At 64.7% G+C, this 115,343-nt stretch carries 77 protein-coding genes, 4 tRNA genes and 1 riboswitch (1 of these 82 running past the window's edge); of the genes, 45 read left to right on the top strand and 36 right to left on the bottom strand.

Annotated elements, in window-relative coordinates:
- Nucleotides 1-1,547, top strand: the 3' portion of a protein-coding gene (locus SC1_RS00400) for a M1 family metallopeptidase (RefSeq protein WP_062176106.1). Its footprint begins 1,153 nt before the window's first position; the window shows 1,547 of its 2,700 coding nt (coding positions 1,154-2,700); its start codon lies beyond the left edge, outside the window; it ends in the stop codon at nt 1,545-1,547.
- Nucleotides 1,548-1,565: 18 nt separating this feature from the next.
- On the opposite strand, the gene SC1_RS00395 is transcribed toward SC1_RS00400, so the two are convergent.
- The 3 genes from SC1_RS00395 to tadA form a co-directional block, all read right to left on the bottom strand.
- Entirely contained in the window at nt 1,566-2,018 is a 453-nt protein-coding gene (locus tag SC1_RS00395; protein ID WP_062176104.1) for a hypothetical protein, read from the bottom strand.
- On the bottom strand, nt 2,015-3,610 hold the full coding sequence (locus SC1_RS00390; protein WP_193749071.1) for a helicase HerA-like domain-containing protein: 1,596 nt from the start codon (nt 3,608-3,610) through the stop codon (nt 2,015-2,017). The genes SC1_RS00395 and SC1_RS00390 overlap by 4 nt, the downstream gene beginning before the upstream one ends.
- 657 nt (nt 3,611-4,267) lie before the next feature.
- Nucleotides 4,268-4,723 carry a tRNA adenosine(34) deaminase TadA gene (tadA, locus tag SC1_RS00385; RefSeq protein ID WP_062176101.1) on the bottom strand — a complete coding sequence of 152 codons (456 nt, stop codon included), beginning with the start codon at nt 4,721-4,723 and terminating at the stop codon, nt 4,268-4,270.
- Between the two features lie 139 nt (nt 4,724-4,862).
- Here tadA and rpmB point away from each other — a divergent pair, with 139 nt between their 5' ends.
- Nucleotides 4,863-5,156 (top strand): 50S ribosomal protein L28, encoded by a 294-nt coding sequence (gene rpmB, locus SC1_RS00380; RefSeq protein ID WP_062176098.1) that lies wholly within the window; start codon nt 4,863-4,865, stop codon nt 5,154-5,156.
- A gap of 36 nt (nt 5,157-5,192) precedes the next feature.
- On the opposite strand, the gene SC1_RS00375 is transcribed toward rpmB, so the two are convergent.
- Nucleotides 5,193-6,191, bottom strand: a complete 999-nt coding sequence (locus SC1_RS00375; protein ID WP_062176095.1) for an esterase-like activity of phytase family protein — start codon at nt 6,189-6,191, stop codon at nt 5,193-5,195.
- A gap of 162 nt (nt 6,192-6,353) precedes the next feature.
- Here SC1_RS00375 and SC1_RS00370 point away from each other — a divergent pair, with 162 nt between their 5' ends.
- From SC1_RS00370 to SC1_RS00300, 15 genes are all read left to right on the top strand, one after another.
- Nucleotides 6,354-6,755: a glycine zipper 2TM domain-containing protein gene (locus tag SC1_RS00370; protein WP_062176092.1), complete on the top strand. Its 402-nt coding sequence runs from the start codon at nt 6,354-6,356 to the stop codon at nt 6,753-6,755.
- A gap of 191 nt (nt 6,756-6,946) precedes the next feature.
- On the top strand, nt 6,947-8,050 hold the full coding sequence (locus tag SC1_RS00365; RefSeq protein WP_062176089.1) for a Ppx/GppA phosphatase family protein: 1,104 nt from the start codon (nt 6,947-6,949) through the stop codon (nt 8,048-8,050).
- Nucleotides 8,047-8,751: an RlmE family RNA methyltransferase gene (locus tag SC1_RS00360; protein ID WP_062176086.1), complete on the top strand. Its 705-nt coding sequence runs from the start codon at nt 8,047-8,049 to the stop codon at nt 8,749-8,751. The genes SC1_RS00365 and SC1_RS00360 overlap by 4 nt, the downstream gene beginning before the upstream one ends.
- Before the next feature lie 33 nt (nt 8,752-8,784).
- Nucleotides 8,785-10,239: a S41 family peptidase gene (locus tag SC1_RS00355; protein ID WP_062176084.1), complete on the top strand. Its 1,455-nt coding sequence runs from the start codon at nt 8,785-8,787 to the stop codon at nt 10,237-10,239.
- 52 nt (nt 10,240-10,291) lie between these two features.
- Nucleotides 10,292-10,476: riboswitch (cobalamin riboswitch) on the top strand.
- A 141-nt stretch (nt 10,477-10,617) separates the two neighbouring features.
- A complete protein-coding gene (locus SC1_RS00350) occupies nt 10,618-12,576 on the top strand; it encodes a TonB-dependent siderophore receptor (RefSeq protein ID WP_062176081.1) in 1,959 nt (652 codons plus the stop codon).
- Nucleotides 12,576-13,118, top strand: a complete 543-nt coding sequence (locus SC1_RS00345) for a hypothetical protein (RefSeq protein ID WP_062176078.1) — start codon at nt 12,576-12,578, stop codon at nt 13,116-13,118. Before SC1_RS00350 ends, SC1_RS00345 begins: the two co-directional genes overlap by 1 nt.
- A complete protein-coding gene (locus tag SC1_RS00340; RefSeq protein ID WP_062176075.1) occupies nt 13,118-13,525 on the top strand; it encodes a DUF1636 domain-containing protein in 408 nt (135 codons plus the stop codon). The genes SC1_RS00345 and SC1_RS00340 overlap by 1 nt, the downstream gene beginning before the upstream one ends.
- Nucleotides 13,522-14,538, top strand: coding sequence for a nicotinate-nucleotide--dimethylbenzimidazole phosphoribosyltransferase (gene cobT, locus SC1_RS00335; protein WP_062176072.1), 1,017 nt, complete (start codon nt 13,522-13,524; stop codon nt 14,536-14,538). Before SC1_RS00340 ends, cobT begins: the two co-directional genes overlap by 4 nt.
- Nucleotides 14,535-15,104, top strand: a complete 570-nt coding sequence (locus tag SC1_RS00330; RefSeq protein WP_062176069.1) for a histidine phosphatase family protein — start codon at nt 14,535-14,537, stop codon at nt 15,102-15,104. The genes cobT and SC1_RS00330 overlap by 4 nt, the downstream gene beginning before the upstream one ends.
- On the top strand, nt 15,101-15,820 hold the full coding sequence (locus SC1_RS00325) for an adenosylcobinamide-GDP ribazoletransferase (protein ID WP_062176066.1): 720 nt from the start codon (nt 15,101-15,103) through the stop codon (nt 15,818-15,820). The genes SC1_RS00330 and SC1_RS00325 overlap by 4 nt, the downstream gene beginning before the upstream one ends.
- Nucleotides 15,817-16,785 carry a threonine-phosphate decarboxylase gene (locus tag SC1_RS00320; protein ID WP_062176063.1) on the top strand — a complete coding sequence of 323 codons (969 nt, stop codon included), beginning with the start codon at nt 15,817-15,819 and terminating at the stop codon, nt 16,783-16,785. Before SC1_RS00325 ends, SC1_RS00320 begins: the two co-directional genes overlap by 4 nt.
- A complete protein-coding gene (gene cbiB, locus SC1_RS00315) occupies nt 16,778-17,716 on the top strand; it encodes an adenosylcobinamide-phosphate synthase CbiB (protein ID WP_062176060.1) in 939 nt (312 codons plus the stop codon). Before SC1_RS00320 ends, cbiB begins: the two co-directional genes overlap by 8 nt.
- Entirely contained in the window at nt 17,704-19,161 is a 1,458-nt protein-coding gene (locus tag SC1_RS00310; RefSeq protein ID WP_062176057.1) for a cobyric acid synthase, read from the top strand. The genes cbiB and SC1_RS00310 overlap by 13 nt, the downstream gene beginning before the upstream one ends.
- The gene (cobU, locus tag SC1_RS00305; protein WP_062176054.1) at nt 19,158-19,682 is read left to right on the top strand and encodes a bifunctional adenosylcobinamide kinase/adenosylcobinamide-phosphate guanylyltransferase; all 525 of its coding nucleotides are present in this window, start codon (nt 19,158-19,160) and stop codon (nt 19,680-19,682) included. Before SC1_RS00310 ends, cobU begins: the two co-directional genes overlap by 4 nt.
- An 86-nt stretch (nt 19,683-19,768) precedes the next feature.
- The gene (locus tag SC1_RS00300; protein WP_062176051.1) at nt 19,769-20,842 is read left to right on the top strand and encodes a transglutaminase-like cysteine peptidase; all 1,074 of its coding nucleotides are present in this window, start codon (nt 19,769-19,771) and stop codon (nt 20,840-20,842) included.
- On the opposite strand, the gene SC1_RS00295 is transcribed toward SC1_RS00300, so the two are convergent.
- From SC1_RS00295 to SC1_RS00270, 6 genes are all read right to left on the bottom strand, one after another.
- Nucleotides 20,788-22,044, bottom strand: a complete 1,257-nt coding sequence (locus SC1_RS00295; RefSeq protein ID WP_062176048.1) for an HlyD family type I secretion periplasmic adaptor subunit — start codon at nt 22,042-22,044, stop codon at nt 20,788-20,790. The two genes, SC1_RS00300 and SC1_RS00295, sit on opposite strands and share 55 nt — an antisense overlap.
- Nucleotides 22,045-22,047: 3 nt before the next feature.
- Nucleotides 22,048-23,139 carry a cell wall hydrolase gene (locus SC1_RS00290; protein ID WP_062176045.1) on the bottom strand — a complete coding sequence of 364 codons (1,092 nt, stop codon included), beginning with the start codon at nt 23,137-23,139 and terminating at the stop codon, nt 22,048-22,050.
- The gene (locus tag SC1_RS00285; protein ID WP_062176042.1) at nt 23,136-25,283 is read right to left on the bottom strand and encodes a type I secretion system permease/ATPase; all 2,148 of its coding nucleotides are present in this window, start codon (nt 25,281-25,283) and stop codon (nt 23,136-23,138) included. The genes SC1_RS00290 and SC1_RS00285 overlap by 4 nt, the downstream gene beginning before the upstream one ends.
- 37 nt (nt 25,284-25,320) lie before the next feature.
- The gene (locus SC1_RS00280) at nt 25,321-26,715 is read right to left on the bottom strand and encodes a TolC family protein (RefSeq protein ID WP_062176038.1); all 1,395 of its coding nucleotides are present in this window, start codon (nt 26,713-26,715) and stop codon (nt 25,321-25,323) included.
- Nucleotides 26,715-27,410, bottom strand: a complete 696-nt coding sequence (locus tag SC1_RS00275; protein ID WP_062176035.1) for an OmpA family protein — start codon at nt 27,408-27,410, stop codon at nt 26,715-26,717. Before SC1_RS00275 ends, SC1_RS00280 begins: the two co-directional genes overlap by 1 nt.
- A gap of 77 nt (nt 27,411-27,487) precedes the next feature.
- Nucleotides 27,488-40,156, bottom strand: coding sequence for an S-layer family protein (locus tag SC1_RS00270; protein ID WP_062176032.1), 12,669 nt, complete (start codon nt 40,154-40,156; stop codon nt 27,488-27,490).
- Between the two features lie 490 nt (nt 40,157-40,646).
- Between SC1_RS00270 and SC1_RS00265 the strand changes: the two genes are divergently transcribed.
- Nucleotides 40,647-41,141, top strand: a complete 495-nt coding sequence (locus tag SC1_RS00265; RefSeq protein WP_152682252.1) for a PilZ domain-containing protein — start codon at nt 40,647-40,649, stop codon at nt 41,139-41,141.
- A 37-nt stretch (nt 41,142-41,178) separates the two neighbouring features.
- On the opposite strand, the gene SC1_RS21710 is transcribed toward SC1_RS00265, so the two are convergent.
- Nucleotides 41,179-55,146: an autotransporter-associated beta strand repeat-containing protein gene (locus SC1_RS21710; RefSeq protein ID WP_062176026.1), complete on the bottom strand. Its 13,968-nt coding sequence runs from the start codon at nt 55,144-55,146 to the stop codon at nt 41,179-41,181.
- Nucleotides 55,147-55,694: 548 nt separating this feature from the next.
- Between SC1_RS21710 and SC1_RS00255 the strand changes: the two genes are divergently transcribed.
- Nucleotides 55,695-56,936 carry a serine hydrolase gene (locus tag SC1_RS00255; RefSeq protein ID WP_202966770.1) on the top strand — a complete coding sequence of 414 codons (1,242 nt, stop codon included), beginning with the start codon at nt 55,695-55,697 and terminating at the stop codon, nt 56,934-56,936.
- A 92-nt stretch (nt 56,937-57,028) separates the two neighbouring features.
- On the opposite strand, the gene SC1_RS00250 is transcribed toward SC1_RS00255, so the two are convergent.
- Nucleotides 57,029-57,103 (bottom strand) — tRNA-Gly (locus SC1_RS00250).
- A 169-nt stretch (nt 57,104-57,272) separates the two neighbouring features.
- Here SC1_RS00250 and SC1_RS00245 point away from each other — a divergent pair.
- Together SC1_RS00245 and SC1_RS00240 are read left to right on the top strand one after the other, a co-directional pair.
- Nucleotides 57,273-58,184, top strand: a complete 912-nt coding sequence (locus tag SC1_RS00245) for a tetratricopeptide repeat protein (protein ID WP_062176023.1) — start codon at nt 57,273-57,275, stop codon at nt 58,182-58,184.
- A gap of 7 nt (nt 58,185-58,191) precedes the next feature.
- A complete protein-coding gene (locus SC1_RS00240; RefSeq protein WP_062176019.1) occupies nt 58,192-58,842 on the top strand; it encodes an LON peptidase substrate-binding domain-containing protein in 651 nt (216 codons plus the stop codon).
- Between the two features lie 155 nt (nt 58,843-58,997).
- Here the strand turns inward: SC1_RS00240 and SC1_RS00235 are convergent, their stop codons facing one another.
- On the bottom strand, nt 58,998-60,239 hold the full coding sequence (locus tag SC1_RS00235) for an FAD-dependent monooxygenase (protein ID WP_062176016.1): 1,242 nt from the start codon (nt 60,237-60,239) through the stop codon (nt 58,998-59,000).
- 124 nt (nt 60,240-60,363) lie between these two features.
- Here SC1_RS00235 and SC1_RS00230 point away from each other — a divergent pair, with 124 nt between their 5' ends.
- From SC1_RS00230 to ribA, 4 genes are all read left to right on the top strand, one after another.
- Nucleotides 60,364-62,676, top strand: coding sequence for a DNA translocase FtsK (locus SC1_RS00230; RefSeq protein ID WP_062176013.1), 2,313 nt, complete (start codon nt 60,364-60,366; stop codon nt 62,674-62,676).
- Between the two features lie 107 nt (nt 62,677-62,783).
- Complete coding sequence (locus SC1_RS00225) at nt 62,784-63,434, top strand: outer membrane lipoprotein carrier protein LolA (RefSeq protein WP_370568682.1); 651 nt, start codon at nt 62,784-62,786, stop codon at nt 63,432-63,434.
- A gap of 462 nt (nt 63,435-63,896) precedes the next feature.
- On the top strand, nt 63,897-64,691 hold the full coding sequence (locus SC1_RS00220; RefSeq protein WP_062176011.1) for an exodeoxyribonuclease III: 795 nt from the start codon (nt 63,897-63,899) through the stop codon (nt 64,689-64,691).
- A 17-nt stretch (nt 64,692-64,708) separates the two neighbouring features.
- The gene (ribA, locus tag SC1_RS00215) at nt 64,709-65,755 is read left to right on the top strand and encodes a GTP cyclohydrolase II (RefSeq protein ID WP_062176007.1); all 1,047 of its coding nucleotides are present in this window, start codon (nt 64,709-64,711) and stop codon (nt 65,753-65,755) included.
- Between the two features lie 39 nt (nt 65,756-65,794).
- Here the strand turns inward: ribA and SC1_RS00210 are convergent, their stop codons facing one another.
- From SC1_RS00210 to SC1_RS00200, 3 genes are all read right to left on the bottom strand, one after another.
- Nucleotides 65,795-66,601: a LytTR family DNA-binding domain-containing protein gene (locus tag SC1_RS00210; RefSeq protein ID WP_062176005.1), complete on the bottom strand. Its 807-nt coding sequence runs from the start codon at nt 66,599-66,601 to the stop codon at nt 65,795-65,797.
- Nucleotides 66,598-67,722: a sensor histidine kinase gene (locus tag SC1_RS00205; RefSeq protein ID WP_062183233.1), complete on the bottom strand. Its 1,125-nt coding sequence runs from the start codon at nt 67,720-67,722 to the stop codon at nt 66,598-66,600. Before SC1_RS00205 ends, SC1_RS00210 begins: the two co-directional genes overlap by 4 nt.
- A gap of 64 nt (nt 67,723-67,786) precedes the next feature.
- On the bottom strand, nt 67,787-68,311 hold the full coding sequence (locus tag SC1_RS00200) for a helix-turn-helix domain-containing protein (protein WP_062176002.1): 525 nt from the start codon (nt 68,309-68,311) through the stop codon (nt 67,787-67,789).
- 125 nt (nt 68,312-68,436) lie between these two features.
- On the opposite strand from SC1_RS00200, the gene SC1_RS00195 reads away from it, so the two are divergent.
- Nucleotides 68,437-68,772 (top strand): hypothetical protein, encoded by a 336-nt coding sequence (locus SC1_RS00195; RefSeq protein WP_062175999.1) that lies wholly within the window; start codon nt 68,437-68,439, stop codon nt 68,770-68,772.
- 193 nt (nt 68,773-68,965) lie between these two features.
- Nucleotides 68,966-71,059: a bifunctional (p)ppGpp synthetase/guanosine-3',5'-bis(diphosphate) 3'-pyrophosphohydrolase gene (locus SC1_RS00190; protein WP_062183230.1), complete on the top strand. Its 2,094-nt coding sequence runs from the start codon at nt 68,966-68,968 to the stop codon at nt 71,057-71,059.
- 3 nt (nt 71,060-71,062) lie between these two features.
- Here the strand turns inward: SC1_RS00190 and SC1_RS00185 are convergent, their stop codons facing one another.
- From SC1_RS00185 to gdhA, 5 genes are all read right to left on the bottom strand, one after another.
- Nucleotides 71,063-75,403, bottom strand: coding sequence for a hypothetical protein (locus SC1_RS00185; RefSeq protein WP_238586513.1), 4,341 nt, complete (start codon nt 75,401-75,403; stop codon nt 71,063-71,065).
- A 115-nt stretch (nt 75,404-75,518) separates the two neighbouring features.
- Nucleotides 75,519-77,450 carry a hypothetical protein gene (locus SC1_RS00180; protein ID WP_238586512.1) on the bottom strand — a complete coding sequence of 644 codons (1,932 nt, stop codon included), beginning with the start codon at nt 77,448-77,450 and terminating at the stop codon, nt 75,519-75,521.
- 3 nt (nt 77,451-77,453) lie between these two features.
- Nucleotides 77,454-79,427 carry a heme-binding protein gene (locus SC1_RS00175; protein ID WP_062175996.1) on the bottom strand — a complete coding sequence of 658 codons (1,974 nt, stop codon included), beginning with the start codon at nt 79,425-79,427 and terminating at the stop codon, nt 77,454-77,456.
- A 4-nt stretch (nt 79,428-79,431) separates the two neighbouring features.
- A complete protein-coding gene (locus SC1_RS00170; protein WP_062175993.1) occupies nt 79,432-80,859 on the bottom strand; it encodes a multiheme c-type cytochrome in 1,428 nt (475 codons plus the stop codon).
- Nucleotides 80,860-80,909: 50 nt separating this feature from the next.
- On the bottom strand, nt 80,910-82,265 hold the full coding sequence (gdhA, locus tag SC1_RS00165) for an NADP-specific glutamate dehydrogenase (RefSeq protein ID WP_062175989.1): 1,356 nt from the start codon (nt 82,263-82,265) through the stop codon (nt 80,910-80,912).
- Between the two features lie 158 nt (nt 82,266-82,423).
- On the opposite strand from gdhA, the gene SC1_RS00160 reads away from it, so the two are divergent.
- A complete protein-coding gene (locus SC1_RS00160; protein ID WP_062183221.1) occupies nt 82,424-83,350 on the top strand; it encodes a hypothetical protein in 927 nt (308 codons plus the stop codon).
- 207 nt (nt 83,351-83,557) lie between these two features.
- Here SC1_RS00160 and putA read toward each other — a convergent pair whose 3' ends face one another.
- A complete protein-coding gene (gene putA, locus SC1_RS00155; RefSeq protein WP_152682251.1) occupies nt 83,558-86,653 on the bottom strand; it encodes a bifunctional proline dehydrogenase/L-glutamate gamma-semialdehyde dehydrogenase PutA in 3,096 nt (1,031 codons plus the stop codon).
- Between the two features lie 97 nt (nt 86,654-86,750).
- On the opposite strand from putA, the gene SC1_RS00150 reads away from it, so the two are divergent.
- Together SC1_RS00150 and SC1_RS00145 are read left to right on the top strand one after the other, a co-directional pair.
- On the top strand, nt 86,751-87,221 hold the full coding sequence (locus SC1_RS00150; protein WP_062175982.1) for an Lrp/AsnC family transcriptional regulator: 471 nt from the start codon (nt 86,751-86,753) through the stop codon (nt 87,219-87,221).
- Nucleotides 87,222-87,270: 49 nt separating this feature from the next.
- Nucleotides 87,271-87,344 (top strand) — tRNA-Gly (locus SC1_RS00145).
- 104 nt (nt 87,345-87,448) lie between these two features.
- On the opposite strand, the gene SC1_RS00140 is transcribed toward SC1_RS00145, so the two are convergent.
- On the bottom strand, nt 87,449-88,225 hold the full coding sequence (locus SC1_RS00140) for a transglutaminase family protein (protein ID WP_062175979.1): 777 nt from the start codon (nt 88,223-88,225) through the stop codon (nt 87,449-87,451).
- Nucleotides 88,226-88,285: 60 nt separating this feature from the next.
- On the opposite strand from SC1_RS00140, the gene SC1_RS00135 reads away from it, so the two are divergent.
- Nucleotides 88,286-89,539, top strand: coding sequence for an MFS transporter (locus SC1_RS00135; RefSeq protein WP_152682250.1), 1,254 nt, complete (start codon nt 88,286-88,288; stop codon nt 89,537-89,539).
- On the opposite strand, the gene SC1_RS00130 is transcribed toward SC1_RS00135, so the two are convergent.
- Nucleotides 89,512-90,273, bottom strand: a complete 762-nt coding sequence (locus SC1_RS00130) for a molybdopterin-binding protein (RefSeq protein ID WP_062175976.1) — start codon at nt 90,271-90,273, stop codon at nt 89,512-89,514. The two genes, SC1_RS00135 and SC1_RS00130, sit on opposite strands and share 28 nt — an antisense overlap.
- A 102-nt stretch (nt 90,274-90,375) precedes the next feature.
- Here SC1_RS00130 and SC1_RS00125 point away from each other — a divergent pair, with 102 nt between their 5' ends.
- The gene (locus SC1_RS00125) at nt 90,376-91,014 is read left to right on the top strand and encodes a glutathione S-transferase family protein (protein ID WP_062175975.1); all 639 of its coding nucleotides are present in this window, start codon (nt 90,376-90,378) and stop codon (nt 91,012-91,014) included.
- Between the two features lie 582 nt (nt 91,015-91,596).
- Here the strand turns inward: SC1_RS00125 and SC1_RS22025 are convergent.
- The 3 genes from SC1_RS22025 to SC1_RS00115 all read right to left on the bottom strand — a co-directional run bounded on the left by SC1_RS22025 (nt 91,597) and on the right by SC1_RS00115 (nt 93,229).
- Complete coding sequence (locus SC1_RS22025; protein WP_238586511.1) at nt 91,597-91,917, bottom strand: hypothetical protein; 321 nt, start codon at nt 91,915-91,917, stop codon at nt 91,597-91,599.
- Nucleotides 91,918-92,032: 115 nt separating this feature from the next.
- Complete coding sequence (locus SC1_RS00120) at nt 92,033-92,215, bottom strand: hypothetical protein (protein WP_062175972.1); 183 nt, start codon at nt 92,213-92,215, stop codon at nt 92,033-92,035.
- Between the two features lie 285 nt (nt 92,216-92,500).
- A complete protein-coding gene (locus tag SC1_RS00115) occupies nt 92,501-93,229 on the bottom strand; it encodes a Bax inhibitor-1/YccA family protein (protein WP_062175970.1) in 729 nt (242 codons plus the stop codon).
- 166 nt (nt 93,230-93,395) lie between these two features.
- Here SC1_RS00115 and thpR point away from each other — a divergent pair, with 166 nt between their 5' ends.
- Nucleotides 93,396-94,013 carry an RNA 2',3'-cyclic phosphodiesterase gene (thpR, locus tag SC1_RS21335; protein ID WP_083435871.1) on the top strand — a complete coding sequence of 206 codons (618 nt, stop codon included), beginning with the start codon at nt 93,396-93,398 and terminating at the stop codon, nt 94,011-94,013.
- On the opposite strand, the gene SC1_RS00105 is transcribed toward thpR, so the two are convergent.
- On the bottom strand, nt 93,920-94,411 hold the full coding sequence (locus SC1_RS00105) for a low molecular weight protein-tyrosine-phosphatase (RefSeq protein WP_062175965.1): 492 nt from the start codon (nt 94,409-94,411) through the stop codon (nt 93,920-93,922). The genes thpR and SC1_RS00105 overlap by 94 nt on opposite strands.
- A 107-nt stretch (nt 94,412-94,518) precedes the next feature.
- Here SC1_RS00105 and SC1_RS00100 point away from each other — a divergent pair, with 107 nt between their 5' ends.
- Nucleotides 94,519-96,117, top strand: coding sequence for an MFS transporter (locus SC1_RS00100; protein WP_062175961.1), 1,599 nt, complete (start codon nt 94,519-94,521; stop codon nt 96,115-96,117).
- 90 nt (nt 96,118-96,207) lie between these two features.
- Here SC1_RS00100 and SC1_RS00095 read toward each other — a convergent pair whose 3' ends face one another.
- The 6 genes from SC1_RS00095 to SC1_RS00070 all read right to left on the bottom strand — a co-directional run bounded on the left by SC1_RS00095 (nt 96,208) and on the right by SC1_RS00070 (nt 101,128).
- Nucleotides 96,208-96,750 carry a superoxide dismutase family protein gene (locus tag SC1_RS00095; RefSeq protein ID WP_062183216.1) on the bottom strand — a complete coding sequence of 181 codons (543 nt, stop codon included), beginning with the start codon at nt 96,748-96,750 and terminating at the stop codon, nt 96,208-96,210.
- 156 nt (nt 96,751-96,906) lie between these two features.
- Nucleotides 96,907-97,560 carry a glutathione S-transferase family protein gene (locus tag SC1_RS00090; RefSeq protein ID WP_062175958.1) on the bottom strand — a complete coding sequence of 218 codons (654 nt, stop codon included), beginning with the start codon at nt 97,558-97,560 and terminating at the stop codon, nt 96,907-96,909.
- Between the two features lie 928 nt (nt 97,561-98,488).
- A complete protein-coding gene (locus SC1_RS00085; RefSeq protein WP_062175955.1) occupies nt 98,489-98,914 on the bottom strand; it encodes a biopolymer transporter ExbD in 426 nt (141 codons plus the stop codon).
- A gap of 35 nt (nt 98,915-98,949) precedes the next feature.
- Entirely contained in the window at nt 98,950-99,471 is a 522-nt protein-coding gene (locus SC1_RS00080; protein WP_037517271.1) for a biopolymer transporter ExbD, read from the bottom strand.
- 129 nt (nt 99,472-99,600) lie between these two features.
- Nucleotides 99,601-100,413, bottom strand: coding sequence for a MotA/TolQ/ExbB proton channel family protein (locus tag SC1_RS00075; RefSeq protein WP_193749069.1), 813 nt, complete (start codon nt 100,411-100,413; stop codon nt 99,601-99,603).
- A gap of 58 nt (nt 100,414-100,471) precedes the next feature.
- Nucleotides 100,472-101,128, bottom strand: coding sequence for an energy transducer TonB (locus SC1_RS00070; protein WP_062175952.1), 657 nt, complete (start codon nt 101,126-101,128; stop codon nt 100,472-100,474).
- 340 nt (nt 101,129-101,468) lie between these two features.
- On the opposite strand from SC1_RS00070, the gene SC1_RS00065 reads away from it, so the two are divergent.
- The 3 genes from SC1_RS00065 (at nt 101,469) to SC1_RS00055 (ending at nt 104,596) form a co-directional block, all read left to right on the top strand.
- Nucleotides 101,469-102,278, top strand: a complete 810-nt coding sequence (locus SC1_RS00065; protein WP_238586510.1) for a hypothetical protein — start codon at nt 101,469-101,471, stop codon at nt 102,276-102,278.
- 118 nt (nt 102,279-102,396) lie between these two features.
- Complete coding sequence (locus tag SC1_RS00060; RefSeq protein ID WP_062175949.1) at nt 102,397-103,716, top strand: homoserine dehydrogenase; 1,320 nt, start codon at nt 102,397-102,399, stop codon at nt 103,714-103,716.
- Nucleotides 103,717-103,771: 55 nt separating this feature from the next.
- Nucleotides 103,772-104,596 carry a hypothetical protein gene (locus SC1_RS00055; RefSeq protein WP_062175946.1) on the top strand — a complete coding sequence of 275 codons (825 nt, stop codon included), beginning with the start codon at nt 103,772-103,774 and terminating at the stop codon, nt 104,594-104,596.
- On the opposite strand, the gene SC1_RS00050 is transcribed toward SC1_RS00055, so the two are convergent.
- Entirely contained in the window at nt 104,593-104,994 is a 402-nt protein-coding gene (locus tag SC1_RS00050) for a hypothetical protein (RefSeq protein ID WP_238586509.1), read from the bottom strand. The two genes, SC1_RS00055 and SC1_RS00050, sit on opposite strands and share 4 nt — an antisense overlap.
- A 136-nt stretch (nt 104,995-105,130) precedes the next feature.
- Between SC1_RS00050 and glpX the strand changes: the two genes are divergently transcribed.
- Entirely contained in the window at nt 105,131-106,102 is a 972-nt protein-coding gene (gene glpX, locus SC1_RS00045; protein ID WP_062175939.1) for a class II fructose-bisphosphatase, read from the top strand.
- A 236-nt stretch (nt 106,103-106,338) separates the two neighbouring features.
- Here the strand turns inward: glpX and SC1_RS00040 are convergent, their stop codons facing one another.
- On the bottom strand, nt 106,339-106,824 hold the full coding sequence (locus tag SC1_RS00040) for an NAD(P)H-dependent oxidoreductase (RefSeq protein WP_062183208.1): 486 nt from the start codon (nt 106,822-106,824) through the stop codon (nt 106,339-106,341).
- A gap of 65 nt (nt 106,825-106,889) precedes the next feature.
- Between SC1_RS00040 and SC1_RS00035 the strand changes: the two genes are divergently transcribed.
- From SC1_RS00035 to SC1_RS00005, 7 genes are all read left to right on the top strand, one after another.
- Entirely contained in the window at nt 106,890-108,851 is a 1,962-nt protein-coding gene (locus SC1_RS00035; protein ID WP_062175937.1) for an alkyl/aryl-sulfatase, read from the top strand.
- Nucleotides 108,852-109,053: 202 nt separating this feature from the next.
- Entirely contained in the window at nt 109,054-109,584 is a 531-nt protein-coding gene (locus tag SC1_RS00030; RefSeq protein WP_062183205.1) for a PH domain-containing protein, read from the top strand.
- A complete protein-coding gene (locus SC1_RS00025) occupies nt 109,581-111,098 on the top strand; it encodes a PH domain-containing protein (protein ID WP_062175934.1) in 1,518 nt (505 codons plus the stop codon). Before SC1_RS00030 ends, SC1_RS00025 begins: the two co-directional genes overlap by 4 nt.
- Nucleotides 111,095-112,873, top strand: a complete 1,779-nt coding sequence (gene recJ, locus SC1_RS00020; protein WP_062175932.1) for a single-stranded-DNA-specific exonuclease RecJ — start codon at nt 111,095-111,097, stop codon at nt 112,871-112,873. The genes SC1_RS00025 and recJ overlap by 4 nt, the downstream gene beginning before the upstream one ends.
- Before the next feature lie 114 nt (nt 112,874-112,987).
- Nucleotides 112,988-113,063: transfer RNA gene (locus SC1_RS00015), tRNA-Glu, on the top strand.
- A gap of 51 nt (nt 113,064-113,114) precedes the next feature.
- Nucleotides 113,115-113,189 (top strand) — tRNA-Glu (locus SC1_RS00010).
- Nucleotides 113,190-113,277: 88 nt separating this feature from the next.
- Nucleotides 113,278-115,092 carry a site-specific integrase gene (locus SC1_RS00005; RefSeq protein ID WP_062175929.1) on the top strand — a complete coding sequence of 605 codons (1,815 nt, stop codon included), beginning with the start codon at nt 113,278-113,280 and terminating at the stop codon, nt 115,090-115,092.
- Nucleotides 115,093-115,343 lie beyond the last annotated feature (251 nt).

Here is a 115,343-nt window from a genome sequence, read left to right as displayed (position 1 = left end):
ACCATTTCCACCCCGACTGGCAGCCGCTGCTCGACCGCGTCGGCGGCCGCGAAGGTGCGATGGCGCTCGACGCCTTTGCGACGACCCACCCGATCGTCCAGACGATCCGGACCGTAGAGGATACCAATCAGGCGTTCGACGCGATCACATACCAAAAGGGCGAGGCGGTGATCACGATGCTCGAAGCCTATGCAGGCGAGAATGTGTGGCGCGGTGGGCTGCGGAGCTACATGGCGAAGCATAAATATGCGAACACGCGGACCGACGATCTGTGGAATGCGGTGGAGGCGGCGGGCGCGAAAGGGCTGACCGCGATCGCGCATGATTTCACGAGCCAGGCGGGTATCCCGCTGCTCCGCGTCGGCGGCGTGACCTGCGCCGGTGGCAACACGACCGTCCAACTGACGCAGGGCGAATTCGCGCGCGACCGCAAGGACAGTATCGATGCCCAAGGCCGCCGCTGGCAGGTGCCCGTGCTCGCGCGTTCCGGCAATGGTGCGATCGCGCGGCAGGTGATCGCCGGCGGGATGGGCACGTTGACGCTGCCCGGCTGCGGTCCGGTGCTGATCAACGCGGGTCAGGCCGGCTATTATCGCACCCTCTATTCGCCCGCCGCGCTCCAGGCGCTCCGCGGCGATTTCGCCAAGCTGGCGCCGATCGACCAGCTCGGGCTGCTCGGCGACAATTTCGCGCTCGCCTATGCGGGCTACCAACCGATGGGCGCCGCGCTCGACCTGCTCGCGGCGGCACCCAGCGACGCGAACCCGAAACTGCTCGGCGACGTCGCGGGGCGCTACGCCGCGCTATACGGTTATTTCGACGACCAGCCGGCGGTACGGAAACAGATTGCGGCACGCGGCACCGCAGCCCTCGCCCGGGCGATGCAGCGCCTTGGGTTCGACGCGCGGGCGGGCGAACCCGCACTCGACAGCATCCTTCGTTCCGAACTGCTCGGCGCGCTCGGGACGTTGGGCGATGCAAAAGTGCTGGCGGAAGCACGCCGCCGCTTCGCGCTGCTGGACGGCAATCCCGCGGCGCTCGACGGCCCGCTGAAATCGCGCTGGCTCGACATTGTCGCGGCGAACGCGAGCGACGCCGAATGGACGAAGCTGCGCGCCTTGGCGAAGGGATCGAAATCGGCGGTCGAGCGCAGCGCCTTCTATACCTTCCTCGGCAATGCAAAGGACGCGACGCTGGCGAAGCGCGCGCTCGACCTCGCGCTGACCGACGAGCCCGGCAAGACGGTCAGCGCCTCGATCATCGGTGCCGTCGCCAGAAATCACCCCGAACAGGCGGTCGATTTCGCACAGGCCAACCAGGCCGCCGTCGACCGGCTGATCGACGCTTCGGCACGGGCGCGTTTCCTTGCCGGGCTGGCGGCCTCGTCGAACGATCCGGCGATGATCGCAAAGCTCGAGCGGATCGCGGCCCCGCTGCCCGCCGATGTGCGCAAACCCTATGACAAGACGCTGGCGTCCTTGAAGGAACGCAGCGTCAGCCGTCCGCGCATCAAGGGTGAAATCGCAGGCTGGCTGAAGACGAAATAGCGGAAAGGCCGCGGCCGGTCACCCGGCCGGCTGCGGCGCTCCCGCCGGCATCGCCTGTTCCCATTCGGCGCGCGCCCTGCGGATCATCGCCTTCAGCGCATCGGCATGGCGCTGCCACGCGGCGGCCGTGTCGGCATTCCACGCCGCCCCCGCCGCGGCGCCGAGTTCCTCGACCGTCATATCGATGAAGGCATCATATTCGGCGATCGGCAGCGGTCCATAGGATCGGTGGGTAAAGACGAGCTCGGCGACAAGCGGCCACACCCATCCCTCGCCTTGCGCGAGGCCGAACATCATCTGCAATGTTTCGTCGGTCATCCGCCGCGACGACGCATCGATCGAAATGAAGCTCGCGCGGCGGCCCGGATAGGCGGCGAAGAAACGCTCGAACAGCGCGTGGCGGATATCGATGCCGGCGTCGGCGACGGCCATCAGGCTCGCCTCCATCAGCGCGGCATCGGCATCGCTCATTTGAACAGGCTGCCCAATATGCCGCGCATCAGCTGCCCGCCGAACTTGCCCGCGACCTGCCGGCCGAGATTGGTCGCTGCCGAACGCGCCGCCGACTCGACCATCTTTTCGGCGAAGCTCGGTTTCGCGGCTTCGCGCGCGGCTGCCTTTTCCTGTTGCAGCCGCGCCTTCTCTTCGGCGACCTTGCGCTTCGCCTCTTCCTTCGCGGCGATTGCGGCCTGCTTGTCGGCCGCTTCCTGCGCCTTGGCCTCGACCGCGGCGGCCTGCGCCTGCTCGGCCTTTGCGGCGAGCAGTTCCTCGGCGCTCTCGCGATCGACGGCGGTGTCATATTTGCCCTCGACCGGCGAGATCGACTTGATGATCGCCCGCTCCTTGGCGTCGAGCGGACCCGCCCGCGAACAGGGCGGTTTGATCAAAGTGCGTTCGACCGGCGACGGCGCGCCGTCGGCCATCAGCAGCGATACCAGCGCCTCGCCGACCTTCAATTCGGTGATCTCGCGCGCGACATCGACCTTGGGGTTCGGGCGGAAGGTTTCAGCGGCCGCTTTCACCGCCTTCTGGTCGCGCGGGGTGAAGGCACGCAGCGCATGCTGGACGCGGTTGCCGAGCTGGCCCGCGACATCTTCGGGAATGTCGATCGGGTTCTGCGTCACGAAATAGACGCCGACGCCCTTCGAACGGATCAGACGCACGACCTGCTCGATCTTTTCGGCAAGCGCGGGGGGTGCGTCGTCGAACAGCAGATGCGCCTCGTCGAAGAAGAAGACGAGCTTCGGCTTGTCGGGGTCGCCGACCTCGGGAAGCGTCTCGAACATCTCGCTGAGCATCCAGAGGAGGAAGGTCGCATAGAGCTTTGGGCTCGCCATCAGCTTGTCGGCGGCAAGGATGTTCACATAACCGCGGCCATTCTCGTCAGTGCGGATCATGTCCATGATATCGAGCGCGGGTTCGCCGAAGAAATTCGCGCCGCCCTGCGTTTCGAGCGTCAGCAATTGCCGCTGGATCGTCCCGACGGTCGCCTTCGAGACATTGCCATATTTGGTCGTGAGTTCGTCGGCATTTTCGGCACACCAGGCCAGCATTGCCTGTAAATCACCGAGGTCGAGCAGCAGCAGATTCTGTTCGTCGGCAACCCGAAAGGCGATCGCCAGCACGCCCTCCTGCACTTCGTTGAGCCCCATCAGCCGCGCCAGCAGCAAAGGCCCCATTTCGGAAATGGTCGTGCGAACCGGATGTCCCTGTTCGCCGAACAAATCCCAGAAGATCACCGGATTGTCGCGATAGGCCCATTCGCTGTCACCGATCTCCGCAGCGCGCGCCGCAAAAATCTCGTGCATTTTCGAGGTCGGGCTGCCGGCCATCGCCATGCCCGCAAGATCGCCTTTCACATCGGCGACGAACACCGGCACGCCGACCGCCGAAAAGCCCTCGGCCAGTCCCTGCAAGGTCACCGTCTTGCCGGTGCCGGTCGCGCCGGCAATCAGCCCGTGGCGATTCGCGCGTTTGAGCACCAGCGACTGGCGCGGACCGTCCGCCGCTCCGCCCCCGCCAAGACCGATATAGATTTCGCTTGCCGTGCTGACGTCGCTCACCCGCTATCCTCCATCTTAAAAAGCTGGGTCGAGGTTAGAGCGGCGGGTGAGCCCAGGCAATCGGCAAACCGGCGCGGCAGCCAAAACCGGGAAACGGCCCGAAACTGCCGAACTTCACTCGCAATTCGCGCCCCGCGACGGGGCGGCACGACCGCTGCTGCCGCCGTTAAGGCCACAAAAGCCCCGCATGCACAGGCAGGACATGTGTTCTTTGTGGCTTTATCGGATCGTAGGTCATCAGGCAGCGTAGATCATGGCAAGATATTGTAGGAAAGATCGCGTTCCATGCTCCGTGGGCCGAAGAGATTCGACCGTTTACCGCCCCGTTCCGGTTATTCGCTAATGTTCCGGACGAATTGGCGGAAATCGACCGGGAGCTGCCCTCTCCATATCGTCACCCCGGACTTGATCCGGGGTCCCGCTGGAGGTCGAAGTCGGTGAGTGCGTCAAAAAGCGGGATCCCGGGTCGAGCCCGGGATGACGAGAGCGAAAAAACGACCGGAAACTAACGACGGTAATGTGTACCCCGGCGAAAGCCGGGGTCCAGGGCGGCAATCCGCACAGCTCGGCTTTCTAAAGCCGTGGGCCCCGGCCTTCGCCGGGGTACAACATAGTAGCAAACGTCCGCTCCCCACCCCAATGCCGACGCGGCCGAATTCAGCGCCGCGCCGCGAAGAAGTCCCTGAGCAGTGCGGCCGCTTCGCCCTCGCCTATCCCGTCATAAACTTCCGGCCGGTGGTGGATCGTCGGCTGTGCGAAGGTGCGGGGGCCGTGGACGACCGCGCCGCCCTTTGGATCGTCGGCGCCATAATAGAGCCGCGCAATGCGCGCATGCGCGATCGCGCCCGCGCACATCGCGCACGGCTCCAGCGTGACATAGAGGTCGCAGCCGTCGAGGCGTTCGTTGCCGAGCTTTGCCGCCGCCGCACGAATCGCGACGATTTCGGCATGCGCGGTCGGGTCGTGCGATTCGCGCGGACGGTTGTGACCTTCGGCGATCGTCACACCATCCTTGACGATCACCGCGCCGACGGGCACTTCGCCCCATTCCGCGGCGATGCGGGCGAGATCGAGCGCGCGGCGCATCGGTTCGGGAAACGGGAACGAAGGCATAAAAGCGCCCTATTCGCTTGACGAATCTCCGGCAAGCCGATAAGCGCGCGCCTTTCCCGGCTCACTCCGGTCCTGTTCTACCCGTTTCGCGGGAAGTGCCCGGACGCCGATCCGAATTTTTTTGACGAGGACGAAGACGATGTCGCGCATCTGCGAACTGACCGGCAAGGGCCGCCAGGTTGGCCACAATGTCAGCCACGCCAACAACAAGACCAAGCGCACCTTCCTGCCCAACCTGCAGAATGTGACGTTGCTGTCGGACGCACTCGGCAAGGGTGTGAAGCTGCGCGTGTCGACGCACGGCCTTCGTTCGGTCGAACATAATGGCGGCCTCGACAACTGGCTGCTCAAGACCGGCGACGACCAGCTTTCGGCGAATGCCCGCAAGGTGAAGAAGGAAGTCACGAAGAAGCTGGCCGAAAAGGCCGCCTGAGCTTCCAAGTCTTTCGAATAGCAGAAGGCCGCCGGGTTACCGCGCGGCCTTTTTGCTGTCCGGCGTCTTTTTGGGCGGCAGGTCGACAAGCTCGAACTGAAGCAGCAGGCTGCGCTGCCAGACATTGAAGTTATCGTCGGCGACAAGCCACAGCCAGGTGCGGCCCTCCTCCACCGAAATCGCCGCGCCCTCGTAATTTTCCGCAAGCGGCCGGGGCACGCGGCCGATCGTCCGCGACCGAACGACGGCGTCCTTTTCGATGTCCGCGGGATCGACGATCGCGATCACCGTCGTGAAGACGGGGTCAAAGCCCAGCCGCCGGTGCACGAGCAGGATGCGGCCGTCGGGCAGCGCCGCAGCGTCGCTGATCCGTCCGCGTCCTGCCGAATCGTAAAAGAAGCGAATCGGCGCCGGGCCGGGCGCCGCGGGATCGCCGGTGTAGATCAGCGCCTCGCGGCCGCGCGGATCGTCATCGGCATTTTCCGAAAAGATGACCGTGCGGCCGTCGGCCAGCCGGGCCATCGCCTCGGGTCCGCTGTTCTTCGGCCAGCGTGGCTGCGGCAGTTTGCGGCGCGATTCGATTTTCGAAAGATCGGCATCGAGCCGCCAGATCTGATTTATCCCTTCAAGCGCGAGCCAGACCTTGCCGCTGGCCGCCTCGACGAACATCGCCTCGACATCGGCCATCGACTTTCGTGCGGGACGGCCGTCGATCGTCGGCAGCGCGCGGACCCGGACCGACGACACCGCGCCACGCGAATCGAGCGACAGGCGTGTCGAATAGCCATTGTCGCCGACGAGCAGAAATTGCCCCGGCGCGGTGCGCGCGAGCGCGGAGAAGCCGCCGAAGCGGCTGTGCGGGCTGACGAGGTGCCAGCCACGAACGAATCGCATCGGGCCGGTCTCCTCGGACGGAAAGACCAACGGACGCGCGGAGGCCGCCTGCGTCAGATCATCGGTCGGAAAGCGCATGACGGTGCCGGGCACGGGGCCGAGGGCAAGGAAAATCAGGGCGGCGGGAAGTAGGCGGCGCATCGCCGCGGGAGTTAGAACGGCCGCCAGCGAAAGAAAAGCATTTCACCGCAGAAAGCTGAACGCCAGCCAACAGCTACGTTCAGGCTTGGCTCAATGCGAATCGGGCAAAACATGATCATCGACAAAGCCCGGATGGGCCAACGACGACGAAGGAGAACGAAAATGAAAAAGATGGTGACCCTCTCGATCGCCGCCCTGATGTCCACTGCGACGCTGGGCATGGCGGCTCCCGCTGCGGCGCAGAACGGCTATTACGACCGCGACGGCTATTCGAGCTATGACGTTCGCTATGACCGCGACGATCGCCGTTATGACCGCCGCGACTATCGCCGGGACAACCGCCGCGATTACCGTAACGACCGTCGCTATTACCGCGGTGACCGCCGCAATTATCGCCAGTGCGACAATGGCACCGGCGGCACCGTGATCGGTGCGATCGCAGGCGGCCTTGCCGGTCATGAAATTGCCGGCCGCGGCGACCGCACGGTCGGCACGATCATCGGCGGCGCTGTCGGCGCCCTCGCCGGCCGCGCGATCGACAAGGGGAATGACGGCTGCCGTTAAGAGGCTGTCCCGACCCCCAATAATTCCCTCTTCCCTTGCACCCCGTCCGGCCCCGCGCCGGGCGGGGTTTTCTTTGCGCGCAGCGCCGCGCGGGAGGCGAAGCTTGCCAATGGGACGGCGGAAGCCTAGGTTCGCCCCAAGTGCACGTTCGCGGTTTTGCGGACGCGTGAGCAGAACAGGTTATACTAGCCATGCGGCAAATGGCAGCGCCATCAGGGCGACCGCCGCGGCCGGGTTCGAGGACAGGGCCGGCGGCGAAAGGACGAAACAAGGCAGGTGGCGATGCACGCCCGATGCCGATCACGCGGCCGCGCAGCTATGCCGCAATCGACCTTGGCACCAACAATTGCCGGCTCCTTATCGCGCGCCCGCAAAATGGCGAGTTGGTCGTCATCGACGCCTTTTCGCGCATCGTCCGGTTGGGCGAAGGCCTCCACGGCAGCGGAAAGATCAGCGACGCCGCAATGGACCGCACGGTCGCGGCGCTGTCGATCTGCGCCGACAAGCTGCGCCGCCGCCACGTAACGCTGTCGCGCGCGGTCGCGACCGAAGCCTGCCGCCGCGCAACCAACGGCGAGGAACTGGCCGAACGCGTCCGCCGCGAAACCGGCATCGTCCTCGACATCATTTCGGCCGCCGAGGAAGCGAGACTGGCGGTCCTTGGCTGCCACAATCTGATGGAGCCGGGCGAAGGGCCTGCGTTGATCTTTGACATCGGCGGCGGCTCGACCGAATTGATGCACGTTGACGTGTCGGACCATGACGTGAAGATCCACGACTGGATCAGCGTGCCGTGGGGCGTCGTGTCACTCACCGAACATGCCCCGCTGCCCGAAGACAGCCTTGCCGGGCGGCAAGCCGCTTATGCGCATATGCGCGAAGTGACGCGGAGCGCCTTTTCCGCCTTTGCCGATCGCGCCGAACGTTTCGCGGGCCAGCCGCTGCGCCTGCTCGGCACCAGCGGCACGGTGACGACGCTTGCCAGCGTTTTCCTCGACCTGCCGCGTTACGATCGGCGCGCGGTCGACGGACTGGTCGTCCCCTCGGATGCAATGCGCGACATCAGCCGCCGCCTGGCCGACGCCAGCATCGCCGACCGTGCCGAAATCGCATGCATCGGCCGCGAGCGCGCCGATCTGGTCGTTGCGGGCTGCGCAATTCTTGAAAGCATCATCGACCTGTGGCCCGCCGCGCGCGTGGGCGTCGCCGATCGCGGCATCCGCGAGGGAATTTTGCGCTGCCTTGCGATGCAAGGCCGCGACATCCCGGTCACCCGGCGCGAGTATCGCAAATGAGCGGTGCGAGCGGAAAAGGCGGCAGCGGCCGCGGCGGCCTGCATGTGCGCGTCAAAACCGCGCGCAAGCGCAGCGTCTCGTCGACGCGCTGGTTGCAGCGCCAGCTCAACGATCCCTATGTGCGCCGCGCGCAGGCCGAGGGCTATCGTTCGCGCGCCGCTTACAAGCTGATCGAACTCGACGAAAAATTCGGCTTTCTCAAGAAATCTCGCGCGGTCGTCGACCTTGGCATCACGCCCGGCGGCTGGTCGCAGGTCGTGCGCAAGGCGAACCCACGCGCGCGCGTTGCGGGGATCGACCTGCTCCACTGCGAACCGATCGAGGGCGTTGCCATCCTCGAGATGGATTTCATGGACGATGCGGCGCCGGACGCGCTGATCGAAGCGCTGGGCAGCGCCCCCGACCTCGTGATTTCAGACATGGCGGCAAATACCGTCGGCCATCCGCAGACCGACCATCTGCGTACCATCGGCCTTGCCGAAACCGCCGCCGATTTCGCGGTGCAGAATCTGCAGCCCGGTGGCGCATTTGTCGCGAAAGTCTTTGCAGGCGGCGCCGACCGCGAATTGCTGACGATCCTCAAACAGAATTTCACGACGGTAAAGCACGCCAAACCGCCGGCGAGCCGCAAGGGGTCGCCCGAGCTTTATGTCATCGCGCAGGGCTTTAAGGGCCGGAGCAGCAACGCGGACACGGAATAATCGGACAATGAGTCGAACCGGGGGAGAGTTTCGATGAGCAAATCGGCACGGTCGATCGCGGCTGTGACACTAGCCGCGCTGATGCTTGCATCGTGCGGCGGCGGGGGCGACGGAAGCCTGGGCAGCGGCGGCCCCGTGACGGTCCCGCCGACCCCGACTCCCACGCCGACTCCCACTTGCGGGCTTGCATCGCGTCAGGCCTTTGCCAAGGCGGTGATCGATGAATGGTATCTGTTCCCGAGCGACGTCGCGAGCGTCAGCGCGGCGAGTTACAGCAATGTCCAATCCTATATCGACGCGCTCGTCGCGCCCGCGCGCGCGCTGAACAAGGACCGCTTCTTCACCTACATCACCTCGATCGCCGAGGAGAATGCCTTCTACGCCAGCGGATCGAGCGCCGGTTTCGGCATTCGCCTGGCCTATGACGCGGTGAACCAGCGCATTGCCATTGCCGAAGCCTATGAAGGCGCTCCCGCCTTTGCCGCCGGGATCGACCGTGGGGCGGCGATCGTCGCCATCGGCACGACCAACGCCAATCTGCGTACCGTCGCCAGCATCGTGAACGCCGAAGGCACCGCGGGGCTGACCGATGCGCTAGGCCCCAACGACCCCGGGGTCAGCCGCGTGCTGCGCATCACCGACGCCAGCGGCACGCGCGATGTCACCGTGACGAAAGCCGACTATTCGCTCGACCCGGTTTCCGACCGCTATGGTGCAAAGATCATCACCGAGGGCGGTCGCAGCTACGGCTATATCAACCTGCGCACCTTTATCTCGTCCGCGGACGACCAGCTAAAGGCGGCCTTTGCCGATTTTCGCGCACGCGGCGTGACCGACATCATCGTCGATTTCCGCTATAACGGCGGCGGACTCGTTTCGACCGCCAATCTGATGGGCGACCTGATGGGCGCGGGGCGCGCCGGACAGATTTTCTCGCAAACCCGTTTTCGTTCCAGCAAATCGGCGGAGAATGACGAGCATCGCTTTACCCCGGTGAGCCAGTCGATCGCGCCGACGCGCATCGCCTTCATCGGTTCTGGGTCGACGGCATCGGCGAGCGAGCTGGTGATCAATTCGATGCTGCCCTGGCTCGGCACCAATATGACGCTCGTCGGCAGCAACACCTATGGCAAGCCCGTCGGCCAGATCGCGCTCGACAAGGCCGAATGCGACGACCGCATGCGCGTCGTCGCCTTTGCAACGGGTAACGCCACCGGACAGAGCGACTATTATGACGGGCTCGCGCCCAAGATCGCCAACAGTTGCGCCGCGAACGACGATCTGAGTGTCCCGCTCGGCGACCCGCGCGAGGCGTCGATCCGCGCCGCCATAGGCTTTCTGTCGGGCACCGCCTGTACAGCGCGCATCGCCGACGCGAGCGCCGGCGCGGCGGCGCAGCGCCGCAGCGCCGCGATCATGGCCGAGCCCGAAATGCTGAGCCCCGACCGGCCGAGCGCGGCACAGCGTGAATTGCCCGGACTCTTCTGATCGCGAGCCTGCTGCATCGCAGCAATTGACCACGGCCCGGAAATGCGGCTAACGGCGGCGGCAAGCGACAGGTTCCCCGGCGACGGGGACTAAGAGGGAACGGGAAAACCCCGGCTGCCCCTGCAACTGTACGCGGCGAGCCATCGGCCACGCGCCATTGGGACCCCGGTTCCGAGAAGGCGGCCGACCGGCGCTGACCCGCAAGCCAGGAGACCTGCCCGTCGCCGTCGTCTTTCGCGCGGACAGGGTGTGCCGGGCGGACGGGGGTGAACCCGCATGACGACAAAGCTGGCTGCGCATGGGCGCGGGCGATGTCGTGCGTCCCAAGGACAACCGCATCGACCGTGCGCATGGGCGGCCTTGTCGATGGGGTACCCAATGTTGAAATTTGTTTTCCGAAGTTCGATCTGCCTTGCCGCCGTCGCGGCGTCGTCCGCCGCCTCCGCCGAAGACGCGTCCACCGCGCATGCCGTCGCCGCCGACGGCGACAGCATCATCGTCACCGCGACGCGTGCACCGCTGACGCTGGACGAGATACCCGCTTCGGTCGCCGTGCTCGACAAGGCGGCAATCGACCGCGCGCAAGATATCGGCGTTACCGAACTGCTGCTCCGCACGCCGGGGATCAGCATCTCGCGCAACGGCGGTTATGGCACGTCCACCTCGCTGCGCATCCGCGGCGCCGAATCCGACCATAGTGTCGTCGTGATCGACGGGGTGAAGCTCAACGATCCGTCGTCGACCGGCGGCGGCTTCAATTTCACCAATCTGCTCGCTGGCGATATTTCGCGGATCGAAGTGCTCCGCGGGCCGCAGTCGATCCTGTGGGGCAGCCAGGCGATCGGCGGCGTCGTCAACGTCGTGACGGCTTCGCCCGAGAAGGAACTCGAAGGCAGCTTCGACCTGGAAGCAGGATCGCGACAGACCGTGAGTGCGCGCGCCGCGGTCGGCGGGCGCACCGGTCCCTTGAGCTGGCGCATCGGCGGCCAGCGCTTCACGACCGACGGGATCTCTTCGCATGCCAAGGCGTTCGGCGGTGTCGAGCGCGATGGCTATCGCAACACCAATCTCTCCGGCCGCGCCGAACTCGCGCTCGCCGACAATGTCAGCGCCGAGGTGCGCGGCTATTATTCGAGCGGCCGGGTCGAATTCGACGGCTTCAATGTCGACAGCAATGATTATGGGCTGAACAAGGAGTTCGTCGGTTACGCGGGGCTCAATTTCGACCTTATCGGCGGGCGATTCCGCAACCGCGTTGCTTACGCCTACACCGATACCAACCGCGACAATTTCAACCCCGACCGCGCGCGGCCGCAAAGCTTTGAGGCCGACGGCAAGAACAAGCGCTGGGAATATCAGGGCAGTTTCGATTTCACCGACCGCATCAGTGCGATCTTCGGAGTCGAGAATGAACGGTCGGATTTCCGCAGCCGATCGCCCGCCGCCTCGCTCGCGACGCCGGTCCCGGCTTTTGCGCGCGGCAAGGCCGAATTGACGAGCGTCTACGGCCAGCTCAGCGTCGAACCGCTCGACGGGCTGACGCTCAACGGCGGCGTCCGCTACGACGATCACGACAGCTTTGGCGGCCAGACGTTGTTCGCCGCTGGCGGGGTTTGGCGGCTCTCGACCGGCACCGTGCTGCGCGCAAGCTATGGCGAAGGGTTCAAGGCGCCGTCGCTCTATCAGCAGTTCAGCGAGTATGGGAATGTCGCGCTCGACCCCGAAGAGGCGCGTGGCTGGGAAGCCGGCATCGAGCAGCATCTGTTCGATCAGAAGCTGGTCGTCGGCGGGGCCTGGTTCGACCGCAGAACGAAGAATCAGATCATCTATAATAGCTGTTCGTCAACAACGACCAACCCGATGTGCTTCGTGCCTGGTGATCCGACGACGCGGCGTTTCGGATATTATTCGAACGTTGCGCGCAGCGAAGCGCATGGCGTCGAAGCCACTGCTGCGCTGACGCTCGGCGGGCTGAAGCTCGACGGCAATTATAGCTGGATCGTTGCCGAGGACCGGTCGGTGGGCACCGCAAATTTCGGTAAATGGCTGCCGCGCCGCCCGCGTCAGACGGCGAACGCATCGGCCAGCTATGGCTTCGACTTCGGGCTCGAGCTTGGCGCGGCGGTGCGCTGGTCGGGCAAGAGCTATGACAATGCAAGCAATGCACAGCGGCTCGACGATTATACGCTCGTCGACCTGCGCGCCGAATATGCGCTTGCCGACAATGTGAAGTTGTTCGCGCGCGCTGAAAATGTCTTCGACGAGCAATATATGACGGCGTTCCGCTATGGCTCGCTCGGCCGCAGCATCTACGCCGGCATCAGGGGACGCTTCTGATGGCGGCGCTGTCGGACCGGAGCGCATCGACGCTGTGGGTGTCGTTGCTCACCGCCGCGAGCAGCATAACGACGCTGGCGCTCGGTTGCGCCACTCCCTTTCCGTCGCTCGCGGCGCTCGCGGCGGTGCATCTGCGCCGCCGCGACGGGCTGGCGCTGATGGTCATGGCGTGGGCGGTCAGCCAGCTCGTCGGCTTCTTCCTGCTCGGCTATCCGCGCGACGGAAGCACCTTGGCGTGGGGCGCCGGGCTGGGCACGGCGGCGGTCGGGTCGGCGCTTGCAAGCTATGCGGCGTTACAGGCGCTGGAATATCGCTCGGTCGCGGCGCGGCTCAGCCTCGCCTATGCGGCGGGGTTCACCGCGTTCAAGGCGATCATTCTTTGCTGGGCGCTTGTCCTTGGCGGGCTGCACACCGCAATGGCGCCCGACCTGCTCGCCGAACAGTTCGTGCGCAATGGCGCGATCCTGATCGGGCTCTATGCCCTCTATCGCGCGCTGGTCGCGGTGGGGGTTCCGGCGCCTCCGCACCCTGCGGCGGCATAATGCTGACGCGCGTCGATCCCGGCCCGGCGGTGGTGGTGTGCAACACCTGCCGCCACAGCCGCGAGTCCCGGGATGACGCGACAGGCATGCGCGGTGGCGCGCGGCTCGTCGAGGCGCTCCGGCGTCTCAAGCAGGACGAGCCGCGCTATGCCGGCATCGCCGTGCAGGAAATGGCGTGCCTGTTCGCGTGCCAGGATCATTGCACCGTCCATCTGCGCGCGCCCGACAAGGTCGGCTATGTCCTCGGGCGGTTTCAGGGCGATGCGGAATCTGCCCGTGCGATCCTCGATTATGCGGTTCATTATGCCGCTAGCGAGCATGGCGGCGTCCCCTTTTCGCTGTGGCCCGAAGGCGTCAAAGGCCATTTCATCACCCGTACCCCGCCGCCAGGATTTGTCGCCGAATGACCAGCTTTGCTTCTGTTCAGGCTTTCGAGGCCGCACTCACCGACCTGCGTGACCCGGACGCCGACGCGGCGAGCGACGCCCGCGTGCGGCAGGGCGAACTCACCAAACCCGCCGGATCGCTCGGGCGGCTCGAGGAACTCGCGATCTTCTTCGCCGGCTGGCAGGGCAAGGCGCGTCCGCGAATCGCCAGCGCGCGCGCCGCGATCTTCGCAGGGAACCATGGCGTAACGGTCCACGGCGTCAGCGCCTTTCCGCCGGGCGTAACCGCGCAGATGGTGGCCAATTTCGCAAGCGGCGGCGCGGCGATCAACGCCCTGTCCGAAGCAGCGGGCCTCGAATTGACCGTCGTCGCGCTCGACCTCGACCGGCCGACCGCCGACTTCACCATAGAAGCCGCAATGAGCGAAACCGATTGCCTCGACGCGCTGAACCGCGGGGCCGCCGTGGTCGACGCCGACCTCGACCTGCTGGTTCTCGGCGAGATGGGCATCGGCAATTCGACCGCCGCGGCGGCGCTGTGCGCGCGCAGCTTCGCGGGCAGCGTCGGCGGTTGGGTCGGTCCGGGCACCGGCGTCGACGGCCATGGCGTCGCGCGCAAGGTCGAGGTGATCGACCGTGCGCTCGCCTGTCACGCCGCCGCGCCGCGCTCGGCGTTCGAGACGCTGCGGCGCGTCGGCGGGCGCGAGACTGCGGCGATTGCGGGTGCGGTGCTGCGTGCGCGGCAGCTTGGCATACCGGTGCTGCTCGACGGCTTTATCTGTTCGTCGGCGATTGCGCCGCTTGCCGCCGAGAATCCCGCGATTACCGCGCATTGCATCGCGGGGCATTGCTCAGCCGAGCCGGGGCACAAGCGCCTGCTCAGCCTGCTCGACCTCGATCCGCTACTGACGCTCGACATGCGGCTGGGCGAGGGCAGCGGCGCGGCGGTGGCGGCGAATATCATCCGCAGCGCACTCGCCGCTCACGACCAGATGGCCACCTTTGCCGAAGCGGCGGTTTCGGCGTCGCTGTGACGACCTTCGCGCTCCATCTGCTGCGCCACGGTGCGCCCGAACAGGCGGGCCTGCTGATGGGACGCACCGATGGCGCATCGACCGCCGAAGGCATCGCCGCGTGTGTCGCGCAGGCTTCCGACCTTGGCATCGAACGGCTTGTCGCGTCGGACCTGCGCCGCAGCCGCGATGCGGGGGCCGCGATCGCCGAGGTCGTGGGCTTGCCGCTGACGGTCGATGCACGCTGGCGCGAACTCGATTTCGGCGAGTGGGACGGCAAGGCGGCGCGCGAGGTCGATACCGATGCGCTCGGCCGCTTCTGGAACGATCCCGATGGGCATCCGCCGCCGGGGGGAGAACGCTGGTCGGCATTGATCGCGCGAGTGTCGGCGGCGATCGCCGATCTTGCGCCCGTCCCGACTTTGGTCGTTGCGCATGGCGGATCGATGCGCGCCGCGTTGCATAGTCTGTGCGGGTTTGATCAGCGCCAGCTTTGGGCGTTCGAGCTGTCTTATGCGGCGCTGCTTTCGCTGCGCGTCTGGCCGGGCGAGCCCACGAGCGCGCAGATCGCGGGGCTCTACCCATGAAAGGGCTGATCGTCGCGATCCAGTTTCTGACGCGGCTGCCGACACCCCGTATTTCCGTGTCGAGCGACGAGTTCGCGGCGTCGATGCGCTGGTTTCCTGCGGTCGGGCTGATCGTCGGGGCGTTTGTCGCGGGCGCCGGATGGGCGGGGGCGCGGATCGATCCGTGGACGGGCGCGCTCGCTGCGCTGATCGTCTGGGTCGCGGTCACTGGCGCGCTGCATCTCGACGGGCTCGGCGACATCGCCGATGCGAGCGGCGCGGCGCACAAGGATCGCGCGCGGTTGATCGCGGTGCTCGGCGACCCGCATGTCGGCAGTTTCGCGGTCGTCGCCATTGCGCTGCAACTGATTGCCAAGCTGGTGCTGCTTCACGCGCTGCTCGACCACGGCGCATTGGCCGCGATCGCGCTGGTTCCGTTCGCGGCGCGGATCGGACCGCTCATCTGGTCGCGCGCGCTGCCCGACCTGCACGCCGGACTGGGGTCGCGCTTTCGCGATGCGGTGCGCCCGGTGGATTTCCTGATCTGGAGCCTGGCTTTCGTTGCTGCCGTGTGGATATCACCCTCGCTGTTGACCGCGCCGCTCGTTTTCCTGCTTTGGGGATGGTGGCTGATACGCAGGATCGGCGGCATTTCGGGCGATGGCCATGGCGCCGGGATCGAGATCGGCGAAAGCACGCTCCTAGCCGCCGCGCTACTGCTGGCGCACGTCGCATGACCGGCGCGTGGACATGGCACGGCGGCGGCCTTGAAACCGCCAAACGCCATTTCGGCGACGGCGACTGGATCGATCTGTCGACCGGAATCAACCCACGACCATGGCCCGGCGCCGCCGAAATGACATTCGACTGGCAGCGGCTGCCCGACCCGCCCGCGCTGGCACGGCTGGAAGCGGTCGCCGCCAGTTATTTCGGAGTGGCCGCACAGCATATCTGCGCGGTGCCGGGCACTGAAATCGGGCTGCGGCTGGTCGGGTCGCTGATCGGCGGCCCCGCGCAGCATGTCGCCCCAGGCTATCGTACCCATGGCGACATGATCGCGGGCAGTATGGCAATCGACGGCACGGCGGCGCAAAATTCGGCCGGCAACCTGATCCTCGCCAATCCCAATAACCCCGATGGACGTACGATAGACGCCGACCGGGTACGCGCGTTGCTCGACGGTCGGAACGGCTGGCTGCTGGTCGACGAGGCCTTTGCCGACGTCGATCCATTGGTCAACGTCGCGCGGTCGGTCGATGACGCGGAAAAGTTGATCGTCTTTCGCTCGTTCGGCAAATTCTTCGGGCTCGCGGGGGTGCGGCTCGGCTTTGTGGTCGCACCGCAAGCCATCGTCGCGGCACTGCGCGATCGGCTGGGCGCATGGCCGCTATCGGCGGCGGCGATCGCGATTGGCACCGCCGCCTATGCCGATGCCGATTGGATCGCGGCGGCGCGGCAGCGCCTGCCAGAAGAGGCAGCAGCGCTTGACGCGATGCTGGCACAACACGGGTTTCAGCCCGTCGGCGCCTGCCCGCTCTTTCGTCTGATCGAGGCCGAGAATGCGCACGCGCTGTTCCAGCGGCTGGCGCGGTGCGCGATCCTGACCCGCCCCTTTTCCGACCGGCCGCGCTGGCTGCGGATCGGCCTGCCCGCCGACGCAAGCGCGCTCACCCGGCTCGAAGCCGCTCTGGCCGATGGCTGATCCGGTCGCGCTCACCGCGCTCGCACTCGACGCCGCGTTCGGCTGGCCGGGCGCGCTCTATCGCCGTATCGGCCATCCGGTCGGGCTGTTCGCGCGCATCATCGACCGATGCGAGGCCCACTGGAATCGCCCGGAAAGCAGCTCCGCCGCGCGGCGGATGCTCGGCGTGGTGACGCTCGCCCTGCTGTTGCTTGTCGCGGGCGGCATTGGCTGGGCGGCCCAGCAATGGCTGCTTCGCATGTTTGGCGACTGGGGCTGGATCGGCGTCGCCATCCTCGCCTGGCCCGCGCTCGCGCAGCGCAGCCTGTTCGACCATGTCCGCGCGGTCGGCGAACGGATCGATGCCGGTGACCTTGCCGGCGCGCGCGACGCCGTCGGCCTGATCGTCGGTCGCGATACCGCCGCGCTCGACAAGGCCGGCGTCGCGCGTGCGGCAATCGAGAGCCTCGCGGAAAGTTTTGGCGACGGCATCGCTGCGCCGCTCTTCTGGCTGCTCCTCCTCGGCCTGCCGGGCGTGTGGGCGTATAAGGCGGTGAACACCGCGGACAGCCTGATCGGCCACCGCGAGGAACGCTGGCACGCCTTCGGCTGGGCGGCCGCGCGGTTCGACGACCTCCTCAACTGGATTCCAGCGCGGCTGTCAGGGCTGCTCCTGTGCCTCGGGGGCGGTGGCGGTTGGCGCATCTTGTGGCGTGATGCCCGCAATCATGCCTCGCCGAACGCCGGTTGGCCCGAGGCGGCAATGGCAGGCGCGCTGGGGCTTCGGCTCGCGGGGCCGATCGCCTATGACGGGGTCATGCACGACAAAGCATGGATCGGCGATGGAGCAAAAGGCGCAGGCGGCGAAGAGATCGACCGCGCGCTCGCCATTTATCTGCGCGCCTGCCTGTTCCTCTGGATGCTTGCGGGAGGCGCGGCATGGCTGCGCTGATGCTGCAGGGTACCGGGTCGGATGTCGGCAAGTCGGTGCTTGTCGCAGCCCTCTGCCGCGCGCTCGTCAATCGCGGCCTCACCGTCCGGCCGTTCAAGCCGCAGAATATGTCGAACAATGCCGCGGTTACCACCGACGGCGGCGAAATCGGGCGCGCACAGGCGCTGCAAGCCATCGCGTGCCGCGTCGCCCCCCACAGCGACATGAACCCGGTGTTGTTGAAGCCGCAGGCCGACCGCACTTCGCAACTGATCGTCCACGGACGCGTGCGCGGGACGCTGGGCAGCGGCAATTTCCGCGAAGCGCGCGGCGCGCTGATGGCCGAAGTGCTCGAAAGCTATCATCGCCTGCGTGGCCAATGCGATATCGTCATCGTCGAGGGTGCGGGATCGCCCGCCGAGATCAATCTGAGGCGGGGCGATATCGCGAACATGGGCTTCGCGCGCGCCGCCGACGTTCCTGTGGTGCTGATCGGCGATATCGACCGCGGCGGCGTGATCGCCTCGATCGTCGGAACGCGCGCGGTGATCGAGCCCGACGATGCCGCGATGATCCGCGGCTTCCTGATCAACAAGTTTCGCGGCGATCCCGCGCTGTTCGACGATGGCTATCGCGAGATCGAGCGGCGGAGCGGCTGGGCGGGTTTCGGCGTCATCCCCTGGCTCGCCGCCGCCGCACGTCTGCCAAGCGAGGACGCGGTAATCCTCGAACGCCCCGCCGACCCGCGTGAGGGACGACGGATGATCGCCTGCCCCATCGTGCCGCGCATTTCGAATTTCGACGACCTCGATCCATTGAAGCTCGAGCCCGGGGTCGAGATCGTGATGGTGCCGCCGGGCCGCGCCATTCCGGCCGAGGCAGCGATGATCGTCCTGCCCGGATCGAAGGCGACGATCGCCGATCTGGCCGCGCTGCGCGCCGAGGGCTGGGATATCGACATCAAGGCGCACCACAGACGCGGCGGGCTGATCGTCGGGCTGTGCGGCGGGTACCAGATGCTGGGCAAACGGATCGCCGATCCGCTGGGGATCGAGGGGGTGCCGGCCGACGTCGAGGGGCTCGGCCTGCTCGACGTCGAAACGATCCTGTCGCCCGCCAAGATGCTCCGTCATGTGGAGGGAACGGCGCTTGGCGTGCCGGTCGGAGGTTATGAGATGCATATGGGGGAGACGCGTGGTCCCGGTACGGAACGCCCCTTTGCCATAGTGGCAGGCGCTGCCCGCGACGGCGCGGTCAGCGGCGACGGCAAGGTGATCGGTTCCTATCTGCACGGCATGTTCGCGTCGCCCGAACTGCGTCATGCGCTGCTCGCGCGGATCGACGTTACGGGTAGCGGGCGTAACTATGTCGCCGACGTCGATACCGCGCTCGATGACATTGCGGCCGAATTCGCCGCGCATGCCGATATCGACGCGATGCTGCGGATCGCGGGTGTCGGCGCATGAGCGGGACGTCGCTTTTCGTGCTGGGCGGCGCGCGGTCGGGCAAGAGCCGCTATGCGCAGTCGCGCGCCGAAGCCGCAGGCGGCGATCCCGTTTTCATCGCGACGGCCGAAGCCTTCGACGACGAAATGCGCGACCGGATCGCACGTCATCGGGCCGACCGCGATGCGCGCTGGACCACTATCGAGGCACCACGCGACCTGCCCGAGGCGATCGACGCCGTCAGCTGCAGCAAAACCGTCGTCCTGGTCGATTGCCTGACGCTCTGGGTTTCGAACCTGCTGCTCGCCGACGTCGACATTCCGCGGGCTGGCGAACAATTATGCCAAGCAATCAGCCGCTTCGAAGGCACGCTCATCCTTGTCGCCAACGAGGTCGGCCTGGGCATCGTGCCCGACAATGCGCTCGCGCGCGCGTTCCGCGACGCAGCGGGGCTGCTCAACCAGTCGGTCGCGGCGACGGTCGACGAAGTGGTGCTGCTAACCGCCGGACTGCCGCTCACGCTCAAGCCCGGCGCGGTTTAAAGCGCCGCTTTCCGGAAACGTGCTGAATGGCGCGTTTACTATCGTCATGAAGCATATCCTCACGCCGCCGCGTCAAATCGGGTGGCATGAGAAAGCATGCCCATCTTGTCGCTGGCGAGTCGCGATGGCTTCCTGTCTCGGTCGCCCTTGCCGCCGCGGCGCTGACGCCGTCGGCTGCGCAAGCCTCGTCAAAGCTGCTCAACGACAAGGCGTTGGCGGACAGCAAGGCGGCGTGCCCCGTCACGGCAAGCTATGCACCGCCGGCGCGCGCCGACATTTCGCGCGCCATTTTGGGCGGTGCGCCAAGCGCGCTCGATCGCATCCGTGCCGACCAGCAGGGCAGCGCGGCACCCGCATTCGCCCCCGCAGCGCCGGTCGACGCCGGCCTCGATGCTTTCCCCGTCCGCCACACGCTCGAACCCGCGAGCCGCACCCCGATCGCCTTCGCGCCTGCTCCAAACTGCGGCGCGCTGTCGATCTTCGCGCCGCTCGCCGAAACCGCCGAATATGATCCGGCCGCCGAGCTTGGCACCCGCGCGATCCCGGTCAAGCGCACACGTTTCGACGACCGCTGGGACCATGTCCGCCGCGCCGCGCCGGCGGGGCTGATGCAAAGCAAGCTGCGCAGCGCAAACGCTTCGCCGGGCCTTGCCGAGCAGGACCTGCTCGCGCGCGTCAATCAGTGGGTCAATCGCGAGATCGCCTATGTGAATGACGACCGCAATTACCGTCAGCGCGATTTTTGGGCGACCGCCGAACAGACGATCGCGCGCGGCAAAGGCGATTGCGAGGATTTCGCGATCCTGAAGATGCAGATGCTGCGCGCGGCCGGGGTCGATGCCGATCGCATGAAGCTGGTGCTGCTCCGCGATCTTGCCGCAAATGCCGACCATGCCTTTCTGCTCGTCCAGACCGACGCCGGGAAGCTCGTCCTCGATAATGTGACCGACCGGCTGTACGACGGCAGCCGGTCGAATGCGGTACGCCCGGTGCTGTCGTTCAGCGAGAACCGGCGCTGGGTCCACGCCTATCGCGGCACCCAGCCCTCACCGAACCTCACCGCGATCCCGGCGTCGCAAAAATCCTATACGCTCGCGCTGAACAATCAGCGTTCGGTGAGCGCCGACCCGCTGACCTTCAAGACCGGCTTGAGCAAGTAGCTCAGCACCGATTTCTTGCCGGTCACGATTTCGACATCGCATAGCATGCCGGGGGTGATCGGCAGCCGCCGGCCGTTCGACGTCAGATAGCTGTTCGTCGTTTCGACGACGACGGTGAAATAGGCCTGTCGCTCGACCTCGTCATAGATGCTGTCTGCCGACACGCGCACGACCTTGCCCTTGAGGCCGCCATAGATCGAGAAATCATAAGCGGTAACCTTGACGTTCGCGGGGTCGCCGACCTTGATGAAGGCGATGTCGCGCGGGGTAACGCGCGTTTCGATCAGCAATTTGTCACCGAGGGGCACGATCTGCATGATCTTTTCGCCCGCATTCACATAGCCGCCCAGCGTGTTGACGAGCAGGTCGTTGACGACGCCGCGCGTCGGGGAACGGATCTCCGACCGCGCAAGACGCCCTTCGGCGCCGCGGATCGTTTCCTGATTCACCGCCATCTTGGTCGTGAGCTGGCTGCGTTCGTTGAGCGCCTCCTGCTGGAAGTCGAAGCGCGCGCGCGACACTTCGGCGCCCGCTTCGCGCACCGCTGCCTGCGACCTTGAAATCGCCTGACGCGCCGCGGCAAGCCGGCCCTGGATATCGACGACCTCGCGCTGCGCGGTGAGCAGCTCGGTCTGCGGCACGACGCCCTTGGCGGCGAGCGGTTCGAGCATCGTGACCTGCTGCCGTGCGAGGCGCAGGCTGCTTTCGAGCGACGTGGCGGTGGCCTGCGCTTCGCCCATGTCGCGTCGGCGCTGCTCGACCCCGGCGGACAGCGCCGCGAGCTGGCTTTGCAACGACGATCGCCGCACCTCGGCAAGCCGCGCTTCATCGCCGCAATCGGCCCCCGCACACCCTGCCCCGCTGCCTTCTCCCGCGAGGCGCGCGGCGCGCTGGGCGAGGCGGGCATTTTCGGTTTCGAGCTGGCCGAGTTCGGATTGCGATGTCGTATTGTCGAGGCGAACGAGCAATTGCCCCTTTTGCACCGTCTGCCCCGATCGGACGAGGATTTCGCGGATCGTCGAGGGTTCGGCCGACTGGATGATCTGCACCTTCGACGATGGGATAACGCGTCCCTGCCCGCGCGACACCTCGTCAACGCGCGCGATACTCGCCCACAGCAGGAAGAGAACGAAGCCGGCGGCGGCGGCGACCATGATCTGCTCGCTTCCGCGCAGGCGCTGCCAGAATTTTACGATCGACATGCGCTATTTTCCGGGCTGGGTTTCGGGTGCGACGGCGGCGCCCTGCTGGTTCGTCAGGCTGTCGAAACGCGACTTGCCCTGCGTCGGGTCGGGAATATTCGGCACCCAACCCTTCGTCACGTCGACGCGGCCGCCGACGTCGTTGTCAGCGCGGTGGTCGGTCGGATCGCGCGGCGGTGGTACGCCTTCGACCGCGATCGCCTCGCCCGGCAACGCCTCGGCCGTCGCGGTGCCGCCCTGATAGAGCTGGCTGAATGCGGGGATATATTCGGCGCCGGCATAAGCGTCTGAGAAAGCCTTGGGTTTCCCCCACGATCCGGGCCAGCGATAGAAGATATGCGCGCCGATCTGTTCGATCTTGGTGAGCTTCGGGGCCCAGCGCGGCAGGACATAATTGGCGTGATAATGCGTGGCCATGCCGACGCTTACCTCGACATGCCCCGACAATGCGGCACGCGCGATCTCGGCCGAGCGACGCCACAGCGCGGGCACCGGCGGGCGGCGCATCGAACCGTCGCACGCGAAGCTGAACTGGCAGCCCGGGCGCGAGCTGCCCTGATAAATAACGCCGCAAACGGTATTCGGATAGGCAGGGTGCTTCATCCGGTTGAGGATGACCTGCGCGACCGCCGCCTTGCCCGCGTCGGATTCGGTCGCGGCCTCATAATAGATCGCCTGCGTCAGGCAGCGCTGCGCATTGGTCGACTGAGCGAGCGAGATGGTCGGCATGATGAAGGGCCGTGCGGCCTCGACCGGCAAGGTTGAAACGGGGAGCAGCGCATTGCGCGCCACCGCGTCAGCGCCCTCGGCGGTGGGCACGACCGAGTTGGTTTCGGTCTCGGTGATCAGTTTCGCGATCGCCTTTTGCTTTGCGGCCCTGGCGGTTTCGACAGGGTCGGCGGTCCAATCGGCGACGACATCCTCGACGAAGCGCGACAGGCGATCGTTCGACGAGGCGAACAGGATTGCGGCGGCTATCAACGCAAAACCCAGCAGGACCAGCTTGAGGTTTTTCGACGAACCCTGCCGCTCGCCGGCCCACGGCGCGTCGGCACTGGCGGCGCCGTCGCGCCCGACGTTGAGTTCCGGGATCATGATGTCGGTTCCTTGGTCGTCCGCGCGAGGATTTCGGCACGCGGGCCGTCGGCGACGATGCGGCCGCCGTCGATCACGATGATGCGGTCGCACATCTGAAGGATCGCCTCGCGGTGTGTCGCGATGATCACCGTCTGCGATTTCGCGACGGCCTTATCGAGCGCCTGGATGAAGAGTCGCTCGCTCTGCGTGTCCATCGCGCCGGTCGGCTCGTCGAGGAAAAGCAGGCGCGAGGGCGAAGCAAGCGCGCGCGCGATGGTCAGGAAACCGCGCTGGCCGCCCGAAAGCTGTCCACCGCGCTCGCCCGTTCCCCGGTCGAGCCCGGTTTCGTCGCGGCCCATGAAACGGTCGGCGCCGATCGACTGCAACGTCGCGAGCAGCTCGGCGTCGGTGGCCGCCGGGGCGCAATATTGCATATTCTGCTTGATCGAGCCGCTGAACAGCACGGCATCCTGCCCAACGAAACGGAATTGCGAGCGGAGGTAGATCGGCGAATGCTGGCGGCTGTCGAGCCCGTCGACGAAGATATTGCCCGCCTCAGGCGCATAAAGACCGCAGAGAAGGCGCCCGAGCGTCGACTTGCCCGACGCGACGCGGCCGACGATCGCGATCCGCTCTCCCGCCTCGATCTTGAGGTCGATATCGGTCAGCGACGGCGCCGCGGCACCCGGATAGGTGAACGACAGGCCCTCGACCGAGACATTGCCGGTGTCGATCGTCAGGTTGAGCGCGCTGCTGCCCATGCGGCGTTCGTCGTCCGCCTCGATCATCTGCTGGATGCTCGCCATCGTCGTCAGCGCCTGACGACCGCGCGTCATCAGGAATGCGAGCTGCCCGACGGGCGCCATCGACCGACCCGCGAGCATGACGATCGCGATGATCGCGCCCATCGAAATCTTGCCCGCGTCGAACAGATAAAAACCGCCGACCACAAGCGCGAGGCTGGAAAATTGCTGGCCGAGCGTCGCGAGGTTGATGGCTGCCGCGCCCGTGCGCCGCATCGTCGCCTGCGTCCGCGCGCTGGTGTCGACCATCCGGCGCCATTGCCCAAGCACCTGCCCTTCGGCCGCGCAGCTCTTGACCGTTTCGGCCCCGCCGATCGCCTCGACCAGCATCGAATGCTGGATGCTGGCGTCCGCCTGATTGTCGAGCGAAGCCTGCACCATCCGGCGCTGCAGGAAATAGCCTGCGACGCCCATCACGGCGATGATCGTCAACGGCACCAGTGCGAGCCACCCCGCGAGCACCGCGATCATGATCAGGAACAGGAACAGGAAAACGACGTCGACGATGAGCACAATCGTCGTCGAGGCGAAAAAGTCGCGAAAGCTCTCGAATTCGGAAACGCGCCGCGCCAGCATGCCGGTGCTCCCGCGCCGGTCGGCAAGCGGCATATTCAGCACTTTCGAGAAGATCTTCTCGGACAATTTGACGTCGAGTTCGCGGCCTAGATCGTCGAGCAGCGTCGCACGCGCCAGGCGGAGCGTGAATTCGACCGCGAAAGCGAGCAGCGCGCCGACCGCGAGCACCCACAGGCTGGACACCGCCTTGTTCGGGATGACGCGGTCATAGACGTTCATCGTGAACAGCGGCAGCGCGAAGCCGAGCAGGTTGATCATCAGCGCCGCGCCGAGCACCGGATAGAAGGAGCGGCGCATCCGCCGGATCTCGCTCCAGAACCAATGGCGCTTCGCCTGCTCGTCCCATGGCCGCTCTTCGGCGCGGATCGCGGTCGGATCGGCAGAAACCGCGACCGCCTGTCCGGCGTAGCTTTCTTCGACCGTCGCTTCGTCGGCCCAGACCGGTGCATCGGCATCAGGTTCCCAGACGAGATATTGGTCGTCTTTCGCCTCGAGCAGCACGGCGCAGCCGCCGTCGGTACGGCGGACGATCGCAGGCAGTTCGCGCGCAAGGTTCCGGACCTTGCGCGCGTAGAGCCGCTCATTGTTGATGAAGCAGAGATCGAGCGCAGCCTCGGCCTGATGAAAAGGGAGGAAACCCTTTTCATCGCGCGCCAGTGCCGAGAGGGCGCCGCGCTGGAAATTCTGGCCGAAGTGCTGCGCAACAAAGAGGATGGAGGCGATCAGCGGATCGCCAGGCGCCTCTTTACCGATACGCGCAATCGAGGATTGACCCTGTCCCATATTCAATTTTTCTACTTAGAATCAATCCACCAAGAATTTATTGCGGGTAACGGCGACGCTGGAGTTCGGCGGGAGCCGGCGGGCCGTAACCAACCTTCTCGCGCGCATAGACGCGGCGCGATTCGGGTGCGGTCAGGTTGAACGCCTCCAGCAGGCTGTTGGTCGATGCGAGGATCTGATAAACCGCAAACATCTCTGAGAAACGCGCGGTTTCGGCGCGCACCTGGACGTTGAAGCGCGTGTTCTGCGCATCGAGAACATCGAGCAGCGAACGCCGTCCGACCGAGAATTGCTCGCGGTAGGAAAGCAACAATTCGTCGGTCGACTTGCTCTGGTCGACGAGGTCGCGGAACACCGCGGTCTGCGTTTCGCGGCTGTTCCACGCGCGGCGCGTATCGGCCTCGGCATTGCGTTCGGTTTCGTGCAGGCGGAAACGGCTCTCGCTCGCGCGGCGCACCATCTCCTGATATTTCGCGCGGTTGATCCCGCCGTCGAAAATGTCCCAGCGCATGACGACACGGCCGAGCAGGTCGTTCGTCTCGCCCCGGAACGCGTCGATATCGTCGCCGATCCGGCCCGAAAGTTCGAGGCCGATCGTCGGGAACAGGTCGCCCTTTTCCTTCTTTGCCTCGGCATTTGCGGCATCGACGTCCGCCTGCGCTTCAAGCACCTTGGGGTGGCGCGTCCGGGTCAGGCCGACGGCTTCGCTCAGGCTCACGGGCAGCTTTTCTGCCATCGCCGGCGGCATCTGCACATCATCGACTTCGAGGCCGCTCAGCGCGAGCAACTCGATCTTGGCATTCTGGAGCGCTTCCTTTGCTTCGGACACGCGCACGCTTGCTGCCTTGGCGCGTTCCTGCGCCTGCTGGAGGTCGGCGACGCTGATCGATCCGGCGGTCACGCCGCTCGACAGGTCCGACACCAGGCTGTTGTGGAACGTCATATTGTCTTCGGCGGCGGCGACCACGCGCTGCTGGAGCAGAACGTCGAGATATTGCCGCGCCGATTGCAGCGCGATGAACTCGGAGCGTTCGAGGACGCGCAGCGCAGCGCCGTCGACGCGCGCCGCCTGACGCAGCTTTTCGCCATGCCGCCGCCCGAAGTCGATCAGCGTCTGGTCGGCGCGCAGCGAAGCTTCGAGCGGATAAAGCTCGTCATTGGCGATGCCGAGGTTGCGGCGCGTCGCATTTTCGAGCCGGCGAACCCCCGCCGACATTTCGAGCGTGACGCGTGGCAGATACAGGCCCTTTGCCTGTTCGAGCTCGAACTCGATCGCCTGCTTGTTCATTTCCGCCTGATTGATCTGCGGGTTGGAATCGATAGCGACCGCCATGACATTCTGCATGCTGGTCGGTTCGGCCGACGCCGAGGCGGCGAAGAAGGATATGGCGAGTGCCGAGACAAAGCCGGCGAGCTTATGTTGCGGTTTCATCACTGTCCCCCATTCACTTCGACTTCAACGCGCCGGTTTTCCGGCGTACGCTGGCCATCCGGCGTCTGAACGCGCGGTTTGCGTTCACCCATGCCCGACACCGCAATGGTGTCGGCGGGAATGCCCACGGCACCCATCATGTCGGCGATCACGCGCGCCCGGCGCATCGCAAGCCCCTCATTATAGGGATCGGGACCGGACCGGTCGGTGTGACCGACGACGGTAAAGTTGCGCCAACCACAGCGCGTGCGATTTTCCGCCATGAAGGCGACCGACTGGCTCGCATCGGCGGGAGCGACGGTCGAATCCCAATCGAAATAGAAGGTCGAGGCGACCACCGGCGGGCAATTTTCGGTCGTCGGCGGAGCCGGCGGCACAAGCGGAGCCTCCGGTGCCGGCTGCGGCTGCTTGGTCATCATGCCATAAGCGAAATCGCAGCGACGCAGGCTTTCGGCGTCCTTCGTATTCGATTTGAGGAACCCCTTGGCAATGCCGCACTGAACCTTGGCCTCCGACGCCCAGGTATAAACATTGCTGTTCGCGGCGACGACCGACCGGTCGATCGTCAGCGCAAGCGCCGCGTCGTACCGGGTCTGAACCTCGGTTCGCACCTGATCGATCGGCAGATCGGCAAGAGCCTGCGCCTGTGCGGCGCCAGGCTGGGCCAAGGCCAGCGCGGCAAATGCCCCCGCCATCCATTTTCCCCGTTGATGTGCCATACTCGTATCGCCTCCCGTTATTCTCTGTTCTAATGGTCTTTGAAATTGCTCGCTCACGCAGCCGCCATGCTGTGAAGCTCCGCTTCCAGCGGCTGGCTGGTCGGGAACGCCACGTCGGGCGCGATCTTCTGATCGAGGAACTGCGCCAGATCGAAAGCGGGCGCTTCACCGGCCGAGATCTGCACCGGTTCATGGCCGCCCGTGACCGCATGGATCAACTGATCGACCGTGCTGCCGCCGTTTTCGAGCACCTCGGCGAGCACCGCGGTCGCCGCAGGATCATGTGCTGCAACGTCGGAGCCGGCTGCAACCGCCTCGACCGGCGCGGCCGCCAGCGACAGCAGGCCATCCATCGTTCCCGGATCGAGCGAGCCACGATCGGCGATCATGTCGGCCAGCGAATCCGCGTCGCCGGCATCGGCATCATCGGTGTTTTCACTACGCCAGCCGCTATCCTGCGCACCGTCGATCGCCGCGGGGCTCGTGTCGTCGGAGTGAAGCGTGGCCGTATCGGGCGCGGCGGCTGGCGCCGTTTCCATATGGCTGTCGCTTGCCGCATTCGCCGGCGTTGCGGTCGCGGGAGCATCGGTGGCGGTTGCTGCGACACCATCGTCCACCTGAGCGATCGTCGCCTCATCCGCGGCCGCAACGACCGGCGGCGCCGCGCTGTCCGGCTGGGCCTCCTGAACCGCGACGATCAGCGACGCGGCGACCAGCGAGCTGGTGAGCGCCTGGTTGCCGGCGGTACGTTCGACATCGTTCGCGGCGCGCGGCGTGATGAAGGACACGTCGCCCACCGCCGACGTGCTGCCGTCGGTGCGCGTAAAGCTGGCTTCGCCATGGACGATGACTTCGCCATCCGCGGCAAGATAGGGCTTGCCGTCGGAGGTCAGCGCGATGCTGGCGATGCCAAGGTCGGTCAGCGAGCGGAATTCTCCCGCATCGGAGATGCCGTTGCCGTTGGCGTCCTGCCAGACGCCGAAGCTTGCGAACTCCGCATCCTCGGCGCTCAGCTTGCCGTCGCCATTGCTGTCATATTGCAGGCGCAGACCCTCAAGGTCGGTCGAACCGGCCACCGAGAAGCTGATCTCTCCCCCATTATTGGCGATCCCGTCACCATTGGCGTCGCGAACGAGAATACCGTCGCCGCGGCCGGCCCATGACGTCGCCTCACGCACGCCGTCGCCATCATAGTCGAAGGCGGCGCCCGCCGAGGACGCGACATATTGGAGCCCGTCGCCATCCAGATCGAGCGTGATGGGTGTAACGCGCGAGCCGATGAGCGTCGTCAGATTGGCGAGCGAGACACCCTGGAGTTCGACCAATATATCGTTGGCGGCGTTGGGCGAATTCCCGACCTGTTCGTATACGAAGGTCCGGCCCCCGGCGACGAACGCCACTGTAGCCCCGCCGTTGCCAAGATCGTTGCGTTGCAGATAGTCGACGACCGCTGCGACATGGGCCTCGGTCGTGAGCGTCAGCGCGCTTGAGAAGTTATTGACGTCATCGAAGGTGATGATGCCGTTGCTAATCGCGTGCGACCTGATGGCGACACCGCCAACCGTCAGGGCGGAATCGGTGCCGTTGGTGCCGGCCGTATTGCCAACCGCGAACGGGCTTCCCTGCAGGTTCAGCGTATCCGCCGCGGTGTCGAAATCGGTGATCCGGTCGAACCCGCTGATCGTACCATTGTTACCCGTGCCGGCCAGTACCGCACGCGATTCGCCGGTGTTGATCACGAACGTATCGGCGCCCGCCCCGCCGGTCATCGTGTCCGCGCCCAGCCCGCCGTTCAGCGTGTCGGCGCCGCCAAGGCCATAGAGACGATCATTGCCGTCGCCCGCGAGGATCGTGTCGGCGTTGGCGTCGCGGCCGATAAGGATGTCGCTGGCGCTGGTGCCGTCGAGCGTGGTTTGTCCCGCCTGTGCACGGTCAACCGTGACGCGTGCCGAATCCGACGGCGTCGTCGAATAGAAGAAGCTGCCGCCGTCGCTGTCATTGTCGGTGAAGGTGAAGAAGCCGCCACCGCGCGTTACGCTGGCCGCATCGGTCACATTGCTCGCGGCGCCGGTGATCGTCGTTCCGGCCTGATCGTTGGCGAGCAACGCCGCCTCGGCGATCTGGATCGCCGCGCCCGAACCGCTCGCGTTGGTGATGACCATATCGGCGATCGCGATGGCGCCCGCGCCGGGACCGCCGCCGGCCGCCACCGTCACGGTCAGGGTCGAACCCGCCGTGTCACCGTCGCCGTCGACGACCGAATAGCCGAACACTTCCGAACCCACCGTCGGATTCGCGGGCGGTGCATAGGACCAGATGCCGGTCGCGAAGTTCAGCGACAGCGCCGCACCGTTCGGCGTCGTGGCCGTGATGCTGTTGCCCGACACATTGCCCGTGAGCGTTCCGGTGCGCGTGATCGTGTTGTTGCCGTCCCAGGTGTAGGTCGTGCCGTTGATCGTGATCGACTGGATCCGGCCGCCGTCGCCGCCGAAGCTGTCGTTGGCGTCGAGATCGCCGGTCACGGGCAAGGCAACGACGATGTCGAGCAGCGTCTGGACGAGATCGTCGAAATCGGCGGCAAGGATCGGCGCGCCCTGGCCGTCGACATCGATGTCCTGAAGACGCGCGGTCGTGATCCCGTTACCGACCCCGATCGCAGTGACATTGACGTCATTGTCGTTGACGAAGCTGTTCCACTGCGTCGCGACCGCCGCGGTCAGCGAGCTGCCGCCCGGACCCGTCTGTTCGTTCGGGTTGCCGTCGCTGAGGAAGAAGACCTGGTTGCTGGCGGTCGGATCGGGGACATAGACGCTCATCAACTGCTGGATGCCGGCCGTGAAGTCGGTGTTGCCGTTGGCGTAGCGCGTACCGCCCTGTGCGGGATTGAGATCGTCGATCGCGTTCACGAAGCTGACCGGATCGGTGAAGACACCAAGGTTGGCGGCACCGGACGAGAAGCCGATGATGCGGATCGAGACGTCGCCGCTCGAATTGGCGAACAACAGCAAGCCCGCATCGCGAACCGCGTTGAGCATGACGTTGAGCTCGCCGTCGTCGATGCTGCCCGAGAAATCGAGCACGAAAGCCGCGTTGAAATCGAGCGTCGCTTCGGTCGTCGTGCCCGAATCGGCTGTCGTCGTCGGGCCGTCATCCTTGAAGGTCAGCCGCTGGCCGATGTTGATCGACGCCTGCGCGCTGTCGCCGTCGCCGTCGGTGATCGTTCCCGTGATCGTGATCAGGTTCGCAGCCGCGAGCGTTTTCGCATCGTCATGCGCCGCGCCGGGACCGCCGTCAGTATCATGTGCGATCGCGCGAATCTGGTCGAGCGTGATGTTGCCGCTGGCGTCGACCGCGACCGTGAAGACCGTCGGACCGCCATTGCCGGCGGTGGCGACGACCTGGCCGCCGACGAGCGTCAGCACGACATTCTGTCCAGTCGCCGTATCGACGAGGCCGGTCGAACCGGCGTTAACGCCAAGCGCATAGGTCACGGTTCCGGGGCCGTCGGCGCCGAAATTGGTCGTGAATACCGCCGCACCGACTGCGTTGAGGCCGAAGTTCGATTCGTCGACGGTCAGCGTCGGCAGCGGCGTACCGGCTGCGATCGACGGGCCATCGTCGGCGAAGCGGATATTGCCGCCAAGGTCGACAAAGGCCGTGCTCGTCTGGCTGTCGCCGTCGGCATCGGTGATCGTCGCGGTACCGTTCAAGCGAACGAGGCCGTTCGCAAGGCTGGCGAACTGGTCGTCGTAGGGCGCCGACGTGTCGCTGTTCGGCGCATGATCGATCTCGGCGAACTGGGTCAGGGTGACTACGCCCGTCGCCGCGTTGACACCGAGGGTGAAGATGGTGTTCCCGGCGTTCACGCCGCCAGCGGTCGCCGAGGTCGAGCCGACGATCGTGCCGCCCGCTCCCGCATAAAGGAAGATCGAGGCGCCGTTGCTGTCGAGCGTCGAGTCGGTGCCGTTTGCCCCGACCAGGGCGAGCGCATAACCAACCGTCGTCGTCCCCGCGCCATCGGCCCCATAGCCCGATGTCAGCGTGAAGACGCCGCCGAAGTTCGCGGTCGAAACCGCGCTGTCGTTCGCCGCGCCGATCGTCTCGGCATCCTGCGTGGTCAGAATGACGCTGGCTTCGTTCACTGCCGCCAGCGTCACCGTCGGCGTATCGTCATCGACGTTGATGCCAAGCGTGCCGGTCGCCGTGTCGCCGTCGATATCGGTGACGCTATAGGTGAGCGTGAAGGGCTGGTTATTCTCGTCCAGCCCCGCCGCGTGAATGATCGGCGCATTCTGCGTGACAGAATATGCGCCGTTCGCGGGATTGAGGGTGACGGTCAGCACCGTCGTCGCGCCCTGATTCACTAACAGGTTGTTGCCCGACAGTTGGTAGGTGAAGCCCGCGGGTGCGCCCGTCGTCTGGAACGCAAAGGTCAGCGCCCCGTCACCGCCAGAACCGCCCAGCGTGCCGCTGGTGTTCTGGGAATTGACGTCGTCGCCCGTGCCGCCGGCGATGCCGCCGGAAAGCGCATCGTCATCGAGCAGCGCGGTCAGATTGGCCGCAGTCACCGGCGCCGCATCGGCGATGCTGATCGTCAGCGTCGCGGTCGCGGTGTCGCCATCACCGTCGCGCAGCGTATAAGTGAAGACGTCGCTGACGCCGCCAGCCGTCCCGGCGTTGCGGGTATAGCTGTAACTTCCGTCGGCGTTGATCGTGAGCACGCCATATTGGCCGCTGACCTGGAAATTGCCCAGACCATCGGCAGTCGTGTCGCCGTTTGCAGGCACATTGACGCTGACGATCGCGGAGACCGCCGCACCGTCGGCGCCGCGCGTGTCGGCGCCGGTGTCGCCGTCGCCGACATCGCCTGCGGCGGCATCGGTGATGACGTTACCCGTTGCGGGGCCGAACTGGCCGGCGGCAATGCTGTCGGTGTCGTTCGCGGCGGTCGGGACATCGTCGACGATGTTGACCGAAAGCGTGCCGGTCGTGTTGTCGCCGTCGGTATCGGTCAGCGAGACGGTGAAATTCTCGAACAGGCTGTTCTGGTCCGCACCCGTCGCGTGGGTTTCAGCGCCGGTCAGCGTGTAGGTATAGGTCACCTGCCCCGTCGCCGCATTATAGGCGGTGATGTTCAGCGTGTTGCCGAGCGGGGTGGTGATCGTCGCGGCGGTGAAGACCCCATTGTTGATCACCTGCGTACCGTGCACCGACAGGTTCAGAACGCCATCGGGCGCCGAAATATTGAAGGTTCCGGTTGCGGTCAGCGCCGCGGCATTGGGCGACGAACCGTTCGGCAGGTCGTCCTCGTCCACCGTGACGTCACCACCCTGCGCCGCAGGCGTCAGGTTGGTGATCGTCACGCCGTCGTCATCACCCGTCAGCGTGACCGTCAGCGTTGCGGGGTCGCTATCGCTGTCGAGGTCGGTCAGGGTGTAGGTGAAGACGTCGGTAAGTGTCGCTCCGGGCGCCAGCGCCGCGATTGCCGCCTGGCCCGCTGCGTTCAGCGTGTAGGTCTGCGTGCCGTCGCCGTTGAGCGTGATGGTGCCGTAGGTGCCGGTCAGGCTGGTGAAGGTGCGGCTGCCAAAGCCGTCCGCACCGTTGCTGTCATTCGTATCGACGTCGAAGATGACCGAGATCGGGCCGCCTTCGGTCAGGCCGACCGCATCGTCGTTCGCCACCGGCGCATCGTCGTTGAAAACCAGGTTCTGGCCAATGTTGGCGGTCGCCGTCGCGGTATCACCATCGGCGTCCGTAACGGTAGCGGTCAGGGTGATCAGATTGTCGGCCGACAGGCTGGTCGACTGGTTCGCGCCGCTGTTCGGGCTGTGCATGACCGCACGGACCTGGTCGAGCGTGACCATTCCGTTCGCGCCGACGCTGACCGTGAAGACCAGCGCGTTGGTTGTCGCGGTGCGGCCCTCGACCACGCCGCCGTTGACGGTCAGCACCACAGCTTCGTTCGTCGCGCTGTCGACAAGGCCGGTCGCGCCGGCCGAGACGCCGAGCGCATAGGTCACCGAATTGCTGGCGGCAGCACCGTCGGCGCCGAAGGTCGGGGTAAAGACTGACGCGAAGCTGGTCGAAGCATCGGTTCCGAGCGTCGTTTCATCGACCGTCAGCGTCGGCTGGGTACCGCTGGCCACCACCGTCGGCGCATCATCGTCGAAGGTGATCTGGAGCGTGCCGGGTGCGGTCGATCCGTCGCTGTCGATGACCGTGAAGCCAAGCGTTGCGGTTGCGTCGTTTTCGTTGCCGCCGGGCGTGTGCAGGACATTGTCGAGCAGCGTCACCCGATATGCGCCGGTCGCGGGATTGGTGACCTCGACCGTGAACAGGGCGCCGCGCGGGCCGGTGCCGGTCAGCGTGTTGGTGCCGGCGTTCCACGCGAGCTGGACCGATTCCTGGCCGATATTGACGAACAGTCCGTTCATCGCCGCAAAGTTCACCGAACCCGCGCCGTCGCCGCCAAAACTGAGGTTGAGCAGACCGCTGAAGGTCGCCTGATTATTGTCGCCGTCGCTGTTCGGATCGGCAAGGTCGCCGGTCGCACTGGCGGGGTTTCCACCCGCCAGCGCGTCATCGTCGACCGAAGCCAGCGTCGTGCCGGCGGTCGGAACATTGGCGTCGGTGATCGTGAAGCTGATCGGCGCGGTTGCAGTGTCGCCGTCGCCGTCGCGCACCGTATAGGTCGCCGAAGCGGTGCCGGTACCGGCGACCGAGGGATCAGCGGTGAAGCTGTAGCTGCCGTCGGCCCGGACCTGGATCGTGCCCGCACCGATGTCGATCGCCTGCGAGAAGCCGTCGCCGCCGAACACCAGCGCCGTTCCGTTGATCTGCGTGACGGTCGCGCCATCGGCGCCCTGCACGAAATCGAGCGTGCCGGTGACCGTCGCACCCTCGGCGACATTCTGGTTCGGCTCGGCCGATGCGGTCGGGACGTCGTCGATCACGGTGATGTCGAGGCTGGCGTTCGCGCTCGATCCGTCGCTGTCGGTGACGGTGACGGCGAAGCTGTCGCTTACCGTATCTTCGCCCACAGCAGGATGCGTCAGCGTGTTGTCGGCAAGCGTATAGCTGTAGCTGAACGTACCGCCGATGACCGAACCGTCAGCGGCGGTCACCGGGGTAAAGCCGGTGATCGTGACGGTGCCGAGCGGGCTGCTCGTCGTCAGGCCGGGGGTGAAGACGCCGTTCGTCATCACCTGCGCGGTGCCGATGGTGACATTGCCCAGCCCGTCGGGCGCGGTGACGGTGAAGCTGCCCGTCTGGGTCAACGCCGCCGCGTCGGGCGACGAGCCGTCGGCCAGATCATCCTCGTTGACGATTTCCTCGCCGCCAGGGACGGCGAGGCCGTTGATCGTCACGCCGTCGTTGGCGCCGTTGATCGTGATCGTAAGCGTGGTGGTCGCCGGATCGCCATCGCCGTCGGTGATCGTGTAGGTGAAGGACTCGGTCAGCGTCTGACCGGCCGAGAGGCCCTGAACCGCTGTATTCGCGTTGTTCAGCACATAGGAATAGCTGCCGTCGGCATTGAGAGTCAGCGTGCCATAGGTGCTGACGAGCGGCGTACCCACCGCGCCGCCAGCAAGGCCGGTGACGGTCGCGCCGTCGGCGCCGCGCGTGTCGGCGACACCGTCGGTTGCGTTCGCATCGCTGCCGCCGCTGCCGGTCAGGACATTGCCGTCGGCGGTGAGCGGGCCATCCTCGGTCACGCTGTCGGCGTCGGCACGCGCGGTCAGTACATCGTCGGTAACCTGCACCGTGACGACACCGCTTGCGATGTCACCGTCGGTGTCGGTCGCCTGTACAGTGACGTTGCCGAGTGCCTGCGTCTGCGCTGCATTGGCGATCGCGTGCGGCAGATTGTCGGCGAGCGTCACCGTGACCGTGGCATTTGCGGTCGCGCCGGGTGCGATGCTGGCGGGAGCGGTCAGGCTGATCGTGATTGCGGCGGGACCGCCAAGGGTCAGCGAGCCCACGATCGTCTGTCCGCCGGGTGCCAGCGTCCAGAAGATGTCGGTGCCCGCGCCGTCGAGATTGGCGACGAGGCCTGCAACGCCGGTGAAGGCGAATCCCGAAAGCGTGTCCGATCCGGCGGTGAAGCTGAGGTTGCCGCTGGCGGTTTCGGCGTTGCTCGCGGGATCGCTGCCGTCGGCGAGCGCAGCTTCGTTCACGGTTAGCGTGATCGGGGTCGCGCCCGTCGGATCGGCGCCGTCGGTAATCGCGATCGTCAGGCTGTCCGACGTCGGATCGCCGTCGCGATCGACCGCCGAAAGGGTGAAGCTGGCAGACGGATTCGCGGCGTTGTTCTGATTGCCTGCGGCGTCAAAGCTGAATGTGCCGTCGGCGTTGACCGTCAGCGTGCCGGTCGGCTGCGCGATCGACACGCTGCTGCCGGGCGCCAGCGACAAGGTCGCGCTGCCGCTGCCGAAGGTCACATTGACCGATGCGACGCCGTCGGCGCCGCGGTCGAGCGTCCAGGTGCCGTTCGCGGTCGCGCCCTCGGCGACGCTGACCGGCGTGTCGGAGACATTGAGCGTCGGAAGATCGTCGACGATCGTGACGCCGAACGAGCCCGACGACTGAGTGCCATCGCTGTCGGTGACGGTGAAGCCGATGCCCGGCAGGAAGTCGCTGTCTTCGCTGCCCGGGACAGCTTGGTCGATCGCCTGCGACAGAGTGACCGTATAGCCATAGGTTACCTCGGTCGCGCCGGGGCCGGCAACGGCAGAGGTCAGCGCGATGCGGATCACTTCATTGCCGCCCACCGAGCCGACGAGGTCGTTTCCGACCTTGGCGAAGGTGACGGGAACGCCGCCGACGGTCAGATTCGCATCGAGCGCGGCGCTGTCGTTAAGGACGAGCGAACCTGCAAGCGTTGCGGGAATGTCGCTGCCGAAATCGACGGTGATCGTGCCATTGGCGCTCGCGCTGCCAGTCGAGGCGACTTCACCGGCAAGGCCGTTGTCGGCATTCGCGCCAGCAAGGCCATCCTCGTCGACCGTCACATTGACGGGCGTACGGATCTGCGGCGCCGAATCGGCAACCAGCTTGATCGTCGCGGTGGCGACGTCGGTGTCGCCGTCGCCATCGGTGATCCGGTACTGGAAGGTGACGGGGCCGGTTTCCTGCGCACCGGGCGTATAGGTAAAACTGCCGTCGCCATTGTTGACGAGCGTTCCGCTGCCCGTGAGCGAACCCGCGACGAGTTGGACCGCCGACGGCTGGACGCTGTCGGCGCCCTGTACGTCGTTCGCGAGTACATCGATCGTGACGGGTGCATTTTCGACCGTCTGCGTGGCGGCGTCGTCGATCGCGTCGGGAACGTCGTCGGTGATACGGATGTCGATCGTCGCGCTGGCGCTGCTGCCGTCGATGTCGGTGACCGTCACCCCGATGCTGTCGGTGCGATTGTCCTGCCCCGCCGCCGAATGATCGGCGCGGTTGTCGGTGAGCGTGTAGCTGTAAGTAAAGGTACCGCCGATCACCGAACCGTCGGCGCCGGTCACCGCGGTGAAGCCGGTAACGTTCAGCGTGCCATAGGCGGTGGCAACAGACTGCGGCGTGAAGCTGCCATTGGCGACGACCAGCGTCAGCGGCGCGCCAAGCGGGACGCCGTTGAAGCTGTTGAGCACCACCGTGCCCATGCCGTCGGGGGTCGAGACGGTGAAGCTGTCGCTGTCGGTCACGCCGTCGGGCGTCGTGTCCGACCCCGGCGCTTCGCCCGGACGCACGGGCAGATCGTCTTCGTCGACAAGCAGCTCGGCGCCTTCGGCGTCGAGGCCGCGGATCGTGACGCCGTCGTTGGCGCCGTTGATCGTGATCGTCAGCGTCGCGGTCGCGGTGTCGCCGTCGCCGTCGGTGATCGTGTAGGTGAAAGTCTCGGTCAGCGTTTCGCCCGCCGAGAGGCCTTGTACCGGCTGTGCCTGATTGTTCAGTACATAGGTGTAGCTGCCGTCGCTGTTCAGCGTCAGCGAGCCATAGGCGCCGGCGAAAGCCTCGCCCAGCGAGCCGCCGCTGACGGCGGTCACGGTCGCGCCGTCAGAGCCTTGAGTGTCGGCGACGCCGTCGGTCGCATTGGCGTCGCCGCCACCCAAGCCGGTCAGAACATTGCCATCGGCGGTCGGCGGATTGTCGCCGTTTCCGCTGTCCTCGGTCACGCTATCGACATCGTCGCGCGCGGTCGGGACGTCGTCGACGATACGCACATCGAGACTGCCGTTAGCGGTCGATCCGTCGCTGTCGGTGACGACGACGGCAAAGCTGTCGGTGACGCTGTCTTCGCCAGCTGCGCCATGTGTCAGCGTGTTGTCGGAAAGGACATATTCATAGGTAAAGGTGCCGCCGATCACCGAACCGTCGGTGCCGGTAACGGGCGTGAAGCCGGTGATATTGACCGTGCCGAGCGGGCTGGTCACCGTCGCGGCGGTGAACACGCCGTTTGCGACGACCTGCACGCCGCCGATCGTCACATTGCCAAGCCCGTCGGGGGTCGAGACATCGAACGTGCCGCCCTGCGTCAGCGCGGCCGCATCGGGCGACGAGCCATCGGCCAGGTCGTCTTCGTCAAAGCTGAGCTCGCCGCCTTCGGCATTGAGGCCAGAGATCGTGACGCCGTCGTTGGCGCCGTTGATGGTGATCGTCAGCGTCGTGGTCGCAGTGTCGCCATCGCCGTCGGTGATCGTGTAGGTGAAGGTCTCGGTCAGCGTTTCGCCCGCCGCGAGCCCCTGCACCGGCTGCGATTCATTGTTCAGGACATAGGAATAGCTGCCGTCGCTGTTCAGCGTCAGCGAACCATAGGCGCCAGCCAAGGGCTCGCCCACCGCGCCGCCCGCGACCGCAGTGACGGTCGCGCCGTCGGCGCCCTGCACGTCAGCCACACCATCGGTGCCGTTGGCGTCTTCGCCGCCGCTGCCGGTCAGCACATTGCCGTCGGCCACCGTCGGGCCATCCTCGGTCACGCTGTCGCTGTCTGCGCGTGCGGTCGGCACATCGTCGACGATATCGATGTCGAGCGTGTCCGTCGCGGCATCGCCGTCGGCGTCGGTGACGACGAGGGCGAAGCTGACGGTCGTGCCGTCGCCATCGAGCGTGTTGTCGATCAGCGTGTAGACATAGGTGATCGATCCCTCGCCGGTCGCGGGATCGAAGCTGTAGCCGGTGACGACCAGCGTTCCCGTCGCATCGCTCGAGATCGTCTGCGGCAGCGATCCGGGCGTCACCACGACGCCGCCGATCGACACGCTGCCAACGCCGTCGACGGCGCTGAAGGTGATCGTTCCGCTGGTCGAAGCGTCGCTGCCGCCTTCGCCGCCAGCAAAGGCCGAACCAGGGGTTTCGCCTTCGCGCGGGCCAAGGTCGGCTTCGTACACGATGGTCCCGCCGTCGCCTTCGCCGTCGCCCGGAACGAAGGTGATGACCGCCGGCGCGTCGGCGATGCCGATCGTCAGCGTCGCCGTCGACGTATCGCCGTCGCCGTCGGTAATCTGATAGGTGAACACGTCGTTGACGCCGCCGGGCGTGCCCGGATTGCGGACATAGGTGTAGCCGCCCTGCGCGTTGATCGTCAGCACGCCATATTGGCCCTGCACCGTACCAGGAGCCGCAAAGCCGCCTTCGCCACCCGCCCCACGGATTCCCGTGAGGCTGGCGCCATCGGCGCCCGGCGTGTCGGCGCCCGCGGCGCCGCTCGTTGTGCCCGCGCCGGTCAGGACATTGCCCGTCTCGGGCGCAAAGCTTCCTGCCGCAACCTGGTCGGTGTCGTTCCGCGCGGTCGGCACATCGTCCACGACCGAAATCGTCAGCGTCGCGGTCGCGGTGTCGCCGTCACGGTCGGTGACGACCACGGTGAACGGATCGGTCACATTGTTGTTCGCGTTGGTGTTGTCGGTCAGCGTGTAGCTGTAGCCCACATTGCCCGGCGTCAGGCTGGTGATGGTCAGTTGGCCGAGCGGGGTCGTGATGACCTGGCCGACTGCCGTGATGGCGGTGCCGTTGATCGTGAGCGTGTCGAGGCCGTCGCCAGCGTCATAAACGATCGAGCCCGTCGTCGTTTCGCTGTTCGCGGCGCTGTTGCTGCCCGCGGGCTCGTTGCCGCGCGCCGGCAGGCCGGCTTCGTTGACGCTCGCGGTCGCGGCGGCGATCCCGGCGGGCTGGTCCGGGGTGACGATGACGATCGTCGGTTCCTCGTCGGGAACATCGGGCAGCAGCTCACGCTCTTCGGGCTGCGGAAAGGCAAGCTGCGTATAGGGCAGCAGGTCGCCCAGCGCATAGGCATCCTGGATCGGCCCTTCGGGATCGGCGAAATTGCCGCCCGAGCTGCGGACGCCGGCTTCGGGATTCAGCTCGCCCAGATTTTCCAGCAACTGCGCGACCGTGCTGGCGGGTACCGTATCGCCGTCGACGACGATCGCCGGAACATCGACCGCGCCGCCGGGAATGACGAAGACCTGACCGTTCGGCAGGGTGATGATCAGGTCGGTGCCCGAGATGGTGATGTCGTCGATCGACGCGCCGGCCGGCAGAACGATGCGGCCGCTTGCGTCGGGAACGAGGATCGCCTGGATCGCCAGCGGAATGATCGACGCGGCGGCTGTCACATTTGCGGCGGCGGCCAGAAACTCGCCGCCCGCGACCGCCCGGTTCGATGGCTCGCCCGATGCGCCGTCACGCTCGGGACCGGTCATTCCATTCCGCGCCGGATTGTCGAAAGCATCCATGTCAATTTCCCTCGAACGCACCTCGCCCTGCCGCAAAAGCGGCACAGCAAAATTGTCACCAATGTCAGTGCGACCTCTGTCCGAGCGACTCGGACCTTCCCCACTCATGAGGAGAGCATGGATTCTCGAGAGTCCGCAAGCGCGTTAACACATTTTTAGCAATGGTTAATTTGCGCTGAGCAGCCATTCATTCCGGCTCAATGGGAAAAATAAATAGAACTGTTATTCAATGGCTTGAAATATCGAGCCGTTCCGGGATGAACGTCCGAAAAAGCCGATTCACGTCCCAATTCGAGCCATAACTTAACACAGCTCGTCGCAAACATCCGACCCTTCTCGCGGGGAATCGGCCCGATTCTGCGCATTGGGTTAAGCGCATCTGACACCGGCATGCAGATAGGATTCCATCCACCCGGCGGGCCGGAAAACGACTTGCGAAAATGCAATATTAAGGGTTCGGGCCGATGACTATTCGCCTGAGGAGACGTTGGTGAGATCCTTGCTGGCCCATATCGCGGCTCCGGTCGAAACGCCGAACCGTCGGCGGATGGAACGCCGTACGCTCCGGCTCGACGTCGCCGCGCGTTCAGCGACCGACGAATCCGCCGTCGTCATCCGCAACCTGTCGCGAACCGGCCTGCTGATCGAGACGGACGCTGCCTTTTCCATCGGCGAGACCTTTCTGTTGGTCCTGCCCGAACTGGGCGCCGCCCCCGCGCGCATCGTTCGCAACGAAGGCCGGCTCTTTGGGTGCGAGTTTCTGACGCCCGTCCCCGCGAGCGCGATCAGCGCGGCGCTGCTCCGGGCGCCGCACGACGGGGAAGCCGACGATATTGCCGACACCGCGACCGCAGGCGATGCGGGCGGGCTCTATGCCCGGCGGCCATCGAGCGCGATCCTTTTCACCGCGCTGACGGCGGTGTTCACTGCCGTCGTCCTTCTCTTCATCGTTGCGCTGGTCTCGCTAAACTTCACGGCCAATTAAACTCCCGCGCCGTCGTCGGCGCGAGAGGAGGACCGTATCAGAACCGCACCCGGAACCCCGCAGTGCCCTTTAGATTATAGCCCGCACCAAAGTCGGCGATCGCCGTATCGCCCGACACTTCGGTGTAGAGGGTGAAGCGGTCGTCGCCCCAGCTATAGCTGCCGCCAAGCCCCAGTTCGCCCGTCAGGCGGTGGTCGCGATTGGCGATCGGCGTCCCCGATACGTCGGCAACCGCGCCATCGAGCCATTCGTATCCGAGATTCATCACGGTGTAGAGGCGCGTGCGGCGCGTATCGCCCGCGCGGCCCTTCCAGCTCGTCTGATGATCGATCGCCAACCCCCAGCGCGTCTTCAGGCTTTCGCCTTTCGCCACCGAAACCGCGGCCGCCGAAGGGTTGGCGAAGCGATCGAAATCGACCTTGGCATAGCTCATCTGGACCTGCGGCGTGATGCTGAGGTTGCGGCCGATCGGGGTCTGCTTGCCGAGTTCAAGGCTGAACGCCTGTCCGTCGCCCTTGTTGCCGCGCGCGAGCGATCCGAGGATGTTCGATTCAAGATCGCTGTCGAACCAGCTAAGCTTGACCTGTCCGTCGACATAAAAGCCCTGCGGCCCGTACCAGGTCATCGTCGCGCCGACGCCATAGCCCTGCGTGTCGATCGTGCCATTGCCGAAGACCGACGCGATATTGCTGTCCGCCGTGCCATAATGCGCGGTCAGTCCGCCGACGAGCGTGGCGCCGTCGCCCCGCTCTGCCAGGACCGCGTCGAGCCCGAGTTGCGCCTGCCACTGATCGACATTGCGGTCGGCGCCGCTTGTCGAAACAAGTGCCTCCGGACGCTGGCGTTCCGATTCGAACCGGCCCCACAGTCCCGCACCGGCAATCGGCGACGCCGCCCACGAGCGGTTGCCGACACGCTGTTGCAGGGTCGGTAACCGGTTCAGCGACTGCAACGCGCCGACATAGGCTTCGTACACGGGCACGCCCGGCTGATAGAGCGGACCTTGCGGATTTTCGCCGGCAAGAAGCGCGGAACGGAGATACCAGTCGCCGTCCTGCGGCGTCGAAACACCATTCTTGTAGAGACGATAGCCATAGGCGCCGAGAACCACGGCCTGCTCACCGTCGAAAAGATAGTCGCCCTCAAGCGTGAAGATACCGTTCGACGCGCCCGCGACGTCGACGATCTTGATCCCCTCCACCGTCTGATCGCCCAATCCGCCGCGGTTGATCACCGTGACTCGCGTATTGCCCGACGTGGCGCCGTTCACGATCAAGCGGTCGGCCGCCGAGGCGTCGCCGCCGAGTGCAGCTTCGATCTCCAGCACGCCGCCATTGCCGGCATAGTCGCCCGCGACCGTCAGCGAGCCGATGCCGCTGCCCGGTGCGACGACGCCCGCGTTCGCGAGGCTGCCGACGCGGCCGGTGCCTTCGAGACGGGCTGCCGCGCCGACGGTGACTGCACCGCCAAGACTTCCCTGCACCGCCAGCGTGCCGCCGGCGACCGTCGTACTGCCGCCGAAACCGCTGTTATCGGCGGTAATGAGCAAGGTGCCCGCGCCATTCTTGGTCAGCCCGCCCACACCCGAGAAGAGCCCGTTGTAGGTAAAGACCGTATCGACCGCGGCCGAAATCGTGCCGCCGCCGGAGACGACGAAGCCGCGCGCGCTGGCGAGGTTTGCGGTCGTTTCGAGCGTGCCGCCATCGAGCGTCACGTCGCCGCTCGCCGCACCAAGGTTGGCGTCGTTCGAAATGCGGAGCGCGCCGCCGACGATCTGGGTGCCGCCGGTGTAGCTATTCGTGCCGCCGAGGACGAGCGTCCCCGCGTCGGTCTTGACCAACTGTGCCGTGCCGGTGAGCGCCGAATTGACCGTCGCGGTAAAGCCCGCGCCCCCCGTGCTGCCGTCGCCGACGCGGATCGCCGCCTGCACCCCGTCGAGGGTGATGGCGTCGCCGGTGATGACATAGCCGTTCGTCGCGAACTGCATCCCCGTGGCCGTTACGGCGCCCGGTGCGTTATCGACCGTGACCGTACCCGCCGTGCCGCCGAAGATCGCAAAGGCGCCATTGGCGTAGGGCGCACTGAGATTGCCCGTCGCGTCGGTCCAGTTGTTGTTGCCCGCGCTGCTCTGCCACACGCCGTTGCCGCCGTTGATCACACCATCGACCTTCGGGCCGGCCGCGCCATCCCAGAAGTTCAGCGTGAGGCCACCGGAATTGACCAGATTGACCTGCCCTGCAACCGAGGTCTGGATGGCAGCGTTGGCGCCCGTCGGCATGGTGCCGAACGTCACGCCGTTGTTCGTCAGCGTGCCGCCATAGTTGAACATGCGATAGATGCCGACGTCGAACGCGCCACCCGTCGGGACACTGACGTTGAGCACGCCGTCGAGGACAAGGTTGCCTCCTACGTTCACAAGGTCGTTGAGCGCGCCGCCTGCGACACCCGCCTGCCCGAATTCGAAATCGAGCTGCGTCCCTGCCGCCAGCGACAGATTGCCGTTGATTGTCAGCGTACCCGCGCCGCCCGCGCCTGGCGCCAGCCTGGCTCCACTGGCAAAGTCGACATTGCCGCCAATCGTCCCCGTGCCACCCAGCGTCGCGGCCGCGGCGACACTGGTTGCGCCCGTCGCCGCCGAATAGTCGCCGTTGACGAACAAGCTGCCCGCTTCGACGGTCGTCGCACCCGTGAAAGACCCGGTGCCGCCAAGCGCAAGCGTGCCCGCGCCCGCTTTGACCAGACCGCCCGCGCCGCCGACCGGCCCGGTCAGCATCAGCGTGGTGCCCGCATCACTGCGGAACACGCCGGCGCCGATCAGCGTGACGGTACGGCCCGAGACAATATCGGTGGTGGTGTGGAGAGCGCCGCCGCCGATCGACAGGCCCCCGGCCGCATCGCCCAGATTGGCATCGCTGCCGATCCGGACCGTGCCGCCGTTGATCAGTGTGCCTCCGCTATAGCTATTGGCGCCGGTCAGGACGAGCGTGCCCGCATCGGTCTTCAGCAGTTGCGCCGTGCCGGCGATCTCCGCATCGATGGTCGCAGTATAGCCCGCGCCTGCGGCGCTGCCATCGCCGACCTGAACGATCGCCTGCGCCCCCGTTAGCGTCAGCGCGTCACCCGTAATGACATAGCCGTCGCTGGCGAACTGCATGCCCGACGCGAGGACATTGCCGCCGCTGTTGTCGATCGTGACGGTGCCGGGAGCCGCGGCGAAGACCGCAAAACTGTCCTGCGCATAATCGGCGTTGATCGAGCCATTGGCGTCGGTCCAGTTGTTGAGGGCGCCCGCAACGCGCCACACGCCATCGCCGCCGTTGAGGGCGCCGTCATGCTTGGGGCCGGCCGCGCCGTCCCAGAAGCTGAGCGCCAGTCCCAACGAATTGACGAGGTTCACCTGACCCGCGACTCCGGTCTGGACCGAAATACCGCCGGTGCCGCCCGGGATAGTCCCCAGCGTCAATCCGTTATCGATCAGCGTGCCGCCATAGTTGAACACGCGATACACGCCGGGGCCAAAGCTGCCCCCGGTCGGGACCGTCACATTGATCGTCCCGTCGAGCGTCAGGTCGCCGCCGACATTGACCAGATCATTGAGCGCGCCGCCTGGGACATCGGCCTGCCCGAATTCGTAGTTCAGGATCGAGCCGCCGGCGAGCGACAGATTGCCGTTGATCGTCAGCGTGCCGGGGCTTTCGCCCGGCGCAAGGATCGCGCCGTCGAGCATCGAAACATTGCTGCCGATGGTCCCAATGCCGCCGAGCGTCGCGCCCGACAGGACCGTCATTGCTCCGGTTGCAGCCGACTGGTCGCCGTTGACCAGCAAGGTTCCCGCGTTGACGAAGGTTGCCCCCGCATAGCTGTTCGCACCGGTCAGCGTCAGCGTGCCGAGGCCTTCCTTGGTCAGCCCGCCTGCACCGACGAAGCGCGGCGAGATGCCGATGTCATGACCATCGGTATCGATGATACCGCCGTTCGCGCCGAACGTGATGTCGTGCGTATCAAGATCGGTGAAAAAATAATCATTGTCCGCGATCGCGCGCAGCACCCCGCCGTCGAGCGTGACGTTCGCGTCGCCGAGGCCGCCGATAAATCCGGCGGTTTCCACGACCGCACGATTATTCGCCGGCCCCTGCAGGGTCAGCGTTCCATCGACGCCCGCTGCGGCGCCGAGATAGACTCCGCCTTCGGACCGCACGCGGCCGCCGTTTTCGATGAGGAGCGAACCGTCCGCCTGATTGCCGATCGTCAGAGTGAAATCCGTCACCAGCCAGTTCGACCCTGCGCCCGTCACGACGGCGCTGCCGTTGGCGTTGGCGCCGATATAGCCCTGGTTACTCGAAACGCTTGCGCCGTTTTCGATGCGCAAAGTGCCGGTACCGAAGCTGCCGATATTCAGTTGCTGGGTGTTGATCCACGTCGAACCCGCACCGGATATGATCGCATCGCCATGTCCCGAAGCACCGACAACGCCGTCGTTGCTGGAGACCGACGCGCCATTTTCGATACGCAGGGTGCCAGTACCGGAACCGCCGACGTTGATCCGTCCGCTGTTTTCCCACAACGAGCCGTCACCGCTGACCAGTACCTGGCCGACACCGTCGCTGTTGGCGCCGATTTGACCACCGACGCTGACGACCTTGCCGCCATCGGTGATGTTCAGCGTACCATTGCCGTCATAGCCGACCCGCACATCGCCGGCATTCGTCCAGGTCGAAGCCACACCATTCGCGCCGACGCCCGAGACGTTGACGATCCCCTGACCGCCGACGTTCGAACCGATCCAGCCCGACTGGGTGCCGACCTGACCGCCCGCGGTGATGTTCAGCGTTCCGCCGCCGAACTCGCCGATGACGATGTCGCTCGTCCCCGTCCACGTCGACGCATTGCCATTGGCGTCCTGCCCCGAAACATTCACTGTCCCCTGGCTGCCCACATCGTCGCCGATATAAGCGATGTCCGCGACGGTCACGAGGCCGCCGTCGAGGATGTTGAGCGTGCCGGTGCCGAGGCGGCCGACACGGAGAATCCCCGTATTGGTCCAGGTCGAAGCGTTACCGCTTCCATCGGTGCCGATGACGGTGACAATGCCCTGCTCGCCGCTTTCGCGGCCAATCATGCCGTCAGCATTGGTCAGCGTGCCGCCGTCCGCGAGCCGCAGTTCGCCGCCGCGGACGTTGGTTTCGCCGGCGAAACTGTTTGCGCCGGTCAGCATCAGCGTGCCGCGGTCAGTCTTGATGACGTCGCCGATGCCGGTCAGGTTCGACGCGATCGTCGCCGTATAGCCCGCACCCCCGATCGTGCCGTCCCCGACGCGAATGATCGCCGCCGCATCGACGAGCGCAACATCGTCGCCCGCGACGAGATAGCCGTCGCTGGCGAACTGCATCCCCGAAGCCGTGACAGCACCGAGCGAAGCGTCGACGGTTACCGTCCCGCCGACGCCCGAAAAGACGGCGAAGGCCGCATCGGTGAACGGCGCGTTGGCCGATCCGTCGAACTCGGTCCAATTGTCGTTGCCGGCGCTTGCCTGCCACAAGCCGTCGCCGCCGGTGATGACGCCGTCATTCTTGCCGCCGTTGACGCCGTCCCAGAAGCGCATGGTGAGGCCTGTGGTGTTGACCAGGTTGATCTGGTTCGCGACCGAGGTCTGCACGAAATAGCCCGCATTGACCGTCAATCCGTTGTCGGTCAGCGATCCGCCATAGTTGATGATGCGATAAACGCCCGGCTCGAAATTGCCCCCAGGGGTTTCCTGGACATTGAGCGTTCCGTCGAGAACCAGGTTGCCGCCTACATCGATCAGGTCGTTGAAAGTACCGCCAACGACATTCGCCTGGCCGAAGTCGACGTTGAGCGTCGCCGCCGGCGCGAGGTAAAGGTTGCCCGCGATCGTCAGCCGGCCCGGAACCCCACCGACATCGCCGGGATTGAGATTGCCATCAAAGATATCGACATTGCCGCCGATCGTCCCCGTGCCGCCCAGCGTGCCGCCGGTCGCTACGCTGACGAGGCTCACTCCCGCCCCAAGAATGCCGTCGACGAGCAGCGTGCCGCCAGCGACCGACGTCGTGCTGATCAGGGCCGAGCTGTCGCCGGTCAGGCGGGTGGTCCCCGCCACATGGTTGATCGTGCCAAGGCCCGTCATGCTGTTGGCGAACAGATAGTCGGTCTCGGTGTGGTTGAAGTTCAGTTCGCCGTTGCCGAGTCCGAATATGATGTTGCCGTTGATCATACCGGCTGCGGCGGCCGCGCCGCCATCGACGCCGCCAATGTTGACCGTACCGGTGGAACCCGCCTGCGCGGCGAGCTGGAGGCCGGACCCTGCGATCGCCTGGCCACCGTCAGCGACCGTCAGAACCGCGGTGCCGGTACCGCTACCGATAACGAGATCGCCCGTCGTGGCGAAGCTGGAGCCCGCGCCCGATACCGTCAGGCGGGCCGCCTGTGGCGCCGTGCCGAACGTCGCAGATGCGAAGGTCGCTGCACCGTTCTGATCGACCGTGAAATTGCCTGCCGTCATCAGCAGCGAACCGACGCTCGTCCAGTTGGAGCCCGCGCCAGTGATCACGACGGCGATGGGGTTGGTGTTACTGGTCGCGGTGCCTATCTGGCTCGCCCCGGCCGTGCGCAGCGTCCCGCCCGCGCCGACCGTGAGGTCGAAGGGCGCGTTGAAGCTCGTGCTGCCCCGAATGCCGCCCGACACATCGGCCAGCGAGTTCGCGCCGGCAATGTTGATCCGGGTCGTCGCGGAGAGAGTGCGCAGATCCAGGTCGCCTGCCCGGATCCGGAGCGTACCGCCGTCCGTCACATTCACGATGGCCGAACCCGCGAAGGGAACATTATTCCCACCGATGGAGTTCGTGCTGAAGAGCGAGTTCGCGCCGTCGATGCTCAGCGTTGAGCGGCCCATGATCGTGCCGCCGCCGGAAATGACGTTGGCCCCGCCAACAATGCGAAGCTCGCCGCCGATTCCGTTGATGGTCGTCCCACCCCCGTAATTGCTGTCGCCCGTCAGCGTGGTCACGCCGGTGCCCGTCACGGAAACACTGCCGGTTCCGGTGATCGATCCGCCATAGGTGTAAGCGTTCGAACGGAAAATGACGAACCGGCCGTTGTTTACCACGTCGCCGACGATCGACCCCGTCGTACCGCTGTTGCTGCCGATCTGCAGCGTACCCGCCTCGATCGTGGTGCCACCGGTATAGCTGTTGTCGGCGGCAAGCGCGAGCGAGCCGGCACCGAGCTTGGTCAACCCGCCATTCCCGCTCATCGCATTGAGAATGCCGTTGGCGGTCGCGGCGTTGGCAATATCGATCGCGCCACCGTTCGCGCCGAGAATATAGGTGTGCGAATTGGCCGAGTTCGGACCGGTCATCCGCAGCGTCCCGCCGTCGAGCGTGATCGTGCCGGAGGGAGCACCAAGGAAGCTGTCGTCGGCGACCGAAATCACGCCGCCCTCGATCCGTGTGCCGCCGGTATAGCTGTTCGTCCCCGTCAGCACGAGCGTGCCGCCGTCGGTCTTCACCAGTTGCGAGGCACCCGTGAGATTGGCGCCGATTGTCGTGGTGAAGCCCGCGCCAGCGGCGGTACCATCGCCGACACGAATGATCGATTCGGGCCCGACCAGCGTCAGCGGTGCGCCGTTCACGACATAGCCGTCCGTCGCGAACTGCATTCCCGCCGTGGTGACCGCACCGCCGCTGTTGTCCACCGTAACCATGCCCGGTGCGCCCGCAAAAATTGCGAAGGTGCCGTCGGTATAGGCCGCGTTGATCGCGCCGTCAGCGCCTGTCCAATTGTTGTCGGCGCCGCCCAGGTGCCAGTTGCCGTTGCCGCCGTTCACGACATTATTGAACTTGGGTCCGACGCCGCCATCCCAGAAGCTGAGCGCCAGGCCTTCGCTGTTGATCAGGTTGACCTGACCCGCGATCGAAGTCTGCACTGTGACATTACTGCCCGCAGGCATCGACCCCAGCACCAAGCCGTTGTCGACGAGCGTGCCGGCATAGTTGAACACGCGATAGATGCCGCCGCCAAAATAGCCGCCGCCCGACCCGGTGACGTTGATCGTACCGTCGAGCGTCAGATTGCCGCCGACGTTGACCAGATCGTTGAGCGCGCCGCCGACGACATTCGCTTCGCCGAACTCGAAGTTCAGGACCGAGCCACCCGCCAGCGTCAGATCGCCGTTGATGTTCAGCGTACCGGGGCTGTTGCCCGGCGCGAGGATGCCGCCGTTCAGCACATTGACGCTGCCGCCGATCGTCCCGCTGCCCGCCAGCGTCGCGCCCGACGCGACGGTCACAAGGCCCGTTGCCGCGGACTGATTGCCATTGATGCGGAGCGTACCGGCGTTCACATTGGTCGCGCCAACGTAGCTGTTGTTTGCGCTCAGCGTCAGGATGCCCGCGCCCGATTTGGTCAGGTTGCCCGCACCAGAAATCAGGCCACCCAGCGCGAAAATCGTTCCCGCGTCGGTCAGGATCGTGCCCGTGCCGGTCAGGCTCGCATTGCGCGCGCTCGCGAAGGATGCGGTCGTGCGCAAGGTACCGTTCGAGAAGGTAAGGCCGCCCGCCGCCGCGCCGAGATTGCCATCGGCCGACACCTGCAATGTACCGCCGAGGATCGACGTGCCGCCCGCATAGCTGTTGATGCCCGAAAGCACCGTCGTGCCGCTGCCAATCTGTTGCACGGCGCCGCTGCCCGAGATCGTTCCCGCAAAATCGACAAGATCGGAACGGTTGAACAGGAGCAAGCCATTGTCGACGACGTCGCCGACGATGCTGCCCGTGGTGCCGCCATTGCCGAGCTGGAGCGTGCCCGCGTCGATCGTCGTGCCGCCGGTGTAGAGATTGGTACCGGTTAGGACGGTCGTGCCCGTCCCCGCCTGTCGCAGCGCGCCGGTGCCGACGATCTGGCCGCCATAGGCCAACAGGTCGCTGCGGTTGAAACCAAGCGTGCCGAAATTGTTGACGAGCGCACTGGCGATCGACCCCGTCGTCCCGCCGCCGCCGACGAACAGCGTGCCGCCGTTGATATTGGTCGAACCGGTGTAGCTGTGGTTGCCGGTGAGCACCCAGGTCCCGCTGTCGTTTTTAGCGAGCGTCGTGACGCCCAACCCGGCGTTGCCGATCGAGCCCGCGAGCGTGTTGTTGCCTGTATTGGTGCCGCCAAGCGCGATCGTGCGCGCCTGGTTATTGCTCGCCAGCGTCACCAGCCCGGTATCGGTGAAGACGATCGCGCCGGTGCCCGACGATTCGATGAAGGTTACACCCGCCGACAAGGTGAAAAGGCGGTTCGTCGTATCGCCCGTACCCGTGTAACGGAGCGTCGAGCCATTGCCGATGATCAGGTTCGACGCCGCCGCCTGCGAGGCACCGATGCTGCTGGCAAGCCCGCCATCGGAAAGTTTGTCGACCGCAAGAACACCGCCGCTGATCGTCGTGACGCCGGTATAGGTGCTGTTTGCATTGGTCAGCACCCAGGTACCCGCGTCGGTCTTGGTCAGGCGAGTCAGGCCCGTGCCATTGTTCGTGATCTGCGCGCCGAAGATGTTGTTGCCGGTGTTCGTACCGCCAAGCGTCAGCGTTTGCGCCGTGTTCGCACTGGCAAAGGTCAGCGGACCCGCATGGGTGAAAGCGATCGCACCGGTGCCCGATGCGTCGAGCTTGCTCGCCGTCGAGGCGCCGAGCGTAAACTGGCGGTTCGTACTGCCGCCCGTGCCGACATATTGCAGCGTCCCGCCGCTAAGCACGAGATTGCTCGCCGCCGCCGAGGACGAACCGATTGAGCTGTTCGCGCCGCCATCGCCAAGACAGGAAACGGAGAGAATGCCGCCGTTGATGACGGTCGTCCCGCCATAGCTGCTCGCACAGCCCGACAGTTGCTGGAAGCTGCCGCCATTCTTGATCAGGCCGCCGCTGCCCGAGATGGCCCCGCCGTAAATGACCCCGGCGCCGCCGCCATTGTTGATCGTCAGCGTCGCCCCGTCCAGAGCGATATTGCCGCCCGTGGCGCCACCGCCGATAAGGTAGAGGACATTATTGTTGAAGCCGTCGAGGTCGAGCAGGACCCCAGCCGTGTCGTCGAGGGATACCCAGCCGCTTCCCAAGGCCGTAGTCGACGCGGCCTGCAAAGTGCCATTTATGACGCGGAAGTTGCCGGCCGCCTTGTTAGACCCCGACAGCAGCAGTGTCCCCGCTCCATCCTTGTTCAGTTGTCCGGCGCCGGCAATATTTCCGGAAAATTCCAGCGTCGTTCCTGCGTTAAAGACGTTGAGGTTGCCGTTTCCGGTCATCGCGAAGCCGCGATCGGTCGAGACGCTGGCGCCCGTATAGACGAGCGTACCACCCGCAAAAACAAGGTTCGACGAAGCCGACGACGAGGCACCGATACCGCTGGCCTGTCCGCCATTGGCGATGCAGTCGATCGAAAGCGCGCCGCCGATCGTCGTGACGCCGGTATAGTCGTTGTTGCAGCCATTCAAAATCTGGGTGAAGCCGCCGGTGCGCGTATAACCGCCGGTTCCGGTAATGCGTCCGGTAAAGAGGCCGCCCGCACCGCCCGTCGTCAGCGTGCGCCCGCCAAGGTCGATCTGCCCGCCGCCGATGATCGCCGCGACGCCGATGTCGAACCCGCCAAGATCCAGCGTCGCCCCGCTATTCACGGTCATAAAGCGGCCACCCGCACCGAACGCCCGCGCCGACCCGGCGCGCAGGATGCCCGCATTCACGGTCGTATCGCCGGTATAGCTGTTGGTGCCGCTAAGGATGAGCGTGCCCGCACCATCTTTAAAGAAGGATCCGGCGCCGGTGGCGACCCCGCCGATCGTCAGCGTCGCCGCCGCATTCGCCACATCGATGCCGCCCTGTCCGGCCGCAAGCGTAAAGCCGCGGTCGATGGCGACGGTGCCGCCCGTATATTGCAGCCGGGCGCCGTTGCTGATCACAAGATTGGCCGCATCGCTGCTCGCCGCGCCGATGCCGCTCGCCACGCCACCGTCGGAAAGCGTGTTCACCGAAAGCGTGCTATTTCCGGCCGACGTCTGGGTGATCGTCGTGACGCCGACATAATCATTGGCGGCGTTCGATAGAACCAACGTGCCCCAACCAGTCTTGGTCAGCCCCGCATCGTCGGGGCTGGTGACCAGGCCGGAAAACTCGACCGTACGTCCGGCCTCGACCTGGATTGCGCGCTCGGCGCCGCCGTTGACAAGTGTGATTCCGCGATCGGTGACCGCATCGACGCCGCCCGTATAAGCCAGCGTGCCGCTTTCGAGGACAAGGTTCGCTGCGGCGGCGCTCGATGCGCCGATGCCGCTCGCGATACCGCCATTGGCAAGTTGCGCGACTTCAAGACGACCGCCGCTCAGCGTCGTGCCGCCGGTATAGCTGTTCGCCGCGTTCAGGCGGACCGTTCCGCCGCCGCTCTTGGCAAAGCTCGTCGCGCCGCCATTGTCGACGATCGTCGAGGCGATGGTGAGCGCGCCCGTGCCGTTATGCTGAACGCCCAGCGTTCCGCCCCCGTTGCTGCCGGTCAGCGAACCGCCCGTGATCGTCTGATTTGTCGCCCCCGTGCTCGGCGCGACGATGATCGTACCGTCGATGCCCAGCCGGTTGCCGGCGCCGATCGTCACGATCGATCCGGACGCGGCGGTATAGCGCAGGCCGCCGAGTTGGACATTGCCGGTCACGGTGCCAAAGAAAGGCGTGTTAACGGCGCCCGCAGTATCGCTGATGATATCGCCGTTCGCCCAGGTTCCCGCATCGTCCTTGGTCGTGTAGTCGCTGGCGTCGAAGGCGAGGATGCCGCCGCCGACGACTTTCGCATAATCCGATCCGTTGATCGTTGCCCAGCCGCCGAGCACGCCATCGGCATTGCTCGTCGTGATTGCACCGCCCGTCGGCAGCACGAAATTGACCAGACCGCCCGCGCGCACGATCGCGCCGAGGTTGAGGTTGACGATACCGCCCACGCCGCTCACCGCACGGACCGTGTTGCTGCCGGCACTGACCGTCAGGCCGTTGAAGCTCTGGTTATTGGTCTCGCCCGCCGCGCCGACCACTTCGAGCGTGCCGCCCGTCAGGACGAGCGCCGACGAGGCCGACACGATATTGCTGACAGGGCCGCCCGCGCCCGAAAAATCGAGCCCGAGCCTGCCGCCGCCAACCGTCGTCGCACCGGTGTAGCTGTTCGCGCCGGTCAGGGTCAGCGAGCCCGCACCCGTTTTACGGAGGCCGCCGGTGCCGGTGATGGTGCCGCCAAAGACCTGCGTGGTCTTGGCATCGACGGTCAGTGTCTGCGCGCCAAGTGCGACGGCCCCGCCACTCCCGGTAAGCGACGGCGCGACGAGATCGAAGCCTCCGAGGTCGAGTGTGCCGCCGTTGACGATGAGCCCTGTCGCCGCACCAAAGGCACCGACAGAGCCAGCGCGCAGCGTGCCATTGTTCACAGTTACAGTACCGCGTTGGCTGTTCGCACCGCTCAATACCCACGTACCGGCGCTGTCCGCGACGATATTGCCATTGCCCGACATGGCACCCGAGAAGATGTTGGTACCTGCGAAGCTGCCACCCAGAGTCAGCGTATCGGGGTTCGGGCTCGCCACGTTGAAGACAAGAGCGCCCGACAGGTCGAGTGCGCCGCTGCCGTTATTGCGGATCGAATTGGTGGCTCCGTTGACGAGCCATTCGCGATTGCTGGCATCGCCCGCCCCGTCATAGGCGAGCGTCCCGTTGACGAGGCTGATCGTGGTGCCCGCGCCAAGCGAGCTCTCGTTGCCGATATCGGCGAGCTTGCCGACGCGAATTTCGCCCGCGAGCGCCGCCACGCCGGTAAATGTGTTGGCATTGCCCAGTTGGACATGCCGCCCCGCCGAGGCGTTGAAGGCATAATTGCCGCCGCTGAGTGTGCCGAGCAAGCGGAAGTCCGCGGTCTCGGCATAGAAACCGCCGCCAACCGAAATATCGACGTCGCCCGTGATTTCGAGCGTGCCCGTTCCCTGATTGCGGACGAGCCCGGCATCGCCGTTGATGTCCCAGTTGCGGTTCGAGCTGTCACCGTCGCCGAGATAGATGATGCTGTCGCTGTACTGACTGGACTGGGCGAAGACGATCGTACCGTTGGCGACCGTCACCGGCGCTCCGAGCGAGCTCGCCTCGCCGAGATTGCCGATCGAGGTAAAGCGTGTCGAGCAGGTGCCGTTGCAGCCGTTAAAGAGTGTGCGTCCGGTATAGTCGCTGAGATCGTTGCTCATCGTGATGCCGCTGGCGGCAAGCTGAACCGATCCGTCACCGCGTATCCGGGCGGCACCCGCGCCCGTTCCTTCGAGGATCAAATTGCCGCCGTTGCCGATCGTTACGGTCCGCGCGGTGTTCGCGCCGCCGATCGATAGCCGGACATTCGACGCCGCCGCGGTGAAGATATTGTTGCCCGCTGCTCCCAATGCACTGTCGGTCAACGCATAGAGGCTGCCTGCGTTGATGTTGATATTGCCCGTGAAGCTGTTCACCCCGCCGAGGACCAGTCCGCCGCCGCCTGCCTTGATCAATCCGTTCGCCCCCGCGAGCGCCGAGTTGATCGTGGTGTTACCGGTGGTCGCGGTGATCGTCGAACCGGCACTACCAAGCGTGATCGTGCCGCCGTTCAGGACGTAGCCTGCCGAACTGAAGGTGATATTGCCGACCGTCACCGGCGCGCCCACGGTTACCGTGCCTGCGGTGCTGCCGAAGATCGCATTGTCGAGGTCGCCGTTGACCCAAGGCTCGACAAATGGACCGCTCACCCCATCGCCATTGGGGCTCCAGTTGAGGTTTGCGAGGTTCCAGGTGCCCGTTCCGCCCGAGCCGACCGCGGTGCCATTGGCGTCCCAATACCGGTCCTCGGCATGCGCGGCCACCGGCGCACATGCCAGCACCGCCGCGAGCGAGGCACCGCAGAGAAGGCGCCGCGAACGCGCCTTCGCGTTCAGATCGCGGCGGCGGGGCATTTTCTTCTCGGTCATGGAATATCCTCGAACGCAAAAAAGCCCGCCCGAAGGGCGAGCGAGACAATGGAGATGATTATTATTTGGCGGCGAAAGGGCGCGGCTTTGAAGGGCGCGCGGCCGACGGGTTATCGTAACCGGACGGGATGCAAGGAAACACGCAACCTCTATTCATTCGACGACCCCCGGCTCCGACGCAGCCGCCAGCAAGCCCGGCAGCGCCTTTCCTCGATTGCTGCGCGAGCCTTTGGCGACCCGCTCAATCTGCCCCAGCCGCCCTGCCTCCGCCGCCGAAACGGGTCATCGCGGAGAACAACGCCAGATTCATCCACCGGAGCGCCCGAAGGATGATGTTGGCGGAGCTACAAAATAATGGTTTTCAATTGATTACCAATCCACCGTAAATCGGTGCATGTTACGGTATCGACAAGAAAATCTGGAACTGGGGTCACATCGCAGATGGCGAAATTTTGCTGCCTTGCGAACATGCGGACGCATCCTCTAATCCTCGTCCGGACAAATGCGCGATAGGGACGCGACCATGCCCGCAGGGGGAGCGAACAAGGATGAGTAACGGCACGATCGCCGGGCGACGGGCCGTGCTGACCGGCGCCGCAGCGCTGATCGCCGGTGGCCAGGCGGCCGCTGGCACCGATGGAGGACCGCCTCGATGTTCGAGCGGCAATGCCGCGTGGATCCCGTCCGACGATTTGGTTCGCGACCTGCCGCGACTGATGCGAATTGCCGGGGTGCCCGGCGTCGGCATCGCGGTCGTGGACCGCGGGACACTCGCGTGGAGCCGGGGCTTCGGCGTCAAAAACATTCTCACCCGCGACCCTGTGCAGGGCGACACGCTGTTCGAAGCGGCGTCGATGACCAAGCCGGTCTTCGCTTATGTCGTGATGCGGCTGGTCGACGAGAAGCGCCTCGACCTCGACAAGCCGCTCGTTGCCTATCGTCGGCCGGCGAACCTTGGCAGCGATCCGAATCTCGAGCGCATCACCGCCCGGCATGTGCTGGAGCATTCGACCGGCCTGCCCAACTGGGCTTCCGCGCCGCTCGTCACGAACAGCGCGCCGGGATCGGTCTACAGCTACTCGGGCGAAGCGTTCATCTGGCTCCAGTTGGTCGTGGAAACGATCATGGGAATGGGCCTCGGCAGCGTGATGCAGGCAAAGCTGTTCGGTCCGGCCGAAATGACCCGCAGCACCTTCGGCTGGGACGAGGCGATCGCAAGCTCGGCAGTCTTCGGCCATTCCGAACCGCCCGAAGGCGAACAAAAGCTTCCGGCCCAGCCGACGCGCGAGTTGGGCGACCGGCTGCTTCGGGTCGCCTCGAAGAGGCGCAAGCCGATCGCGTCGTGGACGTGGGAGGATTCGGTCGCGGCGATGCGCGAGACGGATCCAAAGACGCCGCCGTCGACGCACGATCTTCTTGTCAATTCCGCAGGCGGGCTTCTGATGACGGCGTCCGACTATGCGAAATTCATGACGCTCATGATGGACCGGCCGAACCGTGCGGGGTGGGAGATCAGCGATGCGGCCAGGCGCGCGATGCTCGCCCCCCGGCTCGACGTGCGCGGCCGCGACATTATGCGGGGGCTGGGCTGGGAGATCGAGCAATCGTCAGCGGGTCCGCTGTTCCAGCACAGCGGAAGCAATTACGGGATCTTCAAAACCCTTGGCGTCGGCGACGCGCGAAGCGGGCGAGCGATCGTCGTCTTCACCAACGCAGCAAACGGAAATGCGCTCGCGGCGCGGATCGTTAGGGAGGCGACGGGAATCGACCGGCTGAAGTCACTGATCTGATCGAAAGGGACTTTTGCCCAAAAGTATCGGTGGCAGCGCACAGCCCCCGGCCCCTACGACCGGATCGTTCGCGACGGATTATCGTGGAAAACTGGAGCGGGCGAAGGGATTCGAACCCTCGACCCCAACCTTGGCAAGGTTGTGCTCTACCCCTGAGCTACGCCCGCTCTGGCGGCTGGAAACCGGTCGGTTCCAGCGGGTGAGGCGGGCGATTAGCACCGGCTTTTTGACTCGGCAACCCCTGATTGCCCCGATTGCGCATTTTCTCCGAAGGGTTGGCATATCGCCTGAAATTCCCACATAAGCGGACATATAGATAATAAGGAGCTTTTCCCCGTGGCCACGCTCGGTCTGAACCCCTCTGAAAAGGAAGCCGTCGAAGCCTTCCGCCGCGATGTCGTCGAACCGTCGATGACGAGCCTCGTGATTCTCGATTTCTGGGCGGAATGGTGCGGCCCCTGCAAACAATTGGGGCCGGTGCTGGAAAAGGTCGCCGCCGATTATGCGGACAAGGGCGTCGTGCTGGTCAAGGTCGACGTCGATGCGAATCGCTTCATTGCCGGCCAGTTCCAGGTCCAGTCGATCCCGACCGTTTATGCGATTTTCCAAGGGCAGCCGGTCGCCAACCTGACCAATGCGCGCACCGAAAGCCAATTGAAGTCGATTCTCGATCAGCTTCTCGCGCAGCTCCCGATCGAAAGCGAAGCGAGTGCGCGCGCGGTCGAGATCGCGCCGCTCATCGAAATGGGCGATGCCGTCCTCGCCGAGGGCGACGGGCCGCGCGCGGCGAGCATCTTTGCGCAGATTCTTGAAATGGCGCCCGACAACGCCGCGGCGCACGGCGGGCTGATTCGCGCGCTGATCCTCGCGGGCGACGTCGAGGGGGCAGAGGCCGCACTCGCCATGATCCCCGCCGAAATCGCCGACGATCCGGCCGTCGCGCAGGCGAAAAGCGCGCTGGCGCTTGCCGCCGATGCGCCCGACGCGGGCGAGCTGGCGGCATTCGAGGCCGCGGTCGCTGCAAACCCCGACGATCATCAGGCGCGCTTCGATCTTGCGAGCGCGCAGATCGGTGCGGGCCAGCGTGATGCCGCCGCCGACAATCTGCTCCACATCGTCGCGGCCGACCGCGAATGGAACGATGACGCGGCCCGCGCCAAGCTGCTTTCGCTGTTCGAGGCCGTGGGTCTCGAAGACGCCTGGGTCGCGGCGCAGCGCCGCCGCCTGTCGCTGATTCTGTTCGGCTAAAGCACCCATGGCCGATACCGCGCCCTTGACCATCCAGCGGATCGCGATTTTTCCGCTTACCGGCGCGGTGCTGTTCCCGGGGCTGCACCTGCCGCTCCATATCTTCGAACCGCGCTATTCGGCGATGGTGCAGGAGGTGCTGGCGCGCGACCGGCAGATCGGAATGATTCAGCCGCGCGTCCTGCCCGGCGAAGAGTCGCGCGAGCCGCCCGCACTCTACGACATGGGCTGCGTGGGCCGCATCATCGACGTCGAGGCGCTCGAGGAAGGGCGTTTCAACCTCGTCCTCGAAGGCGTCGCCCGCTTTCGTGTCCGCCGCGAACTCGACGTGACGACGCCGTTCAGGCAGGTCGAGGCCGAGATCGAGTTGGAAGCCGAAGAGGATGCGGTGCTCGCGAGCATCGAACGCGCCAGCCTTGAGCGCGAGGCCAAGCGCTTTGCGGCGCGGCAGGGCTATGTCGTCGACTGGGATTCGGTCGGGCAGCTCGACGACGCCACCCTCGTCAACGGCATTGCGCAGGTCGCGCCGTTCGACGCCGCCGCGAAGCAGGCGCTGCTCGAGGCGTCGCCAATCGACGCGCGCGCCGAACTGGTCGTCCAGTTGATGCAATTCTTCGGCCGTTTCGACAGCGACGACGGCCGCGCCACGCTGCAATAGGCCAAAAGGCCAAGCCCCTAGAGTCTGATAACTTTGGATTGACCCACGTCGTCATTGCGAGCGGAGCGAAGCAATCCAGAGCGGTTTGCGCAGGCTCTGGATTGCCGCGCGGCTTCGCCGCTCGCAATGACGAGTCCATTCAATGTAATCACGCTTTAGATTTCGGCGCCGGCTAGCAAACGCGGCAGGTCGCCGGCCTCGCCGCGCGCTTCATCCATGAAGAAGCGCTTGAGCATCGGCATCCGCTGCACCGCGCCAAGGCCGGTGCGCCGCACTGCGGCGGCGGTACGGCCTGGGATGCCGAACAGGCGGGTAAGCCCGTCGGTTGCGAGGCTGACCATCATATTGTCGAGCCCGCGCCAGCGCTGATAACGTGCGAGAAGCGCCGCATCGCCAAGGTCAAGACCGAGACGCGCACCCTCGACCAGCACTTCGGTGAGCGCCGCGACATCGCGCAGGCCAAGGTTGAGCCCCTGCCCCGCGATCGGATGGATACCGTGCGCGGCATCACCCACAAGCGCGATGCGGTCGGCGACGATCGACGCGCTATGATGAAAGCCGAGCGGATAGGTCATCCGCGGCGCGACAAGCTCCATTGCGCCCAACACGCCACCGGCGCGCTTCTGAAGTTCTGCTATAAAGCCGCGCTCGCCAAGTTTCGCGAAGCCGGGGCCATCCTTTTCGGACACCGTCCAGACGAAGGCCGAACGGTGCCGCCCCTGCGGGTCGTCGACGAGCGGCAACAGCGCGAAGGGGCCCGACGGATAGAAGATTTCATGCGCGACATTGCCGTGCGGTTTTTCGTGCGCAACCGCCCCGATCATCGCATGATGATGGTACGACCAGTTCGCGATGCTGAACCCGGCGGCATCGCGCGTCGGCGAGCGGCGCCCTTCGGCGACGATCAGCAACGGCGCCGCGAGTCTTGTCCCGTCGGCGAGCGTCAACAGGGCACCATGCGCGTCAATCTCTCGCGCCACGACCGCGGCGGGCATTAGCAGACGCACTAGCGGCGCATCGGCCAGCGCGGCAGCGAGCGCGAGGCGAAGCTGGCGGTTCTCGACCATCGTGCCGAGCGGCGGGTCGCCTTCGCCAGTGACAAAGTCGAGTTCGCCGCCGCGGCCGCTGTCGGGAGCGCCGTCGCCCACTTTAATGGCACGGATCGGGCAACCGTGCCCGGCAAGGCGGTCGGCGATCCCCAGCACCTCGAACATCTGCCAGGTCGCGCTGGCGATCGCCGAGGCGCGGCCGTCGAAGCCGGGCGCGATCGTCGCAACGGGATCGGCGGGATCGACGATCTGGACCGACAGGCCGTGATGGGAAAGGGCAAGGGCGAGCGCCTGGCCGACGAGGCCGCCCCCCGAAATCAGGACATCGCTGCGCAGCGTTTCACTCATTTCGTTGCCCTAGCGTGCGGCGGGACGGTTGGAAAGGCCGTGGGCAGGCTCGGGGCCGCGCTTGACGGCGAGTCCCCCCCATGCGCATATCGCCGTGGTTAACTGACAGGGACCGGACAAGAGCATGGCTAGCCGCAAGGCCGCACCAATAAAGGCTGATTGGCGCACCGTTTTCCGCCAAAGCATCGCGCGTTCGCTCGTGATCGCCGCATCGGTGGCGCTCGGCCTCTTCACACTATTCCTCGCGCTCGCGCTGGTCACATATGACAGCACCGATGCGGCGCTGAACACGGCCGCCCACGGCACCGCCGCCAACTGGATGGGCGGCGCGGGGGCGTGGTTCGCCGACCTGGGCCTGTCGATCGGCGGCGTCGGCGTCGCGCTGCTGCTACCGCTGCTCGCGATCATCGCCTGGCGTCTGTGGCTCGGCGAAGAGCAGCCTTATTGGCCGCGCCAACTCGCATACAGCTTCATCGGCATCCTGCTCGTCGGCCTTGGCGCCGAACTCTGGGCGCCCGCGACAAACGCGCCGATGCCAGCGGGCTGGGGCGGGATCATCGCGCTGCTGATCGGTGGCGCGATAACGCCCCTGTTCGCGCAGGCAGGCGAGCCCGCGGCGGCGCTGATCCGCTTTGCCACCATATTGCTGCTCATCGGGCTTGGATTGTGGCTCGCATGGCGGGCGCTGCGGCTGGAGAAGGGCTGGGCCTCGCGCTTCAAGCTGCCGGCGGCAGAGAGCAGCCGCGTCGTCGAGCCTGCGCGCGTGCCAACTGAAGAGGCGAAGACACCGAACCTTATGGAGCGTGTCGTACGCCCGCGTGCTGTCGCCGAACCGAGCGACCGCGCGCCGCCCGAAATCGCAGATCCTGCCGAGCGTAGTCTACCCTCGAAGCCCAAGGCAAAACCGCAGACAGAGCTGTTCACCAATTACCAGCTGCCGTCGATCGACCTGCTCGCGCCGCCGCCGCCGGGGCCGACGGGTCAGATCGACAAGGCGGGGCTGGAACGCAACGCGCGCCTGCTCGAATCGGTGCTCGAGGATTTCCAGGTCAAAGGCGTCGTCACCGCGGTCCGCCCCGGCCCGGTCGTCACCATGTACGAACTCGAACCCGCGCCGGGGACGAAGGCAAGCCGCGTGTCGAACCTGGCCGACGACATCGCGCGCAACATGTCGGCGCTGTCGGCGCGTATCGCCCCCATCCCAGGGCGCACCGTGATCGGCATCGAACTGCCCAACGCGCACCGCGAGTCGGTCGTGCTGCACGAAATCATCGGCAGCGCCTTGTTTCAGGACCAGACCGGCGCGCTGCCGATCATCCTCGGCAAGAATATCAGCGGCGACGCGGTGATCGCCGACCTCGCCCCAATGCCGCACCTGCTGATCGCGGGTACGACGGGTTCGGGTAAGTCGGTCGGTCTCAACGCGATGATTCTCTCGCTGCTCTATCGCCTTGGTCCCGACCAGGTGAAGATGATCATGATCGACCCCAAGATGCTGGAACTCAGCGTCTATGACGACATTCCGCATCTGCTTGCCCCCGTGGTGACCGAGCCCAAGAAGGCGATCCGCGCGCTCAAATGGGCGGTTGAGCAGATGGAGGACCGTTACCGGATGATGTCGTCGCTGTCGGTCCGCAACCTCGCGTCCTACAACGACAAGGTCCGCGGTGCGCTCGCCAAGGGCAAATCCCTGGGGCGCCGCGTCCAGACGGGTTACGACCCCGACACCGGCCAGCCGGTCTATGAGGAAGAGACGCTCGATTATGCGCCGCTGCCGCAGATCGTCGTCGTCGTCGACGAGCTCGCCGACCTGATGATGACTGCCGGCAAGGAAGTCGAATTCCTGATCCAGCGCCTCGCCCAGAAAGCACGCGCGGCGGGCATCCACCTGATCCTCGCGACGCAGCGCCCGTCGGTCGACGTCATCACGGGCGTGATCAAGGCAAACCTGCCGACGCGCATCAGCTTCAACGTTACGTCAAAGATCGACAGCCGCACGATCCTTGGCGAAGCCGGTGCCGAACAACTGCTCGGCAAGGGCGACATGCTCTATGTGCCCGGCGGCAAGCAGATCACGCGCATTCACGGCCCCTTCGTCTCCGACGATGAGGTCCGCGCCGTCGCCGATCACTGGAAAGGGCAGGGCCGCCCCGACTATATCGAGAGCGTCACCGAGGACCCCGAGGACGGCGGCTTCGCGATGGAGGGCGCGCCCGCGGGCGGCGACAGCGCCGAGGATCGGATGTACGCCAAGGCCTGCCAGATCGTCGTTGAAAGCCAAAAAGCGTCGACGAGCTGGCTCCAGCGTCAATTGCGCATCGGCTATAACAGCGCCGCGCGCCTGATCGAGCGGATGGAAGAAGAAGGGCTGGTCAGCCCGCCCAACCATGTCGGCCGCCGCGACGTGCTCACCGACCAATATGGCCAGCAAAGGTGAGGAACCTTCGCGCGCCTTGCGACTTGAACAACATCTGACGACAGGTTCAGCGCGGGTTCAATGCCCGGCTGCGATGACCGGCCACCATGTTTGAAAATGAGAGCCCGATGATCCTGAAGACGAATATGACCCGCCTTGCCGCCTGGACGCTTGCGCCTTTGGCAGCAGCCAGCCTCGCGATCGGCGTGCCCGCAATCGCCCAGTCGTCGAACGCGCTGGCATCGGTGCAGTCGCACCTGAAGTCGACGAGTTCGATGACCGCCAGTTTCGTGCAGACCGACCGCAACGGTCAGCGGCTGAACGGCCAGCTCACATTGAAGCGGCCGGGCAAGATCCGCTTCCAGTACCAAAAGGGCGTGCCGCTGCTGATCGTTGGCGACGGCAGTTCGCTGACGATGATCGATTATGAAGTGCGGCAGGTGCAGCGTTGGCCGGTGAAAAATTCGCCGCTCGGCGCGCTGCTCGACCCCGACCGCGATCTTACCAAATATGCCAAGGTCCTGCCGACCGGCAACGACGATGTGCTGAGCGTCGAGGTCAAGGATCCCAAGCGCCCCGAATATGGCACCATAACCATGGTGTTCGTGCGCGACGGCGCTGCGCCCGGCGGGCTTCGCCTGCGTGGTTGGGTTGCGCTCGATTCGCAGAACAACCGCACGCGGATCGATCTCAGCAACCAGAAATTCAACGTTGCTGTCGCCGACTCGGCGTTCAAATGGACCGACCCGCGTCCCAAGCAGCGCGGCCGCGCGGGCTGATACGGGACCCGTCTCAGCCGCCAAATCAGGGCGCCGAATTCGCGAAATGAATTCGGCGCCTTTTTTCCGGACCAACGGACGTCTCGTATCGACGAACTGCAGGAATGGCGCCGGAGCGTCGATTTTGTTCAGCTTGGCGACAGGGAACAGAGGCTATTTCATATCTCGAAGGCGCCAACACGGCCCCCGGATTTGGGTTTCCCCCTGTTGCCCCACCCGGACTGCCTGGCACCTTCATTCAAGAGCGTGACGAACGCTGACCTTGAACCCCCGTTCCACCGCCCCTGGGACGGGGGTTTAATTTGTCCGGCGTCGGTTTCTGCCGCTGACGCGGCGGGCGCACCAGCCCGCTCCCCCACCCGGCCTCCCATTTCAGGATACGCTGTTGGGACGCTGGGTGGGGGAGCGGGCTGGTACCGCAATCACATTGCGAACAGCGTCACGCGCCGATAGAGCCACCGCATGACTCGCACCAGCATCGCTTCGTGGAACATCAACAGCGTTCGCGCCCGCATCGGCATCGTCGAAAAATTCCTGCGCGAAGAAGCTCCCGATATTCTGTGCTTGCAGGAAACCAAGGTCGAATGTGGTCTGTTCCCGCCCGAGATGTTCAGGCGGCTCGGATATGATCATATCGTCACGCACGGCCAACGCATGCATCATGGCGTGGCCATCGTAAGCAAAGTTCCGCTGTCAGACGTGCGCAAATATGACTGGCAGGCAAATGGCGAAGCACGCCACGTCGGTGTAACGCTGCCATCGGGCGTGCGGCTCGACAATGTCTATATTCCCGCGGGCGGCGATATTCCCGACCGCGAACTCAATCCCAAGTTCGGCCAGAAGCTCGATTTCTTCGGCCGCATGACCGAATGGTCGGGTGCGCTGGCCGATACGCCGACGGTGCTGACGGGCGACTTCAATGTCGCTCCGCTCGAAAGCGATGTGTGGAACCACAAGGCGCTGCTCGACGTCGTCAGCCACACGCCGATCGAGGTCGAAACGCTCGCGCGGCTTCAGGCGGCGTCGAATTGGGTCGACCTTGGGCGTCACTTCGTACCGGCGCCGGAACGGCTCTACACTTGGTGGAGCTACCGCGCGAAGGACTGGGAAGCGTCGAACCGTGGCCGCCGGCTCGACCATATGTGGGTCACGCCCGACCTGATGCCCAAGGCGATATCGCACCGGATCGTCCAGCCCGCGCGCAGTTGGGAACGGCCGTCGGACCACATCCCGCTGATCACCGAGTTCGACTTTTGAGCCATGCCGTCGACCCTGTGGGCGCTCGGAACGCCGCGCGCGCGATCGATGCGCTGCGGCGCGGCTGGCCCTTTCGTCTGATCGGCCCCGATGGCGCGCTCGACCTGATGGCCGTCGAAAGCGCGCGCGACGCCGCGCTGGCCGAATTCGGCAGCCACGACATATTGTTGTCGGGCGAGCGAGCGGTGACGCTCAAGCTCACGAACCAGCGTGTCGCAGCTACGCCGGGTCCAGTGCGCCTCGCGAATGCCGCCCCCGTGGTGGCCGCGGCGCTCGCGATCGCCGATCCCGCGCTCGATCTTGCCAATCCGCTCAAGGGCCCTTTTCATAGCATTGCTACCGGCGGCGACGCGGCTGCGGCCACAGCGATGGCCATGGCCCGCCACGCCGGCCTACTCCCCGCCTTCTTCGTGCGCGAAGCAGCAGGCGCCGCCGAAACCATGTGCAGCATCGAAGATGTTGTCGCCCTGCTCGATCCCGTCCGCCTTGAAATCGCGGCGCGCGCAAAGCTGCCGGTAGAAGCCAGCGAGACCGCAGAGATCGTTGCATTCCGCTCGCCCGAAGAAGCCTCGGACCATGTCGCGCTCGTCATCGGCAAGCGCGACGGCAATCCGCCCGTCGTGCGTTTGCACAGCGAATGCCTGACCGGCGACGTACTCGGCAGCCTCAAATGCGATTGCGGACCGCAGCTCCATGCCGCGCTCCACGCGATGGCCGACGCTCCGTGGGGCGTATTGCTTTACCTCAGACAGGAGGGGCGCGGGATCGGCCTCGTCAACAAGCTGCGCGCCTATGCGCTGCAGGATCAGGGTTATGATACGGTCGATGCCAATCTGCGGCTCGGCTTCCCGGTCGAAGCGCGCGACTTCGCGATCGCCGGGCGGATGCTCGAACTGCTCAACATCCCGCGCATCCGGCTGATGACGAATAATCCTGAAAAGGTTGCGCGGCTGGAGAAGGAGGGCGTCGAAGTCGTCGAGCGCATCCCGCTCGCACTACCGACGAATAAATATAACGAGCAATATCTCGCGACGAAGCGCGATCGCACGGGACACCAGCTCTAAACGAAAAAGGCGCCGGACGATGCCGGCGCCCTCATCAAATCAATGCACGAAGCGCGCGACCACGTCGCGATAGCTTCGGCTGACCTTCACCTGCGCGCCCGAACCCAGCACGAGGAAGCATTCGCCGTTGGTGTGCGGCTTGACCTGCTTGACCTGTGACAGATTGACGATCGTCGAACGATGAACGCGCTGGAAGTTGCGCGGGTCGAGCCGCTTTTCCAGATCCTTCATCGTCTCGCGCAGGATCAGGCTGTTGTCGGCCGTATAGATGCACATATAATCGCCCGCGGCGTCGATGCGTTCGATGCTGTCGACGTCGACGCGGAAGATCTGGCCGCGATCCTTGATGTTGATCATCTTCTCGTAGCGATCGGCAGCGTGCGCGTCGGGCGCGACCTCAGCGTCATAATCCTCGACAGCTTCGGGCGCGACTTCGGCCAGCACGGTCTTGAGCCGTTCGACCTCGGCCACACCGCGCTTTTCGGCGAGGCGTTGACGGACCCGATCGAGCGCATCGGCCAGCCGCTCGGGCTCGACCGGTTTCACCAGATAATCGACGGCCTGCGCCTCGAAGGCGCGGATCGCATGGTCCGAATAGGCGGTGACGAACACCACCAGCGGCGGCTCGACCTCCATCAATCCCTGAATCACCGAAAACCCGTCAAAGCCTGGCATCTGGATGTCCAGGAAAACGAGGTCAGGCTTGTGAGTCTTGATCTTTCGGATGGCTTCGCGGCCATTTTGTGCGGTGTCGACGATTTCGACGTCCGTATGCGGTTCCAGCCGCAACTGCAGGCCCTGAGTGGCCAATTTTTCATCATCCACAAGGATGGTTCTGATCGTCATGTTCTCTCGGTTCCAATCGTCATTTGCCCATCGGGCTGGAACGGAAACTCGATAACCACCGTGAATCCACCCTCAGCGCCCACATGGACATCGAACCGGTGCTGGTCGCCAAAAGCCTGCGCCAACCGGTCCCTGATATTGGCTAAACCCACACCGGTCGATTCCGTTGCAAAGCCAGTGGTGGGGTCGGTCGTTTCGGCTGACAATCCCGCGCCGGTGTCGGACACGGTGATGCGAACATTTTGACCGGCCAGTTGTGCAGAAAGCGTGATATCGGCGCCTTCTTCCTGCGGCGTCACCGCATATTTGATCGCATTTTCGATCAGCGGCTGGAGCAGAAGCGAGGGCAGGCGCGCACGCGAAACCGCAGGATCGATCGCAAAATGGGGCCGCAATCGTTCCTCGAAGCGCATTTTTTCGATGTCGAGATAGAGTTTCAGCGTCTCAATCTCTTGCGCCAGCGTCACCTGCGCGGTCGGCTCGTTCGCGAGTGTGTAACGGAGGAACGCCGAAAGGCGCGACAGCATCGCGTTCGCGGGTTCGGCCTGTTTCAGCAGCACGAGCGTCGAAATGCTGTTCAGCGTGTTGAAGAGGAAGTGCGGGTTGAGCTGGTAGCGCAGCATCGCAAGCTGCGCCGAGGCCGCCTGCGCCTCGAGCCGCAGAACGCGGTCATTCTGTTCCTCTAGCTGGAGGAAATAGTTGATGGCGAAATAGAGCGCCGACCAGGCTGCGAGCGAGGTGGCATCAATATACATGGCGCCGAGCAACAGGCTGGTGAACCCCGCCTCGCTCGCCGGATTCTGAATCTGCGCCACCCATGCATCGATAAAGGCCCAGAGCGCAGTCGCGACCCCCGCCAGTCCGAAACTGACGCCCCACATCAAAAGCGGGCGGCGACTGATCAGCGCGCGATAACAGGCCGACAGGATCAGCGTCAGCGAGAAACCGGTAATCGCAGAAATCGTCTGCGGGATGAGGAAGGTGAATGCCTGGCCGTTGGCGAGCCCAGACACCCCGCGCAGACCGAGCCAGGCAGCCCAGCCCAATATCTGCAGGTTCCAGAAAGCCCGGACCTTGTTGTCAAAGAAGGGGCCCGGCGAGGACAGTCGGAAGAGCGGCATGGGCGTCTGTACGATGGCGATGGTCAGTCGCCGCGCGGGCGATATCGGAAACCAGTGCGGCCGATCATTCGGCGGCGACCGGCGGCGCCATCGCACCCTCGCCGCGCACGCGCGCCTGACCAAGCGGCTGCAGTTCGGCGCGATGCTTCCACAGCAATTCCTTATAGCCGATCACGCGGCCATCGTGCGCAGTGAGCGTGACGGGACCGATCGGCTGCTCGTCACGCGCATCGACAAGCACCGGGGTAGAGGGCACGCCCGCACCCCATTTTTCGCCCCATTGGCGCAGCGCAATCATCGCCGGCAGCAATTCGATACCCTTTTCGGTGAGCTGGTACCTGACCTTGCGCCGGTCTTCGGCCATGACTTCGCGGGCCATGATTCCATGATCGACCAGACGTGACAGCCGGTTCGACAATATGTTGCGCGCGATGTTCAGTTCCTGTTGGAACTCTTCGAAATGATGAACGCCGTTAAAGGCCGCGCGCAGGATCATGAACGACCATCGCTCGCCCATCGCTTCCAGCGCCAGCGGCAGGGCGCAATTGCCCCCATCCATGTCGTTCAGCAGTTCGCGTAATTTTCCCATAACCGATGCCCTAACGTAAAATCGCCCCGTGCGCCAAAAAAATATAGGGCCTCCGTTGCATTTCGCAACTCAAAGTCTAGGGAGCGCTTCGTAACCTTTCGGTTGCGCAAAAACAGGAGGTCAAGATGCCCAAATTAAAGCTTTCTCCCCTCACCCGATCCTTCACGCTGACGAGCTCCGTACTGATCGGTGGCCTCGCATTCATATCATCGGCCGCGACCGCCGCCGGCGGCGCCTATTATCGCGCCGAACTTGCCAGCCCTGCGCCCGAGGCACGCTTCGTTGCGCGCGACGTCGTGTGGGCTTGCACGGATGCCGGCTGCGTAGCGAGTCAGGGGACCAGCCGTCCGCTGATCATGTGCTCGGCACTGGCCAAAAAGGCGGGTCCGGTGACGAACTTTGCCGCCGGTGGAAAGGCACTCGAAGCCGACGACCTCGCGCGCTGCAACGCCGCGAAATAATCTGGCCACAAGCCTTTGAAAGCCGCCGCGCTTCATCCGCTTTTGCAGGCGGGGGCGCGGCGGCTTTTCTACATCTTCGCCGGCACCGCGAACGATGCTTCCAACCGACTTTATCAAAGTTGCTGATCTCAAGCAGTTACGCGCAAGCAAATTTCGCATTGCAATATTGCCTGCATGAACGACATTGGACGCGATGCTGAGGCAATATGAACTTGTCGAGCGCGTACGCGCTTATGATCCCGACGTCGACGAGGCGCTGCTGAACCGCGCCTATGTGTTTACCGTCCAGAAGCACGGGAGCCAGAAACGCGCCTCGGGCGACCCCTATTTCAGCCACCCGGTCGAGGTCGCCGGGATTTTGACCGATCTCCACCTCGACAGCGAAACAATCGTTACCGCACTCCTCCATGACACGCTCGAGGACACGCTCACGACGCCGGAGGAGATAGAACGCCTGTTCGGCGCCGACGTCGGTCGGCTGGTCGACGGCGTCACCAAGCTGTCGAAGATCGAGGCGCAGACCGAAAACGAACGCGCGGCGGAAAATCTGCGCAAATTCCTGCTCGCGATGTCGGACGATATTCGCGTGTTGCTGGTCAAGCTGGCGGACCGGCTGCACAATATGCGGACGCTGCATTTCATCAAGAATCCCGAGAAGCGCCGCCGCATCGCCAAGGAGACGATGGATATCTATGCCCCGCTCGCCGAGCGGATCGGCATGTATGAATATATGCGCGAGATGCAGCTTCTCGCGTTCAGCGAGCTGGAACCCGAAGCCTATTCGACGATCACCGGCCGCCTCGCCAAGCTGAGCGCGGGCGGCAAGGACAAGGTCGCGGGGATCAGCCGCGAATTCAAGGAACTGCTCGCCAAGAACGGTATCGAGGCCGACGTGTCGGGGCGCGAGAAGCATCCCTATTCGATCTGGCGCAAGATGCAGGAGCGCCATGTCAGCTTCGAACAGGTGACCGACATCATAGCGTTCCGGATCATCACACCGACCGATGCCGATTGCTATGCGGCGCTCGGTCTCCTCCATCGCAAATGGAAAATGGTTCCCGGGCGCTTCAAGGACTATATCTCGACGCCCAAGCGCAACGGTTACAAATCGCTGCACACGACAATCATGCACCAGCAGAATATGCGGATCGAGATCCAGATCCGCAGCCTCGGCATGCATCAACAGTCCGAATTCGGGCTCGCCGCGCACTGGGCATATAAGCAGGGCGGTTCGGTACCTGACGGGCAGGCGGGATGGATTCGCGACCTCATCGAAATCCTCGAACAGACGCACGACCCCGAAGAGTTTCTCGAAAACACGCGCATCGCGATGTACCAGGATCGCATCTTCGCCTTCACACCGAAGGGGAGCCTGCACCAATTGCCGAAGGGCGCCACTCCGGTCGATTTTGCCTATGCCGTCCATACGGGGCTTGGCGATCGCACCGTCGGGGCCAAGGTCAACGGACGACTGGTGCCGCTGCGTACCCAGCTTGCGAACGGCGATACGGTCGAAATCCTGTCGTCCGACAAGCAGACGCCGCAGCCCGCCTGGCTGGGCTTTGCCGTCACGGGCAAGGCGCGCGCCGCGATTCGCCGCCATGTCCGGTCGAAGGAAAAGGTCGAACTCGCGGCTCTCGGCCGCAAGATGTACGACGAGATCGCCCTGCGCCTACCGAACAAGGTCGGCGACAAGGCACGGATCGCCGCGCGCGAGCGGTTAAAACTCGACGACGATACCGCGCTCTATGTCGCGATCGCGAAGCAGCGCATCACCGACAATGCGCTGCTCGAAGCGCTGGTCCCCGGCATCACCGCCGAGATGAAGACCAAGCCGGGCAAGCTCGTGCAGGGCGCGGCCGTATCGATTGCGGGGCTGACCCCGGGCGTCGCCTATCAACTCGCCGATTGCTGCCATCCCGTTCCAGGTGACCGTATCGTCGGCCTGTCGCGGCCGGGCGAAGGGATCGAGGTGCATGTCATCGACTGCCCGAAGCTCGCCGACGGCATCGACGCGGACTGGATCGATCTGCGCTGGCAGGAAGACAGCGAGGGCGGCAATGCGCGGCTGTGCATCGTGATCCTGAACGAGCCGGGGACGCTGGCCGAAATGTCAGGGATACTCGCGGCCAATTCGGCGAATATCACCAATTTGCGGCTGTCGAACCGCGAGGGCGGCTTTCACACCTATGACGTCGTCGTCGAGGTGCGCGACGTTCAGCATGTTATGCGGATATTGTCGGCGCTGCGCGCGTCGGACACGGTAGTGCAGGCGGAGCGGCAATAACCTCTAGTTCGCGTAGAGCAACGGCGGTCGCCAGGAATTCTGGTCGACTTCGTCGCGGACCTTGTAGACGATCCCGCGGCTGTTGAGGAACAGCTTCTCCATTTCGGGCCGCGTGAAGGGGCGTGAGCCGAGGCGGCCGAACACCGCCATCTGCCCGCCGGTCTCGTCAACCGCGCGGTCGCGGTCGAGGCCCTTCGACAGCGCCAGCGCCGGCGACGGGGTCTTCGCCCATGCGATCAGCTCGGGTGTCGGTTTGGGTGAGAAGCCATAGAGGCCGGGATTGTCGGGGCTGGTGAGCTGCAGCACCTTGATGCCGTTCCGCCCGTCGGCGACATAGCCGAACAGCGACGCATTGGTCGATGCGACGATCACATCCTCGGCATCGGTCAGCGCGCCGCCAAAGGTCAAGCCCGGCCAGACGACCGGCGCCGCGGGGCGCGTGACGTCGACGATGACGAGCCCGTCCTGCTTCGCCGCGACATACATATAGGTGCGCGCGAGATAGATTTTGCGCGCATTCGCAAGGCGTATCGTGCCCGCGGGCACCGCGACGGGCTGTGCCAGATTGGTGACGTCGAACAGCTTCACCCCCTCGGCGTCGGTGACCCAGAGATAGCGGAACTGCACCGCGCTCGCGCGCGCGTCGGTCAGCGGCAATTGCGCGGTGACCTTCGGCTGGAGCGGCGTCGACAGGTCGAGCACGACGAGCCCGGCGTCGGTGGTGATATAGGCCATGCTGCCCGCCAGCGTCACATGCCGCGCGCCGGCGAGCACATTGCCCTCGTTCCAGGTCAGCGCGCGCTTGAACTTGTTGTTGCGGAACTCGGCGTCGGCGAGCGTGTCGATGTCGACGAGCACGAGCCCTTCGATGCTGTCGGTGATGACGGCATAGCGATAGATGTCGTGCATCACCTGTTCGTGGTTCTCGGGGAAATTCTTCACGATATTCTCGTTGCGCGAGACGCTGATCGGCTGCGTCGTCGCAATCGCCATGCACGTCGCATTCTTCGTCTTCACATGCGTATTCTGGCCGAGCGGCGAGAAGGGCGCGCGGATGATGCGTTCGGAGAAGCCCTTGTTGCCGATCGACGCAATGTCATAGACGCGGAACCCGCCCCTGCCTTCCGCTACGAACATATATTCGCCGCGCTGCTGCAGGCAGTTCACCCGGCCGCTCGTGCCCTGAACGATATTGGCGAATTCCTCGAGCGCGTGTGTTTCGCCCGAACCATCCTTGTCGAACGTCTTGCCGCGCACCCAGTTTTTGAGCTCGCGTCCATTCTGTTCGACGTGCAGCTTCCAATAATCGGGATAGGCATATTTCTGGAGATAGGAGCCGATCACCGCCTGCGGCTCGTCCCATTCGGTGACGCGCGTGGCCTGGAAACCGCCTTCCATCCCCGACCACACGTTGAGCCCGACGAAGTTGACGAAATTGGTGCCGAGCAAATTGAGCTGCGCCATGATCGCATTATTGTCGTCGGCCGCCGACAAATGGCAGTCGGAGCATTGCTTCGTTTCCGAACGCCGCACCGTATGCGGGAAGTGCGGCGCGAATGCCTGGCTGGAATAGCCCGCCGACGAGATCGGCGGCTGCTGGATATAGATGCGTTCGCGGTTGATGTTCGTCGATGACAGGACGAGCGCCGAGGTCGACCGCACCGGGGTGATGATACCGCGCGCTTCGCCGTTCGGGCCGGGCTCGCCGGGCTTGGTCAGCTGATGGCGGCCGAGCTGGAACATTTCATCACGCGCCACCTGCGGGTTGTAAGTCGCGAAATTGCGCGTCTCCTCGCCCTCGAAATGGTGCATCTTGGTTTTCCAGTTCGCCTCGATGGGCAAATGGCAACCGCCGCAACTCGTCGTCCATGACAGGTGGCAGGTGAAGCAGGTCATCTTATCTTCGCCGTGCGCGCGATCTTCCTTCGCGACCCCCGGACCCCATTCGAACTTGCCGTCGTCGGCCCCCGCGCGTGCCATCAATTTGGCGCGCGCCGCCTTGGCGTTGAAATGTGGCCCCGGCGTCACCGCCTGCTTGACGAGGCTGACCTGCCATTCGAGCTTGGGATCGACGATCGATCGCTGGATCAGCCCGATCACCTCGGCATCGTCATTATATTGGAATTCGAAGCGGCGGCGCCCATCGGGGTTGCGCAGCAGCGCCAGATTATTTCCCTGCGGCCGCGCCGCGACGTTCGAGGTGAGCAGGTTCGGGAAAGCGTCGGCGGTGCCGTGGCAATCCTTGCAGCTGATCTCGACCGCATTCGCGACTTCGCCCTGGATATAGCCATTGCCATGGCTATCCTGCGCGAAGTGACAATCGGCGCACTGCATCCCCTTTTCGGCGTGGATGTCCATCATATGGACCGCCTTGCCGGGGTTCAGCCCCGGCGGAACGAACTTGCCCTCGACGCCGGGACGGCCCGGGTCGGCGCTCGACAGGCAGAGGTCGCGTTCCTTGGGATCGCTGTAATGGCTGCAGCTCTTGCGCCACTTTTCGGGGTCCTTCGGATCGATGATGTTCGCGGTGTCGGTGCCATAGGTCGACATATTGCCGTCGGCAGTCAGCAGATTTCCGTTGCGGTCGCGCTTGAAGATGCCGCGGAAGTTCCAGCCATGGCCGTGATAGTCGGCGAACTGCGTGTCCTTGTTGCTGTCGTTGACGTCATAGACGTCGCGCAGAAACTCGACATCGGCCCAAAGCCCGCGCGTCGCCGCGCCTTCGGGATTGCGTTCGAGCACCTTGTGGACTTCGGCCGCGGTCGGATAGCGCTGCTGCTTGTATTTCTTCTGATATTCCTCCTCGCTCATCCCCGGCGGGCGCGGCGCGGTGTTTTCCGGCCCCGGCCACATTTGCGGCGCGTCGGATTCATAGTCCCACATCGTGTAGCCGAGGTATGAGTTCAGGAAGATGTTCGGCTGGTGCATGTGGCAAGTCATGCACTGCGCGGTCGGGATCGCGCGCGTGAAAGTGTGGCTGATCGGATGGCCCGATTCCCGGCGTTGTTTCGGCGGTTGCTGTTGCGGCCCTGCGGCAGCCGCCACCGGATCGATCAGCGAACCATGTCCACCGTCGCTGCCATGGCCGTCGTTCGGCGCCATATGCGATGCGTCCGAATGGCCTCCGCCTGCGGGCTTTTTCTCGCCCCCATGGCCGTCATCATGGCCATCGCCGCCGGCCCGGAGCTTTTCGCGGATCGTTGGATCGACCGTGTCGGTCTCGCCGTCGCGGCCGAATTTGGCATAGGTCAGGCTGTGCCGCGGCTCGCGGTCGTTGGCATAGATGACGTGACAGCCCGAACAGCCCGAGTGGCGATAGTCGCCGGGCTGATCGTTCGTCCCCATGAACCACATCAAGGGATCGTTGAGGCGCGTCTTGTGGATGTTGAGGACGGGGATCGAGACGCGCAGGCCGGTGCCGGGTCCACGGTTCGACTGTTTGAGGTCGGGACGCCCCGGCTCCTCGAGCCGCTGGATGCTGCCGGTCGGGTTCGGCAGCCCGATTTCGGGGAATTGCGTGTTGATGTTGCGCCCGCCGCGTTCGAACACGCGGAAAACGTCGCCGGGCGGAATGACGCTCCAGCGCGGCAGTGGGTACATTTTCGCGAGCGCGCCGCGCTTCTTTTCTTCGTCGGTCAGTATCTTGTCGAACCCGAAGCTCGGCTTGCACGCTTCCTTATATTCCTCCGCGGTCAGCCGCGACGAAGGCGACAGGACGCACGCGGGGGCGCCGGTGCGGGTATAGGCCTCACCGAACACATAATTCTTATACGGCACGATGCCGTTGTTATACGCCGCCCCGCCCCACAGCATCGCGCCGGTCGACATCATCGACCGCTCGGTCGCCTCGATCACTTCGAGGTGGCACGAACCGCACGCCTCGCGCGCGACGCGATAGTCGCTGGGGTTCACGAAACGGATGAATTCGGGCGATTCCTTGTTGAGCAATGTATAGCTGCGCTCGGGGTTCGCCGAGCTGTCGTGCCACGCGCCGGGCAGGGTCGGCTGCGGATGCGCGAGCTTCATCACCGCCTTGTTCGTCGGATGCTGATAGCCGAGGCTGGGGGTGCCGCGCTGGGTCGCGTCGCCACCATGGCAGTCGGTGCAGCCAAGCCGGACGGCGGGGCTCGCGTGCATCGACGGTTGGTCGGTGCGCGTGTGGCAGCTGTAGCAGCCTTCCGATTTCTGGACGACCTCGGCTTCGCTCTGCTCGCGCGGCGCGGGCGGCGTGAAGCGATATTCAATCTTGAGCGGCTTTTCTTCCTCCGCGGCGCGGCCAACGCTCGCGCCAAAAGCGGCGCACATCGTCACGAAGGCGATCAGGGCGAAGAGTTTGCGCAGCATCATTTGCCCCCCATCCCGTTCGCATCGAGCGAAGTCGAGATGCCGTGAGAGCACGCGCTTCGGATGGGCGTCTCGACTTCGCTCGACGCAAACGGATGAGAGAAGAACAGCGCCATCAGAAACTCACGATCACATTGGCGAGGACGGAGACATAGGCGTCATTCTTTTTCTTGTTGTCGAACAGATCCTTGAACCCCTTGCCCGGCACCAGCACCGCGGCGCTGAGGCGACCGACGATATTCTGCGTCGCCTTGGGCCGCCAGATCGTCGCGACCGACAGGTCAAAGCCGATGTCCTTGGGGATCGATCCCTCGGTGCGCAGCGCCTGCAGCGACGACGTGTTTTCGAACCACAGATGGTTGAAATTGGTGCTCACGCGAAATTCGGGGGTCAGGTCGAAATCGGCGCCCGCGCCGATGAATACCGTGCCCGGATTGTTGAAGTTCGACTGCCCCTCTTCCTTCGATGAGCGCAGCGAGTTCAATATGCCGTTGCGCCCACTGATCGAAATGACGCGGCCGCCGCCCGCAAAGGGGATCGTCTGGCGGATCCAGTAGCTCGTATCGGCGCCGCCGAAGATCGGATTTTCGAAGATCGCGTCGAAACCGCCCTCGGTCTTGTTATACGGATTGCCGTCACCGGTCGCATAGAGCCCCGACAGGCGGAAGCGCATCCAGTCATGGTCGTAGCTGAGCTCGACCGCACCGAAGCCCGCACGGATTTCGGCGGGCTTGCTGGTGAAAAAGCTGTTCCGGTCCTCGCCGAGCGCGGCATAGAAGCTGGCGGTGACGTTGATCCGCCCGATCCGACCATCGGCGCTGTAACCCAGATAGGCGACGTCATATTCGCGCCCGCGCAAATCGCCGAGCAGCGCCGGGCGCACCGGAAAGCCATTATGGTCGATCTGAACGTCATTTTTTTCGCGGTTCATATTATAGGTCACGCTGACCTGGCTGGTCAGCCCGACGACCGGGAAATCTTGGCGATAGAGATTGGCGGTGAGGACGAAATCGCTGCGCGGTGACTGGGTGATATCGTTGAGGCCGCTGTTGGTGTCTTTTTCGAGCCGCCAGAAGGCCGCAAGATTATATTGGAAGCGATTGTTGTCGCGGTTGCCGAACAGGCGGATGCCGAGCTGGCTGTCGTTGAACAGAAAGCCGCGGAAATCGCTCTGGAACGGCTGGATGCCGAGGCGGATCGAATAAAAGTCGAAGCGGTCGGACGTGTTGCCGAGATGCTTGTCGACGAACAATTCCTGCACCCCAAGGAAACTGTCGTAACGATGGCTCGCCTTTGACGGGCGCACGTCGAGAACGCGCCGTTCGGGCACGTCGACATAATTGGCCTGATAGGCGAAGGTGGCGCGATATTCGATGTCGGGCGGCTTGAATGCCGTCGAACCCTTGATCAGCGCGGCCCCGACGATGAACGTCTGCGCAAAGACGAAGCTGCGATCCTTGCCGAACACGTCAAGGCTACCCGGTCGCTCGGTCGTCTGGACGCCGACGGGAATCGGAAAAGTGCGCGGTTCGAACACCGTGTCGGACACCGCATTGCCGACGAAGAACCAGTCGTCGCCCTTGATCGGCAGCCATTTGACCTTGCTGCGGTCGATCGCGCGGTCGCCCTTATAGGTGTTCTGATGATAGGGATCGAACCAGCGTTCCTTGACGACGCCCAGCGTTTCGATGAGGCGCCAGCGATCGGGAAGCGGCAGCTGATCCTCCATCCCCGGAAACGCCTGCGGCGGCGGCGGGCGCAATGCGCCGACATTGTCCTGCGTCAGCGCATCGGGCAGGTCCGGGCGATAGCCAGGACGGCGGCGGCCTTCGATGATGTCGGTGACAAGGTCGTCCTTGACCATCTCCTGCCAGTCGACGGGCGGCGGCGGCGGAGTCAGTTCTTCGGCCTGCTGTTCGGCCGGCGCTGCATCGCCCAGGACCGGCGGCCCCTCAGGCGTAGGAGGCGGCGGCAACGCCTCCGCTCCCGGCGCGCCCTGCGCCGCGAGTGTCGCGATGACCGGCCAAAGGCTGCCGCCCGTCATCATCGCCTATAGCCCGTCACAGACATTCTGGTTCGCCGTGTCGAGGAACGGCGCGAACGGGCAGCTGATATAGCGGAGGCGAACCCCGGCGCCGACATTGACCACGACGTTGTCCGACCGGATCGCCTTGGGCGCATTGCCGATGCCGCCGATGCGCGCACCGCCATTATGCGCGCCGAGGAAGCTGATCATATCATCCTGATCGATGCCGTCGCCCGACACGCCGATCGCGCCGACCAGTTGATTGCCGCGATAGATGGGGACCGATCCCGGAAAGATCTGGATGCCGTTTTGCAGCCGGTTCTGCCCCGCCGCGACATCGGGCAGGGTCGTGCAGCGCGCGGGGGTATCGGTCGGGCTGGCGCCCGACACAAAGCCCAGATGCGCGCCGAGATTGCCGATGATCAGCGCCGATTGCAGCCCGGTCGAGAAGGGATTGAACTGCGCGATCGGGCGCGACAGCGGCCCTTGCGGACGGCCGACCTCGCCATCGGGGAAATAGGGGCGCGCCAGATTGCCGACCGCGCGATCGGCATAAGCGACATTGCCGGTGAGCGCTACCGGACTGTTCAGGAAGGTCCGCGTCGCGGTGACGAACTGGCTGACGTCGGCGCTGGCATTGGCGCTGAGCTCGGCGCCTGCCTGTGCGTTCGAGAAGAAGGCCGCCGTGCGCGCCTTTTGCAGACTGACATCGGTGCCGAAGATCGGCGCGTCGGGCGAACGCACGATGCCCAGCACCGATCCGTGCGTGTCGACGATGCTGATCGTCACCTGCGCGCGGCTGTCGAGCGGGCGGCGGATCTGCGCGCGGGCGCGGCTCATCACCGCAAAGGCTTCCTCGAGCACCGCGCGCGCCTCGGCCTGCGTCAGCGGCGCGCTGTTCGTCGCGCCGTCGGTGCCCGCGCGCAGCGGATAGCGGTTGGTGCCGCTGCCGTCGGTGAGGACAAAGGCGTCGCGGTTCGAAAATTCGGCGGCGGTCGAGGCACGGATGCCCGAGGCTTCGCTGCCATAGGTGATCCCCGCGGTCACCGCGGCATTGGCATAGCCGATCACCGCAACCAGATTGCCTGCAACGCCGTTGAGGCTCGCAAAGCTGGCGCTGCCGCTGCTCATCACTCCGGCAAAGGTCGCGTCGGAGAAGCGCAGCGACGTGCCGTCGACGGTGATCTTGTCGGCGGTGATCGTGCTGGGCGCCTCGAACCCGCGGGTGCCTGCGAGCGCGATAAATTCTTCGGGATCATTGTCGATGTTGAGGATGTTGGAATCGCTGCCGTAAATCCCGTCGCCCATCACCCCGACGCCGCCGACGAGCACGCCATTTTTATAGAGCGGCAGTCCGCCCGGATCGGCAGCAAGGCCGAGCGGTGAGCGTTTCGGACCGATCAGCGCGGCGTTGCCCGCCGCCCCGAAGCGCGCCGACAGGTCGCTGCACGGGAGTTGACTGAACTGCACCCCGAACAAGGGTCCGCTTTCGAGGCCGACGGTCGTGGGAGCAGGCGGAAAATGTTCCTGGACGATCTGGCTCGCCGTGCGGGTCGAGAAGGCATTGCCGCCGCTCGACAGATAGGCGCCGGTCACGGCTTTCGCGATCGCGCCGCCCTCGGCGGGAAAGGTCACATTTTGCGCGTCGATATTCACGCCATTGGGAGCGGGCGCGGTCGTCGCGGTCGCGCGCGCTCCATTCATGCGAAACACGCCAAGCACATTGCCGACGCGATCGGTCACCGCAATCACCGACGGCAGTCCGCGCGCCTGTGCCTCGGAAATCGCCTGCGCGAGCACGCGTTCGACGTCGGCCGTCGTCAATGCTTCGGCGGCGGGCGGCGTGTAGACCGTCGTCGGCGTGGGCGTCGGGGTGGGTGTCGGCGTCGGGGTCGGCGTGCCGCCGCCGCCTCCTCCGCCACCGCCGCAGGAGGTGAGGAGAAGCGCGCCCATCGCAGCTACGGCGGCCGAACGGAAGAGATGGGTCTTGCTTTGCATGATCTTATCGCAGCGCCCGGATCGCGCTGACCGCGCTGCCAAATGACGCCTGAAATTCGGTCGGCTTATAGGCATTAGGGTCCTTCACCGCGGCATAGGCGCGGTCGATATCGCCGCGAATGCCCGCCGCCGCACCGACGGTGACACGCCCCGACGACACCATGGCGTTGAGCAAAGTATCGACGCCCATCACCGCCTGCTGCGACCCCGAATAATCGGTGTATCGATCGTTGATCGCCTTCGCCGAAATCGCATCGACCATCGCAAAGGCGTCGGCGCCCGAGAAGCTCCGCGACGCAAAGGCGCTTTTGAGCGAAGCGACCGTCTGCGACAGCTGCGCCGCCGCCGCGACCGCGCTGGCCCGGTCGGTCGCCATCGCCTTGTGGAACGCCGCGGTGCGCACCGCGAGTTGATCGGCAAGCGCCGGCGCCGCGAGCCGCGCCGCGGCGGCGAGCATGATCAGATTCTCGTCATTATAGGGCGGCATCCCTTCGGGGATCGAGCGCCCGGGGTTGTTCACGCTGGTCTTGACCGGCTTCGCCTGATCGAAAATGCGGCGGTGGCAGCTATGGCAATCGAGGAAGTAGAATTCGGGGAACATCCCCTCGGTCCCGCGCTTCGTCTGGAACAGCGCCAGGCTGCGTTCGAGCGCGGTTGCCTGTCCGACCGCCCACATCTGGACATGATCGGTGCGCCGGTTCGCTGCCCCGAATTTGCGCCAGCCATAATCCGCATCTTCCTGATGATGCGCCTGGAGCGACGAGAAAAGATCGAGTTCGAACGCGATGCGCGGATGCCCAGCCGCCATGATGCGGTGGGTGACGAACTGGCCGTCCGCGGCCGAACCGAAGTGGCAATCAACGCAGACGCCTGCGCGCACGACCGGGTCCTCGAGCTTCTTCAAACCAGCCGACAGGTTCGCAAGATGCTTGTCGCGCATTTCGCGGTCGGGATCGGCGTTGGTTCCGACCCCCGCATAATGGCTGGCGAGCCATCCGCCCGCCGGGCCATGGCAGGATTCGCACCCGACGCCATCCTCGGCCGGGACGGCGCGCGCGACGCCCGCCGTGCTGTGGCAACCGAGGCACATTTGCGCCTTCGCCGGGTCGCCGATGCCGAGGTTGCGCGCAATGAACTGGCTACGATTATTGCTCAGCACCGCCCAAGCGCGGCTGTGCGCGCCACCGGCGGTCGAGGGTTCCTGCCATTTCATCAGCTCGTCCTGGCGAACGACGGTGCCGTCGCCTTCCATCCGGCCGTGACAGGTCGAGCCCGCGCAGGAGGCAACGCCGGTATAGCGCGCACCGCTTTCGCCCTGCGATTGCGCGGGGGGTGCGAACACGAACGCCGCGATGGCGAGCAACATCAAGCCCAAGGCGGCAAAAGCCGCCCAAGCCCGATCGCCGCGCTCCTTCCCAGCGTGCGTGGTCATCGCAGTACCCCTTTTCCCCAGCCCGGCGCCTTTACGCCTGATGCTGATATTTACACCACCCCAAAAGCCAGCATGGCGTCGGCGACTTTCTTGAAGCCCGCAATATTTGCGCCCTTCACATAGTCGATATAGCCGCCGCCGCGGTCACCATAGGTCAGGCAGCTTTTATGGATGCCGTCCATGATGTCCTTGAGCATCTGTTGCAGCTCGGGTTCGCTCCAGGCGCGGCGGCCGCTGTTCTGGCTCATTTCGAGCCCCGACACCGCAACACCGCCCGCATTGGCGGCCTTGCCCGGTGCAAACATGATCTTCGCATCCTTGAACACATGCACGCCTTCGAGGTTGGTCGGCATGTTGGCGCCTTCGCTGACCGCGATGCAGCCATTTGCGACAAGCGCCTTGGCGTCGTCGCCGAGCAGCTCATTCTGCGTCGCGCACGGCAGCGCGACATCGCATTTGACGCCCCATGGGGTCTTGCCCGCCGTGAAGCTCGCGCCCTTGAACTCGTCGCAATATTCCTCGATCCGGCCGCGGCGATGCGTCTTGTGCGCTTTCACCCAGTCGATCTTTTCCTGCGTGATGCCGTCGGGATCGTGAATGAAGCCGCCCGAATCGGACAGAGTCAGCACCTTGCCGCCGAGCTGGACGATCTTTTCCGCCGCGTGCGTCGCGACATTGCCCGAACCGGAGATCACCGCGGTCTTGCCGACCAGATCCTGCCCTTTCGCCGCGAGCATGTTCGCGAGGAAATAGACTGCGCCATAGCCCGTCGCCTCGGTGCGGATCAGCGAGCCGCCCCATTCGAGCCCCTTGCCGGTGAGCACGCCGGTGAATTCGTTGGTGATCCGCTTATACTGGCCGAACATGAAGCCGATTTCGCGGCCGCCCACGCCGATGTCGCCCGCAGGCACGTCGATGTCGGCGCCGATGTGGCGATAGAGCTCGGTCATGAAGCTTTGGCAGAAGCGCATGATCTCGCGCACGCTCTTGCCCTTCGGATTGAAGTTCGATCCGCCCTTGCCGCCGCCCATCGGCAGCCCGGTCAGAGCATTTTTGAACGTCTGTTCGAATGCCAGAAATTTGAGCACGCTTTCTGTGACGCTCGGATGAAAGCGAATCCCGCCCTTGTACGGGCCGATGGCATTGTTGTTCTGGACGCGCCAACCGCGCTGAACGCGGATATTGCCATTATCATCTTCCCAGCAGACGCGGAAAGACACGACCCGGTCGGGTTCGGCAATACGCCGCAGGATTTGCTGTGCGTGATATTCTTCCTTGTCGGCAATGAAATCGAAGATGTCCTCGGACACCTCCTGCACCGCCTGGACGAACTCGGGTTGCCCCGGGTTACGTTTTTTCACGCCTTCCATGAACGTCGAAAAATCGACGTGATCCGAAACTGCCATGCACCCCTCCCCTGTATGACTGGGAAAGCCGGTGCGACCCCTGACGATTTTATCGTTGACCGACCTTGTATGCCAAAGGCTACACCATCGCCAAGCAAAGGCAATATGACAGCGCGCACACTCCGTATTTTTTCGCGGCGCGCACAAAAGGGACAAAAATGAGCGACAGCAAGGGCATGACAGGCGCAAACCGGACAATCCTGATCGCTGCATTCATATTGCTGGCGACCGCCATCGGCTATGCAATTTGGCGCGATAATGGAGCCGCAAACCCCGATCCCGTGATCGAGAGCGGGGCCGCGCCATCCGACCAGATCGCCGAATTGGAAGCGCGGACGAAACGCGAACCGAACAGCGCCGAGGCATGGACAGCGCTTGGCGCGGCGAAATTCGATATGAGCGATTTCTCCGGTGCCGCCGCCGCCTATGAAAAAGCCGTTGCCTTGTCAGCCGAATCGGCAGGCCTGTGGTCGGCGTTGGGCGAAGCGCGCGTGATGGGAAGCGACAGCGACCCGATGCCTGCCACCGCGCTCGAAGCCTTCAAAAAGGCAATTGCGCTCGATGCAAAAGACCCGCGCGCACGCTATTTCCTTGCTGTGAAGAAGGATATCGGCGGCGATCACAAAGGCGCGATCGACGACTGGTTCGCGCTGCTCGCCGACACGCCACAGGGCGCACCGTGGGAGGCCGACCTCCGCCGCACGATCGAACAGGTCGGGCAAATCCACAAGATCGACGTCGCGGCGCGGCTTGCAAGCACCCAGGCTAGGCCGCTGACCGCTAATGAAATGCCGGTGGCGGCGCGAGCGATTCCGGGCCCCAGCCGCGCCGACATGGAAGCCGCGTCACAGCTACCCAAAGGCCAACAGGACCAGATGATCGAAGGAATGGTGAGCGGGCTCGAAGCCAAGCTGAAAGCCAATCCGGCCGACGTCGACCGCTGGATCATGCTGATGCGCAGCCGCATGACACTGGGCGAGACGGCGAAGGCGGCACAGGCGCTGAAGGACGGGATTGCGGCGAACCCTGCGGCGGCGGGACGCTTGAAAGCGCAGGCACAGATGCTCGGCGTACCGGGAGCTTAAAAAACCGGATTGGCGGGCGGTTTCGAAAGCCATAGACTGCCCGTGCTGCGGGGGGCGCAAAAACATAAGGTCGCCGCGGCCCAATGCCGCGAGACGCTTTCGGACGTATTTGCCCGGGACAGTTGTCCACTCTGTATCGGGCCTCGTGGTTTCCACCTGCCGACTGATGCACGAGACGGTCACGCCTCGCACATCAGCCTTATACGGTCAGCTCGCCATCAGAGCGGCATTGCCGCCCGCCGCGGTAATGTCGGTCGAAATCGACTTTTCTTCGGCAAAACGGTGCAGATAGTGCGGGCCGCCAGCCTTGGGGCCGGTGCCCGACAGACCGCGCCCGCCAAAAGGTTGCGAGCCGACGATCGCCCCAATCTGGTTCCGGTTGACGTAAACATTGCCGACCTGCGCGCGCGCCGCAATATGCGCGGCGACGCCGTCAATGCGCGTGTGAACGCCAAGCGTTAGCCCGTAACCCGACGCGTTGATCGCGTCGATGAGCGCGTCGAGTTCGCCACCCTTCCATGTAGCGACGTGGAGCACGGGGCCGAAAATCTCGCGCTTCAGGTCAGTGACATGGTTGAGGCGGATCGCCACCGGTGGCACGAAATGACCGTCGTCGGGCAGGTTCGTGCGGCCCGCCTCGGCAATCACGCGGCCCGCAGCCCGTGCTTCGGCGACATAGGCAGCGATATTCGCCTGCGCCTCGTCGTCGATAATCGGCCCCACGTCGGTGGCGAGGATCGAAGGATCGCCAATATTGAGTTCGGCCATCGCACCCGCGACCATTTCGACCATTGTGTCGGCGACATCTTCCTGCACGCAAAGGAGGCGCAGCGCCGAACAGCGCTGCCCCGCCGACTGGAAGGCGCTGGCGACGGCATCGCGTGCGACCTGTTCGGGGAGCGCGGTCGAATCGACGATCATCGCGTTCGCTCCGCCGGTTTCAGCGATCAACGTCGCGATCGGACCGTCCCGCCCAGCGAGGCTGCGGTTGATCATCCGCGCGACCTCGGTCGAGCCGGTGAAGGCGACACCGATGATGTCGTTGTTGCTCGTCAGCGCCGCGCCGACGGTTTCGCCGCGGCCGGGGAGGTAATGAAGCACATCACCGGGAATGCCAGCTTCGAGCAGGAGTTCGACCGCGGCGTGCGCGATCAGCGGCGTCTGTTCGGCGGGTTTCGCGAGCACGCTATTGCCCGCAGCTAGCGCCGCGGACACCTGACCCAAAAAGATGGCGAGCGGGAAGTTCCAGGGACTGATGCATACGAACACGCCCTTGCCCTCAAGCATCAGCTCATTGCGCTCGCCCGTCGGGCCGGGAAGCGCGACGGGGTAAGTGAAATCGGTACGCGCCTGCGCGGCATAATAGCGAAGGAAATCGACCGCTTCGCGTACTTCGGCAACCGCGTCGACGAGCGTCTTCCCCGCCTCGTCGATCGCGAGGCCAAGGAAAAGCGCGTCATTTTCTTCCAGCAAATCAGCCGCGCGTTCGAGCCGTTCGGCGCGGAAAGCGCCACCGGCCAGGCTCCAATCGCCCTGCGCCTTGCTAGCCGCCGCGACGGCATCGGCGACCGCCGCCGCATCGGCTTCGATCACCTGACCGACGACGGCACCCGTTGCAGGGTTGCGTACGGGTTCGGCTTTGCCCTTTTGCGGAACGCCCCCGACAATCGGCGCCGCGACGAGGTCGCTCCGCCGTGCCGCGCCGATCGCCGAAACCAGTGCTTCAGGCACGCCGGGTTCGCCGAGGTCATAGCCTCGCGAATTGCGGCGAATGGGATCGAAGAGACCAAGGCCCGTCGCAATATTCGAGGTCGCCGCGCTCGCGACGCTGCGCGGATCGACTGCAAGCTGTTCAGCAGTGACGCCGGGATCGGAAAATTGATGGACGAAGCTCGAGTTCGCGCCATTTTCGAGCAGGCGGCGGACGAGATAGGCGAGCAGGTCACGGTGCGTGCCGACCGGCGCGTAAACGCGCACGGGGCGCGGCGGCGGGAAGAGCGCTACGAGCGCGTCATGCGCACCCTCGCCCATACCGTGCAGCCGCTGCAACTCGTAATCGGCGCCCGCGAACAATTCGGACACGAAGGCGAGTGTCATCGCATTATGGCTCGCGAAGGCAGGATAGATGCAATCCTGGCAATCACGCAGAAGCTGCGCGCAGCGCATATAGTTGAGGTCTGTGTGAAGCTTTGCCGTAAACACAGGGAAATCGCCAAGGCCGAGCGTCTGCGCGCGCTTGATCTCCGTATCCCAATAAGCGCCCTTGACGAGGCGCATCGACAGCTTGACCCCGCGCGTCCGCGCGCGGTTCGCAAGCCAGTCGATCACCGCCGGCGCGCGCTTCTGATACGCCTGGATCACGATGCCGAGACCGGTCCAGTCGTCGGCAATTCCAGCGTCGATCAGCGCCGCGAACACGTCCATATGCGGTTCCAGCCGGTCGCTTTCCTCGGCATCGATCATCAGCGGTATGTTTACCGCGCGGGCCGCCTTGGCGAGTTCGATGACATTGGGGATCAGTTCGTCCTGCACGCGGGCCGCCTGCAGATATTCATAGCGCGGGTGGAGCGCCGACAGCTTGATCGAAATGCCGTGGTTCGCGTGCGGGTCGCCCGGCTTCGCAGCCTTGCCGATGCGCGCGATGGCATTGGCATAGCTGTCATAATAGCGCCGCGCATCTTCTGCGGTCCGCGCGGCTTCACCAAGCATGTCGAAGCTCGCGAGTTCGGATTTTTCCTTGTCGGCGCGTTTGACCGCCGCGTCGATCGTCTCGCCCATCACGAATTGCTGGCCCAGCATCTTCATCGCCGCGAGTGCCGCTTGGCGAATCACCGGTTCACCTGAGCGCCTGATCATCGATTTGATCAAGGTGAGTGGGTTCGCCTTGCTGCCCATCGCGTCAAGCATCAGCGTTGCAGAGCCGAGCGACAGCCCGCGCGACGACAGCGCGACGATCAGCGGGCTGTCCTCATCCTCGCCATCCTTCCAATGGCGTCCGGCAATCTTGTCGCGAATAAGCGCATTGGCGGTCGCATTGTCGGGCACGCGCAGCAGCGCTTCGGCGAGGCACATCAGCACGACGCCTTCCTCGGTCGACAGGCGGTAGCGATTCATCAACTGCGCGACGAGCGTCTCGCGCTCGCCCTCTGCCTTCGCCTTGCGGATCAGTTCGAGCCCGCGACGCGTCACGGCGTCGACGCTGGCCGAAGAGGTGGCGAGAGCGTTGCGCAGTTCGGCGACGATGTCAGATTCACTGCGGCGAGCGAGGGCGCGGATGGGGGCGCGATCAGGGCTTTGGGTCATGGCGCCCGATACCATATCGCTGCAAGTCGATCCGACTTGTTTCGGCGTGTTTCATATATGAATTGACCAAGTTTTGGATCAATCCTAGTTCGTATGCATGAAAAATGCCTCATCGACAGTCGAATTGGATGAATTCGATCGCAAGATTCTCGCGATTCTCGGCCGCGACGGACGGATCACCTTTACCGAGCTGGCATTGCAGGTCGGATTGTCGAAGACTCCGTGCCAGCAACGGGTGAAACGCCTCGTCGACAGCGGGCTGATCGTCGGCTTTCGTGCAATCGTCGATCCCGCCAAGGTCGGCCTCGACCATGTGGCTTTCGCCGAGGTGAAGCTCTCGGATACGCGAGAGGAAGCGCTCAAGCAATTCAACACCGCAGTCCGGCAGATTCCTGAGGTCGAGGAATGCCATATGATCGCAAGCAGCTTCGACTATCTGCTCAAGGTCCGCACCCCGGACATCCGTCGCTATCGCATCGTGTTGGGCGAAAAGATTTCGAGCCTGCCGCATGTCGCGAACACATCCACCTTCGTCGCGATGGAAACAATCTGCGAATCGGCCCGCTAATGCCAAGAGATTGACCGCCGCGCGCGGCTGTGCCAATCGCGCAGGCCATGCGGGTGTAGCTCAATGGTAGAGCAGAAGCTTCCCAAGCTTACGACGAGGGTTCGATTCCCTTCACCCGCTCCAGCTTTCGTAGCGCTTTGCCACGCTAAATTGCGATCCGCGAAAGCCCGGCCGACCTTGCACAGCGAGGATCGACTGTATGGCTTTGCCACGACGGACCGTTGGATTTATGCCCTCGCCACCGAGACCGACTGGCTAACGAACGCAATATCGCGATAAGCCGTCAGGAAGGATATGTCGGCTGCATCGCGACCGACGCAGATGCGCGCCATCTCCGACGCACTCGCCATGCCTGTCGCATCGACCAGGTGCCAATCGCCGTCCAGATAGACCTCGGCGACGGCGTGAAAATCCTGCGGCGAAACGCGAAGTGCATAAGCGCTGGCCATCCGCGCCGGAATATGCGCGGCGCGGGCGAGTGCGATCATCACATGCGCATAGTCGCGGCACACCCCGCGGCGCTCGACGAAGCTGTCGAGGGCGCCGGTCTCCGAAGTGCTGGAACCCGAAACATAGGTGAAGCGGCTTTCGATCCAGTCCCGCATTCGGCCGATCTTCGCCCCGCCCTCATGATCGCCGAAGCGGCGCTCAACAAAGGCGTGGAACTTGTTCGACGGGCAGTAGCGCGATTCGTTGAGATAGGGGATCGCCTCGGCCGGTAGACGGTGGAGCGGCACCGCGGCGAGCGAGCGAAAGTCGGTGTCGGGCCGGTCGATCTCCACCCGCGCGCGATATTCGGCGCGGAGGCTTCCCTCGGCGCGCAGCCAGATCGGCTCGCAAATGCCATCCGCCGCGGGAACGCGCGCGATAAATTCGGGCGTGCCAACGTCGAGCGAGGCGTCGAGGATGCGCTGGCCATGGCCATTCGCCGCCTCGATCTGCAGCATCAGATCGACGGGTTCGGACAGCCGATAATTTAGGGAGGCGGAAATTTCGAGTTTCATCTATCGGCAACGCATGACGGAGGGTTCGGTGGCGCTAGGGACAGCAGAAAGAAAGAGCAAGTGACGCCGGCGCGGACCATCCCGTTCATTGTCGTGACAATCTTCATGGACGCGGTCGGCTTCGGCATCATCATGCCGGTGCTGCCGCAGCTCGTGATGGAGGTCGGCCGGATCGACCTGCCACACGCGATCGAGGTCGGCGCGTGGATCGGGCTCGTCATGGCGGTTGCGACCTTCCTTGCCTCGCCGGTACTCGGCAATCTGTCGGACCATTTCGGGCGGCGGCGCGTGCTGCTGCTCGCGCTCGGTGGGCTCGCGGTCGACTATGCGCTGCTGACGATCGTCGAGACATTGCCATGGCTGTTCATCGCGCGCGCCTTGTCGGGCATCTTCGGCGGCAGCTATGCGGCAGCGCAGGCCGCGATCGCCGATATCACCAAGCCGGAAGAACGCGCGCGCAACTTTGGCTTCGTCGGCGCCGCGTTCGGCGTCGGCTTTGTCGCAGGCCCCGCTATCGGAGGGTTCCTTGGCGAGATCAGCCCTCGCGCGCCCTTTGTCGCCGCCGCGATCCTTGCGGCCGCCAATATGCTCTATGGCTATTTCATCTTCCCCGAAACGCTGTCGCCCGAGCGGCGCCGCCGCTTCGACTGGCGTCGCGCCAATCCGCTCGGCGCATGGAAAACGATGCGCACGCTGCCCGGCATGGACGGCGTCGCGGGGGTGCTCGTGCTGTGGCAGATCGCAAGCCTTGTCTATCCGATGACGTGGAGCTTTTATTGCATCGCGCAGCTCGGCTGGACGCCGGGGATGATCGGCGCGAGCCTTGCCGCGGTCGGCGTAATGATCGCGCTGGGGCAGGTTTTCGTCGTTGGCCCCGCGGTTGCGCGCTTCGGTGAGCGCGACGCCGCGACGCTCGGGATTCTCGTCGCGGTTGCGGTTTATGTCGGTTACGCCTTCACGACCTCGACCATCGGCGCCTTTTTGCTGCTGATCCCCGTCGCCCTGCAGGCGCCGGTGCAGCCGTCGCTGATGGCGATGATGTCGCGCCGCGCGACGGCGGAGACGCAGGGCGAGGTGCAGGGGATTTCGGCGATGGCGATGGGGCTCGGCCAGCTGTTCGCACCCCTGCTGCTCACCGGCACAATGGCCTATTTTACCGCCGACGGCGCGCCGGTGCATTTCCCGGGCGCGGCATTCGTCGTTGCGGCGATCTTTGGCCTGCTCGCCATCCTGATGCTCCGCCGCCTGCCGCGCGCGACGCGGACGAGCGAAGATGAGGCGGCCGATCAGATACCGCCGTCGGTCACGGCATAGCCGAGCGCCTCGAAACCTGTCGCCAGCATCGCAACGCACGCCGCCACTTGCGTCGCATCGGTCGAGCGGATGACGAAATTCGCGCCGGTCTTGCCTTCGCGGAAGAAGGGATAGCTGCCGATCGCAACGCCGGGATAATCCTTTTCCCCCTGCCGCAGCAGGTCGGCGATTTCGCTTTCGGGCGCCCACGCCCCGATCGTATGCGCAATCAGCGGCGCGCCGCCCTCAAGCTCACCAGTCAACGCGTCGAGCATGCCCGCGGTGATGTGCGGCACCCCCGCCATCACGAACAGATTGCCGATGCGGATGCCGGGCGCGCCCGACATGCGGTTGGGGATCAGATCGGCGCCGTCGGGCACGCGCGCCATGCGCAGGCGCGCCTCGGTCAGTTCGGCACCACGCGCGGTATAATATCGCTCGAGGATCGCGCGCGCCGCCGGATGGATCATAACGCCGACGCCGAGCGCCTTCGCCACCGCGTCGACGGTAATGTCGTCGTGCGTTGGACCGATGCCGCCGGTGGTAAAGACATAGTCATAGCGCGCCCGAATCGCGTTCAGCGCATCGACGATCTCGTCCTCGACATCGGGGACGATGCGCACTTCGCGCAGGCGGATCCCCTGCACTTCGAGCCAGGTCGCGATCTGCGACACATTCTTGTCCTGCGTGCGGCCCGAGAGAATCTCGTCGCCGATCACCAGCACGGCGGCGGTCCATATGCGTTCGTCGCTCATGCCTTTGCCTTAACCCGGAACGATGACAAAACAAGCCCGATGGATCATCGCAATCGTTCCTGATATGTTCCACCCGAATCACGCTGATATGGGAGAAGCGCAATGGCCGACGAACTGATTTTCTTCACCAACCCGATGTCGCGCGGGCAGATCGTCCGCTGGATGCTCGAAGAGGTCGGGGCGCCATATGAACAGCGTATTCTCGATTATGGCACGACGATGAAGGACTCAGAATATCTGGCGGTCAATCCGATGGGCAAGGTTCCCGCGATCGTTCATGACGGCAAGGCCGTGACCGAATGCGCTGCGATCTGCGCTTATCTGGCCGATGCCTTCCCCAAAGCCGGCCTTGCTCCCGATGTCGCCGACCGCGCCGATTATTATCGCTGGCTGTTTTTCACCTCGGGCCCCGTCGAGCAGGCGATCACCGCCAAGCATTTCGGGGTCGAGCCCGACACAGAGCAGCAGCGCATGGCGGGCTTCGGCTCGCTTCCCGCCGCGCTCGATGCACTCGAAAGCGCCGTCGCGGGCAAAGCCTTTGTTGCGGGAGATCGCTTCAGCGCCGCCGATGTCTATGTGGGCAGCCAGATCGACTGGGGCCTGCAATTCGGCACCATTCCGTCGCGTCCGGCGTTCGAGGCCTATGTCGCGCCGCTTCGGACACGCGCTGCGTACAAACGTGCGAAGGAGATCGACAACGGCCTGATTGCCGAAATGCAGGGAGCTGGCACCGCCGGATAGGACTGCAAAAGCCATCGTCTCTGAGGGGCTGTTTTGGGGTGGGGAGCTGTGTCATTGCCCTCTTTGGACATCGCCCGGCTGGATCCGGATCGGATCGGCGCAAGGGCGGCGCAATATTCCAAAGTTCAGGAAAGTTCAGCCCTGTGAGCGCCCCGATTTGCAAGTGGCGGCGTGCAGGATGTGCGCGGCACGTCCTATCATGGTCGTAACCGTAAGCCGGGCCGCGACCGCTTTTTGTTCACCGAATGAAAGAGCCGGATGAAGGCTGGCACGGCCGGATAATGTAGGAAAGACCTTTTTTTTGAAGGCGATGTCTGTTTTGGGGTGCACATCCTTATCTAAAGCTCCCGCTCGTTACCCACCGTTCGTCATCCCGGGCTTGACCCGGGATCCCGCTTTTTGACGCGCTCACTGGCTTCGACTTCAAGCGGGACCCCGGATCAAGTCCGGGGTGACGAGGATATATAGGGCAGCTCCCGGTTGCTTCCGGCCATTCCATCCTCATTGACCGTGAACGGCGGATATGGGGTGGAGAGCGGACATGTCGGTGGGCGACGGCGAAGCCCGGCAGCGGACCTAAAATTAGCGGTCCTCCTTGTGCCGGGAGTGATAGCGAAGACGCTTCATCTCGTCCTTTCGATTGGATTTGAACCAGATTGTCCGTTGATCAGGTGTCATTTCTGCGGGCATCGTCCAAGAGCAAGCCTCAAATATTTCATCAGCCATTCGACCAGCTTCCGAATTCGACAACGGCTTTTTCGCCCGAAACAGTTGCTTCGTTGCTTCGGCTCCCGTGCATTGCGAGAAATCGACAACCCAAGGTAGCGGCGTAGTTGCGTTAGCAACAAGCGGAAGGATTGCGACCACTGCGGCGAAAGAGTTTGAAACCCAGTTCATAGCCATCTTATCGGACGATCGACGGCATTTCGGCAAGCCTTGGAATGCCCCAATAGCAGCAATCGGTCGTTTGCCGCCCTTGGATCCGGATCGGGAGCGAGTGTTGGAAACGACGCGGAATCTAGGCTTTCAGGTCGGTGACGAACCCGCGCCAAATCAGCGCCAAGTTCAAAAATGTAAATCCACCAAGAACTGCAGGCCAGTTGCCCCCGAAACCTCCGTCAGCCCATTGCAGGCCTAGGCCTATCAGGATGCTTACGTAAGCAATCCCAAACAATATCTGTTCCGCTGTCGACAGATTCATCGCCGGCCTCCTTAGCGGGGACCATTATGCATAAGTTCGATGTCTGCAATCGGTCGTTTCCGGACTTCGACATCCCGGGCTTGACCCGGGATCCCGCCTTTTGAGGCGCCCACTGGCTTCGACCTCAAGCGGGACCCCGGATCAAGTCCGGGGTGACGACGAAAGATAGGTCGGCTTCCGGCCGTTTGCTGCCGTTACGACCACAACCTACAGGGCTCCTCAGCCCAAAAAAAGAGCCCGGCGAACGCTTCGCCGGGCTCTCTCGGTTCGTGTCTGTCCGACCGCTTAGTCGCGGCTGCCCAGCAGGTTGAGCAGGAAGGTGAACATGTTGACGAAGTCGAGATAGAGCGTCAGCGCGCCCATGATCACCGACTTGCCGACAAAGTCGGTCCCGCGGACATAGAAATACATGCTCTTGATCTTCTGCGTGTCATAGGCGGTGAGGCCCGCGAACAGCAGCACGCCGATCACGCTGATCGCGAGGCTGAGCGCGCTCGACTGCACGAACAGGTTGATCAGCATCGCGACGAGGATGCCCACGACGCCCATGATCAGAAAGGTGCCGAAGCCCGACAGATCCTTCTTGGTGGTGTAGCCATAGAGGCTGAGGCCAAGGAAGGCTGCCGCGGTCGCGAAGAAGGTCGTTGCGATCGACGATGCCGTAAAGGCGAGGAAGATCGTCGACATCGACAGACCCATCACCGCCGCATAGACCCAGAACAGCGCCTGTGCGGCACCGGTCGAGAGCTTGTTGATGCCGAAGCTCAACACCAGCACGAAGGCCAGCGGTGCGAGCGCCACCACCCACATCAGGGGGCTGCCGATCAGCGAGGCGGTAAAGCCGCTGTTATACGCCAGCATCGCGACGATGCCGGTGAGCAGCACGCCCGAGCCCATATAGTTGTATACCGACAGCATGTACGACCGCAGGCCGGCATCGACGGCCTGGTCCATTGCGTTCGCGCCGGCGCCAAAACCGGAAGCCGCCATATTGGGGTCGTTCCAATTCGCCATTTTTCATCTCCATAACCGGCCAGCCCATACCGGCCGTGGATAGTAATATCGGGGGTTTGCCCTCTTGTTTCAAGCGAAACCGGACATCAGCAATATTCCAGCAATATATTAGCTTGTCTGGAAGTTGGGGATCGCGGTTCCTGTCGGCACCGCTATGCTGTCAGCCATGTCCAAGCACCGCCTGTTCGTCGCGTTGCGGCCGCCGCGCGCGATCCGCGACATATTGATCGCCGCGATGCACGGCATAGCCGGCGCACGGTGGCAGGATGACGAGCAGCTCCACCTGACGCTACGCTTCATCGGCGAGGTCGATCACCATCAGGCCGAGGATATAGCGGCGGCGCTCGGCGGGCTTTACGCGCCCACGGTCACAGTGCGGATCGCGGGTGTCGACCTGTTCGAACGGCAGGGGCGGCCGCACATGGTGTGGGCGGGAGTGGAACCGCACGAAGCGCTTGCGGCGCTGCACCGCAAGGTCGACCAATTGCTCGCGCGCGTCGGCGTGGCGCCTGAAACGCGGACATTCATGCCGCATGTCACACTCGCCCGGCTCAATCGCGGATCGGGCCCGGTTGCGCCGTTCCTGGCGCTGAACAGCGATCTTGTGAGCGCGGACTTCGCTTTCGACCATGTCACGCTCTACGAAAGCGAGCTTGGCCATGGCGGGTCGCGGTACCACCCCGTCGCGCGTTATCCGCTGGGCAGCGAGAATTCGGCGACAAGCGCGGCCGCGACGGCGTCGACGTCGTCCCAAGTCGTGGCAAAGCCGTCGTCCGCGCCATAATAGGGATCGGTGACGCCCTGTCCGCCGCGGCCGGGGAGCAGATCGAGCATCAGCCGGAGATCTGCGGTCGCGTCGGCCGGGCGGATTGCGAGAGCGTCGCGCAAATTGCTCTTGTCGGCGGCGAGTATCAGGTCGAAGCGGTAAAAATCTTCGCGTGACAATTGGCGTGCGCGCAGGCCCGATATGTCGATGCCGCGGCGACGGGCTTCAGCCTGCGCGCGGCGGTCGGGCGCACGACCGACATGCCAATCGCCGGTTCCCGCCGAATCGAGCGTCGCGTCGATGCCGGCGCGTGCGAAGGCGGCGCGAGCCGCGCCTTCGGCAAGCGGCGAACGGCAGATATTGCCGAGGCAGAGGAAAAGGATGGCGGGCCTCGCAATTTCTCCATTGCCTCGCATATCGATATGCCTCCCCATAAAGTTGAACCGACTTTCAACTTGCGCCTGTGCCCGGCTCTGCTAGCCATGCTGCATAACAGATAGAGGGTCAGGGAGAGGGTTGCCAGATGGCCGAGACCGCCAGCGAGAATGTCACGTCCGGTGCGCCGGTTCCGGCCGAACCGAAAGCCACCGGATATAGCTGGTACGTGCTGTCGGTACTCGTCGTCGTCTATATCCTCAATTTCATCGACCGGCAGATCATCAGCATCCTGGCCGTCGACATCAAGGCCGACCTTGGCCTCTCCGATGGCGACATGGGCTTCCTCGGCGGGGCCGCCTTCGCGGTCTTTTATGCGCTCTTCGGAATCCCCCTGGGCCGCCTCGCCGACAATTGGAACCGCGTCCGCCTGCTGTCGATCGGGCTGACATTGTGGTCGGCGATGACCGCGGCATCGGGTTTTGCCTATAATCAGGTCAGCCTGACCCTCGCGCGGATGGGGGTCGGCGTCGGCGAGGCGACCGCCAGCCCGACCGCCTATTCGCTGATCTCCGACTATTTTCCCAAGCGACAGAAGGCTACGGCGCTCGCGATCTATTCGTCAGGCCTCTACCTCGGCGGCGGGGTGTCGTTGTTCATCGGCGCGCTAATCGTCGAGGCATGGAACCGGAATTATCCTGCGGGCGGTCCGATGGGGCTCGTTGGCTGGCAGGCGGCATTTCTTGCCGTCGGCGTCCCCGGACTGCTCCTCGCGCTTTGGGTTGCCAGCCTTCGCGAACCGGTGCGCGGCGCGATGGACGGCGTCGCAAGCCCCGGCTGCCCGACCCCCTTTCGCGAGTTCGGCAAGGATCTGTCGATGATCGTCCCGCCGCTGACGCTGTGGGGTGCGGCAAAGCGCGGTCCCGCGGCGCTCGCAATCAACATCGGCTTTGCCGTCGCAATCGCCGCCTTCGCCTGGTGGATGATCCGCCTGACGGGCAATTTCCCCCAATGGTCGGCGGTAGCGCTTGGCTATTATGCGGTCTTTTCGTGGGCGAGCGCGCTTCGTGCCCACGACCCGGCGACTTTCCGGCTGATCTGGGGCACGCCCGCCTTCATCTGCACGACATTGGGCTATGGCCTCGTCAGTCTCGCCGCCTATGCGATCGCCTTCTGGTCGGCGCCCTATGCCGAAATCGTGCTGGGATTGCCCAAGCAGGAACTCGCCTTCATTCTCGGCGCGAACGGCGCGGTCGCGGGTTTCGTCGGGGTGATCCTGGGCGGCCGCCTCGCCGATCATCTGCGCGCGAAAAATCCGGCGGGTCGCATCCTGATGATCATCTTTGGCGTCGTCGCGCCGATCATTCCGATCTGGATCGGCTACACGACCGAAAATTCGACGCTTTTCTATGTCATGAATTTCCTTGCCGGCATGTTTGGTGCCGCCGCACTCGGCGCAGCCGCGGCGACGACGCAGGACCTCGTCCTGCCGCGAATGCGCGGCACGGCGACCGCGGCCTTCTTTTTGGGCACCACGCTCGTCGGCCTGTCGTTCGGCCCCTATATGGTCGGGCAGATCTCTGACCTGGCGGGAACGATCGTCGATGGCAAGCCGGTCGGCGACCTGCGCACCGGCATATTGTCGCTGATCGGGGTTGCGCCGATCGCGCTCGGCCTGCTGCTCTATGCCTATCGCGCGGTGCCCGGCGCCGAAGCGACGATCGCCGAACGCGCGGCGGGCGCCTGACCCTTCGGTCGCGACGCCCGCCAGACGAATCGATCGGGTCTTACGCTCCGCCACCCCCGCCTAAGCAGGAGCGGCTAAGGGGAAGCGCTTTTACTTCGCGGTCTCTTTGACGATCACACCGCACGCGACGCGGCCGCCGCTGTTGCCGCTGGGGTCTGTCTTGTAATCGTCAGGGCCGGCGTGGATCACAAAGGCCGCACCGTCGGCGTCGAGCAATCCGCCGTCGCCCTCAAACCGCGAACCGACCAGGCGCAGCGTCGCACGGCCGATCTGGTCGGGTTCGATGACAAGGTTGGGGAGGTCGCCATGATGCGCACCCATCGGATTGTCGCGGCCATGCTGGACGCCGGTCGGGTTCCAGTGCGGGCCCGCGCTGGCGAAATCGGGCGCGTTGCACTGGCCGACGGCATGGACGTGCATGCCATAGGTGCCAGGCGCAAAGCCGCGCGCAACGAGTTCGATGCGCAGCCCGGTCGTGTCGCGGTAGATGTCGGCACGGCCGCGGTCGGCGCCCTTATTGTCATAGAGCTGGGCATAGGCGTCGGCGGGGGGCAGCGTCGTCGTGGATTTCTTCCCCATTCCGGCGCAGCCGGCGAGCACGAGCGCCCCGATAACAACGGCCCCCTGGGCCATGATCTGTTTCCGGCGTGAACCCATCGTCATCTTGCTGCTGCTCCCTATCGCAAAGTCTGAATCAGAACGTCGCGGCAGCGCGTTTCGATCCCGGTCCGTCGACGATGCCCGCAATCGCCGTCAGTTCCAAGGGCATAAGTCGGCATCGACCATCATTCATTCGGCGAAGGGGGCGGATTCGATCGGGTCGGTTGCTCGCAAAAGATCGTGGCCGGTCAGACGATCCCACCATCCTTGCAAGGCCGTGTGGCGCGCAAGCGCGGCCCTTCCCTCCTCGACACGCACGAAATAGTCGATCATCGGCGCAAGGTGCCAATCGGCAAGCGTGATGTGCCGCCCGGACAGGATCGCGCCCTCCGCCGCGACTTTGTCGAGGAAAGATAGCACTGGCTTTGACGCTGCAAGACCCGCCTCGACCTCCGCCCGGTCGGATTTCTCGCCCACGAACGGGCGAAAGAAGCCGTGCGACGCCACCTGCCGAACCATCGGCCAATAGCCATAGGCGTCGAGAACCGCGACGAGCTGGTCCATCCGCGCAAGACCCGCAGCATCTTCGGGCTGAAGCGACGGTCCCGCGAAGGCGCGATCGACGTAACGCGTGATCGCCCCTGTCTCGAAGAGGCGAAACTCGCCATGGGTGAGCAAGGGGACTCGGCCGAAGGGGTGCAAATCGAGATAGGCGTCGGGCAGTTTATCGAACGGGTCGACCTCGACCATCTCATGCTCGACATTCTTGGATAGCAGCGCCAACCGGGCGGTCCGGCTGTAAACGCTGTATCGATAGCCATGAAGATGAACCCGGTCCGGCATCTGTCCCTCCGCGCTATCCTGTGTTGGCTAAAAGCTATTGGGCGGGAGGGCAATGGTGGCGGTGAATAGCCGCTTTTGGGTGGGGAGCTGTCATTGCTCTCTTGGACATGGCCCGGCTGGATCCGGATCGGAACGGCGCAAGGGCGGCGCAATATTCCAAAGTTCAGGAAAGTTCAGCCCTGTGAGCGCCCCGATTTGCAAGTCGCGGGGTGCTGGACGTGCGCGGCACGTCCGATCTTGGTCGTATCCGTAGGCCGGGCCCCGACCAGCTTTTTGTTCACCGAATGAAAGAGCCGGATGAAGGCTGGCACGGCCGGATAATGTAGGAAAGACCTTTTTGGAGGCGATGTCCGTTTTGGGGTGGGAAGCGGACATCCCATTTTCGTCATCCCGGGCTTGACCCGGGATCCCGCTTTTTGACGCATTCGCTGGCTTCGACTTCAAGCGGGACCCCGGGTCAAGCCCGGGGTGACAATATGGAGAGGTCCGCCCCGACCCTTCCCGTCATTCCATCCAGATTGGCAGTGAACGGCGGATATGGAGTGGTGAGCGGACGTTTGCTACTATGTTGTACCCCGGCGAAGGCCGGGGCCCAGGGCTCTGGAAAGCCGAGCTGTGCGGATTGCCGCCCTGGACCCCGGCCTTCGCCGGGGCACACATTGCCGTCGTTACTGTCCGGTCGTTTCTTCGCTCTCGTCATCCCGGGCTTGACCCGGGATCCCGCTTTTTGACGCGCTCACTGACTTCGACCTCAAGCGGGACCCCGGGTCAAGCCCGGGGTGACGAGGAGAGAATCTGGCAGCTTCCGGTCGACATCGGACATTTCGGTTCGATGCAGACCCGGCCTTCACAGTCGACGCCGCCAAAAAAAAGGGCCGCGAATTGCTTCGCGGCCCCATGTTTTTTGCCTGACGGCCCTGATCGAAGATCAGAAGACGCGGGCGTATTGCTCGTTACCGACGAAGCCCAGCTTGCCGACGCCGCTGCGCTTGATCACCGCCATGACATTGTCGACGACGATATAGCGTGCATAGGGGTCGGGCTGGACCTGCAGTTCGGGTTCGACCGGCAACGCCTTGGTCTGTTCCAGATACTGCGCCAGCTGAGCGAGGTCGACCGGCGAACCGTTCCAGGTGATCGTTCCCGCGGGATCGATCATCACCTTGTTCTTTTCGGGGTCGACGTTGCTCTGGCTGTCGGTCGGGACCGGCAGGTCGATCTTGACCGCGTGGGTCTGGACCGGGATGGTGATGATGAACATGATGAGGAGCACGAGCATGACGTCGATGAGCGGCGTCGTGTTCATGTCCATCATCGGTTCGTTTTCGTCCCGATCTCCAACTGCCATGGACATGCGATTATTCCTTCGTTCCTAAACGGAGCGCGCCCTTACAGGCGGCCCACCGTACCCGAACCAGGAGCCGGTTCCGAAATGAACCCGATCTTCTGGAAGCCGGCATATTGCATCGTGTAGATCACGCCACCGATGCACTGGTACGGCGTGTTAACGTCGCCGCGGATGTGCACTTCGGGGAAGTTTTCCTCGGTGATGTTCTGCGGACCGCCGATATCTTCGAGCAACTGCTCGAGCTTCTTCTGTCCACGTTCCAGCAGCTGCTTGGAATCCACCGGGGTCTGACCCCAATATACTTCACACGCCGTGCTCTCGGGGTTGGGCTCGCCGTCACCGTCGGTATCAGCCGAACGGATCGACAACAGCACATTCTCAGGCTTCGTCGTCGTCACCTCAAACGCCACGTCGGGCAGCTTCAGGTTCACCGTCTCCAACACCACGGGAACCGTGATGAGGAAGATGATGAGCAACACAAGCATGATGTCCACGAGCGGAGTCGTGTTGATTTCGGACATTGGGGCGTCTTCGCCGCCCTTGTCGCCTACACTCATCGCCATAGGATTAGCATCCTGTCACAAAATTTCTGTCACGGACATCGGGACGGCGTGCCTGGGCCCGCCTTCCCTGTCCAGCGGACCCCGCCTTGTCGCCGCGTGACGACAAAGGCGGGGATCCAGTAGACCCTATTAGGCCTTCTTCGGTGCCGCAGCCGGAGCAGCAGCCTTCGCCGGAGCGATCGAAGCCGGCTTCACCTGGCCGTTCGACATGATCGAACCGAGAACGTCGTTCGAGAAGGTCGACAGACGGCGGGCGATCGCCTTGTTGCGGCTCTGGAGCCAGTTGAACGCGAGCACCGCGGGAACGGCCACGATCAGACCGATGGCGGTCATGATCAGAGCTTCACCGACCGGACCGGCGACGGTGTCGATCGATGCCTGACCCGACGCACCGATCTTCACGAGGGCGCGAAGAATACCGATAACGGTACCGAACAGACCGACGAACGGAGCGGTCGAACCGACGGTCGCGAGGAACGCGAGGCCCGAGTTCAGCTTCGAGTTGATGTGGTTCTGCGAACGCTCGAGCGTGCCGTGCATCCAGTCATGCGCTTCGACGGGGTCGGTCAGCTTGTTATGCTCTTCGTTGGCGCGCAGACCGTCTTCGACGACCTGACGATAGGCGCTGTTCTTTTCGAGCTTCGAAGCGCCATCGGCGAGCGTCGGGGCGCGCCAGAAGTTGGCGTCGACGGCCTTGCCCTGGTTCATCACCTTATTCTGTTCGAACAGCTTGGTGAACAGGATGTAGAGCGTGCCGACGAACATGATCAGCAGGACGAGGAAGGTGACCTGCGAGACGATGCCGCCTTCGCACAGTGCGGGAACGAGACCGTAGGGGCTCGCGCCTTCTTCCTTCACGCACATCGCGGCGGGCATCAGGCTGAGCCCCGCGTCGTGGGCCGGTGCAGCCGCAGCGGCGGCATTTGCGATCAGATTAAACATACTGGAAAATCCCTCTCAAAATATTCGATAAGTTTCGAAACACAGATCCGTCGCGCGATCAGCGCGGAATCTGCCAACGGATACGATTGCTGTAGGTGCCGCCCGTGGGGTTACCCGCGCGATCCTTGCCCGGATTGAACCGGCCACGGCGCTGGATAAGCTTGCAGGTTTCGGCATCGAGGTCGGCATGGCCGCTCGACGAGGTCACGTCACACGAAGTGATGCGGCCGTCGGCGCCATAAGTGACGCGGAACCCGGTGGTGCCTTCACGCTCTTCGCGCATTGCACGGGCCGGATAGTCGTCGTTCGTCGCCCAGCGACCCGGGTTGCCCTTTGGCGTACCGGCGGCGCTGAGATCAGGCGTCGGCGGCGGCGCAGGCGGTGCCGGCGGCGTATAGACGGGCGGGGGCGGCGTCGGCGGCGCCTTCGGCACCGACTGGACCGTATTGGTCGTAACCGGCGGCGGAATCGGCGACGGCGGCGTCACAACCGGCGGCGGCGGCGGCAATTTATTGTCCGGCGGCGGCGGCGGCGGGGGTTCCTCCGGCGGCGGCGGCTCTTCAACGTCCACCACATCCAATTTTTCGGCGAGTTTCTTGACGATACTGATATTCAAGCCGTTAACCAGGCCGTAGCCCAGAACCGCTGTAAGCAGACCAACCAAGACAATCGCCACTACCCTGTTTTTAGGGTCGACATTATCACCATAAGCCATTCAGGGACGACGCTCCTTGCTAGATCATCCTGACACCAATTCCCAACCATCGGGACGGTTGCCAAATGCCCGGATGATTTCCGATGCGTTTTCACAGACCCGACGGCGCTGCATCCGGCTTATTATGTTTTTGCCGGACACTTCGGGCACGTCCTATCGCGGTGGCGGCACATTCGCAAACCCTTTATCAGCGGTTAATGTGCCATGTCCCATGATAGGGATTTCAACGCCGATAACGGTGTCATAAATGACGGAAAGTGGATCGATCATGCGCCTCCCCCACCCGGCCGCTATCGCCGGCATTCTTGCCTTAAGCCTTGGAATCCCCGGCGTTTCCGCAATGCAGGCGCCGATCGCTGCGCCGACCGCCAGCCCGTACAGCTATGCCGACATCGCCGATCTGGCGACCGCGGCGCCGATCGCCCTGCACGCGCGCATCTATAAGGCCGCGGCGCTCAAAACGGCACAAGCGCCCGGAGTCGCGGCCGGTCGCGCCCGATTCTATGTCGAAGCCGACGTCGTCAGCCTGATTCGCGGCAAGGGACCCCTCGCATCGCGAATCTCCTATCTCGTCGACCTGCCGCTGGACGCGAAGGGCAAGCCGCCGAAGCTGAAGAAGAAGCAGCCAGTCCTGCTCTTTGCCCGCCCCGTCGCGGGCGCGACGGCAGGAAGCAGCAACACCGGCAGCGTCCAGCTGATCGCGCCCGACGCCCAACTGCCATGGGATCCGGCGACCGAGGCGCAGCTGCGCGCGGTGCTGACCGAACTCGTCAAGCCCGGCGCGGCGCCGGCGATCACCGGCATCGCCAATGGTTTCCACGTTCCCGGCACCCTGCCCGGCGAGGGCGAAACACAGCTATTCCTCAACACCAGCACGGGCGAGCCGGTGTCGCTGACGATCCTGACCGCAGCCGACGGATCACGGCGCTGGGCCGCGGCATTCGGCGAGATCGTCGACGGGTCAGCCGCGGTGCCGCAGCGCGATACGCTGGCCTGGTACCGGCTCGCCTGTGGGCTGCCGCGCCAACTTCCGCTCGGCAAGCTTGCGGGCACGGCACCCGAAGATCGCCGAAAGGCCGCGTCGGATTATGGCATCATCCTCGGCGCGCTCGGCGAATGCACGCGCACCCGCAAGCCGCCGGTGAGTTAGTTGGGATAAAGTTCTGCTTCGGCGCACCTAAGGCGCGCCAGGCTTGTTTCCGCGACAAAAGCCGATAGGGCGCTCGCAACGGCGGGGCGCAGCCCCGCGTCTATACGGAGTCCCCAGCATGTCGCCCTATTCCGCCCCGACCGCCCCCCGCCCGCCGCTGCGTGTCGCGCTGGCGGGTATTGGCGTCGTCGGCGGCGGGGTCGTGCGGCTGCTCGAAGCGAACCGCGACCTGATCGCGCGGCGCGCGGGTCGGCCGATCGAGATCGTCGCGCTGTCGGCGCGCGACCGGCACAAGGATCGCGGCGTCGACCTGTCGCCCTATCGCTGGGAAGACGATATGGATGCACTCGTTGCGGCCGACGATGTCGATGTCGTCGTCGAGATGATCGGCGGCGCCGATGGGCCGGCGCTGACGCTGGCGCGCCACACGCTCGGTGCGGGCAAGGCGCTGGTCACCGCGAACAAGGCGATGATCGCACATCATGGGCTCGACCTCGCGCGGCTGGCCGAGGAAAAGGACACCCCGCTGAAATATGAGGCCGCGGTCGCGGGCGGGATTCCCGTCATCAAGGCGATCCGCGAGGGCGCGTCGGCGAACGAGATCGCGCGCGTCTATGGCATCCTCAACGGCACCTGCAATTATATCCTGACGCAGATGGAGCGGAACGGCGCGAGCTTTGCCGATGCGCTGAGCGCTGCGCAGGCCGAGGGCTATGCCGAAGCCGACCCGACCTTCGACGTCGACGGAATCGACGCCGCGCATAAATTGTCGATCCTCGCGGCGCTCTGTTTCGGGACGCGGCTCGACATCGGCGCGGTGACCGCCGACGGGATCCGCGGGCTGATCGCCGCCGACATCCGCGAGGCCGAAGCCCTGGGGCATCGCGTCCGCCTGATCGGTATGGCCGAACGCGATTCGAATGGCCTCTATCAGCATGTCCAACCGTGCCTGGTGCCGGCCGACCACCCGCTCGCCTATGTTCCCGGGGCATTGAATGCCGTCGTCGCCGAGGGCAATTTCGTCGGCCGCCTCTTCTTCGAAGGCGCGGGCGCGGGCGCGGGACCGACGGCGTCGGCGATCGTCGCCGACATCATCGACATCGCGCGCGACGAATATGGCCCTGCCTTTGCGATGCCGGTCGATTCGCTCGACGCGGCGCCCGTCGCCGACGCGGGGGCGCGGATCGGCAAACATTATGTCCGCCTGATCGTCGAAGACCGGATCGGCGTGCTCGCAGAGATCGCGACGGCGATGCGCGACGCCGGCGTATCGATCGAAAGCCTGATCCAGCGCGGCAGCGACGACGACAGCGGCGTCGTGATCGTGCTCGTTACACATGAGGGTCCCGCCAGCACGATTCATGCTGCGCTCGATATTCTCGCCACTTCGGACCATGTCGTCGGCGCGCCGATGCATATGCCCATTTTGGCGCTTTGACCTGCTTGTAATCGCCTAGCCCCCTGTTACCCCTGACGAGGGGAATGGGGCGGATATGGATATCGAAATCAGACGGGGACTGGCCGAGGCGCGGACACTGGCGGTCGAGCATTGGCGACCGCTGCTCGCCTATATGCTGCTGGGCGTCGTACTGCCTTACCTGCTGCTCGCCAGCGAGCCGGTCCTCAGCATCGAGGTACTCGTCGCGCTGGCCCTCGTGCCCGAGGATTTCCGCTTTACCGGCTCGATTGTCGGCCCGCTCTACCTGCTCGGTATCTGTGCCGCACTGCTATGCGGCGCGATGCTCGCGCTGTGGCGCGCCATGCTCGCCGAGATTCGCGAGGGCTATGTCGCCGAAATCATGTACGGCATGGTTGCCGGCGCCGCCTATCTGATCGCCGGCCTGCTTTTCTATTATTTCCTGGGCTTCCTGCTGTCGCTGCCATTCCAGCTGACCGTCGGGGTCGAAGCGATGCGTGCCGAAGGCTCGCCGATCGCGATCGCGCGCCAGATCCTGCTGGCGCTGCTAAGCGCTTGGTTCAACGCCCGCCTTTGCCTGATCGGACCGATCATGGCCGAAGCGGGGAAGCTGGAACCGGTGACGGCTTTCGCCGAATCGTGGCGGCGGACCGCGCGCCGCCAATGGTCGCTCGCCGCGCTCTATCTGACATTCAATATCGTCGCCGCGATGCTGATCGGGCTCCTTTTCGCGTCGCACAGCTATCTGATCGTGAGCGGCGAAACGATGCGGATCGCTTCCATGGCGATGAGCAGCGTCTGGCTGATTTTCTGGTGCGGCTATTTCGCGGTCACCACGCTGGTCCCCGCAGGCTTGTATCGCGCGGCGAACACCGGAGTCCCGGCGGCGACCTTCGCCTAGGGTTCGTCCTCGGGCGTCGGCGGCGTCCCCGTCTCGGGATCGGTCGCGCGCTTCACCGCTTCATAGAGCGCATTATATTCGGGGCCGGGCTTCATCCGGCCGCCGATCGAAATCCAGCTATAGGGTAATTTGTCCCCCACCACTCCGTGCGCCTCGGCGCGCGGCAGCTTTGGTGGTGCCTCGCGGCCTTCGTTCGCGATCGCGCGCAGTTCGGGCGACAGGCGGTGGCGTTCGGTATCGGTGCCGCATACGTTGATCGAGCCGTCGTCGGCTGGTTTGCAGCGCTTGATCGGGTCGACCATTTCCTTTGCCCTGGCGGCGGCCTCGTCGGCTTTGGATTTGGTCGACGGCGGCGCCGGGGGCCCGACCATCTGGGCGCCGACGGAGGGCACCGTCATGCCAATGACACAGGCCGTCGCGAGAGCGGCTCCGAATCGGGCGAAGTATCCTCGACAAGCGACGCGGGCGACCATATGGCGCCCACCATGCCCGACCGGGGCGCCAAGGCAAGATCAAAGACGGAGAGCAGCAAACATGACGGATACCGGCAGCAACCTCGACCGGGTGCTCGTGCTCGAAATGGTGCGCGTCACCGAAGCCGCGGCGATCGCCGCCGCAAAGCTGATCGGACGCGGCGACGAGAAAGCCGCCGATGCCGCCGCCGTCGAAGCGATGCGCACGGCCTTCAACACGCTTTATATGGATGGCACCATTGTCATCGGCGAGGGCGAGCGCGACGAGGCACCAATGCTCTATATCGGCGAAAAGGTCGGCAACGCGCCGGGTAAGGGCCCCAAGATCGACATCGCGGTCGACCCGCTGGAAGGCACGACGATCACCGCCAAGGCCGGCCCCAACGCGCTCGCGGTGCTCGCGATCGCCGAGGAAGGCTGCCTGCTCAACGCCCCCGACGTTTATATGGACAAGCTCGCGGTCGGCGCAGGCTATTCGCCGAACATCGTCAATTTCGACAATAGCGTGCGCGAGAATGTCGAAGCCGTCGCGCGTGAAAAGGGGTGCAAGCCCGAACAGATCATCGTCTGCGTGCTCGACCGCCCGCGCCACGAGGCGATCATCGCCGAACTGCGCGCGATCGGTTGCGGCGTCGCGCTGATCCCCGACGGCGACGTCGCGGGCGTGATCGCAACGACGAATCCCGAAACCAACATCGACATCTATATGGGATCGGGCGGCGCGCCCGAGGGCGTGCTCGCCGCAGCGGCGCTGCGCTGCGTCGGCGGCCAGTTCAAGGGCCGCCTGCTGTTCCGCAACGACGACGAGCGGCTGCGCGCGAAAAAATGGGGCATCGAGGATCTCGACCGCGTCTATGACCTCGAAGATCTTGCCAAGGGCGACGTGATCTTTGCCGCGACCGGCGTCACCGACGGATCGCTTCTGCGCGGGGTCAAGCGCCGGCGCGATGGCATCATGACGACGGAGACGGTCGTGATGCGCGCCTCGTCGGGCACGGTGCGCTGGGTCAAGGGCGAGCATCGCGCGCACTGACGGGTTTCGAGCGAAAGCGGACCTCATCCGTCATCGTCACCCCGGACTTGATCCGGGGTCCCGCTATTTCGTGAAGCGGGCCAGTATGTTCGAAAAGCGGGATCCCGGGTCAAGCCCGGGATGACGAAGGGTGGCGATGTCCGTTCTCCACCCCCAGGACAACGCCCGGCACTTGACCTTCGCACCATCCTTGCCGTATTATTTCGATAATACAGCTTGGATAACCCATGGCATTGTCAGAAAATCCCCGCCGCCAGTCCCTCCGCCAGTGCGGCGCCAAGGTCGCGGGCTTCGGCGAGGCGATCCGGCGCGATCGTCTTGGGCGCGAGGATCGCTTCGGGGGTCTGCGCCGCTGTATTCACGATGACCGGTTCGGCGACGCGTTTCAGCCGCCAGCCGGTCGCGATGCGATCGAGCTGGCGCTGGGCGTTTTCGCCGTCGGACCCTGCGCAGATGATCGTCGCATAGGGGCGTCCCTCGATCCGGCCGAGGCACGGATAATAGCAGCGGTCGAACATCTCCTTCATCGCGCCCGACAGCGCCGCGAGATTTTCGGGGCCGACGAAAAGATAGCCGCCCGCCGCTTGCAACGCGTCGGACGTGACTTCGTCTGCGGCGACGAGCCTGGCAGTCCCCGCCCCCTCGGCCGCCGCACGCGCGAGCGCTTCGCTGCCGCCGGTACGGCTGTGCCAGACGATGAGCAGGTGCGGCGCGTCGGTCATGCGCCGATGCTTGCCAAGCACCGGCACGCGGCGCAAGCTGCCCCGACATATGGGGGAGATATGACATGCGCCGATTGACCGCCCTGCTGCTCGCGAGCAGCCTGCCCTTCACCGCCACTGCTCAGGATGCCGCCAGCGAAGCGACACGCGCGGCACAGGCCGAGATTGCGAAACGCCTGCCGCTGAGCGATCCGCGCGACGAGGCGAATGTGATGCGCGGCAAGCTGGCCGAAATCCCGGGCGGGGTGATCCAGAGTGCCGATGGCAAGACGGTATGGGACCGGCGGCCCTATGAATTTCTGAGCAAGGCCGAGGCACCCGATACGGTGAACCCGTCGCTGTGGCGGCAGGCGCGGCTGGATGCGGTACACGGATTGTTCGAGGTCGTGCCGGGCAAGATCTGGCAGGTCCGCGGCTACGATATTTCGGTGATGACGATCATTCGCGGCAAAAGCGGCTGGATCATCGTCGACCCCCTATTGTCGGAGGAAGCCGCGGCGGCGAGCTGGAAATTGTTCGCCGACACGGTCGAGGCGAAGAGCGGCAGGCTGCCGATCAGGGCGGTGATCTTTTCGCACAGCCACAGCGACCATTTCGGCGGCGTCGGCGGCATCGTCACCCCCGAACAGGTCAAGTCGCAAAAGATCCGCATCATCGCGCCGCACGGTTTTTCGGAGGAAGCGACGTCGGAAAATGTGCTCGCGGGCGGGGCGATGGGGCGCCGCGCGCTCTATATGTTCGGCGCGATCCTGCCGCCCGGAGAGAAGGGGCAGGTCGACACCGGCTTGGGACCCAAGCTGTCGTCGGGCACCGTCGGCTATATGGAGCCGACCGAGACCGTCGGCGAAAAGGGCGGGACGCTGACGATCGACGGGCTGGCCTTTGACTTCCTGGACGCGGGGAGCACCGAGGCGCCGTCGGAGTTCGTCTTCTATATCCCCGCCTATAAGGCCCTCCACACGACCGAGGTCGTGACGCACACGCTGCACAATGTGCTGACGTTGCGCGGGGCGCAGGTCCGCGATGCGCTGCACTGGTCGAAGGTGATCGACGCCATGCTGCTGAAATGGGGCGGCACGGCCGAGGTCGCGATGGCGTCGCACCATTGGCCGACGTGGGGCGCGGGCGAGGTGTCGTCGCTGCTGGCGAACCAGCGCGACGCATATCGCTATGTCCACGACCGTACGCTTTTCCTCGCGAACCGCGGTGCGACCTTGCACGAGCTTGCCGACCAGACCCCGGAAGCACCGGTACAGGGGCGCGATTTCGCGACGCGCGGCTATTATGGCACGCTCAACCACGACATGAAGGCGGTCTATCAGCGCTATTTCGGCTGGTGGGACGGCAATCCCGCCAACTTCAATCCGCTGCCGCCCGAGCAATCGGCGCCCAAATATGTCGCGCTCGCGGGCGGCGCGGACAAGCTGCTCGCGGCGGGACGCGAAGCGCTGAAGGCGGGCGATTACCGCTGGGCGGCGGAGCTATTGAACAAGCTCGTCTTTGCGCAGCCCGACAACAAGGACGCGCGTGCGGCGTTGGCTTCGGCCTATGACCAGATGGGCTATCAGGCCGAGTCCGGCGCCTGGCGGAACTATTATCTTGCCGCCGCAGCGAGCCTGCGCGGCAATGCCGTCGATGCGGCGACCGGCAACGGGCAGAGCCGCAGTTTCGTGAGCGCGATCCCGACCGCGGTGTTTTTCGATGCGCTGGCAGCACGTTTCGATGCCGCGAAGGGCAGCGCGGTCAAGGGAACGTTCCAGTTCGTGCTGCCCGACAGCAAGGAGACAGTCGCGGTGGTCGTCGGCGGCGGGGTCGAATTCCCGCGCTATGGCGTGACCGAGGCGGCGCCGACCGCGACGGTAACGATCGACCGCAAGATCCTGGACGAGGCGATGATGGGGCGCGCGCAATTCCCCGCGCTGATCCAGTCGGGCGCAATCAGGATCGACGGCGACCGCATGGCGTTCCTGTCGTGGTTCGCGCTGCATCCGCCCGCCGATCCCCGCTTCAATGTGGTTGTGCCTTAGAATCCATGACATCGCACATGTCCAAGCCGTTCGCATCGAGCCCTTCGACTGCCTTGCAAGCGCTCAGGATAAACTTCCGGCATTCGCCGGAAGTCGAGATGCCCATCGGGAGAGCACGACCTCACAGTGTCTCGACTTCGCTCGACACGAACGGAGAGATAAGTGGTTCAGTCTCGATCGATCACCCCCTAAAGGCCTTATGATGACCGACACCCCCGCCGCGCGCCCGACCGATCCTTTCGCCCCCGACGCGCTGAATGCCGCCGAGGGACTCGACCCGGTCGCGCCGGCCTATGCGCAGGTTTTGCGCGTCGCGACGGCGCTCAACCTGATCCCGCTCGCGATCGGCGCGAGCGTCTTCGACGCGCTGCTGATCCGGCACCTCGAGGGGCCGTATGGACTGATCACCGCGGCGGCGTGGCTGATCGCGATCGTCGTGATCGTCACCTTCCCGTCGCGCCGCGTGTCGCGCTGGGGATACAAGATCGGCGAGGGGCAGCTCCGCGTCGCGCGCGGCTGGCTGTTTCGCACCGACACGATCGTGCCGTTCGTGCGCGTCCAGCATATCGATGTGGGACAGGGGCCGATCGAGCGCTGGTTCGGGCTGTCGCACCTGATTGTCCACACATCGGGCACGCATAACAGTACGGTGACGCTGCCGGGGCTGCACAGCGACCTTGCCGCCGCCATGCGCGAGACGATCCGCCGCCATATCCAGACCGATTTCGCATGAGCGACGCCGCCGCCATAGCCATGAGCGAAGCCGAGCCGAACTGGCAGCGGCTGCACCCCGCGACGCTGGCGCTCGCCATCGTCGAACTGGGGCCGCGATCGCTGCAATTCCTGCCCGCGGTTGCGGCGCTGGGCTTTACCGGCAACTGGATCTGGATCGTCCCGTCGATCCTTGCCTTCATCCTGATCTCGCTGCTCGCCGCCTGGTTCCAGTGGCTCCGCTTCCGCTTCCTTGTCGGCGACGACGAGGTGGTGATCGAAAGCGGCGTCTTTTCCCGCCAGCACCGCACCATCCCCTTTGACCGAATCCAGGACGTCAGCATCGAGCAGGGCCTCGTCTCACGCGCGCTCGGTATCGCCAAGGTCGGGTTCGAGACGGGCGCGGGCGGCAAGGAGAATGACGCGAGCCTCGACGCGATCGCGCTGGATTCGGCGCAGGCGCTGCGCGCCACGATTCGCGCGCATCGCAGCGGCGAGGTCGCGGCGCCGACGACAGCCTCTGAGGCTTCCGAAGCGGCGCCCGCCGGCGAGGATCGGCTGCTGTTTGCGATGGGGCCGCGCCAGTTGCTCGTCGCGGGGCTGTTCAACTTCTCGCTCGCCGCGCTGGCCGTGGTCGGCGCAGGCATGCAGTTTTTCGACGGGCTGCTGCCGTTCGATTTCAACGTGTTCAACCCGATGGACTGGATCGATATCGCCGAGAATTACGGACTCGACCAATGGCTGCTCGCTCATCGCTGGATCGCGGGAGTCGGCGCGGCGCTGTCGCTGTTGCTGATCGGTTTCGCGAGCGGGATCGCGACGATGTTTTTCGCCAACTGGGATTTCCGCCTGACGCGCGAACCGCGCGCGTTGCGCCGCACGCGCGGCCTTACGACACGCACCGACGTCGCGGTGCCGGTGAAGCGGGTGCAGGCGGCGATCCTCGTCACCGGCTGGTTTCGCCAGCGTTTCGGCTGGCACGAGCTACGCCTGCAAAGCCTGGCCAGCGACGGAGAGAAGGAACGAGACCATCAGGTCGTCCCCTTTGCCAAGCTCGACGAAATCGATCCTGTGCTGGACGAGGTCGCGATTTTGCGCCCCGATGCCGCGCAATCATGGCAGCATAGCCACCGCATTGTCGCGCTGGGGCCGATCGTCGGCGCGGCGTGCGCAACGATCGGCGGCGGCGTCGCGCTCTACCTGGGCAATGACGTCGGCTGGCTCGCGCTCATCGCAGCGCCGCTCATCGCGCTCATCGCCTTCTGGGCCGCGCGCTTCCACCGCTGGGCCGACCTTGGCGAGCAGATTGCGATCCGTCGCGGCGCATGGAAACCCAAGATGACCTTGCTGCCGCACGCGTCGGTGCAGAGCGTCGACCTCAAGAGCGATTTCATCCTCCGCCCACTCGGCCTGGCGACCCTGGTGTTCGGAGTGCCCGGCGGCAGTTCGCTCGCGACGCACGAGATTCCCGCGATCCCGGCGGCGATCGCGCAGGACCTTCGCACGCGCATCCTCGCCGCGAGGACGCGGCGATGAGCGACACCGCAAGCAGCCTGGCTTTGGGCATCACGCATTCGATCAAGGGCCAGCCCTGGCATTGGCGGCGCGCGAGCGCCGACATGGCGTCGGAGAATCTCGCGCCCGACGATCTCGTCACGCAATTGCTGCTCGCGCGCGGGGTGGCACGGGGCGATCTCGACCGGCAGCGGACGCCGACCTTGCGCGGCTTCATGCCCGACCCGTCGTTGTTCCGCGACATGGACGCCGCCGCCGCGCGGCTTGCCGATGCGGTCGAGCGCAAGGAAGCGGTGACGATCTTCGGCGACTATGACGTCGACGGCGCGACCTCGGCCGCCTTGCTCGTGCGGCTGCTGCGCGGCCTCGGGCTTCCGGTCGGCGCCTATATCCCCGACCGGTTGATGGAGGGATATGGCCCCTCCGGCGCCGCGCTGGTGAAAATCGGCGAGGCGGGATCGAAGCTTGTCGTCACGGTCGACTGCGGCGCGCAGGCATTTGATGCGATTTCGGAGGCGAAGGCGGCGGGGGTCGAGGTGATCGTCGTCGACCATCACCAATGCGCGACGACCCTCCCCGAAGCCTTTGCGCTGGTGAACCCCAACCGGCTCGACGAAGAGCCCGATGCCGCGATCCACGGTAATCTGGCGGCGGTCGGCGTCGCCTTCCTGCTCGGCGCGGCGGTGCTCCGCACCTTGCGCGCGCGCGGTTTCTTTAGCGGCCGCAACGAACCGGCGCTGATCGATCTGCTCGATCTTGTCGCGCTGGGCACCGTCGCCGACGTCGCGCGGCTCACCGGTTTCAACCGCGCGCTGGTGACGCAGGGGCTGAAGGTGATGGCGCGGCGCGGCAACACGGGCCTTGCGGCGCTGATGGACGCCGCGCGCCTGACCAAACCGCCAAGCGCGAGCGACATGGGCTTTGCGCTCGGCCCGCGGATCAACGCCGGCGGGCGCGTCGGCAAATCCGACCTTGGCGTGCGGTTGCTCACCACCAGCGACCCGCAGGAAGCGGCCGATATCGCGCTCGAACTCAACCGGCTGAACGAGGAAAGGCGTGCGATCGAAGCTGCCGTGCTCGAACAGGCGATCGAAGCAAGCGCAGGGTGCGGCAACGCTCCTGTCGCGATCGTCGCGGGCGAGGGCTGGCATCCCGGCGTGATCGGCATCGTCGCCGGGCGCCTCAAGGAACGCCTCCACCGCCCCGCGATCGTCATTGCCGTCGACGACGACGGCATCGGCAAGGGATCGGGACGCTCGATCAACGGCGTCGACCTTGGCGCCGCGATCCTCGCCGCGAAAGAAACCGGCCTGCTCGTCGCGGGCGGCGGCCATGCGATGGCGGCCGGCCTCACCGTCGCTGCGGACAAGGTCGATGCGCTTGGCGCTTTCCTCAACGATCGCCTCGCCGCCGATGTCGAGCGCGCGAGCGGCGACAAGTCGCTGCTGATCGACGCGGTGCTCGCGCCGCGCGGCATCAATCCTTTGTGGTGCGATGCCATCGAAAGCGCGGGCCCCTATGGCGCCGGCTGGCCCGCACCGCGCGTTGCGACGGGGCCGGTTCGAATCGTCGAATCGGGGATCGTCGGCACCGACCATGTCCGCCTGATCGTGTCGGGCGACGACGGCGCACGGTTCAAGGCGGTCGCATTCCGCAGCGCCGAAACCGAATTGGGGCAAGCGCTGCTCCACGCACGCGGCCGCAAATTATGGCTGGCGGGGCGCGCGAAACGCGACGATTGGGGCAGTCGCCCGGCCGCCGAACTGCATCTGGAGGACGCCGCGTGGGCCGATTAGCGGCCGACCAGGAGCGTAGCGGGGGCGGACCGGCACGCTGCGGCGCAATATTTTTACGTGGCGCGCTTGACCCTATGGACATGCGAGTCTAATGCGCCGCTTCACCGATCAGACGGCCCCTTCGTCTAGCGGTCTAGGACGTCGCCCTTTCACGGCGAAAACACGGGTTCGAGTCCCGTAGGGGTCACCATCGGTCACGGGAGCGGTCGGCTCCCCTTTTCCGCAAATTTCCGACCCACAAGGCCCCTTCGTCTAGCGGTCAGGACGCGGCCCTCTCACGGCTGAAACACGGGTTCGATTCCCGTAGGGGTCACCAAATCGCCGGAAAGGCGCAGAAGTCTCGGTTTTCTGTTCGTTAGTGACTCGGTGGGTACACCAAATGAGTACACAAAGGACGAACAATCATGAATCCGAAGGGACTCTGGCGCGATCCGCGCAGCGGCATTTTTTATCTTCGCCGCCGTATCCCGCTGCCGTTGCAAAGCGCCTTCGCTTGCGGCCAACTTTACAAGGTAAGCCTCGGCACCGCCGATCAGCGCGATGCCGAACGCAAGCTGGCGATTGCCAATGGTGAATATGAGCAGAAATGCGAACAATTTCGCGACGCGCTCGCAAACGGCGTTCCAGGATCCTTCACTTCCGACGAGGCGCGTGTGCTGGTCGACCGCCTCCTCACCGCTAGGTCCGCTACCGGGTTTGCGAGCGGCGGTATGGAGGTTGCCTTTTTCCTCAAGGACCTCGACGACGCTGTCGCGGATCAAGCGGGAGACCATCGGTCCACTGCACAAGACATGAGCCCCGCCGAATGGATCGCTTATCGCAAAAACTTGGCGGGAAGCGATCACGGCGATGAGTTTTCTCCCGAAACACTCGCTCGAATCGAGGCTCACCATGCTTCGGTCCATCGAGACCCTGGCGAGCTGTGGTTCAGTTTTCAGAAACGGGTACCGCGCCGCCGTTGGCGTCCCCTGCTCAGCTTCGCCGTCGCGAAAATAAAACGTGAACTAAAACTACCCGAGGAGGCCAATCGCGGAATCGACGAACCGCTTGCCGATGCGTTGGCTGATGCGCTGGGTTCGGCGCAAGTCCGCGAACAAGTTGCCGTGCTCCCCTCGGCCCGGCGCCGCGCAAATTCGAGCCGCCTCCAACCGGACATGAAGCTCGACGCCCTCGAGGCGAAATGGATCGCGGCGCGCAAGCCGACGCCCAAGGCGCAGGCCGCGACGAAAACGGCCGTGCGCTATTTCAAAAGCTATATCGGCGATGTCGGCATCGGCGAAATCACGCCCAACGATCTGTTCGAATTTCGTGACGCGATTGCTGTGCTGCCAAAAAGCATGCCGCGAGTGCATCGCATGATGGAGTTTGTCGACATTCATGCGCTCTATGCGGACAGGTCGGGCGTAGACCGCATATCTCCGCAATCGATCAAAAAATATCTCGGTGCGGTCCAAGCTCTCCTCGGGTTCGCTTTCCAGGAGCGCTTCATCCCTGCGAACACCGGCGCCGGTATCAAAGTCGAAGGATATACAAAAAAGAGCACGCGGCGCCCATTTACCAAGGACGAACTCGCTCAGCTATTTGCGGCCAAGCTGTTCACCGCGCCTTGGTCTCACCCTCTGAGCAAGTCAAAGGTCTCCGATTCGACCCTGCGCTGGTTGTTCCTGCTCGGGCTTTGCACGGGCGCTCGAATTGAGGAACTCGGTCAGATATTGCTCGCGGACATCAAGTCGGAGCAAGGGGTCCCTTATATCGACGTCACGGACTACGTCATGGACGAGATTGACGAGCGCAAACGGGTGAAGACCGACGGTTCTATTCGCGTGATCCCGCTCCATCCCAAACTGATAGCGCTCGGGTTTCTCGACTACGTTCAACGGATGCGGTCAAGCGGAGCAGTCCGGCTTTTTCCTGACCTTGAGGCCGATTCACTGGGCGTAAAGACCAAGGAGGCGAGCCGCCGCGCCAATCGCCTGATCGACAATGCCGTCGGTGATGACCCCCGCCTCGTGTTTTATAGTTTCCGACACAGCTTCAAGGATCTCTGCCGCGACGCCAATATTCCTAAGGACGTGCACGACCAGCTTATGGGGCATTCGCCCGCAGATGTTGGCGAAGGCTACGGTTTGGGACGGGCGATCGGCAATCTTGCAGCCCACTTAAAGCGAGTTCGGTTCCTTTTCATCGATTGGGATCCGATTAATGTTGCTGCCAAATAACCAAACCGCTGTCCGGCCGCTATTCGGCTCGAGCTGGCCGTTTGCGGTCACGCGGCTTTCGAGCGCAGATATCAAGAAGCGGACATTGCCTGGGCGATCTGGGTAGATGGGAGGAAGCGACCAATTGTTGCGGTTCCCTGTGAGGACCGGGTCCAGAGCGTGACCAGCCGACGCACGCTTTCGAGCGCTCTAGTCCCCGGCCGTAGCCGGGCAAAAGGATGGCCGCCCCCCCCCCCCCAAACGTACTTTCT

Origin of the sequence: Sphingopyxis sp. C-1 (assembly GCF_001047015.1) — a bacterium.
Lineage (GTDB): Bacteria > Pseudomonadota > Alphaproteobacteria > Sphingomonadales > Sphingomonadaceae > Sphingopyxis.
The sequence above is the reverse complement of the archived record's forward strand: the minus strand, read 5'-3'. Positions and strand labels throughout refer to the sequence as shown.

What these genes read in the sequence shown, in the direction of transcription:
- SC1_RS00395 (WP_062176104.1), bottom strand. Translation starts at nt 2,018, where the DNA reads ATGAGCGATGCCGATGCCGCGCTGATGGAGGCGAGCCTGATGGCCGTC.
- tadA (WP_062176101.1), bottom strand. Translation starts at nt 4,723, where the DNA reads ATGCCTTCGTTCCCGTTTCCCGAACCGATGCGCCGCGCGCTCGATCTC.
- rpmB (WP_062176098.1), top strand. Translation starts at nt 4,863, where the DNA reads ATGTCGCGCATCTGCGAACTGACCGGCAAGGGCCGCCAGGTTGGCCAC.
- SC1_RS00375 (WP_062176095.1), bottom strand. Translation starts at nt 6,191, where the DNA reads ATGCGCCGCCTACTTCCCGCCGCCCTGATTTTCCTTGCCCTCGGCCCC.
- SC1_RS00370 (WP_062176092.1), top strand. Translation starts at nt 6,354, where the DNA reads ATGAAAAAGATGGTGACCCTCTCGATCGCCGCCCTGATGTCCACTGCG.
- SC1_RS00365 (WP_062176089.1), top strand. Translation starts at nt 6,947, where the DNA reads ATGCGGCAAATGGCAGCGCCATCAGGGCGACCGCCGCGGCCGGGTTCG.
- SC1_RS00360 (WP_062176086.1), top strand. Translation starts at nt 8,047, where the DNA reads ATGAGCGGTGCGAGCGGAAAAGGCGGCAGCGGCCGCGGCGGCCTGCAT.
- SC1_RS00355 (WP_062176084.1), top strand. Translation starts at nt 8,785, where the DNA reads ATGAGCAAATCGGCACGGTCGATCGCGGCTGTGACACTAGCCGCGCTG.
- SC1_RS00350 (WP_062176081.1), top strand. Translation starts at nt 10,618, where the DNA reads ATGTTGAAATTTGTTTTCCGAAGTTCGATCTGCCTTGCCGCCGTCGCG.
- SC1_RS00345 (WP_062176078.1), top strand. Translation starts at nt 12,576, where the DNA reads ATGGCGGCGCTGTCGGACCGGAGCGCATCGACGCTGTGGGTGTCGTTG.
- SC1_RS00340 (WP_062176075.1), top strand. Translation starts at nt 13,118, where the DNA reads ATGCTGACGCGCGTCGATCCCGGCCCGGCGGTGGTGGTGTGCAACACC.
- cobT (WP_062176072.1), top strand. Translation starts at nt 13,522, where the DNA reads ATGACCAGCTTTGCTTCTGTTCAGGCTTTCGAGGCCGCACTCACCGAC.
- SC1_RS00325 (WP_062176066.1), top strand. Translation starts at nt 15,101, where the DNA reads ATGAAAGGGCTGATCGTCGCGATCCAGTTTCTGACGCGGCTGCCGACA.
- SC1_RS00320 (WP_062176063.1), top strand. Translation starts at nt 15,817, where the DNA reads ATGACCGGCGCGTGGACATGGCACGGCGGCGGCCTTGAAACCGCCAAA.
- cbiB (WP_062176060.1), top strand. Translation starts at nt 16,778, where the DNA reads ATGGCTGATCCGGTCGCGCTCACCGCGCTCGCACTCGACGCCGCGTTC.
- SC1_RS00310 (WP_062176057.1), top strand. Translation starts at nt 17,704, where the DNA reads ATGGCTGCGCTGATGCTGCAGGGTACCGGGTCGGATGTCGGCAAGTCG.
- cobU (WP_062176054.1), top strand. Translation starts at nt 19,158, where the DNA reads ATGAGCGGGACGTCGCTTTTCGTGCTGGGCGGCGCGCGGTCGGGCAAG.
- SC1_RS00300 (WP_062176051.1), top strand. Translation starts at nt 19,769, where the DNA reads ATGAGAAAGCATGCCCATCTTGTCGCTGGCGAGTCGCGATGGCTTCCT.
- SC1_RS00295 (WP_062176048.1), bottom strand. Translation starts at nt 22,044, where the DNA reads ATGTCGATCGTAAAATTCTGGCAGCGCCTGCGCGGAAGCGAGCAGATC.
- SC1_RS00290 (WP_062176045.1), bottom strand. Translation starts at nt 23,139, where the DNA reads ATGATCCCGGAACTCAACGTCGGGCGCGACGGCGCCGCCAGTGCCGAC.
- SC1_RS00285 (WP_062176042.1), bottom strand. Translation starts at nt 25,283, where the DNA reads ATGGGACAGGGTCAATCCTCGATTGCGCGTATCGGTAAAGAGGCGCCT.
- SC1_RS00280 (WP_062176038.1), bottom strand. Translation starts at nt 26,715, where the DNA reads ATGAAACCGCAACATAAGCTCGCCGGCTTTGTCTCGGCACTCGCCATA.
- SC1_RS00275 (WP_062176035.1), bottom strand. Translation starts at nt 27,410, where the DNA reads ATGGCGGGGGCATTTGCCGCGCTGGCCTTGGCCCAGCCTGGCGCCGCA.
- SC1_RS00270 (WP_062176032.1), bottom strand. Translation starts at nt 40,156, where the DNA reads ATGGATGCTTTCGACAATCCGGCGCGGAATGGAATGACCGGTCCCGAG.
- SC1_RS21710 (WP_062176026.1), bottom strand. Translation starts at nt 55,146, where the DNA reads ATGACCGAGAAGAAAATGCCCCGCCGCCGCGATCTGAACGCGAAGGCG.
- SC1_RS00255 (WP_202966770.1), top strand. Translation starts at nt 55,695, where the DNA reads ATGAGTAACGGCACGATCGCCGGGCGACGGGCCGTGCTGACCGGCGCC.
- SC1_RS00240 (WP_062176019.1), top strand. Translation starts at nt 58,192, where the DNA reads ATGGCCGATACCGCGCCCTTGACCATCCAGCGGATCGCGATTTTTCCG.
- SC1_RS00235 (WP_062176016.1), bottom strand. Translation starts at nt 60,239, where the DNA reads ATGAGTGAAACGCTGCGCAGCGATGTCCTGATTTCGGGGGGCGGCCTC.
- SC1_RS00230 (WP_062176013.1), top strand. Translation starts at nt 60,364, where the DNA reads ATGGCTAGCCGCAAGGCCGCACCAATAAAGGCTGATTGGCGCACCGTT.
- SC1_RS00225 (WP_370568682.1), top strand. Translation starts at nt 62,784, where the DNA reads ATGATCCTGAAGACGAATATGACCCGCCTTGCCGCCTGGACGCTTGCG.
- SC1_RS00220 (WP_062176011.1), top strand. Translation starts at nt 63,897, where the DNA reads ATGACTCGCACCAGCATCGCTTCGTGGAACATCAACAGCGTTCGCGCC.
- SC1_RS00210 (WP_062176005.1), bottom strand. Translation starts at nt 66,601, where the DNA reads ATGACGATCAGAACCATCCTTGTGGATGATGAAAAATTGGCCACTCAG.
- SC1_RS00205 (WP_062183233.1), bottom strand. Translation starts at nt 67,722, where the DNA reads ATGCCGCTCTTCCGACTGTCCTCGCCGGGCCCCTTCTTTGACAACAAG.
- SC1_RS00200 (WP_062176002.1), bottom strand. Translation starts at nt 68,311, where the DNA reads ATGGGAAAATTACGCGAACTGCTGAACGACATGGATGGGGGCAATTGC.
- SC1_RS00195 (WP_062175999.1), top strand. Translation starts at nt 68,437, where the DNA reads ATGCCCAAATTAAAGCTTTCTCCCCTCACCCGATCCTTCACGCTGACG.
- SC1_RS00190 (WP_062183230.1), top strand. Translation starts at nt 68,966, where the DNA reads ATGCTGAGGCAATATGAACTTGTCGAGCGCGTACGCGCTTATGATCCC.
- SC1_RS00185 (WP_238586513.1), bottom strand. Translation starts at nt 75,403, where the DNA reads ATGCTGCGCAAACTCTTCGCCCTGATCGCCTTCGTGACGATGTGCGCC.
- SC1_RS00180 (WP_238586512.1), bottom strand. Translation starts at nt 77,450, where the DNA reads ATGATGACGGGCGGCAGCCTTTGGCCGGTCATCGCGACACTCGCGGCG.
- SC1_RS00175 (WP_062175996.1), bottom strand. Translation starts at nt 79,427, where the DNA reads ATGCAAAGCAAGACCCATCTCTTCCGTTCGGCCGCCGTAGCTGCGATG.
- SC1_RS00170 (WP_062175993.1), bottom strand. Translation starts at nt 80,859, where the DNA reads ATGACCACGCACGCTGGGAAGGAGCGCGGCGATCGGGCTTGGGCGGCT.
- gdhA (WP_062175989.1), bottom strand. Translation starts at nt 82,265, where the DNA reads ATGGCAGTTTCGGATCACGTCGATTTTTCGACGTTCATGGAAGGCGTG.
- SC1_RS00160 (WP_062183221.1), top strand. Translation starts at nt 82,424, where the DNA reads ATGAGCGACAGCAAGGGCATGACAGGCGCAAACCGGACAATCCTGATC.
- putA (WP_152682251.1), bottom strand. Translation starts at nt 86,653, where the DNA reads ATGACCCAAAGCCCTGATCGCGCCCCCATCCGCGCCCTCGCTCGCCGC.
- SC1_RS00150 (WP_062175982.1), top strand. Translation starts at nt 86,751, where the DNA reads ATGAAAAATGCCTCATCGACAGTCGAATTGGATGAATTCGATCGCAAG.
- SC1_RS00140 (WP_062175979.1), bottom strand. Translation starts at nt 88,225, where the DNA reads ATGAAACTCGAAATTTCCGCCTCCCTAAATTATCGGCTGTCCGAACCC.
- SC1_RS00130 (WP_062175976.1), bottom strand. Translation starts at nt 90,273, where the DNA reads ATGAGCGACGAACGCATATGGACCGCCGCCGTGCTGGTGATCGGCGAC.
- SC1_RS00125 (WP_062175975.1), top strand. Translation starts at nt 90,376, where the DNA reads ATGGCCGACGAACTGATTTTCTTCACCAACCCGATGTCGCGCGGGCAG.
- SC1_RS22025 (WP_238586511.1), bottom strand. Translation starts at nt 91,917, where the DNA reads ATGGCTATGAACTGGGTTTCAAACTCTTTCGCCGCAGTGGTCGCAATC.
- SC1_RS00120 (WP_062175972.1), bottom strand. Translation starts at nt 92,215, where the DNA reads ATGAATCTGTCGACAGCGGAACAGATATTGTTTGGGATTGCTTACGTA.
- SC1_RS00115 (WP_062175970.1), bottom strand. Translation starts at nt 93,229, where the DNA reads ATGGCGAATTGGAACGACCCCAATATGGCGGCTTCCGGTTTTGGCGCC.
- thpR (WP_083435871.1), top strand. Translation starts at nt 93,396, where the DNA reads ATGTCCAAGCACCGCCTGTTCGTCGCGTTGCGGCCGCCGCGCGCGATC.
- SC1_RS00105 (WP_062175965.1), bottom strand. Translation starts at nt 94,411, where the DNA reads ATGCGAGGCAATGGAGAAATTGCGAGGCCCGCCATCCTTTTCCTCTGC.
- SC1_RS00100 (WP_062175961.1), top strand. Translation starts at nt 94,519, where the DNA reads ATGGCCGAGACCGCCAGCGAGAATGTCACGTCCGGTGCGCCGGTTCCG.
- SC1_RS00095 (WP_062183216.1), bottom strand. Translation starts at nt 96,750, where the DNA reads ATGGCCCAGGGGGCCGTTGTTATCGGGGCGCTCGTGCTCGCCGGCTGC.
- SC1_RS00090 (WP_062175958.1), bottom strand. Translation starts at nt 97,560, where the DNA reads ATGCCGGACCGGGTTCATCTTCATGGCTATCGATACAGCGTTTACAGC.
- SC1_RS00085 (WP_062175955.1), bottom strand. Translation starts at nt 98,914, where the DNA reads ATGTCCATGGCAGTTGGAGATCGGGACGAAAACGAACCGATGATGGAC.
- SC1_RS00080 (WP_037517271.1), bottom strand. Translation starts at nt 99,471, where the DNA reads ATGGCGATGAGTGTAGGCGACAAGGGCGGCGAAGACGCCCCAATGTCC.
- SC1_RS00075 (WP_193749069.1), bottom strand. Translation starts at nt 100,413, where the DNA reads ATGTTTAATCTGATCGCAAATGCCGCCGCTGCGGCTGCACCGGCCCAC.
- SC1_RS00070 (WP_062175952.1), bottom strand. Translation starts at nt 101,128, where the DNA reads ATGGCTTATGGTGATAATGTCGACCCTAAAAACAGGGTAGTGGCGATT.
- SC1_RS00065 (WP_238586510.1), top strand. Translation starts at nt 101,469, where the DNA reads ATGCAGGCGCCGATCGCTGCGCCGACCGCCAGCCCGTACAGCTATGCC.
- SC1_RS00060 (WP_062175949.1), top strand. Translation starts at nt 102,397, where the DNA reads ATGTCGCCCTATTCCGCCCCGACCGCCCCCCGCCCGCCGCTGCGTGTC.
- SC1_RS00055 (WP_062175946.1), top strand. Translation starts at nt 103,772, where the DNA reads ATGGATATCGAAATCAGACGGGGACTGGCCGAGGCGCGGACACTGGCG.
- SC1_RS00050 (WP_238586509.1), bottom strand. Translation starts at nt 104,994, where the DNA reads ATGACGGTGCCCTCCGTCGGCGCCCAGATGGTCGGGCCCCCGGCGCCG.
- glpX (WP_062175939.1), top strand. Translation starts at nt 105,131, where the DNA reads ATGACGGATACCGGCAGCAACCTCGACCGGGTGCTCGTGCTCGAAATG.
- SC1_RS00040 (WP_062183208.1), bottom strand. Translation starts at nt 106,824, where the DNA reads ATGACCGACGCGCCGCACCTGCTCATCGTCTGGCACAGCCGTACCGGC.
- SC1_RS00035 (WP_062175937.1), top strand. Translation starts at nt 106,890, where the DNA reads ATGCGCCGATTGACCGCCCTGCTGCTCGCGAGCAGCCTGCCCTTCACC.
- SC1_RS00030 (WP_062183205.1), top strand. Translation starts at nt 109,054, where the DNA reads ATGACCGACACCCCCGCCGCGCGCCCGACCGATCCTTTCGCCCCCGAC.
- SC1_RS00025 (WP_062175934.1), top strand. Translation starts at nt 109,581, where the DNA reads ATGAGCGACGCCGCCGCCATAGCCATGAGCGAAGCCGAGCCGAACTGG.
- recJ (WP_062175932.1), top strand. Translation starts at nt 111,095, where the DNA reads ATGAGCGACACCGCAAGCAGCCTGGCTTTGGGCATCACGCATTCGATC.
- SC1_RS00005 (WP_062175929.1), top strand. Translation starts at nt 113,278, where the DNA reads ATGAATCCGAAGGGACTCTGGCGCGATCCGCGCAGCGGCATTTTTTAT.